Consider the following 115343-nt stretch of genomic DNA (forward strand, 5'->3'; position numbering starts at 1 on the left):
TATGATCTCGTATTCCTCACAGGAGATCCGCTCTCCCGTTTCGTGGGTGCAAAGTTAGAAAGAGTTTTTCATTCTACCAAACTTTACTAACAAAAGATACAGAATTGATTCTTTCAGCGTGGGAGTATCAAGCACCCTTATATCATCAGCATTGTGGTTGCATCGGTTGAAACGATTACAACTGGGGGGATCTTCTTTCGATGAATCCTGCGACACCTCATATCGACCTCATTACTACCGATGGTTATCTTTATCTGAATGCTGAGTTCAAAAGTTTGAATCTTATGGCATCCCTTTTCATAATAGCTTCCCCAAAAGTTACCATACTGTTCGTCTCTCCAGCTCCTTTCCTGCTGTCAAAGTGGCACATCAAGCTGTTATTAAAGCCCTAGCACACGGCATTCCAAGACTCGAACTCTTTCTTCACACGCTATGCCGATCTCTTAGAGGAAGAAGCTCGCTATCTCTTCCGGGGCTGACTTTCCATATACTCATCTCTTAGCATTTCCAAAAATCGGTATAATATCCGCCCATTACGTTCGTCAAAGAAGAATTCATCTTCTTATCATAGATCAATGTACACCTTTGGGCAGTACCGTATCTTTGCATCACAATAACAAGAAAGGGAAAAATTATGATGAAATTTGACGTTCTACTTGTAGGAGAAGATTTTAAAGCCCATATTAGTCTTTTGGAGCGTATCACAGAGTGCAGGTATACTGTTGCATCAACCGCCGAAGAAGCTGTGGAAAAGATGCAGAGCATCCTCTTTGACATCGTTGTCATAGATCCAGATATCAATAATTCTGATCGTGCACTCATCCGAAAAATGCTCGAGATCCAACAGCCCGAAGCTCTTCTCTTGGAGGTGGATACGATAGAGCCGGAAGCTCGCGGCTCCCTACTCAGCAACCATATCAAAAGCCTCAAATCTCAACTGAAAGCAACTTATGTCGTCAAAGACGACGTCTTTCCGTTTTAAGAACAGCCTCTTTCCATGACTCCAATGATGTTGTGGGAAAGGACTTCGGGGATAGACCATGTGTAAGCTCGTAGAGCAAAATATCACTTTCCTCTCTATAATCAGTTCAAACACAAAAAAAAGATTTTATTATGAATGAAGTATCTACAAAAAGACCGATTAAGATTGTTGCATTTTCCGGCAGCACTTCAAGCACTTCAATCAACCGACATCTCGTTGCATCTGTATTGAATCAGATGTTCGGACACGAAGTCCGGTTTCTCGATCTCAACGATTATGAGATGCCGATCTTCTCCGAAGACAGAGAAAAAGCCGGCTATCCTTATCAAATAAAAGCATTTCTCGAAGCCATGGATGAAGCTGATGCCATAGTATGCTCATTGGCTGAACACAACGGCTCATATAGCGCAGCTTTCAAGAATATATTCGACTGGTCTTCTCGCGTTCGTCGTGAGGTATTTGCACAGAAACCCATGCTCCTCATGAGTACCTCACCCGGTCGACTTGGCGGAGCAAATGTCCTTGCTGCTGCCAAAAGTACATTTCCTCTCTACGGAGCAGATGTCGTTGCTACTTTTTCGCTTCCGAGTTTCGGGCACAACTTCGACGTCGAGAGTCTCAGCATCACGGACCATACCCTAAAGGCTCAATGCTCCGAAGCTGTCAGTACACTTCTGGCACGTTTGGAAAAATAATAAAGTCCAATAAAAAAAGAGGGTGTGTCAAAACTTTCATTTTGACACACCCTCTTTTCATGTACACTAATACATCCGATGGAGCAGAGCGGAAGTTTTGTATCGGACACCGTAGTTTACTTACTTCTCATTGGATTTTCTCCAACAAAGCCTGAGAAGAACTTTCCGAAAAAGAATTCTAAATACGAGTAATAGGAATCGTTGTTATCATCCGAATTTAAGAAGAAGCCAGACATCTCTCCATATCGTTACAATAAGTTTATTGGGGGGGGACCTCACGACACAAACGTTCAAAACAACACAAGATAGAGTTCAAAACTGATAACTTTGGCTCTCATTCATTATATAGAGGAGTAAGCTATTCCATTAAACGACCAAAGACTAAAAAAACAGCCCACTTGGAGTATATCCTCCGAGTGAACTGTCAGAAATTGGCAAAAGTGTGTGTACAGGAAAATTATCGTTTAGTGTCAAGGTGTCCGAAGCGACCGTTGTTAAAGTCCTCGAAAGCCTGTAAAAGCTCAGCCTTGGAATTCATCACAAATGGCCCATAGGCTGCTATCGGTTCTCGAAGAGGTTCGCCGCTCATCAAGAGAACGACCGTATCGGGGCGAGTAGCCTTGATGGCGAAATCCTCTCCATTGTGAGCGAACTTGATAAAGGTATCTGTGTCTATATCTCGATCTCCTATGCGTATAGCTCCACGGATCACAAGAAGTGCCGTGTTATGAGAAGCCGGGAAGGAAAAGTCCGCCCGACCACCTTCTCTAAGTTTGGCATTCATAAGATATATAGGGGAGTGGGTAGTTGCAGGTCCTACTGTCCCTTGATATTCGCCGGCGATCACTTCGACCATCCCGGCATCATCGGGAAGGATATGCTTACCCATAGATGCGTTGGTTATGGACTGATACTTGGGAGGAGACATTTTGTCTTTGGCAGGAAGGTTTGTCCAAAGCTGCACCATCTGAAACGGTCCACCCTTTTTCGCCCATTCCGTACCGTGAAACTCTCGATGCAAGACTCCCTTGGCAGCTGTCATCCACTGTACATCTCCACGCCCTATGAGCCCCCCGTGCCCTGCACTATCAGCGTGTTCAACTTCACCTTCATAGGCAATGGTTACCGTCTCAAATCCTCTATGCGGATGGACATCCACTCCCCCGGGTAGATCTGTTGGAGCAACCTCACGAAGGGCATTATAGTCGAGGAGGATGAAAGGATCCATCTCCTGCATGGAGAGTCCTTTGACAGAAGGGATAAAGTTGTGGACAAAGAAGCCGTCGCCTACCCAGTGTGAAGATTGCGGCGTTGTCACAAGTGCAATATCTTTCGTTCTCATAATTTTAGTCCTTTCTTTGCTATTGTTACTATCAACTTTATTTTACATCGCAAAGTTAGTCCCTGTTGATCTCTCCGACATTGACCTATGTTAAGAAGCGATGGAGACCCTTATCTCCCTTTTGCGATTGCTCTTCGGACACGGCTCAGGCTCTCCGGAGTGATCCCCAAATATGATGCAATCATTGTCTGAGGCACCCTCATAGGGATTTCGGGGAAATCCTTGATGAACCGCAAGTAACGCTCCTCCGCTGAAGCACTCTGAAGAAGCGTGATACGTCGATGAAGCATCTGTATATGCTCGTATAGCAACTGTCTGTCAAGCTCTGCGAAAGCAGGATCCTCACGGACGAGCTTTTGGAGTTGATTTTCATTGATCAAGAGCAGTCGGGTCGGCTCTATGGCTTGGATAAAGTGATTAGACGGCTGGTTGAAAAACACACTGTCTACATTCATCAAAAACCATCCCTCGACAGCAAAAAACAGCAAGTGTTCCTTTCCTTTGGGGTCTATCGAATACTCTCGTATCGCTCCTCTTTCGATAAAAAATCGATGGACACAAGTCTCCCCGGCATTCAGGATAAAGTCTCCTCGATCGTACTCTTTCACCATACTGTGCTTGAAGAGCATACTCCTCTGCTCATCGGTTAGTGGGACATTAGAGCGAAGAAAGTCATCAAAGAAATATTCTCTCATACTACATTCTTTTTTAAAAGGCAGACCATTATATATTCAAAGATATACATATTTGAAGAAAACACCCTGAAAAGATGCTCCGAAACAAGATTTAATGCACTTATTATCAGCCCCCAAAAAAGGATATGCATTTTGTCAAAAAGTTCTCTGCTTTCTCCTAATGGTTCTTGTCCATGTATACTGATAATGTATCCCTACTTTCAGTCGGATTCGCTTCGGCAGAAAAAGTCATTTTTATATATTCCATACCGATACCTCTTCCCGGTTTTTTCTCTCTCTATTTTGATCGGAGAGGTCATTTCCGGAGCACGGCCAAATTGTTAAATCGAGGCTGTTTTATTAACACAAATTCCGATACAGGTTCACCCAAAACACTAAACGAGCATATCGTTCCGGCTTAACGTATTTAATTTTTCAATGAACACGTTTACCGATTTCATTTAATACGTTTATCGGATTCAATTAAAGTGTTTAGCCAAAACAAACAAGGCGCTAAATATCAACATTTTATCTATTTTTACTCCAAAAAGCATACGAAAAGCCAATTTTATTTATTAGATTTTATTCACACAAACGCCTATTAAAATTCACACCTATTAACGCGAAAACAACCCATGAAATGCTCTGAAAAAATTTTCTCTCAGAATTTCGCCTAATTTTTAATCCGTTCATATACAATAATTTGAGATCTTTATTACTTTTCTTACTCAAAGAAACAAGTTTCGGGAGGACTTTTAAGGTGCTATTTTAGAAAGATCGTTTTTATATAAAAATTCTGCTCTAAACGGTACTTTTTCTATTTTCTCTGCTTTCTTTTGAGGAAGAAAATGGATAATTTTGCAGCTCAAAAAAGAATGAACATGCAAACAAATCATCGAAATCTGCTTCGAGTCGTATCCTATCCACTATTTTACGCCATCACTTTTACGGCATGCCTTTTCTTGTTCCCGGACAGAAAAAGCCACTATATCTGCATGGGAGTTCTTTTAGCCGTGATGCTTATAGCTGCTCTCATCGAGCACTTTCTAAAGAAGAAGGTTGAAAAAGAGGAGAAGAAGAGGGTGAGCAAAGAGACACAGAAGCTGAAAAAGAGTCATTTACTGTACAGGATACCTTTCTTCTACTCTGTTCTGCTGAGCTTTTACATCATTTCAACGTGGAGCAGAGACACAGCACCCTCTTACGTTATCGTTTCTCTCGTAATAGCCATAGCTGTTCCTATCTTCGAGAGAATATGGAACAGAATAAAGAAAGCATAAGATCTTTCCGTCCGCTTGAAGTATAGCTCCGGCAGAAGTTTCCCGGACGAAGAAAGAAGAAAGGCATACTATTCCCAGCCTTAGAGCAGACCTTCAGCAGGAGTTTCCTAAGCAGTGGAGACAAAAAGAGGTCTTGCCCAATCTCCTAAAGCACTCTCTTAATAGGAGGTTTTCCGGAAAGAGAAAGCAGAAAAACACATCATTCCGACTCTTAAAGCACATTACCAACTATCGTTTTCCGGATGGGGAAATATGAAGAATCATCTTGCCCCATTGTCTAAAAACGTGCCTCAAAAAGTTTTCCGAAAAGAGTATAAAAAAATAACGCAGGCCGTGCTCTCGCACAGCCTACGTTCAACTATTGTCGTATGTTCCACAAAAGATTTAGATATGAGGTAAGAAAGATTGATTAGGTTCTACTTTCTAATGCAAATTTCGTCCATTTTACCTCTTGAAGCAATTTAGTATATATGTCGTACGTCATATTTTTAACCGCCATATCCTTAATCTTTTAAAGTCTCAATACCTGAAAGCGTCCAAATTTTACTTATCAGTGCCATTTATGGCCTCTAATACTGCAACTTCTATAGCTTCTCGCAGATCCGGGTCATTCTTGAGTGTCTCTTTCGTTGCATCTCTTCCCTGTCCGATGTTGGTTCCTTCGTACTTGAACCAGGAACCTGCTTTCGCAATGATGTTATGCTCTACACCGAGGTCGATGAGTTCGCCCACGCGGTCTATTCCTTCGCCAAAGATGACATCGAACTCCGCTTTGCGGAATGGAGGAGCCACTTTGTTCTTCGCAACCTTTACCTTTAGAGGATAACCATAAACCTCTTCCCCATCTTTATATGGTGTGCCTTTGCGTATTTCCAAACGTACGGAAGCATAGTACTTCAAAGCATTACCTCCGGTTGTGGTCTCGCTTGGTCCGTAAACCACGCCAATCTTATCTCGAAGCTGATTGATGAAAATACAGCAGGTACGGCTTTTAGAGATGGCTCCCGTAAGTTTTCTCAGTGCCTGAGACATAAGTCTGGCATGAAGCCCCATCTTGGCATCTCCCATTGCTCCGTCTATTTCGGCTTTAGGGGTAAGTGCCGCTACGGAGTCGATGACAACAATATCTACCGCAGAAGAGCGGATGAGCTGCTCCGCTATCTGGAGTGCCTGCTCGCCGTTGTCGGGTTGAGAGATCCAGAGGTTGTTGATGTCAACGCCCAGCTTTTCGGCATAAAATCTGTCGAAAGCGTGCTCGGCGTCAATGATGGCTGCCAGTCCGCCCTGCTTTTGAGCCTCTGCAATAGCATAGATGGCAAGGGTCGTCTTACCGGAAGATTCCGGTCCGTAGATTTCCACGATACGTCCACGAGGATAACCGCCAATACCGAGAGCCAAGTCGAGAGTAAGAGAACCGGAAGGTATAGCCTCGACATCGTCCACGACATCCTCTGCCATGTTCATAATAGCTCCCTTACCGAAGTCTTTCTGTATCTTTTCCATGGCAGCGAGCAGGGCTTTTCTCTTGTTGGCTTCAAGAGTTGCTTTCTCGTCCGATTTCTGTCCTGCTTCTACCGTTGGGTCATTTATATCGCTTTTTTTTGCCATGTTTTTAGAAGTTTTGAGTGTTAATTGTTCTTGAGTATCTCCAATATTTGGTCTGCATGATCCTTTGTGCGTACCTCTTTACCGGATATGATGTGTGTTACCTTGCCCTCTGCATCTATGATGAAAGAGGTGCGTTGGGTACCCATGTACTTTCTACCATACATGCTTTTCTCGACCCAGACGCCAAAGATGTCTTGTAAAACATGTTCGGTATCCGCTATAAGGGTGAAAGGAAGATCGTACTTTTCGATGAAGGATTTATGGCTCTTGGCAGAGTCTTTGCTGATCCCGATAACCCGGATACCTACTCTCTTCAGCTCTTCGATGCCGTCTCTCAAGCTGCATGCCTGTGCTGTACAGCCGGAAGTATTGTCTTTAGGGTAGAAATAGAGAAGAGAAGGCTGCCCCAATAGGTCGGCAGCCTTGATCTCTTTTCCGTCTTGATCCAATCCGAGAGACTCGGGTATTTTATCTCCGACAGCTATCATAGTTCCAAGTCAATATCAAATTGTTCGTGCCATGGCAAGCCTTGTTTGTTGAGCTCTTCCATGAACGGATCCGGATCAAACTCTTCCACGTTATATACACCCGGTTTACGCCAGATGCCTTTGAAGAACATCATCGCACCTATTGTCGCAGGTACTCCGGTGGTATAGCTTACTCCTTGTGCTCCGGTTTCCTTATACGCTGCTTCATGGCTACAGTTGTTGTACACGTAGTAAGTGCGTTCCTTACCATCCTTTATACCTCTTATGCGACAGCCGATAGAGGTCTGTCCGGTGTAGTTTTCACCCAACTCTTTCGGGTCAGGAAGCACTGCTTTAAGGAATTGAATCGGAACGATTTCACGACCTTCGTACATGATGGGTTCGATGCTCGCCATTCCGATGTTTTGGATAACGCGAAGGTGTGTGAGATATTCCTGCCCGAAAGTCATCCAGAAACGTGCTCGCTTAATGGTCGGGAAGTTTTTAGTAAGAGACTCCAGCTCTTCATGGTAAAGAAGATAAGACTCTCTCGGACCCACTTCAGGGTAAGTAATAGGCTGATGAATCTCTTGCGGTTCGGTCTCTACCCACTGACCATTCTCCCAATATTTGCCTTTCTGAGTGATTTCGCGAATGTTGATCTCCGGGTTGAAATTGGTTGCAAAGGGGCGTTTGTGATCTCCGGCATTGCAGTCAACAATATCGAGGTAATGAATTTCATCGAAATGGTGCTTGGCTGCATACGCTGTGAATACGCCGGTAACACCCGGATCGAAACCACAACCAAGTATTGCGGTAAGACCCGCTTGCTCAAATCTCTCTTTGTATGCCCATTGCCAATGGTACTCGAACTTCGCTTCGTCTATCGGCTCATAGTTTGCAGTGTCAAGATAGTTCACGCCACACTCAAGACATGCATCCATAATGGTGAGATCCTGATAAGGAAGAGCAACATTGATGACAAGCTCCGGCTGGAATTCCTTAAACAGCTTTACCAACTCCTCTACGCTATCCGCATCTACCTGAGCCGTTTTGATCTTTGCTTCTTTAATGTTTGCAGCGATGGCATCACACTTCGATTTTGTGCGACTTGCCAGCATAATGTCCGTAAAGACATCGCTGTTCATTGCTACTTTCTTGGCGACAACGGTACCGACACCGCCTGCACCTATAATGAGAACACGTCCTTTCATTTGTTCTATTTCTTTTAATGTTTTTGATGGATGATATAGATACCAAAGATACGCATTATTTTTTTGAAAACTGAATGCGCTCGGTGGCAACTCCTGCTACGTATCCTTTTCCCCCTTTGACATTGCCGGGCAATATGATAGGTGTAGTGAGTCCTTCGATAAAATCCTCCGACTCCAACGTATTTATAGCCCTAAGGTAAAAGTAAAATCCTTCAGTAATGGAGGATAAAAGCACATAATATTCTGCTCCGGGTCTGATCTGTGCCACTCTCACTCCGGACTTTAGAGTGTATGTTCCGTTCAGCCATTTATCGTAAAACACACCCATGTTATTGTTTGGAGAGCTAAAGTAAGAGTCTTCATCACTTGTGGTTGCGGTGCTCTTCCCGTCATTCATGACCGGTTCTTGCGAATGGTTCAGACTTAAAATCCTTCGATAAGGCTTGTCTTCAAAGACTCCCTCTTCGGCAAAACGCAGCTGATAGAAGTTTTTCTCGTCTTTAGGATCCGTCATTGTAGTGTACAGCGTACCGTATTGCTTGCCTACTACCGGCTCTTCCCAGCTTATCTTATCTATGCCGACGCTTTTCGGGATGGCGGTTTCCGCCACAGTCTGATGCTTTCCATCCTTTGTTGCTACCTCCAATCTGATACGATCTCCCGGCTTAAACTTTTCTGTACTTAGGAAACAAGGGCGATACACCTGCTTATGAAACAAACGATAAACCGTGTGTGGCACCGGATCTTTCACCCGTACATCGTTAATGAACAGCTTTACATCTGCTTCTTTTTCCGGGATTGGATTCAAAAGTCCCGTACGAGATACATATATATAGTGGTTGCTCAAAGAAGTATCGAATATGGCATTCACTATCAGCTCTTCCTTATAACCGGAAATGTCCATGGGGATCTCATCCACGCATCTGCTGAACAGTACTACAGAAAGAAGGATTAGAGCCGCAGCTTTAAGCTTATTTAGATGGTAATATATACTTTTCATGACGGGTTAGAATTTATAGGTATAAGATATGGATGGAAGGATAGGCAGGATGGAGATTCTCTTCAACATCGGAACCGTAGTACCTTCACTCTCTACTCTGCCCGCTCCTGTTTGGAGCAATAAAAAGGTTGGATTGCGCCTGTTGTAGACGTTATATACGGAGAGATTCCATTGACTCTTGCCTCTCTTATGCTTAACGTGGTAGTTGAGCGAAAGGTTCAACAAGTGAGTCGAAGGCATTTGATAGTTGTTTCTTGATGTTACAAGAGGTGTTTGGGTAATACGATTTCCTCCGTTGTCCAAGTGATTTATATAATAATCGCCGTAATGTCCGGTCGATTGATTCGCTATATATTCCGTCATTCCTATACCTACCGTAGCTCTTCCGCCGGATCTATACTCCCATGTAGCCGTTAAGTCCAGAGCTTTCGAGAAAGCATACGTCGCAACGATATTGAAATTGTGTCTGCGGTCAAACTGCACCGGAAACCAGGCTCCCTGGTTTATTCCATTGGGACTGAATCTTCTTTCACTCTTGGCATAAGTGTAGCTTGCCCAGCCTGTAAGATTTCCTTCTGTTTTTTGTGCCATTACTTCGACACCATAAGAGCGTCCCTCGCCTTGCTCTACCTTCTCTTGCCATCCCGAAGAGAAGCCCATAAACATTGCGCCATCCTTGTACTCTATTGCATTATCAATGGTCTTGTAATACCCTTCGGTAGACAATCTCCATCCGTTTATCGCATCAGAGTAGAGACCCAAAGCATATTGATCTGCACTCATCGGGCTTATCCGTTCCGTGGCAGGCACCCAAAGATCCGTAGGCATGCTGAGACCGAAAGAGCTTAGCAGGTGAATGTTCTGGCTCATCTTCGTATAAGAGAGCTTGACATCGAATATATCCGTCGGTGCTATCCTTACGGAAGCGCGAGGTTCTAAGGAGTGATAGAGCTTTCCGTTCACTCCAAACATAGAGTAACGCACGCCCACATTTCCGTCCAACCATGACAGCAGTCTCATCTCATCCTCTGCATAGAGAGATACATCGTGCGCTCGTATCGGCTTTGCACTCTGATTAAGAGCTTTCAAAACATCGGCATCTTCCGGGTCTTGTTGCTTTACGGGGTCAAACGACAACGCCTCCGGTTTGAAAGTATGATAGATATACTCCCCTCCAAACTTAATGGTGTGGTTATGCACGGGGTAATACTCCATATCCATACGGGCAGAAAGGTCCTCTATACCCGAAGTAAACTGCAGATGATATCCGTTGGTCAGCTCAGATTTCCCATCTGTTATCACATACTCATTCTCTTTATTTGACGTCCTGAGTTTGTATCTGGAGTAGGCTATTGTGGTATTGGAGAAGAGTCGGGAAGAGAATATATGATTCCATCTAAGCGAAGAGACGATATTTCCCCAAGACATTTCACTGTCTGACTTCGACTGATACCTGTTCATGCTATGCTCGAAGTGGGTGTAGAGATTATCGTCTCCACCATACAGACTTAGGAATAACCGGTCTCTGTCTCCGAATCTATGGTTCAGCTTCAACGTGAAGTCCTGGAAGTAGTATCCGCCTTTCTCGTCTTGAGTCATGAATGGACGTGCCAAAAGATCCGCATAAGTCCGGCGATAGGAAGCATGAATAGAGGTTTTATCTTTGACGATAGGTCCTTCAAAATGCAGCTTGGAAGAGATCAATCCGATGCTTGCCGTACCGTGATACTCTCTCATATTCCCGTCATTTGTCCTGATATCCACAACGCTCGAAAGCCTTCCCCCGAATCTCGATGGGAAACTACCCTTGTAGAGATCCACTCTCTTGATCGCTTCCGGAGTGAATACGGAGAAAAATCCAAGCAGGTGATTCACATTGTAGAGCGGGACTCCATCGAGCAAGAAAAGGTTTTCGTCCTGACCGCCACCACGTACAAAGATGCCGGCACTACCGTCTATCCCGGCTTGTACACCCGGTAGAAGCTGTATAGTTTTCAGGGGATCCGCCTCTCCGAGAAGCGCAGGAGCTCTGCGGATAATCTCAAGAGGCACTTCCATGCTTCCCATTCGTGAGCCGGTCAGTTCGGAGTCGTTTTTTCTTCCGACCACCACAACCTCATCCAGCTCTTGTGGTGCGAGATAGACGTTGATGACGGTATCTTTTCCCGTCAGTCGGATCGTCTGAGGCTGACAGCCGGCAGAATAAACCTCCACTTCCTGAGAACTGCAAGGGAGTTCCAGGCTGAAAAAACCATACGAATTGGTCAATGTTCCGGTCTTTAGCTGTGGTTCTTTTATTCTTGCCCTGATGATGATCTCTTGCGATCCTTTTTCATAAACATAACCGCTTATCCTCTGTTTGCAGTTTTTACTCTGTGCCGCGATGGGTTCAAAGCAACACAGAGATAGAAGAAACAGACTTAGAGAAAAGAGTATGCCTCTCTTACCGAAAGCCGTTCCGAGAAAGTGTCGATGCTTCATGCCAACATGGAGATTTAAGATCCGAAGATCTGTGAATAATATTTTACTTCAATGTTAATAGATTCAGACTTTTGCAAAAGGTTAACTTTTGACTCCGATCGCCAAAGATATGAAATAAATCTATTAAAGAAGAGTGTATTACGGCTTGCTTTTGCTCTCAAACTTCTCTCTTTAAGCATTGTTGTGTCCCGAATGATATTCTTGTGTGTATGAACTATAATTTTTATTTTCGCACCCGATATTATTCTTGTCTTTTTCTACAACACACATGATTGAAGAAGACAAGACTTTAACAATATATAAAGAACTGTTCCTCAAAAAGATAAAGAAAAATAATATGACATTTATGCACAAAACAAGACTACTTTTACTCCTGATACTGGGCACACTTGTTGTTACAGCCTGCCGGAAAGATCCCCTTCGCCCGAACGAGAAGAAGGATCCGGAAGTAGAGCAACCGGAAAAACCGAAAGAGAATGACCCTCCGGCGCAGACAGATCTCTTCCCAAAACCGGATGGTTCACGCATTCTTACGGGTTCTCCGGCGGAGAGAGTTTTTGCTCTGCTCTCAAATATGACATTCGATGAGCCTCTTCCTCTCGGAGAGACCCGGATTACAGAGGCTCAGCTGAACGAGATAAAGGCTTTTGCCGATAAGCTCGTGGCAGAAAAGCAACCTAAAAACCAAAGAGAAATGCACGATCTTCTGTTCGGTTGGATTCGGAAAAACGTCAAGTATGGCAACACTTTCGACCCCTCCATACCGGATTACAACAGCGCCTACACCACTTTCAAGCACAAAGTGGCTATCTGTCAGGGATACTCCAATCTCCTTAAAGTGTTCTGCCATACGCAGAAGATCTCCGCTCCCATAGTGAACGGGCTGGCACGCTTCAATACTCTCGGAGATCCGTTGGGGCATGCGTGGAACTATGTCTTGCTTGATGGCAAATGGTTTGTATCAGATGCAACCAATGGCATTTTCTACGATGCAAACGATCCCAAAAGGTTCGACTTTCTTTTACCGGAACGCCTGGACTTTCCTCTCTTCCGGGATGAGAAGTTCGTGTGTACCTATGAAAAAAGAGAGCTTACCGTGAGCAGTGTTCAAGATTCATTTACGGGAGAAAAACTCATTGCACCTTATGGCATGGGAGGGTTTCAGATAGGAAATTTCAATCCGACCCATCTGCCGAAATCTGTAAAAGAGATCTACCTTGGTCGCAACATCAAAATGCTCGGCACCTCAGACCAACTCAATCTCAAGGAGTCCGGCAAAAATGTAGAGAAGATAGTCGTAGATCCGGAAAGCCCTCATCTTGAAGAGCATAAAGGCACTATTTATATCAGAGGAGATAAGTCCAATCTGCCTCTTTTCATTCCGGCACGTCTGAAAGTGGTTAAGATGAAACCCATGAAGAATGTTGGTAAAAATGTTATCTTCGGACACGAAGGAATGGAAGAGCTATACTTTGAAGAGGGAACGGAAACTATCGAAGACTATGCGGTGGAAGCGTGTCCCAATCTCCGTAAGGTCTACCTTCCCAAGTCTGTCAAGAGTGTTGCAGACCGGGCTTTCTTCCGATGCCATTCCGAACTTAAAGTCGTACGTCTGTAGACCGGTTGGGTTTGGCAAAATTGTTTTAGAAAAAAGGCAGAAGACCGATGTGTTTTTAGAGGAGCACATCGGTCTTTTTATATAAAAACGGAGAGCTGGAAATCGAGAGCAAGAGAGAAGATTTTTGGCGTGGAGAGGGTAAATTTGCCAAGTCGTTTTAGAGTAAAACGCTAAGAATAAAATCGATACGATAAAATCTCATTCTCGGAGAAAAAATTTTATCAGTGCTTTTCATGGGCTGTTTTCGCGTTAATAGGCGTAAATTTTAACACCCTTCTCTGTAAACAATCACTAATAGAGAAATTAGCCTTTTCAGGTGCATTTTAGGACAAAAACACATAGGCTGCTGATTTTGAGGGTTTTAATGGTTTTAGCTAAACACGTTAATCGAATCCGGTAAACGTGTTTAATGAAATCACTAAACGTGTTCGTTGAAAAATTAAACACGTTAAGCCGAAAGAATATGCTCGTTTAACTGCCTTATAAGAGTATAGCCCAAAAAGAAAAGCAGGACGCCTCCTACCACACTCACGGCAAGATAGCCAAGTAAAGGAAGAAGACTCTCCCACTTTAGCAGCATAAAACCATCCATGGCAAAGGTCGAAAATGTGGTGAAACCGCCACACACTCCCACCGTAAGGAAGAGGCGAAGATTCTCATCGCCTATATTCCCTCGCTCCATCGTGCCGTAGAGCAGTCCCATCAGGAGACATCCTATAAGATTGACAGCCAGCGTTCCCCAAGGGAAAGCTCCGGCGATGCCATCCTGCACATATCGGGAAAGAAGAAAGCGCATCACTCCCCCGATGAAGCTGCCACAGCCGATATAAAGAATTGTCTTAAGCATTGTGCATTCCGTATCGCATAAACCTCTCATCACCCATAGGTGTGAATACTTATGCCTTGTGCCGATGGAAGAAAATTGACTCCATACCAGCAGATCTGCAAACACAAGAAAGAGAAAAGCAGTAGCCACAGCGCGGTAGCCACCTTACGAGGTCTGCTAAGCCGGTAATGGATATAGAGCAGATAGGCAAGCATCGTTATGGCAGCCCATGTCTCTTTCGGATCCCAACTCCAATAGTGTCCCCATGCAAGCTTTGCCCAAAAAGCTCCTAACAGAAGACCGATCATCAGAAAGGCAAGCCCGGTGTAAGCCAACCCGTCCGATACGGACATCAGTCGGAGTGCGTGATCCGCTTCTCCTTTTTTCTTCTCTATCCATAAGGCATAGAGAGCAACCAGAAGTCCCGCCCCCAGCATGCCGTAAGAGAACATATAGGAGATGACATGTGGTACAAAGAACGGACTTTCCAGTGCCGGCATCATACTCTTGTTGTGGATCTCCGGACGCACCAGATTGATCACAATAAAAACAGAAGCAAGAATGGTGGAAAATCCCAATATCCACTTGTAGTGCCATCGCAGGTAAACGATAACGCCGGCAAGCAGTGCAAAGAACGAATACCACAGACGCGTCTCTCCCATGGTACGCATAGGCGGACGTTCGAGGGAGTGCCACATAAGCCCGATATAGGTTCCGAACAGAATGAGAGCCAGTATGGAAAGAGCAAGCGCTCCGTTTCTTTTCTCCTTAAAAGCCATCCACGCACCGCAGGCAGCCAGCAACACGGTTGGGAGAGCGTAGTATATCATATCGTTCCAAGTAGTCATAGCTCGTTCTCTTTAGATGAAGGTACATAAGTGGGTTGGGGCAGAATGAAGAGACATACCGCTCCGAGCAGCATCAATAGCAGTCCGACATAGACGAAAGGCATCCACGGATCTTTTACAAGCTCGAATACGGAAACATTGCTCCACCTTCCCATCTCTTGATCATAGCTTAGCTGATAGATGTGCCAGCCTTCAAACTTTATGGGATGATTCACTGAAATCTCGCCTTTGACATATCCGCCTCCGGGGCTGTAAATAGAGACTTTGGAGCGGAACTGCTTTGGCTCCGGATCCGGCATAACGATACTCAAGCTGTCCGGCAGGGATAGCCCTCTGAACGGAATGAGATAACTGCCGGACGTAACCCATCCGTTCACCTCCTCACCCGTGCTGCTGTTCGTTGCGCGTACTTTAACGCCATGCACCGCTCCCGTACTGCCAAACTCCACAAAGTGAATACTGTCTTTCGAGACCACGGGTGAGCTGTAAGGGAGATACTCCAACGCTTCCACCTTCCACGCTCCCGTTCTTCCGGAAGATGGTGTCTCCTCCACCGACAGATGCCATGGATGACCTGAAGGAAGCGTCTCGCCGGTTCTGCTGTCTATGATCATCAGTTTGGGAGGATACTCTTCCAGCTCGAAGGCTTCCAGCTCGATCGCCAGAGGAAGCTCGTAAAGCTCGGAAGAGAAATCTTTTGTTCCTCTCCATTCGGGCATATTGGTAGAAGCATCCACCTGCATTCGGAATCTTTTCAGATCATGAGCACCTAACACTCCGGCAAAGAGCGCAATGTAGAGTCCTAAGTGATTCAGCAGGAAAGAGACGTATCTGCGCCATGTCATATTCCTTTTCCGCCCTCTAAGGATAAATGCAAAGGTAGCACCTCCAAGCAGTATCAGCAGAAGCAGATAGCTTACCAGAAAGTACCACGTAGAGAGTATATGGCTGAAGCCGAGAGTGTGTACCAGCATCTTCAAATCCTCTCCGGAGGCTGCCGAAAGCTCTATCTGCTTCGTCAGACCCATGATGATAGAGACTGCCATGAGGGTTGCAATGGCGGCAATAGACATTTTATATCCGGTCAGAAACGTGGCTATCCGAACCTTTTTACGTGCAAGAACGGCAAGAAGAACGGAGAGGAAAAAGACCCAGATGCCTCCTATCAGATTGAAAGGATAGGCAAAGCCTTGAGCAGGTATAGGTCCGAGTATGAAATGAAACAGCACACCGATGACAACAAGAGCCACAGAAATAGCAAATGCTTCACGATATCCCCAAGGTTGTTTCCACATAATATTATATATATAGGTATCCGTGTGTAACACTAACAGATAGAGACCGCATAGAAGATGCTACATCTGCCATACGATCTCTACTCTATACTTTTTGTAAACAGATCTTGCTCTTGCGAGAGAAAGGATCTGTCTTATTTTCAGATGCGTTTTTGCTGCTTCGCTTTCTCTATCCACTCAGGAACCACAACGTCCAAGAACTTCTTCTTATTGGCATGAAGCTCTTCAGGATTAAGCCCTATATAACGCTGTGCTTTCTCTTTGGTAGAGATGTCAGGCATAGGAACGTCTCCGGTAAAGCCGAGATTGGCAAGCACTTTGGAGATTGCGAGCCTTGCTTGAAGCGCTCTCTCCAATCCGTTGGACAATATACGGGTTACCTCTTGAGGCGCATGGAACGAAGCACCATGCGAAGCCACACCATAGTCCCAACGCCATTGCGCCTGACGGATATACTGCAACACCGGTTTCATGATCTCTTCGGTTGCTCCCTTATCCCAGGCAAACTTCGCCTCTATATGAGCTGCGGCAAGCTCTTTTTCGAGCTTATTCCGGATTTCGTTTGCCATACGCTGACGATCGTAGACATTTTGGCGAAGCACCTCTTCGCTTTCACGGTGGCAGGTCTGACACGTTCTGTCTATATAGTTGAGCGGACTCTGTATGTGGTGGTCGCTGAACTTCACACCACCCTGACTCATATACGGCATATGACAGTCGGCACAAGCCACACCTCTTTGAGCATGTATGCCGAGCTGCGCTATCTCATAGTCGGGGTGCTGAGCCTTCAAGATAGGAGCTTTACTTATGGCATGGATGTAGTCGTAGTACTCTATTTCGTCGAAATACTTCTCTACATCTTCCATTGTTGTGCCTTTATCCCAAGGGAAAGTGAGGTATTTGTTCTCCTTGTAGAAGTAGTATTCCACGTGGCACTGTGCGCATACCAAAGAGCGCATCTCCTGATGAGTGGCTTTGGTAATATCTTTTCCCATTCTCTCGAAAGCCTCTATGAGTGCCGGACGAGAGATACGAAGATCCATTGTTTCGGTATCATGACAGTCGGCACAGCCTATCGGATTGACGATTTCACTGCCCATCTCGCTCCACTTCTTCTGGTAAAACTCCCCGATGCCTATCGCTTGCATCATTCTCGGAACATCAGGACTTTTACATACCCAGCAGGTCGACGGCTGTATATCATCCATTCCGTCTACACCCGGACTACCTGTACGCAACGTGTGGAGCATATCATGGATGGCATAGTAGTGCCCTCGCGGACTCCCGTACTCCCTTGAAAATGCGTATCCTGCCCAAAATACCACCATCTCCGGACGTTGTGCCAGCACATCCACAAACTTATTTCCGTTGAACTCGGAAACAAACGATGTATCTGCTGTCTGCAACCATGTTTCGTACTCACGAGGATAGTTGGATTGGAAGAGTGCATTCCGAGCTTCCATCGGAGCGATCTCCACTTTCTTATTGGCAAAGATCGACCGGACCTCTGCACGACGTTCCGTAATGGATGCAGCCAATAAACCTAAACAGAAAACCGCAACCATGGCAGATATAAACAGAACCCAACCCTGCCAGCTTTTCAGTCTTTTTCTTTCTTTCATGGGTGTATCTTTTTTCTTATTCTATCCGTTTGTTATTATCTCTTGTTTTTCTCTTCGTCCATCTTGCTTCTCAACCACTCCGGAACGGGAGACTCCGGATAAGGTACAAGGGCTGAAGGGGTAGATGAAAGACTGTTCTTCCCTCCGTGAGGCACGTCTCTATGACAGTCCCAACAAGCTCTGCCATCGCCATGGTTCAGTTCTTTACGGGTCATCCGTCCGGTCTTGACAAACTCCTGGTTGAGCTGCATGTGACAGCGGATACAGTTGTCATATATCACTTCACGGCTTGCAGTGATGGCTTGCATAGCTTGCGGCTCTTGTCTCATAGTGAACACGTAAGAGTGTCTCAAGCCATCTTTCGCCTTGAAATAGTACTTGTTCAGAACGTTGTTATGGGGGACATGGCAGTCGTTACACGTAGCCACAAGCATGTGTGAAGAGTGTTGCCATGTAGCATAATAGGGGCCCATGACGTGGCAGTTGACGCACACCTTCGGGTCGTCTAAGAGGTAGCTGTAAGCTTTGGAAGCATAAACCAGGTATGCTCCCAACCCAAACGTTACGCCAAGAAGGAGTATCGCCACCACCTTGGAGCCATAAGCAGGAAGTAAACTCTGTATCAAAGAGCGTACTCGGTAAGATAGAGATTGCTTGCTGCGCATAAGCCGTTAAGTTTTTTGAACCACAAATAGTAGTGATTAAATGAAGTAAATTTTATGATTAAACCATACAATATCACTACCTAATACCACAAAATTATATATTAGATTTATTATTTCCAAATCCAAGATGATTTTAGATCATAAAATGAACACGTTAACAACTTAGGTTTAACACGATCTTTTTTCTCGCTGAACAGATTCACAACTCAAAATCGAGGTTAGAATGGCACTGTTCAAGCCTTGATTGTTGCATTTCAAGCCTTGATTTGCACGGATCGAGGCTTGATTTTTAATATTATAAAGGTTAAGAGACTCTTTTATTACCGATCAACTCTTTTTTTGAATACTTATAAACGAGTTTTTGATTCTCCATCCGGATTTTCATTCAAAGATGAGAGGATAAAGCTCATAACCAAACATTTCTCAACGAGTTAGTTTCCTATAATTTGAGAAAGAAGAGAAAATAATAGTTTGAATATTGACAAGTAGTAGTTATATTTGTAGTCCCTTGAATATTAACAAATCAAAAAAGAACCGCATCCTATGGTAAACTACAAGTTGGAACAGATTAAAGCCATAGAGCCTGCTTGTAAACAGAAACTGATCAAGGCAGGCATCGAAAATACTATGGCTCTCTCCAGGGCGAGTAAAACCAGAGTAATGAGAAAAAAGCTCTCGGAACAGACCAAAATAGATGAGAGACGCATCCTTAAATGGGCGAACATGGTGGATCTCCTACGCGTGAACGGCATAGGAGCAGACTATGTTTCTATTTTAGTCATAATAGGCATCGGTTCCATGAAAAACCTAAGCAGTGCAGATCCGGAATATATCGTGCAGAAGATGGCAGAGGTAAACGACAAAAAAAATATCGTCAAACGCACTCCTCTTGTTACCGTTGTGAACAAATGGATAGAGCAGGCAAAGGTGTTGCCCAGAGGATTGGAGCCTTAGTACGAAAGGAGAGTAAAAGGAAAAGAAATCGGCAGAAGATCCATTCCGGAGATCTTCCGCCGATTCTCTTTTTATATTTCTTTCCAATCAGGACAACTATTATTAAAAGTGTTCTTACCTGAAAAGAGAGATTAAATTCTGTTTGTCATTAGAAGGCAAAGATAGGACGAGCCTTAAGAAGAGCATCCTTTGCAGGCCCCTGCAAGGAAGAGTTGTAGAACAATACGCCTTGAGAAATATTGTTATTGCGTTCTGCGCTGGAACGATAAGTATTCTCTGTAAGTTTTTGAACTCCCACTGCTCCAATTTTATCAAGAGCTGCATTGATCTTCTTCATTACTTCTTTGTCTTTATTGGCCAAGAACCTGATATTTCCACTGAATGGACCGTGACACATCAGAGTAAGCTCTTTAGGAGATGGAAGATACCATCCTGTTGTAGTTGCAGGAACAGGATTTGCCGCAGCAAATTCTTTGAGCCTAACAATTGCTGTTACAGGCCATGCAGAATTTTCCGGAGCATTGTTGAATGCTTCCAAAGCTTTAGAGTTATTGTACCCAACAGTCTTATTAAGATTGGTCGAAACATCGTCTTCTGCTGTCACGGGAGTTTCATATTGCTTGGCATTTGCTTCGACCCAAGCTCCCACAGTATTGTTATAGGTCTTGTAATTCTCTTGCCATTGACATTGTAGTATTTCTGTTAGGGATACAACCAACCCGTTGGTACACTTAGGGAAGTCTCTCTTCATCGCTTTATCTTGCTTGGTAGCATCACCAATCCAGAATACAATGCCGATAATCTTCTTGGCATTATCTATCTGATCGGATGTAGAGCCGTCTTCATAGTAAAAGTCTCCCACTCTTGGAGGTCTTACCGGAAGCTCTACGATAACGATACACTTGGCTGTCTTGCCTCCGGCTGCTGCTGTAATCTCTGCAGTACCAGCTGCCACTGCGGTCACAAGACCTGCTTCTGTAACGGTAGCAACACTCTTATTGGAAGAAGTCCAAGTAACTGTCTTGTGCGTTGCATTCTCCGGTAGGACCGTTGCACTAAGTTTCAATCTTTCTCCTACAACCAACTCTAGAGAGGTCTTACTGATAGTAACGCTCTCCACTAAGATAGGATTGACCTTGACTCTGCACTGAGCACTCTTATCGCCGGTCTTTGCTGTAATAGTGGCTTCTCCTTCTCCTTTTGCAACCACTTTACCATTGTTATCCACGGTAGCCACCGCCTTGTCGGAAGAATCCCATGTTACGGTTTTGTCTTCTGCGTTATCCGGAGTCACGGTAGCCTTAAGCACCACCTCCTCACCAATAGTCATCTCGTGATTTTCCTTATCCAAGGTAATACCCGATACAGGCACTGCTGCCACAACGACCTTACATATCGCAAACTTTCCACCTGCTGTTGCTTTCACTTCTGCCTCACCCAATCCAATGGCTGTTACCTTACCGGTCTTGTCCACAGATACGATATCCGTTTTTGAAGATGTCCATGTAAGCTCCTTGTTTTCTGCATCCGCAGGAGTGATGGTTGCAGTAAGCTGTTCCGTGTCTCCCTTAAAGAGCTGGAGAGATGTCTTGTTCAACGCAACATTGGCAACCAAAATCGGATCTTTCTTACATGATGTAAGAGCAAAAATCGACAAAAAAACCAAAGTCAACAGACCATTGATGTGAATTCTTTTCATAGCTTTCTTTGTTGTCATGAATAAAAAAGGTTAAACATTAATATTTATAATCGCGTTTTCAAACTTAAGGATATGTGTGGTCACCGGCCCCAAAATTAAAGATTTATTCCGGATAGACAAATATTTATTTCACAATTAACCAACTAAAATCCTCTTCTCTACTCTTTCCTCTAAAGATTTTAGAAAAATCACAACCCTTTTATGCTTTTCCGGCGAAAGAGAAAAGACCGAAAATAATCCTGCTTTCATCTTTCCGCATATCTATAAAAAGGGAAACAATCCATATAAAAGCAGCTATAAATAGAAGTAGATATTTTTATACCAGAGCCAGAATGCCGGTATTTCTGATAACGGCTCAGAAAAGGAATTTTTATCCTTACTTACGGCTTGTTTTCCTCTAATATTTTTTCTAAATTTGGAAAGCCTTCAGAAAGAATAAATCCGAAGGCTGAGGGCAAAACCTTTATAACGAAAGAGACAAAATTATTACATACACCAAAAAGAGCGTCCGTGCATTTATATGAACGGCTCTCTCATTAAATCACGTACTTATACCCAATATAACATGGCATCTGCAACATTGTTCATCACTAAGAGAGATGGAAAGAAGGAACCCTTTTCACCACAAAAGATAGAGGAGGCAATAGTAAAAGCCTACCGTGCTTGCGGTCTCTGCGAAAACAGAGATCTTATCCGTAATATAGTGGATCAGGTCTGTATGAAAATCACTAAAGAGGATCCGGGAGTAGAAGAGATACAAGACCTTGTAGAGCATGAGCTGATGGTGCATAACCCTTTCGTGGCTAAGAAATATATCATCTACCGAGAGTGGAGAAACGTCGAGCGCGATAAACGAACCGGAATGAAGCAAATCATGGACGGCATTGTTAAGATTGAGAAGAACGATATCAATCTGAGCAATGCGAATATGTCCGCTCATACACCCGCAGGTCAGATGATGACTTTTGCTTCTGAGGTTACCAAAGATTATACCAACAAATATCTGTTGGGCGTGAAATATGCACGCGCTCACAGGAATGGAGACATTCATATTCACGACTTGGACTACTACCCGACCAAGACCACAACATGCTTGCAGTACGACTTGGAGGATCTCTATGAGAGAGGATTCCGAACCAAAAACGGCAGTATCCGAACTCCACAAAGCATCCAAAGCTATGCAACACTTGCAACAATCATCTTCCAAACCAATCAAAACGAACAACATGGAGGGCAATCCATCCCGGCTTTTGACTATTTCATGGCACCAGGAGTACGGAAGTCTTTCCAAAAGCATCTTGCAGAGACATTGAAGCTGATAGTCTCTTTGGAAAGCGGGAAGGAGATCGAACGCAAAGAGATACAGCAAAAGCTTGCAGAACAGCACATTTCCGTTCAGGAGAAGAAAGAGGAGCAAGAGAAAGCTATTGCCTCCATACTTTCCATGATTGAGGGTATAGACGAAAAAGGAGTAAGGAAAGCGTGGCAACATGCCATGGATAAGACCATACGTGAAACCCATCAAGCGATGGAGGCATTCATACATAACCTTAACACGATGCATTCTCGTGGAGGAAATCAAGTGGTCTTCAGCTCCATCAACTACGGTACCGACACCTCTCCGGAAGCGCGTTTGCTGATGAGAGAACTGCTCTCCGCAACAATGGAAGGGCTTGGACATGGAGAGGTACCGATATTCCCGATACAGATCTTTAAGGTTAAAGATGGTGTCTCTTACTCTGAAAAAGACTGCGCGAAGGCTTTGGCTGACTTTCCAAAAGCTCTCAGCGGAGAAATGGAGTTTGAAGCTCCGAACTTTGACCTGCTTATTGAGGCATGTCGTACTACTTCAAAGGCTCTCTTCCCTAACTTCGTATTCTTGGATGCTCCGTTTAATAAACATGAGAAGTGGAATGCCGATGATCCCAAACGCTATCTCTACGAGGTGGCAACAATGGGATGTAGAACAAGAGTATTTGAAAATCTCCATGGAGAGAAGAGTTCCGTCGGACGCGGGAACCTATCTTTTACTTCTCTCAATATGCCTCGTTTGGCAATAGAGGCGATAAGGGAAGCGGAAGAAAATAATCCGGGAGCGGATAAACACACCATCCGCAGAGAGGCAAAAGAGATATTCCTCGAAGGAGTACGAAAGACTTCCGAAATGATAGCCGAACAGCTGTACGACAGATATAAATATCAAAAAAGCTCATTGGCAAGACAGTATCCGTTCATGATGGGTAATGATGTCTGGAAAGGCGGTGGCAGTTTAGACCCTAATGATGAGGTAGGAGAGGTAATAAAGAGCGGAACTCTCGGTATCGGGTTCATTGGCGGACACAATGCCATGATCGCAATATATGGAGAGGGGCATGCGCACAATCAGGAGGCTTGGCAGACTCTATATGATGCTGTCATGGTGATGAATGAAGTGGTAGAAGAGTACAAAAAGAAGTATGGACTCAACTATTCTGTACTGGCTACTCCGGCAGAAGGACTCTCCGGTAGATTTACTCGTATGGATAAAAAGAAGTACGGGGTAATAGCCGGCGTGAACGACAGAGACTATTACGTGAACTCTTTCCACATAGATGTCAAAGAGCCTGTAACCATCTTTGAAAAGATAAAGAAAGAAGCACCTTTCCATGCCATCACGAGAGGAGGACACATTACTTATGTAGAGCTCGACGGCGAAGCAAAGAAAAACATTTCCGGCATTCTTAAGATCGTCAAGGCAATGCACGATGAGGGTATCGGCTATGGCTCTATCAATCACCCGGTGGATACATGCAACAAGTGTGGCTATAAAGGTGTAATATATGCGAAATGCCCTGTGTGCAGTGGTGAGAACATTGCAAGGCTAAGACGTATTACGGGATACCTTACCGGATCTTTGGATAGCTGGAACTCTGCCAAGCAGGCAGAAGAGCACGACAGAGTGAAACACTCCAAATAACTATAAGACTGAAGAGATGCCTTGTCCGATAGAAGAATACAACCTTCACCTTCTGAATAGATACAAAGAGACTATTTCAGATGGTGAAGGTATTCGTTTTTCTATCTATTTGGCTGGCTGCTCTCACCGCTGTAAAGGCTGCCACAATCCGGCGAGCTGGGATCCCAACAATGGGGTACTGCTTACAGACTCCATTCTTACCGATATTATTGCAGAGATCAAAGAGAATCCTCTCCTTGACGGTATCACTATAAGCGGAGGAGATCCGTTCTATAATCCGGTCGGATTGGAGGCTCTCCTGTCCCGTCTGAAAGAGGAGACGGGGATGAATATCTGGGTTTACACCGGATATACATTGGAACAGCTCTCCAATGATCCTCTGCTATCACTTCCATTAAAATACATAGATATACTAGTGGATGGACCTTTTATCCAAGAGGAGTTCGATCCCACGTTGCGTTTTAGGGGAAGCAGGAATCAACGCATCATTTACCTTAAGAAATAAAACCTGTACGAGAAGTACATTTTTCCTTAACACCAACATTGAGAAAAGCAAATAAAAATCGCCCCGATGTATCTAACGAATACATCGGGGCGATTCTGTATATCAAGAAATCTGTTTCCCTATCTTGTTCTATTATCTGAGAATGGACTTGAAGAACGGATTAGCCGCATATTTAGAGAACTCACGATCCATTGCGATTGTCTTCACGATGGAAGGATCAAGCTTGACAGCTTCCTTAAGAGCCTCTTCCACAACAGAAGCATTATCTGTACGAGCAGCAACAAGAGCTTTCAAGTAGAAAGTCTTTGCATCCGGATTGGAAATCTTAGCGATAAGTTCGGCTGCTTTATTGTAGTCGTTTGCAAGGATTTGAGCTACCACTGCATTGTTTGTAGCGTATCCCGAAAGTGTTTTGGCAGCTTCGGCATATTTACCTTGACGGATCTGCATCAATCCCATCACTTCTGCCATTTCTGGTACATTGGTTGCCGCGCTGAACAAGCTGTTTGCCTGATCCACGTTTCCGCTTCTCAAAGCAAGAAGACCGGTGTTAAGCTGAGCTTCTGCAAGATCTTTTCCATTCACTTTAGCCACTGCCAATGCTCTGTTGAAGTATTCCGCAGCATTTGCATACTCTTTAGAAGCATACAGGATAGTACCTATATTGTTCCATGCACGAGCATCATTAGGGAAAAGTTCCGTTGCTTTCTTGTAGATATTCATCTTTTCAGCAGTAGTCGGAACAAGAGTAGCAGAGTAAAGCAACTCTTCCACATTCAAAGCAGCCGGATTCTTTTGAGAAAGAGAAAGGATCTCCTCATCGCTCTTTCCGATAATCTCAACATTCGCTATCAAGCGAGAACGGCGAAGTTGAGGCAGGATATCGTCTGCAAGTTGGCGGAACACAGCAGAAATATTCTTGATTTCCTGTTCGCGCTGGATAGGATCTGTGTACATCGCAAGAACACGAAGGACAAGATCTTTATCCTGAATTTCGCTCTTCTCTACGAGTTCCTTAAAGCCTTCCCAGTCTTCAGCCGTATAGTGAGCAGCTACCGGAGCATTGATGCGTTGCTTCTTCAACTCTCTGTTAAGGTAGTTGGTCGTATTTTTCTCACGTTGACCCGCAAGTCTTTCGTTCAAATCGAAAGCTCCATCAGGAGAAGCGTAAGCACGTACCTCTACATTTACATTCTTGTTTGCTGCATCATTGGCATTCTTTACGATGCTCTTCCACTCCTTCATTTCCGCTTTTGCCAACTCCGTAGGGCGAAGACCGGCTTGTTGGATAAGGAAGAGAATGTTTGCATTATGCGCTTCCTTGATGATGCGTTGGAATCCATCGGGAGCGATGGCAGGAGTAACATACTCCGTAGAAGCCAATGCTTCTGTTGCTATAATGCCTTCGCCCACTTTTACATCCGGAAGACGCACCTCTTTCTTGCCTACCTTTGCACGGAATGTAAGGAAAAGATCACTCTTTTGCATCTCCGGCTTGTAGTCAAATTCCGTATGGAACACCACTCTTTCCGCAGAAGCGTAAGGCACTACGGTAGCATTGCCACGCACCTTTTCACCTTGATAGGCTACGGGTGCCGCCGCCATCTCTCCTCCTTGATACCTTAATACAGGAATGATGCTCACTTGTGCTTTCTTCGCAAACCATTTCTTTGGGAAAGAGATATTAACCTGAGCAGGTACCTTTCCGGCTGTCAGTTCCAGTGGTTGTGGATCCACATTGACGTACTGAGCTTGAAGAGGCTTTAGCTTCGCACACGATGAAGCCAAAAGAGATACTACGGCAAGAGTAGTAACAGATAGAATAATTCTTTTTGTCATATCAATTTACTGTGTTAGATAAATTTCGATCATGGTACTGCTGTATTCCGATAGGAACGAACACAACAAGACAAAGATAGCGTATTTTTATGATTTTCTTTACATTCACTTTGGCAAACAAAGAAAGAGCTGCTCTTGTCAGAGCAGCTCCCTCTCAAAAATCATAGCAAACTTCTATTATTCGTCTTTTTCCTTCTCTGCAGCATAATCTGCAAGAAGTTTTTCTTGTACATCTGTCGGAACAAGCTCATATCCTGAGAACTTCATCGTGAAGCTTGCACGTCCTCCGGTTATGGAGCTTAAAGATGTAGAGTAGCTGGAAAGCTCTTTAAGAGGAACTTTCGCCTGGATCTTTTCATATCCGGCAGCACTGTTCATACCCATGATAATGGCTCTTCGTGTCTGAAGATCACTCATAACATCCCCCATATAGTCCGCCGGAACAGAGACCGTAACGTCATAGATCGGCTCCAATACCTTCGGGTTGGCATTGCGGAACGCTTCACTGAATGCGTTACGTCCTGCAAGCATAAAGGATATTTCGTTACTATCCACCGGGTGCATCTTTCCATCATATACCACGACCCTTACATCGCGCGCATAAGAACCGGTAAGAGGACCTTGCTCCAAGCGAGACATAATACCCTTTAATATGGCAGGAAGGAATCGGGCATCTATGGCTCCTCCGACAATAGAGTTCACAAAGACGAGCTTTCCACCCCAGTCCAAAGAGATCTCTTGAGTATCTCTTGCTGTGATCTTAAACTCTTGACCGCCGAACTTATAGCTTTGAGGCAGAGGGGTTCCCTCTTCGTATGGTTCTACGATAAGATGCACTTCGCCAAACTGACCTGCTCCACCCGACTGTTTCTTGTGTCTGTAGTCTGCGCGAGCGGCTTTGGTGATGGTTTCTCTGTATGGAATCTTTGGTTCATAAAATTCTACCGGAATTTTGTCGTTGTTTTCAAGTCTCCACTTCAATGTTCTCAAGTGGAACTCTCCCTGTCCGTGCACGATAAGTTGCTTCAACTCTTTGGACTGTTCTACTATCCATGTCGGATCTTCAGAGTGCATACGAGTGAGCGCTTCCGAAAGTTTTTCCGCATCGCTGCTGTTCACAGCCTTGATTGCTCTGCGATACTTCGGCTCCGGATACTGAACTTCGGGATAGGTATAAGAGCAGCCCTTTTCGTTCAAGCTGTGTCCCACTTTCACGTCTTTCAGTTTAACGGTAGCACCAATATCTCCGGCTTTCATCTCTGCCACTTTCTCGCGGGTTGCTCCTGCTGCCACATAAAGCTGAGTGATGCGTTCTTTGCTCTCTTTATTTGCGTTGATGAGGTCATCGCCCTCTTTCACCGTACCGCTCATCACCTTGAAGTAGTCCACTTCTCCGATATGAGGCTCTATGGCACTCTTGAAAAACAGAAGGCTTACAGGGCCTGAAGAGTCTGCTTTTACCTCTTCACCTTCATTGGTAATAGCTGGTTCCATCTTGTCTGTACATGGAACGATATTTCCAAGAAACTCCAAAGTACGTCTCACGCACATATCTTTAAGAGCACTTACACAGAATATCGGGAAGATGCTGCGAGATACAAGCCCCAGTCTGATACCTTCTCTCATCTCCTCTTCCGATAGTGTGCCTTGATCGAAGAACTTCTCCATCAACGCATCATCGTTTTCTGCTGCTGCTTCCACCAATGCCTGGTGATAAGCCATAGCCTTTTCCTGCTCCTGTTCGGGTATGTCGAGCACATCGGGTACACCGCCTTCCGGTTTCCAGCGGTACATTTTCATCTTAAGGACGTCCACGATCTCGTTAAAGCCTGTACCCACGGTTACCGGATATTGTACCGGAACGGCTTTGGAGCCGTATCTTTCTTGCAGCTGGGCTACGCTGTTATCGAAGTCGGCTTTTTCATGATCAAGCTGATTGATGATGAAGATCACCGGTTTCTTAAACTGCTCTGTATAACGGAACTGATTGATCAGCCCCACTTCTATACCGTACTGAGCATTTACGACCATCAGAGCCGTATCTGTAACACTAAGAGAAGAAACCGCTGCACCTACGAAGTCATCGGATCCGGGGCAGTCGAGAAAGTTGAGCTTTCTACCTTGCCATTCTACTGAAAACAGCGTAGAGAACACAGAATATCCATAGTCTTTTTCTACCGGGAAGTAGTCCGAAACAGTATTTCCTGCTTCCACTGTTCCTCTACGCTTAATGACACCGCCTTCAAATAGCATTGCTTCCGCAAGCGTGGTTTTACCTGAGCCTGAACTGCCCAGTATAGAGATATTTTTAATCTCTTCGGTTTGGTACACTTTCATAACGTCCTTATGTAAGATGGTTTGAAATTATAATAGCTTATTTTATATGTCTCAGAGCCAAAATACCTTCTTCTGTCGGGCAAAGCTCTGCGACTTTCTCCGAAAATTAGTACTAATATTTCAGAAAAACAACATTTTGTCCGTTTTTGTACCGATGGAGAGATTATTGCTTCGTATCAAAGAGACAGACTCCTCTATTACAATAAGTTAGAGAGACATACCTGCTTTTCGGTAATTCTCTTGCTCCACACCGCCGGAAGCCTTCCGGAAAGAAAGCGATAGCCCGAAAGAGCCACGATAAGACGGCTTGAACTCTTTTGATGAAGCCGTTCAAAAGTTCTTCCGAACCTGTCTGTTTCTTCCTCTGAACGCATTAAAATTTACAAATCAAGGGCTGAGTTTTGAAAGTCATGCTTTGAGATGCAGAACTCAAGTTTTGATTTGCAAACATCAAGCCTTGATTTCAAGATTCATAAAGCTTCAATCCTCTTTTTTAACACGATAAAAAGAACTCTTGAACAGCTTAAAAGCAAATTGCATACACATCCTTAAATATGGGATAAGGCTGTAAGCATTTGTAACCGGCTTACTCACAGAGAAATTAGTAGAACTTGGATATTGCTTTTTTCGTCAAACTCCTCTACCTTTAGGGGAGATATTTTACAGACATGAATCATTCCAAAGCGTTTTTTGCCACTCTGGCACTTCTCCTTTTCCACATGGCCGGTTACGATCTTTCGGCACAATCTCCCGTAGACTATGTATCTCCCCTCATCGGGACACAGAGTAGTTTTGAACTCAGTTCGGGGAACACCTATCCGGTTATAGGCAGACCTTGGGGCATGAACAGCTGGACACCGATGACCGGGAAGCCCGGAGACGGCTGGCAGTACACCTATACGGCTCACAAGATAAGAGGCTTCAAGCAGACCCATCAACCCAGTCCCTGGATCAACGACTACGGGCAGTTTTTCATCATGCCCCTGATGGCTCCTCCTGCTCCACACGGAGAGGGGGCGGAAGATATGAAGAAGTGGTACTCGCTTTTCGATACCGAGCATTCCGCCTCATGGTTTTCGCACAAGGCAGAGAGCGTTACACCCTATTATTATAGCGTATATCTTGCCTCCCATGACACCTTTGTGGAGCTGACCCCAACGGAACGAGCCGTGATATTCAGAGTAGCTTATCCGAAAAAGAGCAGGGCAGAACAGCTCCGTTGGTTGCTGCTGGATGCTTTCGACTCCGGCTCTCACATAGAGCAGAAAGATGCTTACACGCTGCAAGGAATCTCACGAAAAAACAGCGGAGGCGTACCCGAAAATTTTGCCTGCCACTTTACCTTGAAGTTTTCCACACCGATAAAGGGCCTCCACAAGATAGATCCGGATGTTGCGGGACATGCCAGAGTGGCTGTGGAGATAGAGTCTCCGGAGGTGGAGATCCGGATAGCCTCCTCGTTCATCAGCGCACGACAGGCAGAGCAGAACCTTTTGGAGGTGGCAGACAAGAGCTTCGAGCAGGTGCGAGACAGTGGCAGAGCGGAGTGGAACAGGTTATTGGGCCGCATAGAGATAGAGGGCGGCAGCACCGACCAACGGCGCACATTTTACTCCGCACTCTACCGCTCTCTCCTCTTTCCGCGAAGATTTTACGAGATAGACCCGAAAGGAAAGATCGTCCATTACAGTCCGTTCAACGGACAGGTGCTTCCGGGCTATCTCTACACCGATACCGGCTTTTGGGATACATTCCGTTCTCTCTTTCCGCTACTTAATCTCCTCTATCCGGAAGAGAATATCAAGATGCAGGAGGGACTGCTCAACAGCTATCGCGAAAGCGGTTTCTTTCCGGAGTGGGCAAGTCCCGGACATAGAGACTGCATGGTGGGCAACAACTCTGCATCCGTCCTTGCCGATGCCTATCTCAAGGGAGTCATGGTGAAAGATACCGCCACACTCCGAGCCGGACTGCTACACGGCGCCAATGCAGTGCATCCATCCGTGTCGTCCACAGGGCGCAAAGGTTGGGAAGCATACAATGAGCTGGGATACGTGCCGTGCGATATTGGGATAAAGGAGAGTGCCGCACGCACGCTGGAATATGCGTACAATGACTGGTGTATATGGCAGCTGGGAAGAAAACTAAAGTGGGAAGCGTCTCTTCTGAACACGTTGGCACAGAGAGCCATGAACTATCGCAATCTGTTCGATCCCGAAACATCCCTCATGAGAGGCAGAAAAAGCGATGGCACTTTTCAGACACCGTTCTCTCCTTTGAAGTGGGGAGACGCTTTCACGGAAGGAAATGCGTGGCACTATACATGGTCTGTGTTTCATGATCCGAAAGGTCTCGCCTCTCTGATGGGCGGAGACAGGAAAATGAGTCTTATGCTCGACTCCGTGTTCTCTACGCCTCCCGTCTTCGATGAGAGCTATTATGGCTTTGTGATTCATGAGATTCGAGAGATGCAGATAGCCAATATGGGCAACTATGCGCACGGTAATCAGCCCATACAACACATGATATATCTCTACAACTATATAGGCGAACCGTGGAAGGCGCAAAGCCGTTTGCGTGAAGTGATGGATAAGCTTTACAAGCCCACACCGGACGGTTACTGCGGTGATGAAGACAATGGTCAGACTTCTGCCTGGTACGTTTTCTCCGCACTCGGATTCTATCCGGTTGCTCCTGCATCCGAGCAATACGTATTGGGCTCTCCGATTTTCCCGAAAGTGAAAATCGCTCTTCCCAATGGCAGGAGACTGCTTCTGAATGCAAAAGGCAACACGTCCGACACTCCTTATATATATGGTATGACGGTGGACGGGAAAGTATGGAACAAAAACTTCCTGACCTATTCGCAGCTGCTGAAAGGCGGTGAGATCTCTTTCGAGATGAGCAACAAACCCAACAGAGAAAGAGGAATAACGGAAGAGGACAAGCCTTACTCCTTCTCGAACGAATACGGAAGAGCCGTAAGCGGAAACAAGCTATGAGAAAAATGGCGTATCTTTGACTCCTGTTAATAAATGCAATAGAAGAATAACCGCTATGCTTACAATAGAAAACCTTTCCGAGATACTCGAACAGGAAGCTCGTGCCGTACGAAACATTCCTTTAGGTTCGTGCTATCAGGAGGCAATAGATCTTATACTTAAACATGTGCATACCAATGGAGGTAAGCTGGTTACGTCCGGTATGGGTAAGGCAGGACAGATTGCGGCAAACATGGCTACGACATTCAGCAGCACCGGTACTCCCGCCTTTTTTCTGCATCCGAGCGAAGCACAGCATGGGGATCTTGGAATAGTCTGCCCAAATGACCTGATGCTTCTTATCTCCAACTCCGGCAAGACAAGAGAGATACTCGAACTTGTGGAGCTGTCTCGCAGACTTGTTCCGGGTATTCCGTATATCTGTATTACAAGCGATACGGAGAGCGTATTGGCTCAAAATGCCAACATCGTCCTCCATACGGGATCACCCAAAGAGGTCTGTCCGCTCGGACTGACCCCTACGACCAGCACAACAGTAATGACCGTCATGGGCGATCTTCTCGTTGTGGGCGTGATGGAAGCCATCGGATTTTCATACTCGGAGTATTCCAAGCGTCATCATGGCGGCTATCTGGGATCGAAGAGCAGGGCTAAAAGCGAAGAGCTGTAACGACGCTTCAAGACCGTGAATATCCTCATCGTAAATACGCATCTCTCAGGTGGTGGAGCGGCAATAGCTGCACGCCGTCTGAGAGATGCTCTTTCTATGATGCCGGATGTGGATGTGGCATTTCTCTTTTTGGAGAAAAAAAGCGTTGCAGACCGGTTCAACTTTATGGCGGAACGCGCAGAGATCTATCTGCATAACGGTTTCCGCAGAGATAAGATCTTCCATATCTCCACGGCTTCATGGGGTAGAGACATTTCGTTGCACCCATTGGTGAAGTGGGCGGATGTAATTCATCTGCACTGGATAAACCATGGGATGCTCTCCCTGAAAGGATTGGAACGGCTCGCGAGTACGGGGAAGCCGCTCTTTTGGACCACTCACGATATGTGGCCATTCACGGCAGTGTCTCCCCATTTATCCGATCCGAACAGCTACGAATCGCCTTGGAGCGGCAAGGAGAACTCTCTTGTGAATCGTGTATGGCGCCGGAAGCAGAGGATATACCCCGTTCTCCGCCCCTCTTTTATCTGTTGCAGCGAATGGATTGCCGGGAAAGCAAGAGCTTCCGAACTCACAAAAGGTCTCGACATAACCACCATACCGAATGCGATAGACACGGACAGCTTCTCCCCTCCTGCCTCTTTCTCTTTGGAGCAGAAGCGTATAGTGGTGGGCGCAGTGCAGACAGACGATCCCCGAAAAGGGTTCGACGAACTGCTCTCCGCTCTTCATAGCCTGCCCTTGAAGGAGATGAACGTGGTGGTAGATGTTTTTGGAAAGCTCTCTCCTCACGCTTCCGCTCTTCTGGAAACCCTTCCGGTGGTTCTTCATGGATACATCGGCTCGGAAGAGGAGATGATCAAGCTTTACCGTTTTGCCTGTATGCTGGTGGTTCCGTCTCTGTTTGAGAATCTCCCCTGCACTATCATGGAGAGCCTGAGTTGCGGTACACCTGTTGTGGCATTCGAGACCGGAGGAATACCCGAAATGATACAGCCGGGAAAGAATGGCTTTTTGGCAGAGTATGCCAACCCTTCGGATCTGGCAAAGAAGATAGAACAGATGCTTCTGCTGCCACCTTCGGAGTATCTGGCAATGCGTTCCGCCGCAAGAGAGAAAGCCGTATCGTGCTACTCTTACACAAAGGTCGCCGAACAACACTTACGGCTCTATGCCTCCCGACTGCAAGGGCAGAGCTGAACGAGTGTCATATTGCAGAGTATGGCTAATTGACTAATTTTGTAAACATCTATATTAAAAACCTGTAAACAGAATGAACCAACCCACAGAACCCATCGTACTCAGCACTCCGCGCAAGTGCATTGTCGGTGTTCAGTTTCTATTCGTAGCTTTCGGAGCTACTGTTTTAGTTCCTCTTCTTGTAGGGCTTGATCCCTCCACGGCACTCTTTTCTGCCGGGATAGGAACACTCATCTTCCACCTCGTTACCAAGGGCGTCGTGCCAATTTTTCTCGGTAGCAGTTTTGCCTTTATCGCTCCCATTATCAAAGCCACCGAGCTTTATGGATTGAGCGGTACCATTTCCGGCATTGTCGGAGTAGGAGCGGTCTATCTCATTATGAGTGCTCTCGTCAAGTGGCAGGGGCTTAAAGTGATCCGCCGACTCTTTCCTCCCGTCGTGATAGGTCCGGTAATCATTCTCATCGGACTGAGTCTCTCCTCTGCCGGAGTGAATATGGCGAATCAGGACTGGCTGTTGGCAATAGTCTCTTTAGCCGTTGCGGTGTTTGTTACAATCTATACACGAGGTCTTCTGAAGCTGATTCCCATCTTCTGTGGTATCCTTGTCGGCTACCTCTTAGCCCTCTCTCTCGGAAGAGTGGATCTGTCTGCCGTTGCAACAGCCCCATGGTTCGGACTTCCTCAATTCATTCCTTACGAAGGTTTTGCGTGGGAACCCATTCTGTTTATGATTCCTGTTGCGATAGCTCCCGTTATCGAACACATCGGCGATGTATATGTGGTGAATACGGTAACCGGTAAAGATTTCGTCAAGAACCCCGGACTTCACCGCACTCTACTCGGAGACGGATTGGCTTGTATAGCTGCAAGCTTTATCGGAGGCCCGCCCGTAACAACCTATTCAGAGGTTACCGGTGCGATGTCATTGACTAAAGTAACAGACCCGGTCGTGATCCGCATAGCAGCTGTTACCGGTATCGTCTTCTCGATGATAGGTAAAGTGAGCGCGCTGCTCAAGAGCATTCCTCCGGCTGTACTGGGCGGTATCATGCTGTTACTCTTTGGAACCATTGCAAGTGCCGGCATCGTCAATCTGATGCAACATAAACTGGACATGACCAATACCCGTAACGTGGTGATCATCTCCATTACCCTCACCATCGGTATAGGCGGTGCGGTGTTCTCTTATGGCGATTTCTCTCTCCGGCATCGGGCTTTCTGCCGTGGTTGCCGTGCTGCTCAACCTCATTTTGCCTTTAAGCAAAGAGGAAAAAGAGAAAGAAAAGCGTCGCCGGGAAGAGTACGAACAAGCATAACAAGATGAAAGAGCAACCGATTGTAAAGCGATACTTCATGGAGTTGGGCTATGACGGCAGCTCCTTTTCGGGTTGGCAGATACAGCCCAACGGCATTACCGTGCAGGAGAGCATCGAAAAGGCGATGAGTACGATAGCACAAAAGCCCGTAAGCATCGTTGGTGCCGGACGCACGGATGCCGGAGTTCATGCCGCCCGAATGGTGGTACACTTCGACTTTGAGGGGGATACCCTCCCGTTCGATGCGCATAAGATCAACCGCTTGCTCCCAAGAACCATTACAATCTACCGGATATACGAAGTTGCCACAGACGCTCACGCCCGCTTCGATGCCGTCGAGCGCACCTATCACTACCGTATCCACTTCAACAGAGACCCGTTCCTGAGACACTTCTCCACGTTTGTCCACCACCCTTTGGATATAGAAGCGATGAACCGAGCGGCTCTGTTTCTGTTGGGAAAGCAGGATTTCACCTCTTTCAGCAAGCTCCACACGGATGTCAAGACCAATATCTGCACCGTCAAACGTGCAGAGTGGGTACGGGAAGAGGGCGAAGGCTATCGTTTCGAGATTACCGCAGACCGTTTTTTAAGGGATATGGTACGAGCCATCGTGGGTACACTCTTCTTGATAGGGCGTGGAAAGATGGCTCCGGAAGGGATACGAAATATTTTAGAACAGAAAGACCGCTCGGCAGCAGGGATGTCCGCCCCTGCCGAAGGGCTTTCGCTTGTGGATGTCAAATATAACTTTTAACCAACGGATATGGATACAGCATTCTCTACACCGCATCCCCGAACAGGGATATATGCCGGAAGCTTCGACCCCTATACCATCGGACATCACGACATAGCCTTACGGGCACTGGAGATAGTAGACCGGCTCATCATTGTCGTAGGTATCAACCGCAACAAGCAGCCTTTTCTTTCCGTGGAAGAGAGGGTCGAGACCCTGCGCCGCATCTATGCAAAAGTTCCGGCTATCTCTATCGTGGCTTACGAAGGACTTACCGGTGCTTTCGCCCAAGCGCATGGGGCTTCTCTGCTGATACGTGGAATACGCAACGTGGCGGATATGGAGTATGAGAGAAACATGGCAGAGTTCAACCGCAAGCACTTCAACCTCGAAACCATACTGCTTCTCTCCGCCCCCGAACTCTGTTCCGTCAGCTCCTCTCTCGTTCGAGAGCTGGCATCGTTCGGAGAACCTTATGAGCAATATCTGCCTCAGCCGGAAGAGTAAAAGGCTTGTTTCTCTGTCTGCTTTTATCTAAATTTGCTTCGACCCCTGTTTACATGGGGGATTTTAATAAAAACCATAAGACACAGAGAGGAGCAAACCATGAACCGAAAAGTTATTTTGATGGCACTGATTGCCGTTGTTGCGCTTCTGTTGAGCGGCTGTTCCATGATGAGAGCATACAGAGATCTTCAAGATCTACCGCCCGGAATCACCAAGCAAGAAGCTCAAAGGCGTCTGCGTCCCATAAGCATGATGTTCGATAATCAGGAGTTTTACCGGGACGACAACGGAGACATGATAGAGATACTCACTTATAAGGACAATCAGGGAGATACTCCCTTCTCCGTGCAGTATATACATCTCATCTTCAAGAACAACATCCTTGTGGAGAAGCAGGTATCCCGTCCCGGAATGTTTATACCAAGACGTCCGATGCCTCCCGCACATCCCCGCAGGAGATAATCCCAAAGCACAGAAGAGAAAACAAACACTATATATATGAAGAAGAAAAAAACTTTTTTTGCAGCGGCTCTGCTTGCCTGCACGTTGGGTCTGAGCGGTTGCGGAATATTTGGACCCTCTTACGCCAGCAAGATGGATGCCATCTCTTACGGAGCCAAGAAGAATGACGTACTGCGCCAGCTGCGCTCCATGAAGAGCAGTCTTCAAGGCACAGAGTTCTACAAAGATAAAGAGGGCAAAGTGATAGAGACATTGGTGTACAGACACACCCAGTATGAGGGTTCCAATCTACTCATCACCTACACCTATCTCATCTTCCAAGACGGCTTGTTGGTAGAGAAGAAGATCATGTCGGACACCGCTTCTCAAGGCTATAAGCCGGCAGTGCCGACACCGGAAGTTCAAACCACCAAGTAGTCTCACACTTCACACTCTGCAGGTATGACACTCTATTTGGCGGGCATACTCATCATTGCCATTCTGTTGGTTATTCTTTCCATTTCGGACATTTCCAGGCTCAAAAAGCAAAATCTCGGAAATAAAAAGGGAAATACCCGTTTTGTATGGCCTATTATCAAACTCTGTATAGGTATCATCGGAATCATTTCGGTCATATTAAGGGTGATTTGAGAGCCATATTCAACCCATAAAAACAGCGTGTACGGAGACCGTTTCGTACACGTTGTTTTTATATATTCCATACCGAAAAATGCTCCCTTTTTTCTTGCTCTCTATTTTGATCGAAGGGGTCGTTTTCAGAGGGGTACCGGATTTGTTAAATCAGCCCATTTTATTAACACTATTTTCGATACCTGTTAAGCAAAAACGCTAAACGAGCATATTCTTCCGGCTTAACGTGTTTAATTTTTCAACGAACACGTTTACCGATTTCACTAAACACGTTTACCGAATTCGATTAACGTGTTTAGCAAAAAATGGCTAAGGCGTTAATAATCAGACCGCTACGTATTTTTATCCTAAAAAGCACCTGAAAAGGCAAATTTCTTCATTAGGAAACGTTTACAGACATGGGTGTTAAAATTTACACCTATTAACGCGAAAAAGCCCCATCAAACGGACTGAGAAAAAATTTTTTCCAAATTCGCGCTGATTTATATTTCACTCTATTTCAAACCATTACAACACAAAACAAAAATTTTCACTCCAAAAAGAGAGAAAGCGGAGCAGTTTCGGAGCAGAGCGTGAGCACTCCGTTTTTATATAAAAGTGCACTTGAAACCGGCTCTTATCTCTGACATATTTTCTTTACATTTGCACCGAGACCAACCGTTATCCATACCCATGATAGTAGCTCGAAAGAAACGAAAAGAAAATATCTCCGAATACATCCTCTACATGTGGCAGGTAGAAGATATTCTGCGCGCACTGAAGCTCGACACCGAGGCGATCACCTCTTACGTCAAGAACCAATACCGGCTGGAAGAGCCGTTGCAGTCCGAGACGCTCCAATGGTATCTCTCTCTGCGCGATGAGCTTATAGCGTCCGGAGCTACTGCGGAAGGACACCTGCCTCAGCTCTCCAAGCTGATAGAGCACCTCGGCTCACTCCATAAGGCATTGCTGGAAGATCCCACGCAAGGTATCTATTCGGCTCTCTTCTACAAAACCCTTCCCCACTTGGTTCATCTGCGTACAAAGCAGAAGTCGTCCAAGCCCGTCGGAGAGATAGAAACCGCTTATATCGCCGTCTATGGCTATATGACCCTTCGGCTGAAAGGGGACGAAGTCTCCCCTTCTACGATGGAAGCCATCAGGCAGATCTCTCTGTTCCTTGCCATGTTGGCGGACAGGTTCCATGCCGTAGAAGAAGGAGAAATCTCTCTGTCCCACTTTCCTACAAACGCTTAAACAGGTCTGCGTCGTAAGATATTTCGCTCTCTTTGATATAGTCGAAGAGGGTCAGGCTGCGCACTTGGTAGAAGTAGTACCAGTAGAAGAAGAGTTCGGAGATATGTTTCTGCCGTGCTTCGTCTCTGGCTTTCTGTGCATCGTTCAGCTCCAGAGTGCTTATCTTACCTATCATGAAGGTCTCTATACCGGTCTTGTACCGCTTTTCGGCGATGCGGTCGGCACTGCGTGCAATGTGGAGTTGTTGTGCTTGGTTGTTGAGCTGTTCTACCAAAAGGAACAGATCTTGGTCGAACTGCTGAGTCTCTTGCTTGATTTGCGAGCGCATCACATCACGGGCACTCTCCGCCATCTTCACTCTTGCTTTTCGTTTGCCCCAGTCCAGCAGAGGTATCCTAACGCCTACCTGCACGATCTGATTCTCTTGAAGATTGCCATAAGCCTCTCTCCACTGTTCGTGTTGTCCGGTATATCCGAGCGAAGCAAAGAGATCCACTTTGTAGCGTTCGCCTTTGGCTCGTGCCACTTCGCTGTCCACTTCGAGCTGTTTACGGCGGATGCGATGCACGAAAGAGTTGTTTTTGTGAGCCTTAGCCAGTACATCGCCATAGTGGATGCGCTTGGCATCTACTGATGCAGGCACTACGGGGAGGATGTCTCCGTCTGTGGTGATGCCGAGAAAAGACTTCAAGCGGAACAGCTTGCCGTTTCTGAGCGAGCGTGCTTCCGTCTCTTTCCCGTTGGCTTGAAGCAGATTCAGCTCCAACTGCAACAGCTCATTCTCCGAGATCTGCCCCATCTCTCGTTTTGCTTTAGCCACTTCGTGTAGCTTTTTGGCGTTCTCTCTGTTTTGGATTGCAATGCGCAGATTTTCGTCCGCAAGCAGCAACTCGAAGAAGTGGCTGATAGTCCGCATCGTGGTTTTCTCCCGTTCTTCGAGATAAGCAGCCTTGGCTTCTTCATACTTTACCGGCTGTATCTTGGTCTGCCAACGGAGTGCATTGTAGCCGAGAATGGGCTGAACCAGCGTGATGGTTGCCGGAATGGTGAGGAAGTGATTGGCTTTCGTGAACGGACGGACATACTCCAGCGAGGAGACCACCGAGATGCGACCGCCGGTGAGAGGGATGTTCTGATCTATGGAGAGCGATCCGCTTGCCTGCAAAAGGCGGGAGCGGACGAACTTGTAGCTGCCGTCTCCCTCCTGATAGAGGTTATAGCCGCTCTTGTAGTTGGGCAGCTCTCCCGTAAAGTTCACTTCCGGCAGCAGCTCTGCACGGTATGTGCGGTACTGCCAGTAGGCTGTACGCAGACGGTCGAGCGCCACTACGGCATCCACACTTTGGGCTTGTGCCATCTCTATGGCTTGTTCGAGTGTGAGGGTTTGCGCTATCGAGTCCGACTGTGCTTGCACATCCTGCCCGGAAGCAGGCAGGATGGCGCATAGCACAATACAAACGCAAATGAAAAAGTTATGATAGAAGTATTGTTTCATTACTGCGTATTTTGAGGTTGTTATTACTCTTCTTTCAACACGACGGATGGCGGAATATTTACCGCTTTACGGGCAGGAATCCAGATGCCAAGTATTACCATCAGCATCATCAGCAGGTAAGCCGACCCGAATCCCCATAGGAAACGCTCTAAAGTCATGGTATCCCACCGGAAGGCAAATCCCAGCTTCGAGATGCCGTAAGAGAGTGGAAGAGCAAAAGGAATGGTGAAAAGCAAAAGCAGAAGCCCTTCTCCGATATAGCGGCGAAGCAGTGCCGCCGCACGATCTCCGAGTGCCATCCGAACGCCCATCTCATGTTTGCGCTGGTCTGTACGGTACCAGAAGACACCGATGACACCAAGCAGAACATTGATGGCAAAGAATATGACGATGGAAGCATAGTTTTTCATCTGCTTTATATACGGAGCATCGAAGCTGCTTTTCATTTCTGCAAAACTCCTTATATCGGAAACGATCAGGTTACAATTGTGCAGCGTGGGAGCAATTTCCTTGAGAAAACGCTCCTTGAAAGCGTGATCGGCAGAAGGTTTGATGCGCATAGAGATCTCCAGATACGGGAGATTCGGATGGTCTCCATAGGAGATAAACTCCTCTTCGGTAGGATAAAGCAGCTGAAAGAGAGAGGTGTTCCACCAATAAAAGGTATTCTGCTTGAGGTCTCCGGATACTCCTCCGACGATGCCAAAGATGTTTCCATCGCTCTCTTTCAACTCCAGACCTATCGGATTGACGTTATTCGGAACTAAAGCTTCGTTCAGACCTTTGGAGATGACCAGCTTATTATCTCGAAGAGCTCTCTTGAAGGCTTCCGTACTGCCTTGTTCGTCCATAATCCTGAAGATGTCCAAGAATTCCGGTTCCACGCCACGGACCATAACCCAATCTTGTACATGCAGAGAATCGGAAGATAAAGTGGTTATACGGTTACTACCCATATGAGGCGTAGAGTGCATCGAAATAGCAACGGCTTCCACTTCTGGCAACTTCTTCAAGCGGTTTTTCACCTCCAGCATACTGGCTGCATAGGTGCGATAACCATCGCTCTCCGGAGCGATATAAAGCGGAGAGGTGTTGGGTAAGATGCTATGAAAAATGCGATAAGTGTGGGCAGTATCGAATCCGGTCGGTTTTAGTGCTTCCGAAATCCTGTTGTAAAATATATTCATAATGCCCCAAAAGCAGAGTAGAACCAGAAGAAGTTCGAGGAAGATGGCAATATTCTGTCTGCGCTCATTCCACATTATTTTAAGTTGATGCTTTATCATGACTATTTCTTGAGTGATAAGGATTCTACAATAGGCTTCTTAGTGGCTCTCCATGCCGGTATGAAAGTGGAAATGAAGTTGATCACAAAGCAGCACAACAGTACCATCAGGAATGCTTGTACGGATATGATGTTCCAAACAGGTAGCGCCACTCCATCGGAATAAGTATAATAATTGCCTTGAAACAATGTATTGCTTGAGAGATAAACAAAGATTACGGCGAGGACAAATCCAAGGATACCGCCTAAAAGGGACTGTATAAAGCTCTCCGAAAGAACCTGATTGAGCAATCCTCCTTTCGTTGCTCCAAAAGATCTTCTAAGCCCTAACTCCGCATATCGTTTCTGCATACGGGAAGAGGTCATCGCCGCAAGATTGATCGCCGGAATAAGCAAAAAGATCAGGATGGATACGATGTTTGTCCGGTTTACCTCCTTCATATCGGGCGGGATATTGGATGCAGACCTGTTGAAGTGTACCCAAAAGTCGTCCGGTTGCTCCATTAAACTGACTCTGTGAGTGCGACTCTTGTCGGCATTGAACTGCTCTATCCGTTTCTCTACCTCTGCTCTTATCTCCGGAAAGTCCGCTTTGCTCTTTGCCATAACGGCAACCATCACATTTCCGGAAGGCTCTGTTGTCTCAGGGAAATCTTCTACGGAGTAGGGATACCAGGCATTGGCATACGCATCTTGCGCCAACTCGAATGCGTTTTCCACCACTCCCACAATAGTGTAAGGGCTAAAATTGATAAGGATTTCGCGTCCGACCACATCGGTAGTCTGGAACACCTTACGAGCCATATCTTCATCTATCACCGCCTTAGCAAGCCTGCTGTCGAAATCTTCTTGCGTAAAGGGCGATCCGCTGATGAACTTAAAGCGGAAAACATCCCAGAACTGCGCATCGGTTCCCCGTGTTACACCTTGAGCATTATTCTTGGAACCGGGAGCGGAGAACGGTGTCCCGTCCTGTCTGAACAGGTACGATGCCACAACCTCTGCACTTTCGATAGGTTTGAGAATCTCTTCAACGAAAAATCTTGCTATGCCTCCGTTGCTCTCTCCTCCGTTTTTACCCTCCGGATCTTTGTAGATAGACTTAATATAAGAGATATACAGTGTGCGATCTCTATTCACTTCGGGATAGACCGAACCGGTCTCCACGCTATGCACCATAAACTTTATCATGAGCATGCAAACAGCAAGAGCCGTTCCAAGAATCATGATGGTGCTGAGCACGGGAGCCTCTTTTATCAGGCGGAAAGCGTGCTTAATATATTGCTTGATCATTGTCTGTGGGTTTAATGGTTAGGCTTACTGTATCTGTCTACCGTCGAAGAAACGAACGATTCGATGGGTTTGTTCTGCCTGCTTTTCGGAGTGCGTTACCATGACAATAGTACGTCCGTCTTCTCTGTTAAGCTCTTGAAGAAGCGACATCACCTCTGCGCCCATCTTGGAGTCGAGATTACCGGTAGGCTCATCCGCAAGCAGAATGGTGGGGTTGCCTATCAATGCACGAGCTATTGCGACACGCTGACACTGTCCGCCCGATAGCTGACTTGGGAGATGCTTCATGCGGCTGCTGAGACCCACTCTCTCCAAAACCTCTTTAGCCAATCGTGTGCGTTCCGAACCGGATACGCCTCCACGATAAAGGAGAGGAAGCTCTACGTTGTCCAGCACATTGAGGGAGTTGATAAGGTGAAAACTTTGGAAGACAAAGCCAAGATGTTGGTTGCGAAAGCGGGCAAGCTCTTTGTCCGAAAGCCCGTCGGTTTTCTTTCCGACCAGTTCCACCGTTCCGGCAGTAGGCTTATCGAGCAGACCTATCACGTTCAAAAGCGTGGACTTACCGCATCCCGAAGGTCCCATAATGGATAAAAACTCTCCTTTTTCTATTTCCAAGTTCACATTGTCCAGTGCCAATGTTTCAATCTCTTCTGTTCTGTAAATTTTGTTGATGCCTGTAAGGCGGATCATTGTGTTTGTTTCCATACTGTTTTTAGTTTTATAGTTTATTATTCTGTTCTTGTTTTACATTTACTCTTTCTCCTTAAGAGCATCTATCGGAAGTATTCTCATCGCCCTTGTAGCGGGGATAGCTGCGGCAATAATGGAAATAATTAAAAATGCCACTAAGGTCAGAACGATAGCCATGCCAAATCTTCCGATGCTATTATCCATAAGATCGTTTATGGTGATAATAATATCGTTGTAAGCTAAAAAGGCACAGACCACGATGGCAGGCAGGACTGCGAAAAGCAGTATATACACTACCTCCGCCATCACTTCAAGGACAATGCTCACATTGGTAGCACCCATCGCCTTCTTTACACCTATCTCCTTTACTCGTCCTTGCATACGGAACCAAAAGATTCCACCTATTCCGAGAAATATGTTGAGGAGGAAAAAGATCATCACAGACAGCACCCCACGCATCACCAACGTGTTCCCGTTAGAGAGGTTATAAGTATCTCGTGTCTGTTTCAGTGCCTCCACGTTGTTGAGATAAGAGGGTCCCTGACTCAACTCACGCCTGTACTCGTTCATGAAGTCCTCGACAAAGTGATCGCTGTCCACTTTTGAACGTACTCGGATAAAGAAGTCGGCAGACGGCATATACATATACAGCGGCATGGGTGCTATCACAAAAGGCTCGAAACGTTCAAACTCTTCCAGCCTCATCGAAGGGATCACGCTTCCCACCGTAAACTTGTTCATCTCACGATATTCGTCTGTAGGGCTGTATTGCACACTGTAAAAGTCTTTGAATAGACGTCCTTTTACATCCACTTCTCCCCATACACCATGAGCCAGTTCGGGAGTTACTGCAGCATATCTCGGTGCTATTTCTCCCCAATGTTCGAGCATCTCTTTATCCACTTTTACTCCGAACGTATCGAAGTAGCCCTTTGTCGTATAGATCACTTTAGCTTCCGTAAGCATGGTATCCTGCTCCAAAGCATAGGCTTGAAACATATTTCCCGTATAAGGAGTAGTCCCCATTATGAGCGTTGCAGCCTCTACGCCATTGATGTCTTGCAGTCTGGAGAGTATTCTTTCCGCATTCTTACGGTTTATCTCATTGATCTGCTCCATATCCATTCCCTCATAAGAGAATGTCCTATTGGCTCTCATCTCCACTCTGTATACGTGATCTATATTGTATCCGCTACTTTTAAGCAGGGAGTTCATCGAGACATAAAATATGTCCATACAGTACCACATCAGAATGAATGTAATAAACAACCCTGCGACCGGAGCCACATTGGAGCGACGCTCATTCCACATTTTATGTATCAGTTGTCTCATAACTGTGTCAGATTTCTATTTGATGGTTTGTATGATTTCGGCTTTAGCATAACGATATGCCGGATATACCACGGAGAGTAAGCTCAACAGAAGGCAAACCCCAAAGAGGACCAGCAACACGCTCGGACTCAAAATGGCACTTACCGGAATCTGTAAAGCATCGACATCCATCGTACCTGCCATACCTGCCAAAAGCCAGTTTTTGGAAAGATAGACCAAAATAAAAGAGAGGATGATGCCTATAATGCCGGCAAACATGGTCATCAGGAGATTTTCCCAAATGAGCATCTTCACGATTTTCACCACTGTTGCGCCGTAGGTTTTACGCACACCGATCTCTCCCCTGCGCTTCTCCACCAGCGTGGAAACCATACTGCTCATTGTCAGAGCAGGGACAAGCACAAGAATACCCAGCAGTAGCGCTACTATCAGTCTGGCTGTACCATTTTCTCCGAAAGACAACATCTTTCCCTTGATATCTTTCAGTCCCACTTCCACAGCATACTCGGAAAGAGTCGCATTATGCTTTGCCAAACGATCTTCAACAATATCCGTTACCTGCTTGATAGATGCACCCTTTTCCAGAAGTAGCACTGCCAAACAACGACCACGTGTCCCTTCTGCACTTCTTTCGGGACTGAACTGCCGATGAACCGCAGGCAAATAAACCTCTGCATAAGCATTAGAGAAGAGTGCACCAACTTGCTCTACTACGCCGGACACCTTAATCTCTTTTCCCATATTGAGTCGGATATATTTCCCAACAGCATCTTCCGAACCGAACAGATGCTTTGCCAACTTATCGGAGATCACAGCATCGTTATCTTCGTCCTTATTGCGCTCTGCATCAAAAGGCTTTCCGCTCAAAAATATGAACTCATACATTCGGAAAAAGGTTGGATCTACCAGCTTTACCATAGCGCTAGTTTCGTTGCCCGCTACCCCCGAAACGTGCGATCTGGATATACATTGCTCTGCCTGTTTCGTTGTTTCCGAAAGCGCCCAACTGTTGTATGCCACCATCTCCACTCCGGGTAGATCTTCGTACAATACCTTTGCAAGATCAAGAGATATACCCGTATTGATATCCGATCTCGGTTCTTTCTTATATGTTCTACCTGCATCTGAGAAAAGCATACGACTTCTATTGTTCTCTATCCCTATATCTCCTGTGCTGAAGAAATAGATCATGTAAACCACCATGGAGAAGGCTATCGAAATAGAAAAACTCGCTATGAGTATGCCATAAAGCACTCTGTTCTGTTTGATGTTTCTTATCAGCTGTTTCATCTTCTTACTGTTTTAGAGAGAGTGAACTCCTGTTTTCGTACTGCTTCATATCGCTCACCACCACTTTGTCCCCCTGTTGAAGCCCGGAAACAACCTCTACATGACTAAAGTTGCTCTCTCCAAGCTTGACCTCCCGACGTACAAGAGTATTCTTGCCATCCAGCACGAAAAGATTGTATATACCTGCACCGGCGTAGTAAGTACCGTTAGCAATGCGCACCACATCCTCTTTCTCCGAAGTGAGCACATGCACATCCGCTCTAAGACCGGAGCGCAAAACGGAGTGGGCATCCTCGTCCAGCTGAACCATGAAAGAGATTACACCGTTCTTGGACATCGGGGTTACACTGCCCACGATACCGGTCAGCGATGTCTTGCCGACACGTACTATCACTTTGGATCCCGTGCGTACTCTGTCGCTGTAAGCGTCTGCAATCTCGCACTCGACCTTGAAATGAGAAAGATCCGATATGATTGCCACCTGTGTTCCGGCAGGTACCTGTGTTCCCACTTGGGTGTTGATGAACGTGAGCACAGCCTTACGGGGCGAACGGATCTGGGCATCATCCAAGACGCGCTTCATCTCTGCCACACTCTTTTGAAAGATTCGCAGCTCCAACATCTTCACTTTAAGCTCTGCTTCGGCTACGGTTCGGCTGTTGGCAAGTTGCTTTTGAAGCTGTTCCTGTTCAAGGGTAGAGACATTGTAGCTCAGCTCCATCTCTCTCACTCTATCCTGTGTACCGGCTCCGATGCTATCCAGATATTTTTCGTTTCGCATCTCTACCTGCTTGCGGCGAGTCTGCATCTCTCCCACCTTTACACGCATCTCCAAGTCGCTCAGACTGCTGTGAGAGCGAGCCTTGAGCTGTTCGATCTCATACTTCTTCATCTCAAGCTGATCCAACATCTTGTTGTACTCCGTCTCCGTACTGGCAAGATCGAGCTTCAAGATAGGAGTACCCACATCAAGCGAATCTCCTCCTCGCTTGTAGACTTCCAATATCCGGCTCGAAATGGGAGTAACGATCACCTCCTCTATGGACGGCACCACTCTGCCCGAACCATTTACGGAGACCTCTATGTTACCTTTGTCCGCAGTAGCCATAAGAATATCTTTCATATCCACGGAGGGTTTCATCCAAATGCCCAACAGCACAATGACCACAACCACAGGCACTGCAATGATGCCGTACTTCAACCACTTTTTTCTCTGCACCTTTTGGCGCTCTGTCTTTGATATTACACGATCCATATTCTGTTCGTTGTTTCTGTTTGTTTCACTTTGCCCAAATAGGAGCAATGGGTATGCCAAAACAGCTAACCAACTGATATACAAAACAAACAACAAATAGGGAGTGTCCATTATCGGACACTTTGCTCCGAAAACGGACACTCCGAACGGACAGTTGTCCGCTTGTGCTCCCGGTTTTGCCTCTCTTCTTTCGCTAAAAACAGGAAGCGGGAGAGCCAAAAATTTCTTGCGAAACAGCCCCTTCTCCGACACTCATTTTTATATATTCCATCCCGAAAAATGCTCACTTTTTAGCCTCTTTCTATTTGCTCCGGAGGGGTCGTTTTCAGAGCGCGACCAAACTGTTAAATCCGCCCTGTTTTATTAACACAAATTCCGATACCTATTCATCCAAAACGCCAAAGCAGTATATTTGGTCGGCTTAAAGTATTAAGCGAAATCAATAAACGTATTTACCGATTTCATTTAATACGTTTACCGGATTCGATTAAAGTATTTAGCCAAAACAGCTTATATGCTGACTACCAACACTTTCCGAAAATATGCTGCTTTTTAAGGCATTTCAGCGGCAATTTAACATTAAGAAAACTTCACTCCCAACCTCCTTATTTTTCAACTTTATTAACGCGAAAACAGCCCCTAAAACCGACCGAGAGGAGAAAAAATCGCAAACTCACGATTTTGCATATCCATTTGACGCCCAAATCATTGAGCCATATTTTCGAGCCGAACGACAAAAAAGAGAAAGAAAAACCGCTCCTCCCTCAGCCCTTTTTTGTCCCTCCATTTTTATATAAAACCTCCAGACAACAGCTCGATCATTTTGAGGGAAAAATGGGGCAACAAAGAGGGAAAAAATCATTCCTTTTTATGATGTCCGAATGACCGTGAAAAACAAAAAATTTCCGTAACGGGCAGTCCGAAGAAATAGCCGTACAGACTCTTTTTTCTTTCCTCCCGAAAAAGGAGAAAACGCTCTCTACTCCGGAGAGAGTGGATCGGAAGAGAGAGGCGTTGGCTAATAGCGCGATTTTGACTAACTTTGGTTGTTCTCAACAAGAGTGCTCCCTCTCTTTCCGAAACAAGAACAAGAGAGGGTTGGACTACAACACACAGATATGATCTATAAGCTCACATTATCATATATCACTACACTGCTCTTGGGGTTGCTCTGTTTCTTCGGAGCGGTCTCCCACTCTGCGGCTCAAAGCGGAGCAGTAATCACAGCGGAGGAGGCAGACAGCAGAATCTTTGCAAACCGTGCGGTTCTCCTGCTGGACGAGGAAGACCTTGGAGCTAAAATCAATCACCTGCACTGGGCAATAGAGCTGGACAGCACCAATCTTGCGGCATACGTGGAGCTTGGAAACATTGCACTCCGCACCAACAACATCAATCTTGCATCGGAATACCTGCTGAAAAGCTACGACTTGAGCAATAAAGATCCTTTCTTGGGACAGACACTCCTGAGGATTGCCATGGCTATGCAGAACGAGAAGCTGGTCTTGAAGGTGGGCGAAGAGCTGCTGCAAAATTCGCCGGAAGACTTGGAGGTGTTGGACTCAATGGCTCGGCTCTACGAACAGAAAAGGATGCCGGAAAAGAGTATCTTCTATCTCCGGAAGATGAACGGCATTCTGTCGGATGAGATAACCATTACCTTCCGCATCGCTCAAAACTTTGCCCTGAACAAGCAAGAGGATGAGGGGCTCAAAGAGATAAGCCGGTACATTTCGGAACACCCTATGGAGCTGAGGGGTTATCTCTCCATGATGGCGTATCTGAACATGATAGGCAGGGAGGATGAGGCTGTAAAGTACATCGGACAGATCCCGAAAGAGCTGAGAAAGAGCCCGGAAATAATCCTCACAAGAGCGAGACTTGCGCTGAAAGATGGCAACTATAAGGAGGCAAAGAAAGAGTTCGGAGCACTGCTCAGAACGGATGGCATAGATCCTCAAGCCATTGACGAGCTTATCTCTATGCTCGCCCCTTATGTATCGAAAGAGAATGTCTCTTTTCTGCAGGAGTTTGTTCCGTTTTTTGAAGAGATAAAGCAGGAATACGAGCAGACCTCCTCCATCGCGCTCTTCCTTGCCGACATGTACATCGCTCAGGATAAGACGGAAAAGGCAGAGGCGATATATTCCGAACTCATCGAGCGCGGAGCATCTGACATGAAGCCTTACAGCTACATGATTCAGAAAGCAATGACCGCCTCGAATGCGGCGGAAATGATACGCATAGCGGAAAAGGGTCGGACGGCACACCCGACAAGACCGGACTTCTACATCTACAACGTACTGGCTCTGGGCGAACAAGAGAAGCCGGATGAGGCTCTGGCGGTAGCCAACAAAGGGCTGGAAGTGGCAGACAAAGGCTCTTTCCTCTACGGTCATCTGCTCTTTGTCTCCGCCGATCTACTCAATGAGAAAGGCGAAACGGATGAAGCTCTGAGACGATACGAGCAGGCATTGGGCTATCTGCCCAAAGATGCATTGCTGCTGAACAACTATGCTTATGCGCTTGCCACATCCAACAGAAACATCGAACGGGCAGAGGCTCTCGCAAGTGAAGCTATACGGATAGACTCATCCAATGCCTCTTTCTTGGACACATACGCCTGGATACTCTACTTACGCGAAAATTATGGCTTGGCGAAGTACTATATCGAAAGTGCCATAAGGAACAGCAAGGAGGAAGTAAGCAGTGTGTTGCTGGATCATTATGGGGATATTTTATGGAAGCTCAACGACAAGGGGAATGCCGTAAAAGCTTGGCAGGATGCGTTGAAAGCCGGGGCGGAAGATGGTGAGAAGATCAAGAAAAAGATCGAACAGGCTGCATTGTAATACTCTTAAGAACAATATGAAGCAAAATAGCATAATACGCTGGAGCAGCGTACTGTTAGCAGTAACTCTTCTAAGCAGTTGCGGTATATTCCGGAAGTTGTCCGGAGACAAACCGCTTACCTCTCCGTTCATCACGGACAGGCAGATGGCAATAGACGCAATCAATAATCAGCCCAAGATTGAAAAGCTGGAGGGGAGGGGCGGAATAGCCATCAAGACCGACAAAAACAATGTATCCTCTCGCTGTGTACTGCACGTCTCCAAAGATGAATATGCTTCCCTGTCGGTGAGACCTCTTGGACTGATTGAGGTGGGAAGGCTCACCATCACACCGAAAAAGCTTCTGGTGGTGGACAGATTCAATAAACAGGCATTCCGAACAAGTGTGGGAGTGGCTACCAATATCTTTTCCCAGATTTTTGCAGGTTGGGATCTTGCGGCTTTGCAGTGTATGCTCCTCGCCCAACCGTTTACGCCAAGCAAGCAGGGTGCGGAAGCAATAAACGGCATGGAGTATGTCCCAAACTCTTCAGGCTTTACCCTGACAAAGAAAGAGGGCAAGATCGTTGTCCGTTTGGACTATTCTCCTCTACCGGCACCAAGATTACGTGAAGCACATATCTACTATGGCTCAAAAGTGGAACGGGTACTCTCCTGCTTCTATGAGCGTTACCAACCGGTGGGACAAAGCGACATCTTCTTCCCTAAAATCATCACACTGAAAACCTATCCGGATAGAGATGTCAAAGAGCAAAGCTTGGTAACACTCACTTTAGACAAGACTTTGGAAAAACTTCCGGCTGAAGCGCCAAGCACAGATATTCCTAAAGGGTACAAAAGTGTGAGTTGGGCAGAAGTGATTTCCATGATAAAAGAACTCCAAAAATAGACCAGAGTATGTTTCGAGGGCTTTTCAAACTCTTTTTAGCTCTATTCGTTGTGCTGTCTCCTATCGGAATGTCGGCACAAAATCAGAGGAAATCGGCTACGGTGCGAAAGTTGGAATCGCAGCGTAAGAAGATGCAGGAAGAGATCAATACACTGAACAAGGAGCTGAAGAAAGCATCGAAAGATACAAAGAGCAGTCAGAATCGTTTGGCTTTACTCAATCGGCAGATAGAGACAAGGAAACAAATGATAGAGACACTAACGCAAGAGATAGACGAGGCAGATAAAAACCTGATCCTCCTGACCGGTCAGATAGACACGCTTACCACCCAACACTCGCACAGGCAACAGGCTTACGTCAAAAGTCTTCAGGCTATGAGCCGTCGGAGAGGGGCTAAAGACCAGCTGCTCTACCTGCTGTCTGCAAAGGATATAAGGCAGTCGTTCAGACGATTGAGATACTTGGCAACCTATGCCAACTGGCAGAAAGAGGAGGCAGAAAAGCTGAAGTCCATACAGCTTTCGGTGCAAAAGAAAAAGGAAGAGCTGGACACCCAACGGGCAGAAAAGGCTTCGTTGCTCTCCACACGCGAACAAGAAAAAGAACGTCTGCTTGCCAACCAGGAGGAGAGCAAGAAAGAGGTAAGTCGTCTACAAAAAAGACAGAAAGATATTCAGGCTAATCTGAAAAAGAAGAAGCAGCAGGCTCAGACTTTAGACCGCCAGATTCAAAATCAGATAGCGAAAGAAGTTGCCGCTGCACAAGAAAAAGCGAGAAAAGCAGCAGAAGCAAAAAAGAGACAACAACAGTCTCCCAAGAAAGGGACTACCGCTACCGCTCCTGTGACAGAGGAACGCAGGGCAGAAGTATCGGGAGGATATGCGATGACAAAAGATGAACGTCTGCTCTCCAACTCCTTTGCCGGCAATAAAGGAAAACTACCGATGCCGGTTACAGGGCAGTATAAGATAGTGGGTCAGTTCGGTCAGCAAAATCACAGTGAACTTAAATCCATACAGATAAACAACAACGGCATAGACATAGAATCACCTCAAGGGGCAGAAGCTCGTGCGGTATTCAATGGTACAGTCTCGAAGGTTTTTGTGGTCGATGGCTATAACAACACCATCATAATACGGCATGGGAACTATCTCACTGTTTATAGTAACATCAAGAATGTCTATGTAAAAGCAGGAGATCATGTGACCACGGGACAGAAAATAGGTTCGGTATATTCTGATCCTGAGTTAGGAGGAGCCTGCCAACTCCATTTCCAGCTTTGGAAAGAGCGCAGCAAACAAAATCCTCTACACTGGTTGTCCAGATAGTTATTAGGAATGAAACAGATCAAAAATACAATAATAGCACACAGCATAGAAGAACTTTCGCAATGCTTGCAAGGATCAAAAAGCGTTGCGACAGTGGGTTTCTTTGATGGTGTCCACTTAGGACATCAGGATCTTCTCCAAAGAGTTCGCACGGAAGCCGGAAAAATGGGAGCAAAGAGTGTGGTGATAACTTTTGCGGAGCATCCTCTCACGGTGGTCGGAGGCGCTTCCAGGAAAAAGCCGTTACTGTTATGCGACAGGAGAGATAAGGAAATGCTCCTCTCCCAACAAGGGATGGACTTTATTCTGATGCTCCATTTCACGCCCGAACTTGCAGCTATAACGGGTAAAGATTTCGCACAAACACTCCATGACAAATGCAATACGACAGCTTTGGTAATGGGTTATGACAATCATTTTGGCTCTAAACGTTTCAGCACTCAAGAGGAGACACAGGCTTATATAGACAGCTGGGCAATTCCGGTTATCCGGCATGAAGCTCTCTACAAAGACGATATAAAGGTATCTTCATCGGTGATTCGCTCTGCCGTTCAGTCGGGAGACTTTGCAAAAGCATGGAGTCTCTTGGGAAGACCATACAGCGTCAAAGGGATTGTACAACATGGCAGCAAGATAGGACGAAGCATAGAATATCCCACCGCAAATATCGAAATAGATCCGGAGCATGAGCTTGTGCCGGCTCAAGGTATCTTTGTATCCGAAGTGATTGTAGAGGGTACGAGATATGGCGGAATGTCTTACTACGGACAGCGACCCACGTTGGGGCACGACGAGAAAGCCCGTATGGAGGTTTTTCTATTCGACTTCTCCGGAGATCTTTACGGCAAAGAGGTAGAGATTTTATTCTATCACTACCTGAGAGCAGACATCAAATTTTACTCTTTGGACGCATTGGCGGAGCAGCTACGTAAAGATGAGATCGACTCTCGTGCATTTCTAAAAAATCTTCATGCCGAATAAATCCCATCATGAAGACGCCTCAAATAGAGATCAAAGACATAATAAGGAGTAAGTATAAAGGCTGGATTCCCAAATCGCTTATCTCTTTTCTCCGGAGGCTCATACACCAACAGGAGATCAATGAGATGCTCCAACTCCAAGATCATATCGGGGGCGTAGAGTATGCCAACAGGCTCTTGAAAGCATTCGATATATCTCTCAACATTTCGGGAGAAGAGCAGATAACGACACTTAAAGGGAGACAGCTGCTCTTTGTATCCAATCATCCGCTTGGCGGACTGGATGGAATCGCTCTGACTGCCTGGTTGGGCAAGCTGCTTGAAGGTAGATTATTCGTTCCGGTAAACGACCTTCTGATGTCCATTCCTCAGTTTGGAGACATCTTCCTTCCCGTAAACAAACATGGTGTTCAGAACAGAAAACTTGGAGAAATGATGGTTCAAGCTCTCGAAGAGAAAAGGCATGGGCTCACTTTTCCTGCCGGTTTCTGTTCGAGACAAAATGGTAAAGGAGAGATTCGAGATACGGAATGGAAAAGCTCTTTCCTACGATTGGCGCAGCAGCATAACCTTACCATTGTTCCGCTATTCTTCGATGCCGCCAACTCTCCACGCTTTTACAGGTATGCCCGATGGCGTCAAGGGCTGGGCATTAAGCTGAATATCGAAATGGTGTTGCTTCCCGATGAGATGTTCAAAGGGCGACACAAGACATTCAATATCTATGTGGCTCCTCCGATATTCCCCGAACAGATCCCTTCCGAAAAGAGCAAACATCAAGCCTTTTCCGATCAGATCAAAGAGAGTATCTACCGCTTACCTTCTATCTCTAAATAAAGATGCAACCAATCATTCCCCCTATCGAAAAGTCCGTTCTCCGTTCGGAGCTGAGGCCGGAGATGTTGCTCAGAAAGACCAACAGGGCAGACAACGAGATCTATATCTTTCAAGCTCACGAAGCTCCCAATCTGATGCGAGAAGTGGGCAGGTTAAGAGAGGAGGCTTTCCGGTATTACGGCGGAGGGAGCGGTCTGGAAACGGATACAGACAGATTCGATTACGAAGGGGGATATAAGCAGATCATCGTCTGGGATCCGGAAGAAGAGAAGATACTCGGCGGGTACAGATTCATCTGTGGAGAGCATGTCCCGACAAACGATGGTGTTCCGGATCTTGCCAGTGCGCACATGTTCTCTTTCTCACAAGAGTTCATCACGGACTATCTGCCCTATACCATAGAGCTGGGACGCTCTTTCGTCTCCCTCTCATGCCAGAGCACTCTTCCCGACAGCTCTGTTTCCTCCTCAAAAGGAATATTTGCGTTGGACAACCTATGGGACGGTGTGGGTGCTCTTCCACTGCTTTACCCCGAATACCGATACTTCTTCGGCAAGGTTACCATGTACAAAGGGTACAACAGATATTGCCGTGACATCATCATCTTCCTCCTGTCCAGATACTACTCCGACCCCAAACAGCTTGTCCGCCCGATAGAAGAAGTTCCTTACACGACACCGGTAGAGGCGTTGTCCGAGATACTTCACTACGACACTTTTGAAGAAAACTACAAAGCCGTGAACCGTCTCGTTCGAGAATATGGCATAAACATCCCTCCGCTCATCAACTCTTACGTACAGATTGCAAAGCAGCTGGTGTTTTACGGCACGGCTATCAACAGACACTTTTCAGATGTCGAAGAGAGTGCCATACTGCTCCCCTTCGCCGGCATAAACGAAGAGAAACTAAGGCGACACGTAGAAAGTTTCATCCGCGACTGCGCTTTACGCTACAAAAAGAGACTTCACCGCTCGGAGTCGGACGGCAATCTCTCCTAAATCAAAAATATCTTCCCTTTTCATGGAAACCGCTCACCTACTCGTTGTGGACGATGACAGCGCCATTCGATCCTCTCTATCCCTGCTTCTCAAGCGAGCCGGCTACAATGTATCTGTGGCAGAGTCTCCACGTGCAGCTCTCTCTTGCATAGAAGAACAGCCTCCTCACCTTATCTTGATGGATATGAACTTCTCTCTCTCCACAACCGGAGACGAGGGGCTATTCCTTTTGAGTCAGGTCAAAAAGAGATGGGAAGAGATACCGGTCATACTGATGACCGCATGGGGATCCATAGAACTGGCAGTGAAAGGGATGCAAGCAGGAGCGTTCGACTTTGTAACGAAACCGTGGGACAACTATAAGCTCTTGGAGTCTGTACGTAACGCTTTGGAGCTGAACAGACCGGAAACGGGAGAGAAAGAGATTTCCTCCAGACAGCAGCTCGACAAAAAACACAGCTTCGACCATATCATCGGACACTCGCCTGCTATCATCGAACTGCTTCAGACCGTTGCACGCATAGCTCCTACCACTGCTTCTGTCCTCATAACGGGAGAAAGCGGCACGGGGAAAGAGCTGATAGCCGAAGCTATACACCTCAACAGCAAGCGACGCTCCGAATCTTTTGTCAAGGTAAACCTTGGAGGGATCTCGGCATCGCTGTTTGAGAGCGAAATGTTCGGACACAAGAAAGGCGCTTTTACGGATGCCGTGGCAAGCCGTACCGGCAGGTTTGCTCTTGCAGACAAGGGAACTATTTTTCTGGACGAGATCGGAGAGCTGGACTTGGCTTCTCAAGTGAAACTGCTGAGAGTGTTGCAAGACCAGACTTTTGAGGTTTTGGGCGAAAGCTCACCCACCAAAGTGGACATACGTGTAGTGAGTGCCACGAATGCCGATCTTGCTTCGATGGTTGCCGCCGGCACATTCAGAGAAGATCTCTACTACCGTATCAACCTCATCGTACTCCGTGTACCGCCTTTGAGAGAACGCAGAGAGGACATCCCTCTTCTGGCAAAACATTTTGCGCAGAAGCTATGCAAAGCCAATGGTCTGCCGGCTGTATCTTTTACTCCGGAAGCAGAAAGCTTTCTCTCCTCCCTGCACTACTCCGGCAATGTTCGGGAGTTGAAAAATCTCATCGAACGCTCCATCCTCATCTCCGGCAAGTCCGTTCTGGACAAAGGAGACATTCAGCACAGAGAGGAGCAGTATCTGCCGGACACTCCACCGCTTTCCGAGCAGACACTCGAAGAGATAGAAGCCGAAACCATAAGACAGAAAATTACGGAATACAACGGCAATCTCTCCCGTGTGGCAAAGGCTCTCGGCATAAGCAGAGGCGCACTATACAGAAGGCTCGACCGCTACGGTATCAAGTACTAACCGAATCTTACCTCCTCCTTTCCTTATGAGTTACAGACTCTCTTACTATCTGTTGGTTCTGTTGGTCATGGGCACCATTCTCTTTACAGCCCTCTATGCCGAGACCCGAACATCATGGTCGCTCATCGCTCTCGGTATCAACGGCTTGCTCTTGCTGGTTCTGCTCATCTTCTTTTTCAGACGCATCGTGATGCCTCTGCACATTCTGGACAGCGGGATGAACCTTCTGCGCTCGCAAGACTTCTCCTCAAGACTCGCCACGGTGGGGCAAAACGATGCCGATAACCTTGTTGCGATATTCAATGAAATGATAGAGCAGCTGCGCAAAGAGCGGTTGCAAGTAAGAGAAGCCAATTCACTGCTCGATCTGCTCATCAACGCCTCTCCCATGGGGGTGATCATACTGGATCTGGATCACAATATCAAGAGTGTAAATCCGGCTTCGCTCTCCCTGCTCGGCATAGATCCCGAAACGGAGATACTGGGCAAGAAGCTGCAAGAAGCCGAACGGCTCTTCACGCTGACCCTGTCCGACATTCCGCAGGGATCTTCCATTACGGCACAGCCATCCGGTTCTGCCATCCTGCGATGCTCTCATCTCACCTTTCAGAATCAGGGATTCAAGCAGCCTTTCTTCCTCATAGAGAGTCTCACGGACGAGGTGAGAAAAGCGGAAAAAGAGGCTTACTCCAAAGTGATACGCATGATAGCCCATGAGGTAAACAATACCACTGCCGGACTCACATCCACTCTCCAAAGCCTGCATGACATTTTGCAGGAAGAGCCGGACAAGGCAGACCTCGTGGAGGTACTCGACAGCTGCAATCACCGCTCAAGGCAGATGAGCCGTTTCATCACGCAGTTTGCCGATGTTGTCCGCATTCCGCAGCCACAGTTTGCCACTTCGGACATCAATCTTCTGCTGAAACGGTGTGCTCTATTCATGGAGCATCAGTTCAGCGAGAACCGCATTGCCCTCCATCTGGAGCTATCCCCCGAACCGCTCAACACCTCTTTCGACGACGGACTCATAGAGCAGGTCATCCTCAACATCCTCAAAAACAGCATGGAGAGCATAGGCACCGATGGCAATATCACGCTATCCTCCTCGCTCTCTCCTGCTCCGGAGATTGTCATTACCGACGACGGGCCGGGCATATCAAAGGAGCTTTCGGACAAGATATTCAACCCCTTCTTCTCCACCAAACCCAATGGGCAGGGCATCGGACTGCTCTTCATCATGGAGGTGTTGGACAGACACCACTTCACCTATTCGCTTCGGACGGAAGAGGATGGCAAGACACGCTTCCGAATCAGAATAAAAACGGTATAAATCGTCTCCGAAAACTGCTCCGAAACGACCCGAAAAAAGGGGCTTTTTGCCGGTATTTTTATATAAAAACGGAGTACTCACATTCTGCTCCAAAACTACTCCGCTCCCTCTCTTTGGGGAGTGGAGATTTTTGTTTATAGCCGTAAGAGATTGAAATAGAGCAGAATATAAATCAGCGCGAATTTGGAAAAAATTTTTCTTCAGTCCGTTTGATGGGGCTTTTTCGCGTTAATTAGTATAAATTTTAACACCCTTCTCTGTAAACGTTTCCTAATAGAGAAATTTGCCTTTTCAGGGGTATTTTAGGGCGAAAATACGTAGTCGGTTGATTGTTAGCACTTTAATGATTTTGGCTAAACACGTTAATCGAATCCGGTAAACGTGTTTAATGAAATCAGTAAACGTGTTCATTGAAAAATTAAACACGTTAAGCCGACAAAATATGCTCGTTGGGCAAAAGGGATGCGCTCTATCAGAGCGGTATCTCCATTTTGCTCGGATATATTCTCTTGGGATCCCCGAAGAGAGCCATCGTTTCAGCCATAACGCCTCTTGAAGGTTTGAGCTTGGTCTCTTTGAGCAACGCTCCATTCAGATAGACTTGCACCGGTAAGGCAAAGTTTATATCGTCTACATAGATGGAGAGTGTGCCCGTAACCTTTCCGGCAATCTCTTTGGTTTTCAGCTCTATCTTGTTTCCCTCTTTCACGAGATCGAATAGAATCCGGTCTGTATCCGACGAACGCTTGAGCGAACGAAAGTCCAAGTTGTAAACGGCATTGGCATAACCTCCCGTGCCGACCTTACCTCCGGGGAATATGTTGTAGTATTCGTAGGTAACGTGGCGAGGATTACTCCGGCGTCTCTGCTTGATAAACCAAGGAGCCATATCGAAATAGCGTGTACCCAGATGGTCTCTGTTGGGTTGGATGATCACCATCCCCTCATAGTCCGCAGGGTCTTCTCTCTGAAGCTCCTCGTGCCTGTCTTTCCACTTGTATGCGTAGAGGTTTCTGCTGAAACCGAAATCGTTGGCGCCCACTTCCATACGGAACGGGAGATTTCTAAGGTTTACAGCTTCCGTAGAGGGCTTCTCCGCTGCGGCAAGAACACCTGCGGCTGCGAAGTAGTCGGGCATGAACAGAGCCAGACGAAGCGTTCCGTATCCGCCCTCAGAGATACCCGTCAGATAGACTCTATCGGGATCGGCTATTCCGCTCAACACTGCCAGCTGATAAGCTCTTAGGAATGCAGCTCTCTGCGGTTGGTAGTACCAGCGACCTTTACGGTCGTCCGACATACGGGGTACAAAGTAAAAAGATGGCGCATCGTCGTACTGACGGCTCAGCGAGAGTGCCGCATTCCACTCGTTTTCATTGATGGTAGAGCCCCACTCCGAAGGTGTTTTGGGATACGATCCACCACCATGAAGATTGATGACCATAGGGTATCCTCCGCCGGGCATATCCCCTTTCGGAAAGCACTTGATCTTCATGCGCTCCTGCTGAGGGATATTCCAGATGATCTCTTTGCTTGGAAGCTCGACCGCCAGACCGGACTTTTCGAGTCGCTCTTTATTGGCTTCTTTCCAAAGCATCCATATCTGATCTCTTTCGGATTTCAGTTCGTCCGGTGTGATGTACTCTCTGTACATCGCCACAGGAGCCAATGCAATATCTTCCTTATCGAGCTGCTGCTTGAGGAAAGATACAATGCGATCGTTGGAGATAAACTCCTCTCGTTTCGCTCCTTCGTCCTCTGCCTCCGGCTTGTCTGCCCTACAACCGGGAGATAAGAGCAGTGCTCCGAACAGCAGAAGAGCGAAACCGGCTTTTGACACACTGTTACTTCTCATCTTCTTGGAAGAAAACGATAAGCTCATCCTTCTTGAAGCCATTGAACGACTTAAGATAAGCTTGAGCCGATCCTTTAGGCACATAAAAACGGAAATACTGCTTGTCATCTTTTACAAATGGAACACCTTCAAAGGGGAAGCCTTCGTACGCAGGAGGAGTAGAAGTGAGAAATCTTATGGAACGAAGACTGGAACATCCGGAGAACGCATCGTACCCGATGCTTCTAATCTTACCGAGGAAAGTTACACTCTTCAAGTTTCTACAAGAAAGAAACATTCCCTCCGGTATTAGTTCCACTCCCGCAGGAATAATGATATGCTCCAATGCCATATCTGCCCAGAAAGCATTATTTTCGATACTCTCCACAGATGATGGAAGCTTAATATTCTTTAGTTTTTGAGAAGCACAGAAGGCTCCATCCCCTATTCGTTTGAGAGAAGTACCGGGGAAGACGATAGTCTCAAGATTGCAATAGCCAAACCAGCCCCTGCCGACACTCTCAAGATTGCGTGGAGCAATGAACTTCTTTACGGTCTTATTGTCTTTCAAAACAGAGTCGTCATAGTCCAAATCAAATGTTGCATCTGCCATGTCTATCTCTTCCAATGTTTTCATTTTATTCTTTATGAAAGAGAAGTCGACCTGCCTTATTGCCATATTCTTTACGACAAGATACTTTATCGTACCGGCTTCTTGCTCTGAAATCTTCTCAGAAAGACGACCCTCTCCGGTAACAACCTTCTCATTTTCACGTGGTACTATTTTCAGCTTGCTATTGTCTCCTTTATCTTTGATGAAGTCGTATCTGAAACGAACACTTTCTACTGCACCATCTTTACCCTTTGCCTCTATGAGCTGTAGCTTAACGTAGCGATTTTCTTTCGCTATACGAATAATGAATACTCGGTCAGACACCTTCAAAGCAGCACTTTCGGCATCCTTGGTGTACCATCCACCTTGGGCAAGAAGAGGATTGGTAGAAATAACTACAGAGGGTGCTATCTCGCGACGGATGTCTTCTTCCCAAAGAACCGTCTCTTTCAAAAATGGCTCTGCACTCTCTATTCCGTCAAAGTCATTCGTATTGGTCTTATAAACAGAGCCCTTTCCTTTTCCGCTCTCTCCGCTATTTGTACGACCCTCCAAACCGAGAAATGCAATATCCCATTCACTGCTCGATGCAACATCGGCAGCCTTTACCTCTACTGTTTTATTATTCACAAACGAGAAGTAAACGAACTCGCCTACGGTTCCTTCTTGCAAAGAGCTATTAGGAGTCTTTATCTCTACATTGAATGGACCTGTTTCCGGTCCATCCGGACCTTTTCCTTTTTTGTCGCAAGACTGCAAGCTCACAAGAGCAAGCAGCATGAAAATAAATTTGAGATTGTTTTTCATAAAGATTATGTTTTAGTGTACTGTTTACGGAATGCAAACTTAAAGATTTCAGATACACGCCGGACTCCCGAATTTTAGGTATTTGGGGCGGAAGAGATCGTACCTAATTGTTGGGAAATTGCAGCATCAGCACAAAAAAAGACCGGTATCTCAAAACAGATACCGGTCTTTATCTTTATCTCTTCTCGCTTACACGAGAGCAAATCATACCAATGCTTGAACGTCTTTTGCGATCATGAGCTCTTCGTCCGTAGGCACTACCATGATGGTTGCCTTTGATCCCTTCTTGGAGATAACCATCTCCTTGCCTCTCATGTTGGTATTGAGTTCTTTGTCTATCTCTAATCCGAGGAAGCCAAGACCCTCGCATACGGTTTCACGGGTAGTCCATTGATTCTCTCCCACACCACCTGTAAAGATGAGAAGATCCACACCTCCCATTGCGGCAGCATAGGCTCCGATGTACTTCTTGATGCGATAGTCGTACATTTCCATAGCCAATATCGCTTTCTTATCACCTCTTTCGATACCGGCTTCTACCTCTCTCATGTCGGAAGAGATCTGCGTAACACCGAGAACACCGGACTTTTTATTGATAAGATTGCTAAGGCCTTCACCATCCAAGCCAAGCTTTTCGACCAAGAACGCAAGCGCACCCGGATCAACATCTCCACAGCGTGTTCCCATGATAAGACCCTCGGTAGGAGTAAGTCCCATAGAGGTATCCATCACTTTACCATCCTTTATGGCCGCGATAGAAGCTCCGTTACCAATGTGTGCGGTAATAATCTTTGTCTTGTTGATATCCAGCCCAAGCACCTCGCAAGCACGTTGGCTCACATATCTGTGGCTTGTCCCATGGAATCCGTAACGGCGAATACCGTACTTCTCATACAGTTCGTATGGCAGAGCATACATATATGCAAACGGCTCCATAGTCTGATGGAATGCTGTGTCGAACACACCTACCTGAGGAACTTTAGGCAGAAGAGCCTTTATTGCATCCACTCCTTTGATGTTGGGTGGATTGTGAAGAGGAGCAAGCTCTATGCACTCTTCAACTTGCTTGATCACTTCGTCCGTTATGAGGACACTCTTGGAGAATTTCTCTCCTCCGTGAACAAGACGGTGTCCCACAGCTTCTATCTCATCATAGGAGGAGATACAACCGTGCTCCTTATCTTTAAGCACAGACAAAATAAACTCCACCGCGGCAGTATGCTCAGGGAGATCTTTTTCCAGAATTACCTTTTTGCCGTCTTTCCCAACGAACTTAAGGAATGATCCCGGCAGGCCGAGTTTTTCTACTCCACCCTCTGCCAATACCTCCTTAGAGGTCATGTTGAACAACTTGTACTTTACAGACGAGCTGCCACAATTTAATACGAGGATTTTCATATCGCTATTATTGTAATGTATTTCTTCTATTGCGAAACTGCTTACTTGGCACTCTTTAGGCCGATAGACTGCAATGCCGTAATAGCCACCATGTAATAGATGTCATCCACAGAGCATCCACGGCTCAGGTCGTTCACCGGTGCAGCGATACCTTGAAGTACCGGACCCACGGCCTCTGCGCCTGCAAGACGTTGAACCAACTTGTATGCAATATTTCCCACTTCAAGAGAAGGGAATACAAGAACATTGGCATGTCCTGCTATCTTGCTGTTTGGAGCTTTCATTTCACCCACTTTAGGCACAAGAGCAGCATCTGCCTGCAACTCTCCGTCAATATTCAACTGAGGAGCTATCTCGTTTGCAATGCGTGTTGCATCTATCACCTTGTCCACAAGTTCGTTCTTAGCACTTCCTTTGGTAGAAAAACTCAAGATAGCCACCTTGGCTTCCATGTCCAAAAGATCCTTTGCGGTGTGAGCGGAAGATACCGCTATCTGAGCCAACTGCTGTGCATCCGGATTTGGAGTAACGGCACAATCGGCAAAAAGTAGTACACCATCTTTACCATACTCTTTAGCCGGAGTGATCATGATGAATGCGCCCGATACGGTATTTACACCCGGAACGGTCTTGATGATCTGCAATGCAGGACGAAGCACATCGCCTGTAAAGTTTTTCGCTCCGGCTACTTCTCCATCGGCATCTCCGGCTTTGATCATCAAACAAGATAGATATAGCGGATCTTTAGCCTTCTTTTGAGCCTCTTCGATAGTCATTCCCTTGCTCTTTCTAAGCTCGAATAAGAGGTTGGTGTACTTCTCCATCTCTGCATGAGTATCAGGATTAACGATTTCTGCTTGAGCAATATGGCTCAGAGACAGCTCCGCTGCTTTCGCAGCAATCTCCTTTTCATCTCCGATAAGAATAATATTTGCTACACCATCTTTTATTAGTCGGTCCGCTGCTTTTAGCGTTCTCTCTTCTGTTCCTTCAGGTAGCACTATACGTTGCTTATTACCGCTCGCACGCTGTACAAATGATTGTAAAAGTTCCATGATATGGTTTGTTTTCTTTAGTATTTACTGCAAATGTACAAAACCTTTCGGACTCTGCCTATATAATCTATGGCTTTGTGCCTTAATTCGTTCACTCATTCCGTGAAGAGAAAAGGCATAGCGAGAGCGTTGTGAAAAGCTCTGAAAAGCGTGCCGAATATTCCTCTTTTCGGAGGAAAAGGCTTTTATTCACCTCGTCATCCACCTGAAATGTTACCAAAATCCCTATTCTTTGCGATTGTAACTATCTCATCCTTTAGATACATTTGCTCATATCAAATGCCACCAACAGATTTTCCATGAAAATACTAATCTACGGACCGGGAGTTGTAGGTAGCACGTACGGCTGGCAACTCCATTTACAAGGGCACGACATCTCGGTCCTTGTTCGCAAAGAGAAGCATAAGCTCTACTCCAAACAGGGCATACACATCATCTGTGAAGACTTCAGACGAAGAGAGAAAAAGATTTCAGATGTCATCTTCAAGCCTCATGTGATAGACGAACTCTCTCCGGACAACGACTTTGATTACATCATCGTAGCCACCAACAAGCTACAAATCTCCAAAGTACTTCCCATACTGAAAGAGCGTTCGGGGAGAGCCAACATCGTCTTCTTTCTAAACCTGTGGGACTCTTTCGATGAGATTGCCTCCTATCTGCGTCCGGAGCAGTATTTCTTCAGCTTCCCGTTCATGGTCGGAGGAGGACGCAACAAAAATGAAATACGGACAACGATCTCCGGAATGACTTTCTCACACACACCGATAGGGGAAGCAGATGGCACGATAAGCGGTAGGGTCAGGCTCTTTGCAGAGATCCTCGAAAGAGCAAACCTGAAACCTCGCATCTACAAATGTATATCAGATTGGCTGATTTCCCATTATGCAGTAGCTGCCGGACTCTCTGCAGGTGTACTTTGTGCAGGAAGTGCAGAAAGGTTTGTACGGGATAGAGAGATCTTGAAAAAGACAATATTCTGCATTCGAGAAGGTTTTGAGATTTGTGTGAAAAGGGGCGTGGATCTTGGTGTGGAGCCTACTAACAGACTCCAAAAGCTACCTCTGCTTCTTCTCATCCCTCTTGCGCAGAAAGTTTATTCCGGCAAAGCTTTGCAGTCTATATTTGACGGACATATCAATCACTCTCCTGACGAAATTCAGCAAATGCTGGAAGATGTGATAGCAAGCGGAAAAAAGTATGGTGTCAAGATGCCTAATTTCATGGAGCTAAGAGCATTCATTCACAGCAAAGAACGGCAAAGAGGTTATCACGAACAGATATAATAACTCTCTTGACAGTGAACAATTCTTTTTTCCAACGGCATCAAAAAACCTTTACATCTCTACATATCAAAAGATTACCACATTAAAATTGACTGATATTTAGAAAAACGGAATGAGAAGAACGGACAAGTATAGAGATTTCACCTTTTCATGAGGTAAATCAAGGGAATGGAGAGAGCCATTTTAGACTGCTACGGACAGGATGTTTCCCCTCCGGACCATCCAAATGAATGTGGAGGATGTAAATGCCGGACGGCAGATGGTGTTTGTTTTCACCCTGCTTTATCTGTTCGACAAAAAGGAGCAATGCCTCTTTTCGGATATTCAAAACCGGTACGCCTCTAAGGCTGAAAACAGTGCCGGAAGCATTCTGCGAATAGGCTTGAACCAGACGCAAAATGTCTTCAAAAGGGATCACTTCCTCCTTGGGCCACGCTTGCTCCTTTCCGTCATCGGAATCGGCCGGCAGTCCCAATACGGAGTTCGGAAGACCCGGAGTGGCTTTCCCGGCAGAAAGAAGGGCAGCACGCCACGATGTCGGCTCCATTCCGGATGCATCCGGACTTGTTCTCTCCAAAGATGTTCCGGCTTGAGGCTTGGGCGAAACACCAAGGTACTGACGTCTGTAGAGCATCTCGTCTATGACTTGACCCGTTGCTTGAGAACGCAGATGCAGAGAGAAGATGGTATTGGGCAGTGTAGGCAGGTGCATCTTCTCGTACAATGTTTTCGGATCTGTCTGCGGATAGAAAGATGAGACAGACTTTTTATAGCGAGTAAGAACAATGAAACCGGAAGCCGGGAGGATATAGGAGGTATCGGAAAGCTCAAAGCTCTTGATGTTTTTAAGCTCCGTTCCGGTGCGTATCTCAAGTGCCAAATCTTTCAGATCCATCTCTTTGTCGGAACGGTTGTACAGCTCTATAAACTCATCCCCTCCCGATACAGGGTGTGCCAATACTTCGTTGATGACAATATCGGAAACGGCAATCTCTTCAAAAGGTTGCTGTGCCGGAGGCATACCGGGTGTTCCTCCGGATGGAGAGTTTGTAGGTCTCCACTGTGCCAATGTCTTGTGTGGGTTGAGAATATCCAACCGCTCAACGCTCTGCCCATCTTTCCCGGCAATATGGTCTCCATAAACCACTCTATCCACTTCTTCCTCCAAGAATAAAGAGAGGGAGAAACGTGTGTTGGCGAGTGTCGGGAACCGCTTGAGAGAGATTGCTTCGTGTACAGGAGCAGGTAATCCCTGTCTATAAAGTACGACAAAGCTGCGAGCAGGCACTTTTACATCCGGCAGTTCATAGGCTGTGTTATTATAGTATAACGTGTAAGAGGAGAGAGGAAGCTCGGAATGAGAGCTATTAAAAAGCTCTATATACTCCGCCTTGCCGGGTAAAGGTTTTGTGAGAAACTCTGAAAGGAGAAGAGATGAAACGGCCTCCGTATCTTCCAAAGAGAATGTGAAACTGACATTAAAAACCTTTGAACTTTTTATTGTTCGAAGATTTTCGATACTTAAAGTATAGGTATGGCTAAGAAGTAGTGCTGGAGAAAAATGAAGCAGCAGCTCTTCCGGCTTTGCCCCTTCACGTAGAGATACGGCAACAGACTCATCGGAAATCTTTGCCATGGCGGAAGAGTGATCGACAGATTCGGTAAAAGTGAGTCTTGCGACACTCTCCTCCGGATCGTAACCCATATCCACGATTTTAGGATCTGCATCCAATACTTCGTCTCCTCCCGCTTCGATATTATCCCAAACAAGCATGGAGCGTTTTATCTTCGTATAAAAGGCTTCGAGTGTCATGGTAGAGACGATCTCCCAATCGGACACATCGGGTATTTCGACATCTTTCTGCTCGGCGACATTACCGCCGGAAAGGGAAAGGTTGAGGCGAGAGTCGGAATAGCGCACCACAATCTTCAGCTCCTGCCAAGCCATCTGTGCCGGCGAGAGAGATACTCGAAGCAGGCTTCGGATAGAGACATCGTTTTGATCCACACCTGACACCCAACGGCTCCTCTCTTGTAACAACAAAACAGATCCGTTCTCTTCCGATGTAATGAGATAGGATAGCATCTTCCGTTTGCCCTTCAAAGCAAACAGCGTCCAGCGAAAACCGTTTCTGCCGGTAGGTGCTCCCGTAAAAGCAGTCTGCATCACCCATGTAGTTTCATTTCCTTTCCAGGAGAAGTCGTGAGATATTGATGCTTGGCTCAAAGGCGTTTCGGTACTTATCGAAAGCCGTCCGCCCTGCCATGAAAATGCTTCGAGATCTCCGCTCCATTGAGACTGCGGAGGAGTAGCTCCGTGAACTCTTTCACAAAAGAAAGGGAGCAACAGTATCAGAATAAATATGTGGTTTTTCATCTATTCTCTCATAGTTCGTCTAAACGGCAGGAAGACTCATTCCGGTCAATGTCCTGTAAAGATCCAGTGCATATATATCGGTCATACCGGAAATATAATCCAGAGCTGTCTGGATCTTGCCATAAAGTGTGGCGTGTTTGAGGTTGTACTGTTCAGGGACACGACCAAACCAAAGCTGAGAATAGGCTCTTTGAGGATATTTCTGAGCAATGATAAGCCGTTCGAGGAGGTCTGCAAAAATGGTAAAACCTGCCATCTCTATATCCTTAACCTCTCTGGCACAGTAGACTTTTGTTTTTGCTGTTTCGGCACAATACTTAAAAGCAGCCTGTACCTGGGTCGAAAGGTTATCGGTAAGTGCTCCCTTGAATGTTCCGCCAAGGATAGCTTCTTCATTTTCCGCAAATACACGAGTACACTCCTCTACCAAAGTGCCTATTACAACCGATCTGATGTAAGCAATCTGCTCGTTCTTGTCCGTTACCCGATCCATTATTTTTTGCATGTTATCGGTTTTCTCCGGACTGAGGAAGCGGGACATAATATCTTTGACCTCCTTTTCGTCAATCAGCTTCAGCTTAAAAGCATCCTCCATATCCATGATCTGGTAGCATATATCATCGGCAGCTTCCACCAGATAAACAAGAGGGTATCGGGCATGAAGCAGGATACCGTTATCTTCTTCCACTACCGGGATGCCGAGCCGGTCGGCTATATTGGCATAAGTCTGCTCTTCTGTCTGGAAATATCCGTACTTCTTCTTTCTCAACGCAAGGGAACAGTGCGAAGGGTAGGGGTACTTGACGATAGATGCAAGTGTACTATACGTGAGAGCAAAACCGCCACTGCGACGCCCTTTGAAGCTGTGAGTGAGCAGGCGGAAAGCGTTGGCATTGCCTTCAAAATGTCCAAAGTCCGACCATCTGCCGCCTTCACTGATCACTTCCTCCCTATACTTTGCGCCGTGCCCCTCGTTGAAATAGGCAGATATAGCCCTCTCTCCGGAATGCCCAAAGGGAGGATTTCCCATATCATGCGCCAAACAGGCAGCAGCGACAATGCTTCCGATCTCCTCGAATGTAGCTTCGCTTTGAGGATATTTCTCCCTCAGAATACGTCCTACATTGTTACCCAGCGAGCGTCCGACGCAAGCAACTTCAAGGCTGTGCGTAAGCCTGTTGTGAACAAACACTTTTCCCGGCAGAGGGAATACCTGTGTCTTGTTCTGCAAACGGCGAAAAGGAGCGGAAAAGATCAGTCTGTCATAGTCTCTCTGAAAGTCTGTCCGTCCTACAGACTTGACATGATAGTCCTCCATACCCAGACGCGTATCTTGCAGGAGCTGTTCCCATCTCATCATATTACGAATGTTGTTTTAGTTGTTCCAGTTTCGCGGTTAGGAGTTGCATGCCTTCACTGCTTCCGCAACGGAAATGAGTAAACTCCAATCCACTCATCGCAACCTCCTTCGGGTCTATCAGAAAGATAGGTGTATCCGGTTTGGCATAGTGTATAAGCCCTGCGGCAGGATAGACATTCAGACTCGTTCCGACAATGACAAATATATCCGCTTCCGAAACATGGCGAATACCCTCATCCAACATAGGCACAGACTCCCCGAAGAATACCACAAAAGGTCTGAGGGGAAGACCGCGGGCATCGACATCATCGGCAGTGAGCGCAAGCCGTCCTTCTGGTAACGGAAGAGGGTTATGAGGATCGGAGAGAGAAGCGCACTTCATTGCTTCGCCATGCAAATGTACTATCTGCGTGGATCCGGCACGTTCATGCAGGTCGTCTATATTCTGAGTAACCACAACGACATCGTACTCTTCTTCCAACGCAGCTATGGCAAGATGACCTCCGTTAGGCTTTACTTTCGCGATCTCCTCCCGTCTCATGTTATAAAACTCACGGACAAGATCGGGGTTTCGGCGCAGTGCTTCCGGAGTACATACATCTTCTATTCTATATTTTGCCCAGAGTCCGTCGGCATCTCGAAATGTTTCAAGACCGCTCTCTACGCTCATTCCGGCTCCGGTTAAGAACACAATCTTCTTCTTTTTCATACAGCAGCTCTGTTTTTATGGTTATTTAGACATCTTTTTCATCCTGATTTGGAAACCTCCTTGCAGGAATAGCATTTCATCTTTCTCCAGTTCAAAGATAACTCTTATTGCAGCCGGGACAAAGACAAATACCCCTTTGCCGGCACCTTTTAAAGGGAAAGAGGACTGTCCGAGTGCTTGTGCCATGAGCTTACCCTCTTGTACACCAATGAATATGGGCAGAGGGAAGTCGGACGAAGCATATATCCCCTCGTAGCGATAGTAGGTAGAAGGATCGTCAGGCTGCGGCTTTTGCCACGGCATATCGTATATGGCACTCACCAGACCAGCAACAACGACCGAAAGATCCTCTTGCACGCCGTTGAATGTATAGGCATACGAATAGCCGGAGTCCGGGAAATGGAAGAGCGCAGAGGCATAACCATCTATACCTCCCGTATGTCCGTAAGCCACTTTATCGTTAAAATAGAGCGGTAATATCCCCATGCCGTATTTCTCTTTCAGCTCCAACATCTTTACCAAAGAGGCTGAAGATAGAAGCTTGCCGCTCATCAAGGCAGAAATGAACTTGTTCAGCTCCGTTGGCGTGGAGATCACATCTCCGGCACCAAGCAGAATGGAGCTGTCGGTATAGCCGGCAAAGCTCCACTCCGAACTTCTACGGTAAGAGAGCGCTTCATTCTCTTTCGGCTCGATGTTTCCCTCTGCACGAGTAGCGGAAAGCCCCAGCGGATCGGTGATATACTCTCGCACCAGTGCGGAATAGCTCTTTCCGGAGACCTGCTCGGCTATCATCGCCAAAAGGGCATAGTTGCTGTTGGAATACTCCGCTTTTGAATCGGGAGTATCGAACGACAAGCCGGCAGTCTCAATACGGATCAGCAGCTGTTCTCTCGTGTGCACCTGCTGCTTCCAGTGGATATAGTCGGGCGTTTCAAGGAAATTTTTCAGACCGCTTCTGTGCCTCATCATCTGCTCTATGGAGATATTTTCGGAGCCTTGAACAGAAGGAAAGAAACGGCTCAACTTGTCTTGCAGAGAGAGTTTGCCCTCTTCCACAAGGCGTAGTATCACCACCGCACAGAAGGTTTTGCTTACAGAGCCGACACGATAACGTGTTTCCAAATCTGCCCTTACCCCATGCTCCACATCTCTGAACCCCATTGCCTTGGAGCAGATCTCCTTTCCGGAATGGAAGACAGAGATATTTCCCATCACCATTTCCTCCTGCTCCACCATCTCCAAAAACCTGTTCAGGCGGAGGATAGTAGTATCCTGCGCCTGAACAGTAAGGGAATAAAATGTGGCTGCGACAGCCACAACCATCATGATATATCTCATGCTTGCACCTTGCTATTCTTCTCTTTTCATCTCCAAAGTCTGTCCCATCTGTCTCAGAACGAGCTTCTTCTCTTTCGGAAAAAACTCTATCTCAAGCTCTAAAGCGGCATTCACGAACAGACGTTCGCTCTTACAGTCGAGAGCCACCGCGGGTTGCGATGTCACTTGAGCCGTAAGGTCGTTGCCGGTACGCTTTATCGTAATCTTTGCAGGGAAGTTCGGCGAACCATATACCCCTACATAAGTGTCGAGTACTTCAGGCTTTACCACCACTTTTGTAGCAGAACCGGCAGCGGATCGGGTCATTTCTATGCGCATACCACTCTGTTCCATGATGAGCTTATTCTCCTTCGTAACAAACTCTATCACGATCCCGGCCTGCTTGTTCTCGTATCGGGCAGGCGAGATATAGGTCAGCTCGAAAGAGGGTTGCCCCGTACCTTGAGCGGTGAGCTGCTCTCCTCGTACGGAGATATGGAGCTGTATCGGAATCTGAGGGGAAGAGTAGACCCCTTCATAGCTCTTCATCACTTCCATACTCTCTTGCGCAGACAAGCCTGCAACGGCAAGCAGAACGACCAATGCGGTCAAAAACAGCTTTTTCATAGTTTCTCTTTTTCTCTGTAAGGTTATACATACTCTTTTCCTTTCGACATCGCTGCCAGGTGAAGCTGCTTCAACTTCTGCTCTTCGCCTCGTTTGCAGATGAGCAGAACCTCATCTTTCTCCACGATGAACAGATCCTCCACACCTTGCATCACCACGAGACGACCCGGAGTATCGCTTACCACGAGATTGCGACGGCTCTCATTTTCCAGCACGGAAGCATGCAGCGTCATATTTTCCCGTGCATCCTTCTCCCCTATCTCGTAGACAGAACCCCATGTACCCAGGTCTGCCCATCCGAAGTCTGCCACCAAGACGTGTACGTTTTCCGCTTTCTCCAACACCGTATAGTCTATGGAGACATTGGGGCAATAGGGATAGGTCTCTGCCACATGGGCATTTTCATCGGGAGTGCCATAGGGCGCCAGACTCTCTTTGTCCGGTCCTTCCAGACGCTCCATCAGTTCGGGCGCATACTCTCTAAGGGATTGGAGGAGGACTGTTCCGGTTGCGAAGAGCATCCCGGAGTTCCAGAAAAACTCCCCGCTCTCGATAAAGATTCTCGCTATCTCTGCCTTGGGCTTCTCGGTAAATGTCTTTGCCTTGAAGACATGACCCAGTGGATCTTCCGGCATTCCCTTACCATCCACTTGGATATAGCCGTATCCGACATCCGGACGAGAGGGTGCAATGCCTATCGTAAGTAGTGCATTATCGTTTTCGTGAATGTATGCAGATGCCTGCCTCATCGTCTTTATGAACAGGTCGTGATCCAATACCAAGTGGTCCGATGGCGCAAAACAGATCTTTGCATCCCTGTCTCTACTCAACAGATGAAGCGTTGCCAGCGCACACGTGGCTGTGGTATTTCTGCGGCACGGCTCTACGATGATATTTTCGACAGGCAGTTCGGGGAGCTGCTCCTGCACGATCTGCACATAGTTGATATTGGTAGAAACCAAAATCCGTTCCGTTGAAAAAGATTTTGAAACGCGACGATAAGTCATCTGAAGAAGTGTCTCACCCAAACCAAAGAAGTCCAAAAACTGTTTGGGCATACTCTTGCGACTATAAGGCCAGAATCGGTTTCCCTCTCCTCCCGCAAGTATGACGCAATAAGTTTGTTTATTATGCATAGCCATCAATATTAGAACGCAGGGCGTAACTCCCCCTGCGAAGGTCTACGCAAATTTAACAATAACGAAAGAAAGAAACAATACCGCCGGACGATTGTTTAAGGGCAGATTTTTCCCACATTCGCTTCCCAAAACAGACACTAAACAATTATAAATTAAAAGGTTACAAAAATATGCACAATATCGGACTTCTTTTGCTTCTGCCAAGTCCGACTAAAACTTAAACCCGTTCACAAAATCGGTTTATCTCTCTAAAAAAATGTCTTAAATACGTACAATTTTGGAAATCAAGACCCAATTGCCAAAAACCGAACCTTGAACGGCACAATTCAAGTCTTGATTTGCAAATCCTAAAGCTTGATTTCCACAAATCAAACCCTGACTTTAACCTCTTAACCTGTTCGGATGAAACAATATAAGCGTTCAGTCTGCTTTTGAGACCTATTTATTTCATCTTTCTCTTGCACTCTCCGAGTGGATAATAAGCAGAGACACTCCGGAGCAATGGGAATAAAAAAGAGCGGATATCGAAATATATATGCCCCATACATATCCGATCCCCGCTCCGATCCATTCCGAGAATGGTCTAAATCTCTATGCCTCCCTTACTGCTTGAATCTTACACTGAGAGAGAGGTAGTAAGTCCGTCCCGGAGTAATGGTCGCATAAGGAGACATCGTTGTGGCTCCTTTGCCTTTATCGTTAAGATAATAACGATAACCGGGGCGATTGTCTACGTAATTGAAGATATTCTCTATACCTATCGTTGGCATCAGGATCAGCTTACCCAGTTCAAAAGTATGGGTTGTATTGATATTCCAAAGCGAATAACCCGGTGCATCCCCTATCCTTGGAGAATAAATAGAAGAGAAACGAGGTCCTCTCAACTCTCCCGTAAGGTTTACGTTCAGATGGTATCCACCCCAAGAGTGTGTCCATTGTGCGGAGACATTTCCGGCATGACGGATTGTTTTGTCCAGCCTGTCGTCTTCACCCTCTTTCGCAGACAGATTCTTGCCATCGACAAGAGAGTAGTCGCCCTGCAACATGAATCCGGCTCCGAGGTATGCTTTTGCTCCAACCTTGAGCCCCATAACCCTTGCACGGTCTATGTTACTGCGCTTTCGCACCACGTTTTGAGTAACTTCCGGTCCATACTTGGCTTGATATTGCGCCAACTCTTCCGGAGTTACTTCAAAAGCCACAAGCTCTATTTTATCTCTGAGATAGTTGGCATACGCTCCGAGAGATAGAGCAAGACGATTAGTTGCGTACTCCATCGAGGCAGAGAAAAACTGACTGCGTTCCGGGCGTAAAGACTCATCACCAATGGTCAGAGTACCATCTTTATTAACGTTGAAGGTGTAGATGGCATTCAGAGAAGGTGTCTTATATCCGGATGCATACGATCCTCTAAACTTCAAATCCCCTAATGTGTACATCACTGCCGCATTCGGAGTAACATAGCTTCCGAGAACATCGTGGCGTGTAACCCTTGCTCCGACAACCGCTTGAAAGGCTCTTGAAAAACGCATTTCGTCTTGAGCATAGAAAGAGAATGCTCCGGTGCTTACCGGTTCTCTCAGTTTGTCCGAAGTGGAGAAGTAGTTGTCCAACGCATCGAGGGTGTACTCCATGCCGGAGGATAGTTTGTGTTGGCGATTGAGATTGTATATCCCTTTTAAGGAAGCCTTGTGCCAACGAGTCTCTACACGCAGTTGACTGTCTCCCGGACGGATTGTTTTGCCCACAGGAAGGAAGTAGTTGTAAGAGCTGGTGTAGTGATCTCTGTAATAATCGGCAAAGAGAGAGAGTTTTGGAGATACTGCGTATCGTCCGCCAAAGGCATAAGAGTCGTTTTTATGCTCTAAATCGTAGTTGTATGACGTTTTAGTTCCGTTGATCATCTCCGGTCTGTTCTGGAGAAAATGAGAAATGGAGCCTTCGGCATACAGGGACATTCCTCTCATGAAATCATACGTAAAACGCTGAGAAAGCGTGTGAGTTGTGGATGCCATAACCGCCATTCGGGTCGTGGGAACAAGCTTGCCCTCTTTGTCTTCCTCCATTGGATTGAGAATCCAACCGTCTGTACGTTGTTTGTTATAAGAGGTATAGCTTCCGAACTTTCCCTCTTTTGCATCCAGATTGATCGAATAGGTCTGACGTCCGTGATCCTTTAGCGAAGAGCTAAGAGCCAACTCCACTCCGGACTGAATATCGTTCGTGATAATGTTTACTACTCCTGCTATGGCATCCGATCCGTGAATCATCGAACCGGCTCCATCCAATACTTCTATCCGTTTAACGTTGGAAAGATTGACTCTGCTAAGGTCCGGAGCAGAAGATCCACTGCCTAAGAGTCTCTGCCCATTCACTAAGAAAAGGATGTATTTATCGTCCAAACCATTCAATGTCATGACGGATCCCATGCTTCCCAGAGGTGTTTCCGTCACGGATGGAATAAGTTTGAGCAAAGCTTCTTTCAGATTGGAGATGTTTTGTCTCTTCAGATCTTTTTCTGTAAAAACAGTAACCGGAATGGGAACATCCTTGTTTCGTCTGTGTGTCCCGGTGCCTGTAACGGTTACTTGTTCTATATTCACCATGGAAGATGTTAGGGCTACGGCTTGATCTTTGGATAGCTTTGCCGCCGAGATTGTACGTGCCAGATAGCTGACATGACTAAACTTCAATACCGCATCCGAAGGGACTCGCTGTATCTCAAAATAGCCTTTGCTGTTGCTTGTTGCCCTGGCAAGTGTTCCGCTTACACGTATGACAACGCCTTCGACAGGCCTTTTCGTATCGGCATCTATTACGTATCCTTTTGCCGTAGTATCCTGTGCCAAAGCAGTGGCGGTACAGGAAAGAATAATGATTAGTGCTGTAATAATTTGTTTGAACATCATATTTGGTATTTCATGACAAAGCGGTAGCAGTAAGAGGTAACCCTCTTCACTGCGGCCGCTTTGCCTGTAAGTAATTTATATTACCGGTTGTGAGAAAAAGGCCTTATTGCTCTTCTTCTGCGTCTTTGATGGCATCTTTAAGATGACCGATCCAGATAGCGTTGATGGATGGATAGTCTCCAAGTCCTTTTGTAACGGTCTTCACGGTCCAGCCGAGCTTCTTTTCGATCTGAACTTTCCAGCTCTGTTCGTCTTCCGGAGCATCTTTATCGTACTCGCCTTGCATATCATTGTTGGCATGATCACCGGCAATAGACATAAGAGGATGCAGGTAAACGGTCTTTGTTTTACAGCTCGACTCTTTCAGTCCATCCATAACATAGTCCACAAGCATAGCCGGATAGTCCACCGTTCCAACGAAAACATTTTCATTGTTGTAGGTTTTCTTGGCATACTCTTTCATCTTCTTTTCGATCTTGATATAAGAAGCATTGGCATGGTCATAGTCGGATACCGGATTACCGTGTCCCATGAAAGCCACCGCATGACCGGCTTTCAGCTCTTCTGCAAAAGCGTCTACAAGGATCTTTCCAACACTTTCAATATCTTCGTCCGATACCAGAAGAGCTTTACCGCAAACGGCAGGTTTTCTTTCCGGTTTAAGGTCTTGTACGATGAAGTTATAGTGGCTCTTCACATATCCATCCCTGAGAAGCATGTACTCTTCTCCCGGTATGACGTGAAGACTCTGCACGTAAACATTTTCATAGTTCTTGTCTATGAAAGACTTCAAATAGAGATCCGGTGTGATAAACTGCTCTTTCTTTTCGGCATACCAACGGTTGATACAGGTCTTTGAAGTGAAAGAGAAGAAAATGTCTGTATTGGGAAACTCCTTCTTGAACTGGTTGATCTGAGCCTTGTAAGTTGTATGAGGATCGTCCCAAGTAGAGCCAAATGTTACAAGAAGAATGGCTGTGTTGTGCTTCTTCTCATACTTAACAGGAGATTGAGGCACATCGGGAGCATCTTGTTTACAGGAAAACAAGAGGGCTGTAGATAGTAAAAGCATCACTGCCCAAAGATTACGTAATGGTTTCATAACGATCTGTGTAAAAGTTAAATGTTAGTATTCCTATTTATTCTCGGTATAAAGTAATTGTGTTACTCTTCTTCCATCATACTGTTCAGGTTTCTCATCTTGCGTTGAGCCTTGCCCCATCTTATGGTCAGCCCGGCATAAAATGTTCGTCCGGGCGATGTAGTACCATAGTTATAGCCGTAGGGATGACGCTCGTAATGGTTCAATATGTTATCTATACCTACGGACCCCTCAAAGAGCAGCCCTGTTCGGTCGTTTTTCCATGTATGCGTCGTGTTGAGCCTCCAAAGCATATAGCCGGGAGCATTGCCGTACTCACGATAGAAGCGTTCCGATTGTATTCTGCCATACAGACCCACTCCGAGAGCATAGTCTCCCCATTTCTTATCCCATGTGGCACGGATATTGGAACGATGCGTTGCCGTTCCATCTATTGTTCTATGCTCCAATACGGGTTTGCCTGCTTTCTCACTCTCTTCGTTGTTGATGAGATGCGCCCGTGCACTAAGCAGGTTATATCCTGCTCCTATGGCAAGTGAGCGGATGGGACGTACAGTGAAAGAGAGATCAAGATCCGTAATCACGGCACTCTCCATATTGATATACTGCATCGCGCCATCGTAATCGGAGCCTTCATCGCTACCGTATTGAGGAGGAATCGGAACCCTTACAAGCGCGATCATATCCTTGACCCGATTATGACTAAGCGTTGCTCCTGCCGTGATTTTAGGTGTTCTGTACTCCAGCCCACCGGAGAAAAAGTGAGAGCGTTGAGGCTTCAACTCCTGATTTCCAAGATATACACGCAACTTGCCCATCATGGCTCTCTCATAGAAGTAATATAGCTCTTTCGGTGTGGGAGCCTTAAATCCATTGGAATATGTAGCTCTAAGATTGACGTTGCCAATCTTATACATGGTCGAAATCTTGGGTGTAACCGTCATCCCGAAAGCCTGATGCCCCACGAGCCGAACACCTGCGGTTACATTCAGATCCGGCATTACATTCCACTCGTCTTGCGCATAAGCAGAGAGCGTATAAGTCCAAACCCGGTCTGTGATAAGCCTTCGAGGAGCTATCAGATGCTCTCCGATATACTCCGCACCGGCGGAAAGTTTATGCCTGGAAGATAGATCGAATACCCCTTTAAGGTGTACAAGCCAACGGCGTTGATCGCTCTCGCGACTCTCCTGACCGGGATAGTAAAAGATGTGATGCGGTACATGCACCTCTTTGCCATCTATCATCTCTTTACGGAAATACTCATCTATCGTCCGCTCGTAGTAAGAATAGAAGTAGGCATGGCGGTTAAAAGAGGCATCCAAAGAGAGCATACTCTTGTCGTTCAACCTATACTGCGCTCCTGCCATTACCGCCATATCCCGATAGAATGGGTGGAACGTCCGCCAGCGTGGTGCGCCCGGTTTATGAAGCAGTTTCTTATAATAGTACATCCCGGAAGCATAGAGCAGAAGATCTTTCCCGGGTTGATACTCGAAATCCTGCTGGATGCGGTGATTGGAATACTCGCTTACCGTCTGCGTCGTAGAGCCTTCATAGAGTTTGTTACGGTAAAGCTCTTGAGAGCTGTTCTGCCATCCGTCGGTGTGTTGATAGGCATAGCGTGTGGCAGAAGTAAAGGATCCCACCTTGAAAGACAACATATTGCTCTGCCGTATATCGGCATAAGAGCCTGCTCTGGTGCTGTTTTCAAGCATCAGCGGAGCTGTTCGATAGTTCTTTTTGGTTATGATATTGATAACGCCTGCCATGGCATCAGAGCCATAGAGAGAAGAGCTTGCACCTTTGACCAACTCTATACGCTCTATGTCCGAAACGGAGATCATCGAAAGGTCGTTCTGCCCTCCGGTATCTCCGTGAATGCGTTTCCCGTCTATGAGGATCAGGATGTAAGCGTTGCCCAAACCGCCGAGAGAGATCCCCGAACCCATATCCGACGAAGAGAAGTCGAACGAAGCACTCAACCCCGAAAGCAAATCGCTCAAAGTCCTACCGGCGTATGCTTTCAGCATTCGAGAGGTCATTACCTCCGTCTGAACCGGTGCATTCCTGAGTCTGTGCTCTGTCCCTGTTCCGGTTACTACCACTTCCTCTATTTCGATATCCAGAGGTTCGAGAATGAAATCCTGTGTTACGGCAGACTCTCCGGTGATATTAACCAAACGTGTTTCCGGCTTAAACCCCACATAAGAGACCACAAAGGTGTAACGACCGACAGGGAGATCCATCTCGTACACCCCGTTGCCGTCGGTCATGATTCGCAAAGAAGACTCCTTAACCACGAGCAAAGCTCTCTTGAGCGGAGCTTTTGTTCCTTCGCCACTTAATACCCTTCCCGTCACTTTTATGGCGAGAGCCGGCATGGAGATCGTGATTGTAAAGATTATAAAAAGCAGAAGTTTGGGAAGTGTATGCCCCAGCCTCATTCTCTTCCTACTTCCATAGTTTTTGTTCATACCAAATCTAAAAGCAGCACCCCTGTTAGTGTCTCTCCGTAAGGTGCTTCCCGGAGCCGGATTTTCTTCTATCCTTCTCCAAGAGATTGTGATACAAAGTTAATAATAGTTTTTTGATTCTCTGTTGGATAGCTCTTCTTTAAGAAGATCTTACACATCTGCGATACGGTTCCATCCGGTTCGGGCTATATCCGACCGGCACAAGGACAACTCCGCGACAATCTTTCTCTAATCTTCCTCCTCTATCCGCTCGCCCTCTTCATAGATATACTCCTCGAAAGATCCGTCTTTATTGTAAATACGGGATATGCCGTGACGCACACCATTTCTGAACTCAACCTCTTCCGAGAGCGTACCATCCTCTTCGTACCAACGTGCTGTGCCGTTCCTTTCACCATTATTGTAATAGCAGCTGTACTCTATCTGTCCGTGAGGCTGAGTACCAGACGGATCTTGATAGTAATAGATCAACTCTCCCTCCAACAGCCCGTTGAGATAGTATCCATCCATTTCCAGCTGTCCGTCCAGATAGAATCGTCTCACTTTTCCATGCCGCTCTCCATCTTTGAAGCTGCCTTCAAAAACCGGCACAAAACCCTCATCGGTATTGCAGTATATCCGAATATTGCCATTCAACATTCCGTTTACCACAGCCCCTTTGTAGTGTCTCGGAAAGAACATACCACTCTCGACGACAGGCACCATATCCATCTCTCCGGAGAAAGGGTCATTGCTTCCTATCCGGCGTATCAGACCGACAGAATCTTTGTACAGCTTATACGCTTTGGACCTTTTGGGTACACCTTTTTCGGAATAGCTCCGAACATCATCCGGCTCGCCATTCTCTCTGTAATAGTGCCACTTCCCTACTTCTATATGATCCCAATAGGTCCCTTTATCCACCGGTATTTTGTCCCCCTCTGCCCACAGCTGCCCATTGGGATGATAGTAACGACACATTCCATCCACCGTACCTTCTCTGTACGTTTCCACAGCTTCCAAAGAGCCGTCCGGTCTATACTGCTTTATCTTTCCGATTCTTTCGCCATAAAGCCCTCTCTTCCTGCCCTCTTCTTTCAGGATACCGCTCTCATAATACTCCACATAAGGGGTACCCCGACTCTTTATAACCTCTCGAACAGTACCGACAAGCCAATAAATCAGAAGAATAATAAGCGGCGCGATGAAAGCGGGGACATAGCTGTCCAACCAGCGTTTGGAAAGCAGCAGACTCACGACAAACAGAACAAGAGAGAAGAGTATCGACAAGGATATTTGCAGAAAACCGCGCAACATACCCGCACTTGCGGTATCTGCACCCTGATCACGAGCCAACGAAGCTAAGAGATAAGCCAGTCCTCCTGCGAGTACGGGATAGAGAATGGCGGTAACGAGAGTGAATATCAACTTGGATTTCATGGGAAACAGTCTTGTAATGGTGGTGTGTATAAAGGCATCGGAAAGCACTTTTCCACTCTCTGCCCTAACATGGTGGCAAGATAAGAAAAAAAGGTAAAAGCAGGAGACTGTTTTTGGAAACAGAGTGGAGAAAAAATCCTCCCGTTTTATGCCGGCGGAAGAAAGTGATTTTTTATATATTCCATACCGAGAAATGCCCGCTTTTTTCTTGCTCTCTATTTTGATCGGAGGGGTCGTTTTCAGAGCACGACCGAACTGTTAAATCAGAGCCATTTTATTAACACGATTTTCGATACCTGTTAAGCAAAAACAGTAAACGAGCATATTGTTTCGGCTTAACGTGTTTAATTTTTCAACGAACACGTTTACCGATTTCATTAAACACGTTTACCGGATTCGATTAACGTGTTTAGCCAGAATAACTAAAGTTCTAACAATCAACCGACTACGTATTTTCGCCCTAAAATACCCCTGAAAAGGCAAATTTCTCTATTAGGAAACGTTTACAGAGAAGGGCGTTAAAATTTATACTAATTAACACGAAAAAGCCCCATCAAACGGACTGAGAAAAAATTTTTTCCAAATTCGCAATTTTTCTTACTCAGCTGATATATAGCGTTTTGGACGAATAAAGAAATTTTCCTAATCTTAAATCGGTTCGGAGAAGAGGATTTCGGAATCGTTTTCAGGCTATCCGTTTTTATATAAAAGTTCCCACGGAAAAGGCTTTTTATTTACCCCCAAAAGAGCAAAAGAAAAGAGATTGTCCGGAGTATATTTCGGACAATCTCTTCCACTATTTAATCCTTATTTTCTTGCTTACCTCAGCATATCTACCGCACGCTTAAGAGCATGGACAAAAACATCTATCTCCTCTTTTGTGTTGTAGAATGAGAAGCTGGCTCGCATCGTTCCCTCTATGCCGAGATGGTGCATCAGAGGCTGTGCGCAATGGTGTCCGGTGCGGATGGCAATGCCTTGTCTGTCGAGAAGAGTACCTACATCAAACGGGTGAAGATCCCCTATAAGAAACGAGAGTACCGCCTCTTTTTGAGGAGCTGTACCTATGAGACGAACATCGGAAATCTCGCTTGTGAGTTGTGCCGTTGCATAGTCCAACAGCTCTTTTTCGTATGCTGCTATCTCCGCAAAACCTATCTCCTCGACATACCTGACCGCTTCACTGAGAGCAACGCTGGAGATAAAGTCGGGCGTTCCGGCTTCATACTTGAAAGGGAGATCGTTATAAGTGGTGCCGTGATCCAGGGAAACGGTGCGGATCATCTCGCCTCCTCCCTGATACGGAGGCATACTCTCCAATAAATCCGACCTGCCCCAAAGGATGCCGATACCGGTAGGAGCGTAAATCTTATGTCCGCTAAAGGCATAGAAGTCTGCACCTAAATCCTGTACATTAACTGCAGTATGCGCCACGGCTTGTGCGCCATCCACAACGAGAATAGCACCTGTGGCATGAACCATTTCCGCTATTCGGGAGATGGGGTTAATAGTACCCAGCACATTGGAAGCATGGCAAAGAGAGACCACTTTGGTGCGTTCGCCGAGAAGAGAAGCAAGGTGTTCCAAATCGAGTAAACCCTCCGGCGTAACGTTCACAGCCTTGACAACCGCTCCCGTTTTCTCCGCTGCCATCTGCCATGGAACGATATTGGAGTGATGCTCCATACGGGAAACGAGGATCTCATCACCCGGTTTACAAAACTTCTCGCAGTAGCAAGAGGCGACAAGATTGATACCTTCGGTCGTTCCGCGAGTAAAGAGCACTTCATCTTTTGAAGGTGCTGAGAGAAACGAAGCTATATGGGTACGAGCCGCCTCGTGCGCTTCTGTGGCATCCTGACTCAAGCGATGCACCCCCCGATGAATGTTGGCGTTCCGGTGGGTATAAGAGTCCGTCAGAGCATCCAACACGCTCTTCGGTTTGTGTGTAGTGGCTGCATTGTCGAGATAGACAAGCGGCTTGTTGTAAATGGTTGTGTTAAGAGCAGGAAAGTCTGCTCTTATCTTTTCTATGTTCAGTTTCATGGTCTGTTGTTTCATCTGTTTAGTCGGGATCTTTCCAGTCTCCACAATCTTTAATGAGCTGTACAAGTCTTTCCACAGCCTCGTCTTGAGGGATACCTTTAGCCACACAGTTTTTCTCCTTATAGAGGTCTATCTTTCCGGGACCGGCTCCAACGTAGCCGTAATCGGCATCCGCCATCTCTCCGGGACCGTTCACTATACAGCCCATCACTCCTATCTTCAGTCCTTTAAGGTGTTCGGTGGCAGCTTTTACACGCGCAACGGTGGACTGCAATGCAAACAGCGTCCGTCCGCATCCCGGACAGGAGATGTACTCGGTCTTTGTAATGCGTCGACGACTGGCTTGGAGAAGGGAGAAAGAGAGGTGTGTATGGTCTTCTCCGGCTATATCCATCATCAAGCCGGCACCATTACGGGAGAGCAACCAACCGCCAAGATAGAAGCCTGCTTCCGTATAGAGTCTGCCCCTATCCTGCTTAGGCATCACAAGACGAGCAACGAGAGGGGTGTTCGGAGCCAGTTCTTTCAGACGCGACTCTGCTGCTTTGAGCGCTCTGACGGCTGTCGGAGGATAGAAAGAAACGAGAAGTATATCCTTTGAAGAGAGTCGGGAGAGGGCTTCATCCGGCATATTCAAGAGTTCGTCCCAGTTCATCGCCCGGTATCCATCCTTATGGTTCAGGATTTTATCCTGCCAATCGGACGGCACATCTGCCATGTCTCCTTCGGTTAAAATATAGTCGGGCTGCTCCGAAGCCGAAAGCGTCAAAAGAGAAGGGTGCCAACTGCTCACGACAACAGGGTGTACCTTGCCTTGCAACAACGCTATGCGAGGGGAACTCATTGCATCCTCTCCATAGATATATATGGGTGTGCTATCCTCTTTCATCGCTTTGGCGCAAGCGACAAGCGTTTCCGCCACGGGGATTTCCTCTTCCGGCTCTTCGCTCAAAGATACCCGGATCGTATCGCCAATACCATCGGCAAGAAGAGAGCCTATACCTACGGCACTCTTTACCCTGCCATCTTCTCCGTCTCCGGCCTCTGTAACGCCAAGATGTAACGGGTAGTGCATATCTTCCGCATCCATTCTTTTTACCAGGAGACGCACTGTGGTGGTCATTTCTGCCGTATTGGACGACTTGATGGAGATAACCACGTCATGAAACGACTTCTTTCGACAGACACGAAGATACTCCATACAGCTCTCTACCATCCCTGCCGGTGTGTTTCCGAAACGGGTCATGATACGATCCGAAAGTGATCCGTGATTGACTCCCAAGCGGATAGCCGTTCCGTTGGCAATGCAGATGTCGAGGAATTTACCGAATACCTCTTCTATCTTAGCCAACTCTTGCGCATACTCTTCCTCGCTGTACTCGACGGAGATAAACTTTCGGGCAGGATCGACAAAGTTTCCGGGATTGATCCGAACCTTCTGAACCCTGGTGGCAGCAGCATAAGCGGCAGCCGGATTAAAGTGTATATCCGCCACCAAAGGCAGATCGTAGCCACTCTCATGCAGTCCGTCACGGATGGCTTTCAGATTATTGGCTTCGCGTACACCTTGTGCCGTAAAACGGACAAGCTGTCCGCCGGCATCCGCTATACGTCCGGCTTGTGCGACAGATGCCTCCGTGTCCATGGTGTCTACGCTTGCCATGGATTGGACAACGATATCGGCATCGCCGCCTATAGTAATATCTCCCACTCTTACGGGAGATGAGACTCTTCTTTGATAGGTCAGTAATGTTTTACTCATAGTTTTGAATAAGATCGGGGTTAGAGTTTAACCTTAATCTTCACCCCTTTACCCTCAATGTGCATACGGGATACCGGAGTAACCACATAGGTAAACTTCTCTTTGCCATCCCTGTATGGCAGAATGTAGTAAGGGCTTCGGCAGACTGCCACAATATGTGCAGGATCGGAAGTATTGATTTTCTCCTTTCCGGCAAAGGCATAAACCACATAATAGTGAGGTGCAGAAGGAAGTCCCTCACAGCTTTCGTCCGGAAGCCAGGTAAGGGTATAGCCTTGCTCTGTCCAGAGTGCTTTGATGCCTCGTATCTGTTTCGGAGCATCACCGGCAATGTGTGTGTAAGGCGGAATAAGTGCATAGTGGCTGTAATACTCCCTCTTGAGCAGATCCTGAACCCCTCCGGTATTCCAGAGTACCTCGTTGGCGGGCCACATTACATTGCCTTGCGCCACCTCCGCAGCCATCGAGAGCTTCGGGTGTAGCTGTTGCGTGTTCATGGTACGCTTTATATCTTGTCCCACGTAATAGTGAGCATGCTTGATGTTCTTGCCCCACCAGTAAACCAGTTCAGTATAGTCAGCCGCCGAATGACCCATTTCCCAGTATATTTGCGGAACGATATAGTCCACCCAGCCTTCATGATCCCAGAGCAGAATATCCGCATAAAGGTCATCATAGTTTTGCAGTCCGTTGGTTTCGCTACCCATCTTTGCCGTGCGCTTGTTTCGGAATATCCCGAAAGGACTGATACCGAACCTCACCCACGGTTTCCGTGTCCGAATGGTGGTGCTGATCTCTTTAATGAGCTTGTTGACATTATCCCTCCGCCAGTCTGCGATGTTCTCGAAACCTCTTGGGTCTGCTTGAAAAAAAGCTTCATCCCTTAAAGGAAGACCGGGCTTAGGGTATGGATAGAAATAGTCATCCATATGAATGGCATCCACATCGTATTCGGAGACAATGTCATCCACCACCGAACAGATGTGCCGACGGCACTGCTCAAGAGCAGGATTGTACAAAAGCTGATTGTCATACCTCACAAACCACTCCGGATTACGGGAATAGGGATGTTCCGGAGCAAGAGGAATAGATGCATTGGCTGCGGCACGATAAGGATTGATCCACGCATGAAACTCCATCCCTCTCTTATGACACTCTGCGATAAGAAAGCGCATCGGATCCCATAGAGGCGAAGGCGCAACACCCTGAGTGCCGGTAAGGAAACGGCTCCAAGGCTCCAGACGGCTCCGATACCACGCATCGCTCTCCGGACGAACCTGAAAGAAGACGGCATTGAAACGAAGCTCTTGCAGCTTATCCAGCTTTCGCAAGAAGTCTTGCTGCATCTCCTCCACGCTCATGCGTGCATACTCCCCTTGGTGAACGGTCTGAATCCATGCCGCACGCATCTCTCGCTTGGGAGAGTGATAGGTTTTCTTGTAATGCAGCTGCTCTTTCCGCTCCAACGCTTTCTTATGACTGACACACCCGGAAAGGATTATGGAGAAGAGAAAAACAGAGCTGAGGATTGCTCTGACTCCCATTCTGTTATACTCTGTTCTATATCTCATTGTCTTACGTAATGTTATATACAAAAGTAGTTATAATATACCGTTTCACAGAACGATGCTCTCCATCTCCAGAAGTATGGTATCAGGATAGTGACGGGAAAGGTATTGCGAGAGCCATCTGAGTGTCTCTTCCGTGATCTCGCAATCTGTTGCGATGTGTCTGTTATAGACCAACAACGGCACGGCTATCCCTCTTTGTCTCAAAGCATCGAGGCTGAGAAGCGTATGGTTGATACTGCCCAACTTGGCAGTGGAAACCAGTATCACAGGGATCTTCTGCTCTTCGATGTAGTCTATTGTAAGGCGATCTTCTGTGAGAGGAACCATGAGTCCGCCTGCTCCTTCAAGGAGAAGACAGTCGCAAAGAGCAGTCAGCTTCGCCGTCGCATCCGATATAAGAGCGGTATCTATCGGAGGTTTTCTGTCCCTCGAAGCAGCCATGTGCGGAGAGCAAGGGTAGCTGAACAGAAGCGGACAGGTACTCCCATTCCGGTCTTCATCCAGCAAGGGACGCCCCTCTATACGGCGATGGGTAACAATATCCTCTGCCACCGGAGCGGTTACACCGGTCTGCACCATTTTCTGAGTAAGGCTCCTGACACCCTCCGATAGCAGCTGCTTGGAAAGCAAACCGGTTGCCACACTTTTCCCGGCGTCTGTGTCTATGCCGGAAACGAAGTAAACGCTCTCTGTCAGGAGATCCGAAAGCCGGTCTGTGCTGTTACACTTAAAATATTTCATCTGGTCGCATTATATTTTTTCGGCTCTACCCCATATCGCATCATAGGTAAGAGGCAGCCTGAAGTTGTTTGTCTCATTGGCAAAAGCCTTTCTGTACGCCTCCTCCATCTCTCGCATCTTTCCCGGAGTAAGGTTCTCCTCCTGCCGGATGCCGTTTACCCCTGTCTGCTTGAGGTGTTTCAAGAGCAGAAGAAAAGAGTCGAAGTAGAGGGTGGTCTGCTCCCGACGGATGGAGATATGCCTAAACCCTGCCCGCTCCATGGCTTCCTGCAAAACAGAAACGGTATCGTAAGAGAGTGTAGCCGGGGGAAAGATGGTTTTAAGCTCGTGCATCTGTTCCGGTCCGAAGGTCGAAAAGAGCAGCACACCGCCTCTCTTGAGCGCATCGTACGCTTTGGAGAAGAAGCCCAACGGCTTGTGCCACCACTGGATACACGATGACGATGCCACCATTGCAAGATCGTTGCGCCAGTTTAGAAGCTCCGCATCGCCGGGGATAAACTCGCTGTACACCTCCAGACTCTCTTCCACTTCCGGGCAGAGGTCGTTGAGCAGAAGCGGATGCAGAGGATAACGCTCCGCCAATACCCGGCTCAAAAATCCCGTACCGCATCCCACCTCGAAGATAGCCCCGTCCGGAAGAGAGGCAGGAAGCAGTTCGGCAATGTGCCGGACAATCTGCTGCTGCACGGAAGCCTCTTTATCGTAGGTGTGCAGAGCATTGGTAAACCGCCTCTGCACAAGTTGTTTGTCTATGTTGCTGCTGCTATTCATCGGTCTGTATCCGCCAAGGGATAAATAAGTTCGCTCCAACTCCGGAAAGAGAGGAAAGGATAGTGCCCCACTCCCTCGATAATCTTGGCATCCACACCTACATGGCTCCAATATCTGACCTGATTGGGGGTGGGAACGATAAGATCTTTCTCGGCAATCCAAGCCCGATGGAACGGAGAGGGAGCTTTATCGGGAGCGTATCGAGAAGCTATGCCGGCAAGACGAGAGGATTGATGCTCGAAAACAGAGGTAAGCTCCTCTCTGAGATCTTCCGTAGAGCGAGAAGCAAAGCTGTTGTAAAGAGCCGTGAGAGAACGCCCTCCGCACATTCGTCTATTGAATCGTTCTCTGTTCATTTCGTCCAAGTTGGTCAGCGTGGCACGGAATATCTCATCCGGGATGCCCCATTCGTCGTGCATCGGATAAGGCGTACCGCACACGGCTATCAGCCTTGCTCTGTCGGGCAGATGCTCTCGCAGGACGGAGATAGCCCATACCCCCATGCTCCAGCCTACTACGGCAATCTCTTCGTACCGCTCCAACGGAGGCAGCTCTTCGGGTGAGACCTCCCGATAGTCGTAAAATGCAAAATAATCCGTCCCGTCCGGCAGGGAAAGATGCCCGACTGATTCAGGCGTAGAGCCCCATCCCCCGAAGTAGAGAAGGGATTTGCCGGAGTGAGGAGTCGTGATTTGCTTTATCTTCATCTCTGTGATCTCTTGTTTCTATTCCTTTTATAAATTTCTTTGAACCCGTTCGGAAAAAGTGCCGAACGGCTCTGTTTTCTTCTCTAAACAGATTAAAAACTTGAAGTCGAACTTTGAAGAGTGGAAATCAAGCTTTGGTTGGCTCTTTTCAAAGCGTGATTTCCACCAACCAGTGCTTGGTTTACAACTCTGTTCGGCTTCATCGAAACTCTTTAAGGTGATTAAAATATTTTGTGATAGTGTCAAAAACATTTTCTCTAAAGCGATATATATCAGGCGGTCTGCATTACCCTTACAATAGTTTGCGCCAAAAGTTCCACTTCTTGCTCGGTAAGAGCTGCCGAGAGAGAGAGTCGGACACGCTCCCCACCGGGAGGAACAGTCGGTTTACGTATGGGTAAAGCAAAGAAACCAGAGGCTTTCAACTCCTCTGCCATCCGTACTGCACACTCCTCGCTTCCGGCATGAACCGGCACGATATAAGAGGAGAGAGGCAGACCGGTACGCTCTTTCAGCAGAGCAACAAGGCGGTGAAGATGCGCCCTCCGCGCTACCATACCGGGGAGATGATGTATCACATGAAGCGACCATGCCGTGCAGACGGGAGGAAGAGCCGTGGAGAAAATAAGCGGTCGGCAGGTAGAGACCAACAGCTCGCGCACCTCCGCACCGGAAAGTGCAAACGCTCCGACACTGCAGAGAGCCTTTCCCATGGTCCCGATGAGAATATCCACCTGATCCAACAACCCCAAATCCTCGACACAGCCAAGCCCTTTCTTGCCTGTCGCACCCACGGCATGAGCTTCGTCCACATAGATACGGAGCTGAGGATAGTGCTGTTTGAGAGCCACAATATCGGTCAAGGGCGCAAAGTCTCCATCCATACTGTAAAGGCTCTCAACCACGACCCATATGGTCTCATACTCGGATGCAAAGCGTTGCAGAAGGGCTTCGAGGTCGGGCAGACTGTTATGCTTGAAACGGCGGAACTCCCGTCCCGAGAGCCTTATACCGTCTATGATGCTGGCGTGTACCAGTCTGTCCGCAAGGATGAGCGTCTTATCGTCGGAGAGCGCAGGCAGAATGCCGAGATTGGCATGGTATCCGCTGTCGAACAGCAGAGCGGATTTTCCGCCATAGAGCCGGGACAACTCCGCCTCCAAAGCCTCATGTTCGGGAGAGTTGCCCGTGAGCAGACGAGAAGATGAAGAGGAGAAAGGCAGCTCCAATGCCCGATTTCCGAACTTATCTCTAAGGTCTGTATCGGTGGAGATACCGAGATAGTCGTTCCCGGCAAGATTGATATACCTCTTACCATCTGCCCATACGTATTTCCCCTCCACTTTAAGTTGAGGAATTTTACGGTAAGTGCCTGCTGCTTTCAAGGCATCTATTCTATCGCTGTACTGCATTTTGCTTTACTATTTTAGAGAGTCCGGAGGTCAGTTTGAACAGCTCCTCGTCCGTAACCGCCATGAATGGCGGCATGAGATAAACGAGCCTGCCGAACGGACGTACCCAGATCTTCTCTTCGATAAACTGCGGGATGAGCCGCTTCATATCTACCGGCTGTTTCATCTCTACCACTCCGATGGCACCGAGACAGCGTACCTCTTTCACGGTGGAAAGGTCGGCAAGAGAGGATAGCTCGCTTCGGAGTGTCTGCTCTATCTCTTTGACCCTCTTCCTCCATGGCTTGGAGAGAAGCAGCCGGGTAGATGCAAGAGCAACCGAACAGGCAAGAGGATTTGCCATAAAGGTGGGCCCGTGCATGAAACAACCCGCCTCTCCGGAACAGATAATATCCGCAATCTCTTTGGTGGTTGCCGTTGCGGAAAGCGTCATACACCCTCCCGTCAAGGCTTTGCCGATACAGATAATATCGGGCAACACATCGGCATGATAAGCGGCAAGCATCTCGCCCGTCCGCCCAAAGCCTGTGGCGATTTCGTCGAATATCAGCAGTACGCCGAAATGAGAGCAGAGTCTTCTTGCCTGTCTCAGGTATTCGGGATGGTAGAAGTACATCCCTCCTGCGCCCTGCACTATCGGCTCAAGGATAAGAGCGGCTATCTCTTCGCCTTTCTCTTCCAAGAGATTTTGCAGAGGGCGCATTGCTTCTTCGCTCCATACTCCCCCGAAAGGGATGGAAGGTTGTGGAAGGAAATATTGAGGTGTAAGTGCTCCGGCAAAGAGTCCGTGCATGCCGGTGATCGGATCGCATACGGACATTGCGTGCCAGGTATCGCCATGATAAGCGGAAGAGAGTGCGGCAAATCGTGTACGCTGTCGCTCCCCTTTGGCATGCTGATACTGTAATGCCATCTTCATGGCAACCTCTACGGCTACGGAGCCTGAGTCGGCATAGAAAATGGTATCTACCCCTTTGGGCAATACCGACTCGCACAGGAGTTTGCCCAGCTCCACAGCCGGCTCATGCGTCAATCCGCCAAACATGATATGGCTCAACGTCTCTGCCTGACCCTGAAGAGCCTGCACCAGTACCGGGTGAGAGTAGCCGTGTATAGCCGCCCACCAAGAGCTCATACCGTCTGTAAGCTCTGTTCCATCCGCAAGCGTAATGGTAGCTCCTTTGGCTGAAACCACCGGATAAACCTCCAAAGGGTCTATGGTTGAGGTGTAAGGATGCCAAAGATGATCCCTGTCCCAGCGGAGTCTTTCCTGCCATAAATGGTTCATCGTTCCCATGTTGTCTCTGCTTTAGTATCGTACTTCATCTCCCGGAAAAGCAGCATGTCTTCGTCCGTAACAGATGCAGTGGTTGTGAGTAAATCGCCTGTGATGGCGGAGTTAATACCGATATAGAGTGCTTTTTTCTGTGTCTCTCTATCCATCTGTGCACGTCCGCCGGAGAAGCGAAGGTAGGCTGTGGGATTGACCAAACGGAAAATCACCACCGCCAAAAGGAGTTCGTCGGCAGAGAGCAGTGCGGTATCTCCAAGCGGTGTTCCCGGTATCGGCTGGAGCATATTGATGGGTATGCTTTCCACTCCAAGCGTTTGAAGATAGAGCGCAAACTCTATGCGCTGTCGTCTGCTCTCGCCCATGCCGATGATTCCTCCGGAACAGACTTTCATCCCGACCTTTCGGGCTGCGGCAATGGTCTCCTCTTTCTGCTGCTGTGTATGCGTGGAACAGAGTGTGATAAAGTGGGACGGCGCACTCTCCATATTGCAATGATAAGTGGTAACACCGGCTTCATGAAGCACCTTTAGGGTATCTTCCGTAGCCAATCCGAGCGATGCGCAAAGGTGCATAGAGGGTTCGGCTTTTCGGATCTCCCTGTATATGGCGGCATACCGAAGCGTATCCACCATGTTCGGACGCCTGCCACTCGCTACGAGTGAATACCTTTTGATCCCCTTGTTTCTATTATGCAGCGCCTGCTCCAAACACTCTTGGGGAGAGAGTATAGGGTATGTCTTGCATCCGGTATTGTAGTGCGCACTCTGGGCGCACCACTTGCAATCTTCGGGACATTTACCGCTCTTTACATTGATGATGCTGCAAGTGTCGAATCCGTCCCCATGCAGCGTCCGGGTTATGGTATGACACGCTTCATAAAGCTCCTCTATGGGATACTTTTCTATCGCTTTTTCTACTTCTTCCATACTCCGAAGACGCCTGCCGCCAATAATATCTTGTGCCAACTCGGAAGCGGTCTCCGGTAAGTCTCTATACTCTCGCTTTGTCATTGTGAAACATAGGATAAGAAAATACCCACCTTTCGACAAAAGCCGAAAAGTGGGTATGGATATGATGAGACGGTAGCAGTGCTACAGTCCGATTCGTTTACGAAAGATGCTGTGCAGAGTATCTCCATGCTCTTTTCCTGTTCCTCTTCTTCGCAGAAAGGCTCTTTGATGGCGGGAAGGAACTCTTGAACAGCTGCCGAAACGGTGTTCCGAGACTTTTGCAACAGTCTTTCGGCAACAGACAAATGGAGAGTTCCTATGGTTACAACCCTGCCGACACTCATAAAAACAGCGTAAGCCTTACGGCTCCACCTACGGAACCGTAAGGCTTTACTGCCTCTGTTATGTGTCAGGATAAGCATCTATCCGGATGATCAATTATTTCTTTTGAGAAGTTACTCGGTTCAACCAACCTACCATAGAGAACATAATCACCATGGAGATCAGACATACTACAACGAATACCGACCATGTGAGCCATAGAGGAACGTTCTTGTAGAGGATTGCACCAATGAATAGGAGTTGGTTTCCAAGGCCTGTCGCAAGAAGCCACATACCTTGCATCAAACCTTGAAGCTTTGGAGGAGCCACTTGAGATACGAATGACAAGCCAAGCGGAGAGATAAACAACTCTGCAACAGTAAGAACAAAGTATGTACCGATAAGCAACCAAGGAGTAACCTTAACCAAGTTTTGTTGTTCGGTGCTCATTTCTTTCATCTCTGACAACAATGGAAGATCGAAAGATCCCATGGTCATAAGTATGAAACCGATAGCGGCAAGTCCCATACCGATGGCAATCTTCATCGGGGTGCTTACGTTGTAACCACTGTTTGCCAACAAGCCAAAGAACGCCAAGACCATAGGTGCAAGAGTAACCACAAAGAATGGATTCGCACTCTGGAACATTTCAGGCTCTAAGGCAAAGCCGAACAGATCGAGCTTCGTAAAGTCACGAGCAAAGAATGTAAGCGTCAAACCGTTTTGGTGGAATGAGAACCAGAAGAAGATAACAACGAGCATAACAGCACCAAGAGCCATTATACGCTGACGTACTTCTGCAGGATCCATTTCTTGAACAGGCTCTGCAGGTTTTCCGTCATGCTTAACCGCAGCAGTTCCCGGATCCGGAAATTTCTTCTTGTTAAGCATAAAGATGGCAAATGAAATAAGCATCGCCACGATGGCAACACCGAAAGAGTAGTGAAATCCGGTATTGAAAACGTGCAAGTATTCCGCTGCAAAAGAACCAAGATCGGCAGGTGCGCCGTTCAAAGATACCTCTCCCGCCAATGTTGTAAAGTTGGCAGCAGCAGTGTCCGAAAGCGTTTCTCCGTTGAGATACTTGTGGCAAAGCTCGGGAAGCTGACCGTTATAAGTGAATCCGTGAATCTTCAACCACCAGGAGCGAACGGCAGGAGCCACCCAAGGAGCAAAGATAGAACCGATGTTGATAAACATATAGAAGATGGTGTAACCCGCATCACGTGTTTTGCTATCCACGCCGGACTTGTCGTACATCTGCCCTACAAGAGCCTGCAAGTTACCTTTGAAGAAACCGTTACCAAGGGCTATCACGAAAAGAGCCACGCAGGTAAAGACGAGCATAATGGTCTTCGAGTCCTGTGTGATTGTGGTAGGAATAGAGAGCATACCGTATCCGACAGTCATCATGACAAGTCCCATGATGATCGTTCTCTTGTAGTTACGAGTACGGTCTGCTACAAGTCCTCCGATTATAGCCAATGCGTAGATTCCGAAATAGAAGAAAGAGTAGATAAGTCCTGCCTCATCTTCAGCCAAGCCAAACTTTGCACTCAAGAAGAGTACAAGGATAGCCATCATCGTGTAGAAACCAAAGCGCTCTCCCATGTTCGCCAGAGCTGCCGCTATAAGCCCATTAGGGTGCTTCGTCTTTTGCTTTACGTTCTGTCCCATTGAAATTAAGTGATTGGATTATAAGTTTATAAATATTGATTTTTTCATTTATGAAAGAGAAAGAAAGAGGGCATCACTGCTCGTAGATCCTTTCCAGTGCTCCCGTTGCAGGGAAGAAAGTGAGGCGGATAACGGCAGGAGCGTGCTTTTTGTTATTGAAAAGAGCCGGAGCCAAAGCCTCTTTCGTTCCGAGCTGAGCGATATATACCTTCTCTTGCAACAGTATCTTACCATCTCTCCTAAGGGTAATCTCCACACGTCCGGGACGATTATAGACAATCCCTTTGAGCGATTTTTCTGCCTTTTCTGCCTCTTTCGGAGTGAGTGCCGGGGCTTGATCTTCTATCTTCACACCCATATAGATCGGTTCGCCGGAAAGATCTTCCTTATCCAGTACACCCTCCATTTCGGAAAATCTGAAAGCCACACTGTTGGATATAGAGTCAGCGGAGAGGTTATCTATGGTGATCCGTTCGAGCGTCGAAGTAGTATAGCCTGTAAACAGCTCGGATAACGCTCTCTCTTGAGCATTGATATTGTCCAATGCCAACTTCAATGCCTGCCCATCGGGAAAAGACTGTTCCGCTTCGCCACTAACGATAGAAGTGCGCGCTTCTCTCAGTGTGTGTATCTCACGAGCGACAATCTCTGCTCGCTTTTGAGGGGATGTGGCTTGCAGATATTCCGGAGAGAACGATGGCTCGAAGCGACGAACATTTGCCTCTTCCGCCTTGCGAATCTCTTCTGCAAACGGTTGTATCTCATTGGGAGTGTACTCCGTGTTGACGGCACAAAGCAATCCGTCCTCCGTCAGCATCACAAAAGGAGCCACACTGCCCTCTTTGAACTGAACATGATACACCTTGTCTCTATCGGGGATGCCGTAGGTTTCAAGTCTGATACCCTTTAGTTCGTACAGAGTACGCGCTACCGAAACAGCCTCTAAGCCTAAATGTTGTCTGGAGAAACGTGCGTAGATTCCGGGAGTAGAGACTTTCTTCTCCACCAGCAAATGCAGGCGAACCTTAGTCTCAGGCAGTGAATAGACGACTCCCGGCGACTTTTTTCCGCCTGTGTCTGTATGTTTTTCCACTTTTGTCTGTGCTTCCACGCCCCAAAAAGATAGCGCAAGCATTAAGAAAAGAGTGTAAAAGATCTTATGCATATGCAAATGGCATTTTTAGACGGTTTATGTGCAAAGCTAACAAAAATTCTTGTTTTCCATAGTGTTTGCTATATAAAGTGAAAATCCGTGACAGCAAAAAGAATGAAGGGAAGCATAAAAAGGGGACATTTTTCGGGAGCTTTTATATAAAAACGGAGTTCCAAAATTTTGCGTCGGAAGCACTCAAAATTTCTCTTGCTCACACTCCCCCTTCAGACAAAAACCCATAACTCGCTACAAACAAGGTGCTTACAAACCATTGCGAATTCGCAAAAAATTTTTTCTCAGTCCGTTTGATGGGGCTTTTTCGCGTTAATAGGTGTAAATTTTAACACCTATCCCTGTAAACGTTTCCTAATAAAGAAATTTGCCTTTTCAGGGGCATTTTAGGGCAAAAATACGTAGACGATTGATTGTTAGCGTTTTAATCGTTTTAGCTAAACACTTTAATCGAATCCGGTAAACGTGTTTAATGAAATCACTAAACGTGTTCGTTGAAAAATTAAACACGTTTAGCCGAAAGAATATGCTCGTTTAGCGTTTTGGCTTAACAGACATCGAAATTTGTGTTAATAAAACGAGCTGATTTAACAAATCCGGCACCCCTCTGAAAACAGAGTACAAAAATAGAAATAATGATACCGATACATGGTGGAGACCAAATATTTAGCTACATTTGTACGATAATTCAGCGGATAAAAGATTAAATAAACAAATCAAGTATGATTCAACCTATTTCAAAAACCATCACGCTGGCTGATGGTAGAGAGATTGTCATTGAAACCGGCAAACTCGCCAAGCAAGCAGATGGTTCGGTAACGGTGCGCATGGGCAACACCGTATTGTTGGCCACCGTGACAGCTGCAAAAGACGCCAATCCGGGCGTTGATTTTATGCCCCTTTCAGTAGATTACAAAGAGAAGTTTTCTGCTTTCGGTCGTTTTCCCGGAGGATTTACCAAACGTGAAGGTAAGGCTTCAGACTACGAAATCTTAACTTCCAGACTCATCGACCGTGCCCTTCGGCCTCTATTCCCGGACGATTACCACGCAGAAGTCTTCGTTAATGTTATACTCTTCTCAGCCGATGGCGTAGATATGCCGGACGCTCTTGCAGGATTGGCTGCATCTGCTGCTCTTGCCGTTTCAGACATACCATTCAACGGTCCGATCTCCGAAGTGAGAGTGGCACGAATAGATGGTAAGTTTGTTATCAACCCGACCTTTGAACAGCTCGAAAGCGCAGACATCGACATGGTAGTGGCTGCAACGCTCGACAATATCATGATGGTCGAAGGCGAAATGAACGAAGTATCCGAAGCAGAAATGCTGGATGCCATAAAGGTTGCACACGAAGCGATCAAAGCGCAATGCCGGGCACAGATAGAGCTTATGCAGGCTTGCGGCACAACCGAAAAGCGTACATACTGCCACGAAGAGCACGATGAGGAGTTGCGCTCAAAGGTACGCGCAGATCTTTACAACAAAGTTTATGCCGTAGCTGTAAGCGGATCGTCCAAGCACGAACGCGCAGCAGCATTTGAAGCGATAGTGGAAGAGTTCAAAGCTCAATACACAGAAGAAGAGCTCGAAACAAAGGCTCCCCTCATCGCTCGTTACTATCACGATGTAGAGAAAGAGGCTATGCGCCGTGCAATACTCGACGAAGGCAAGCGTCTCGATGGTAGAGACACGCGCACCATTCGCCCTATATGGTCGGAGGTGGACTGCCTTCCCGGACCTCATGGCAGCTCTATCTTCACACGTGGAGAGACTCAATCGCTTACAACGGTAACGCTCGGAACAAAGAGTGATGAGAAGCTGGTGGACGATGTACTCTTCCACGGCAAGGAGAGATTCTTGCTACACTACAACTTCCCTCCGTTCTCCACAGGAGAGGCTCGCCCTCAACGCGGAGTGGGACGCAGAGAGATCGGACACGGAAACCTTGCTCACCGTGCGCTCAAACGCATGATACCGAAAGACTATCCTTACGTCGTGCGTGTGATGAGCGATATCCTTGAAAGTAACGGATCCAGCTCCATGGCTACCGTATGTGCCGGAACGCTTGCTCTTATGGATGCAGGGGTTAACATTACCCGCCCTGTCAGTGGTATTGCCATGGGACTTATCTCCGAGAACAAAGGTCAAAACTATGCGATACTCTCGGATATCCTTGGCGATGAAGACCACTTGGGAGACATGGACTTCAAGGTAACCGGTACGGAGAAAGGTATCACTGCAACACAGATGGACATCAAGGTGGACGGTCTATCCTATGAGATCCTCGAAAATGCGCTGGCACAGGCACGCGAGGGTCGTATGCACATTTTGGGTAAGATCATGGAGACGATCACCGAACCGAGAGAAGATCTCAAGCCACACGCTCCACGCATCGTCAATCTACGCATACCGAAAGAGCTTATCGGTGCTGTGATAGGCCCCGGAGGCAAGATCATCCAAGGCATACAAGAGAAATCCGGAGCCAATGTCAATATTGAAGAGGTGGACGGAATGGGTCTCATCGAAGTGAGCGGTACAAACAAAGAGAGCATCGACAAGGCTTTGGCGATGATCAACTCTATTGCTGCCGTTCCGGAAGTGGATAAAGTCTACACCGGAAAGATAAGCTCGCTGATGCCTTACGGTGCATTCGTAGAGTTCTTGCCGGGTAAAGACGGACTTCTTCACATCTCCGAAATAGACTGGAAACGCTTTGAAACAATCGAAGAAACCGGTTTGCAACAAGGAGCGGAAATAGAAGTGAAGTTGATCGAAATAGATCCAAAGACCGGAAAGTTCAAGCTTTCGAGAAAGGCATTGTTGGAGAAACCCGAAGGTTATAAAGCACCTGAAGGCAACAACAGACCTCCTCGTCAAGAGAGACCGGAACGACAAGAGCGATTCGTACACAGACCTCGCAGAAACAATAACGAGTAACATTCGGAACATCCGATACATAAGAGAAAAGGCACGCACCTGTCCGGTACGTGCCTTTTTCATATTCTTGCCGTCACTTTACCCCTGTCAGGCTTTCTCATTCAGCAGATAACGAGAGGAGAAGAGCAGGGAGAGCTGCAACCTCAACCATATCAGCGAAGGAAAGAGAGCCTTTATGGCATAAGGAAGGAGTATCTCATTTTTAAGCGTTTTCGGCATCAGATCGCTGGTGGTAAAGCTGAAAATCATCGCTCCCGTAAGCAGTACGGCATCCCATATACGGTACCGGCTGTTCCGGTCTCTGTCTATCCACCACAGCGCAATGCCGAGATAGGCTATGATATAAGTGTTGGACTCCGTTCCGGAGCTGAACAGCACAATAAACAGCAGCAGTGATGCCAAGACCGAACGCCTGAACAGCGCACTCTCATAAGCCTTGAAGCGAAGAAGCGGAAGGAGAAAAAGCAACATACCCGGCACTATCACCAGCAGGTCGCTATACTGTTCGGCTCCCGACAGCTTACGAATCATTCCCACCAGACCCATGTTCTGCATCAGAGCAAACATATTCTGCGTATTCTTTCCACCCAAAGCCACCAACCAGTTTCGGTACTGCTCCACGGCATAATCCCATCCGCCGAGCATCGGAAGCAGTCCGAGTAGAAGCGTCCAAAAGAAGAAGGAGAGCAGGAAGCTCTTTTTCTTCTTGGAGAAGAGCCAGAAGCACAGCCCCGCGATGCCATATATCTTGGTCAGAAAGCCCAAAGCGATGAAAAACGTAGCAGCCCAAGGCTTCTCCTTGACAGTGAAAACATAAGAGAGAATCAGCAGTGCGGCAATGAGGACATTGTACTGTTCCATCAGAAGACCCAGCAACAGTTCATTGGCTGTAACCCAAAAGATCACCGCCCTGCCGGATATGGAGAGACCGGGAATGCTCTTGATGGCATAGAAAAGCATGACTGTACTCACGACGAGCCATAGTACGACACCCGCAACAGGCGGTAACATGGAGAAAGGAGCTATCACCAACGTGAAGAGCGGACCGTACAAGAAGCGGTCGTGATACTCTGCCGGATAGTAGGAATACAGGTCTTGATGTTGCAGGAAGTGGTCCCAACTCCTCTCGAAAATCCGATAGTTGTTAAACTTCCCCCTTGCTATTTTCTTAAAGCAGGCAAACAGCAAGACGGCTCCCCACACCACCAAAGGAGTACGAGAGCTTCTGCCCAACGCCCCCAACACAGATACTATACTTTTTTTCTCCATCTACTCGGTTTTTCGGATAGTGCCGACAAACAGCCACACAAAGATAAGAAAAGCCATCGCAAAGCAACAGCTCTGCGATGGCTTCGGATAGCTATAAAAGTATCTTTACTTCTTCTTGCCTTGATTTGCTACGGCATCCATCAACTTCTTGATCTCTTCCGGATCGCCGATGAAGTAATCTTTTACCAGATTGTAGTTGTCGTCGAACTCGAATACGTAAGGCACAGCCGTTGGCAGGTTAAGGCTCACGATATCTTCGTCTGAAATATTCTTCAACACCTTGATGATACCACGAAGGCTATTGCCATGCGCTGCCACAAGAACATCGTCATGCTCTTTAAGAGTCGGGAAGATAGTACCCTCCCAGTATGGCAATATACGAGCCACGGTGTCTTTAAGCGACTCTGTAAGAGGAAGCAGCTTTCTATCTACTCCTGCATAGCGAGGATCGTTATGCGGTGCACGCTCATCTCTTTCGTCAAGAGGTGTGGGAGGAATATCGTAGCTGCGACGCCAGATATGTACTTGCTCATCGCCGTACTTCTCTGCAGTCTCCGCCTTATTAAGCCCTTGCAACATACCGTAGTGCTTTTCGTTCAGCACCCAATGCTTCTCTACCGGGATCCAGTCCAGATCCATCTGATCCAATACATTGTTAAGGGTCTTCACCGCTCTCTTCAAGTATGAAGTGTAAGCCTTACCGAAACGGAATCCGGCAGCTTTCATCTCCTTACCTGCTTTGATTGCTTCTTCTATGCCTTTCTCGGAAAGATCAACGTCTGTCCAGCCTGTAAATCTGTTCTCTTTGTTCCACTGGCTTTCCCCGTGGCGAATAAGGACAAGTCTTTTCATGTCTGATATCTTCTATGGATTATGTATGTGAATTAAATTCTATCCTACAAGGCTTTAGCTCTTCTGCCATTGCCTTTCACAAAGATAACGAATATTTATCACAAGCAAAGAGCCATACTCACACTCTCACCCCTCCCCCTTTTTCTCTTCTGTGCGGACATAAAAGAGGATAAATGCGTACAAAAGTTCTCTTTATCGTATTCATTTTCTCCGCTCAACGCATTCACATCTCCAAACCGAAGCACGATTGCCATTATTCAAGCCCTGATTTCCACTCTTCAAACTCCGATTGCTACACATCAAGCCTTGAAAAAGACCCCCAAAAAGGTTTAGAGCAACTTCTATACACTTACAAACAAAAATATTAACCGGTTTACGACTGTTTTATCATCCGATTACGACTTGAAGCATTGCCATCACAGCCATCAGGGCTAACAATAGGTGAAGAAGCGAATAGAGGAGAGAAAGAAAAATCTCAAGGCAACTCCACTGCCGGAGCCGCCTTGAGATCTCTTTTTATCCTGTTTCAGAATAGTGTTTCTACTATTTCCCGGAACCTACACTCATACCTTCATCTGCCGATTGATTCAGACGAGATTCGCCATTGACACTCTTTCGGGTAGAAGATTTAAGCTCTTTGTTGCCGAACGTATAGCTCACTCTGAGCGTGAGTTTAGGGCTATGCCAGTTTTTGGAAAAGGAGATCGGGGTATTCATCCCCACTATCTCTCCTCTGGCAATATTGGTATTGAAAAGGTCGTATCCCGTTAAGGAGAATTTCCAGCTGCCCATACGTTTGCTAAGAGTAAAGTCTACCCACCACTGTTTTTCTGTCTTGTAAACTCCCACAAAAAGAAGACTGTAATAGGTAATCCCGGCATCGAAATACCATTGGGCAGGCAGGTTCAGAGACTGCTTGTGTTGGACATAATAGGCATTGAACAGACGATTGTAATCCGCAGCGTTCACAACACCTCTATCCTGCTGAAGATGATGTGCCAAGTAGATTGAAGCAAACCACTGCAAACCATTCTCCCGGTAAATGAGAGGCATCGGTGTTCCGGCAACAAGGCGCAAGTAACGGCTATTTTCAAGATTTGTTTTAGCCAAAGTATAGCCCCCTTTATGAGGCTTCAGGTATTCGATGATCGGATTTTTCTCATCCGACAGGCTCAATTCCAGCATAGCCGCCCTCAAATAGGTATAGCTGAGGGAGAGATTGTATCTTGTGCTGTTTTTCAAATCAGGGTTTCCTTCGCAGACAGAAAGCCCGAAGAAGACGAGACATAAGGCATGAGGTCTCGGAAAGATGGGCGTTTGTAATAGGTCTGCAACATGGTCGAAAAACGATGCTTACGGGAGAAGTCGTAAGAGAAAGAGAGGTAAGGCTGCCAGTTTAAGAAAGCATCCGCCTTGCCCTTTTCCATTCCGATCCAGTGGTTATCCAGTTGGTCATAGTTGAGTTGCACCCCGGCATAAGTATCCACAGCCTCTTTGCGATAGCGTAGAGAGAGATAAGCGAAAGTGCTGCTCTCCTTATAGCTATTGCTCTTACCATCGGGAGAGTCTTGGGGCATGGTGTCAAACCTGCTGTCGTTTCGGATACCGCCAAACCGAGTACTAATGGTAGAGGTGAAGCGGAAAAGGAAGTCCGTTGCGATTCTGAAGTAATGATACCGGTCTTCCAATGCTCCGTTGATGGCGGAGTTGTGAAAATAGTCTCGATGGTTAAGGCTGAAAGTGTAGTCTGCATAGTTGTTCCAGCTCCACCTTTTCCCGGAAGAAGAGTGGAAAAGATTTACCGTTCCCACTTTTCTATCCATATCTATCCTGTTGGAAGTATTGTATTCCAATCTTTCGTCAGAGAGGGTAAGATAACTTCTCACCCCGATCAGATGCCGAGGAGACACCTGCCACTCCGACCCTATCTGAATACCATGCCTCCGATAAGGATTTACAGAGGTTGTATTGGCTCCTATGGATGTTGTAAGTGTCTCTTTTCGGCGATTGTCGAAATATTGGTAAGCAAGATAGTTTCTTGTATTTCCTTTGTTATAATTAAGGCATACACGACTGTTGACGGACAGCAATGCCTGATAGGATATATCCGCAGAAAGAAAAGCGTTAAAGCCTTCGTTCGGCTTTTTCTTGGTGATAATATTCAATACCGCATCTACACGTGTGCCGTACTCAGAACCGGGATTTCGGATGAGTTCCACGGATTCCACATCGGCTATACCGAGAGAAGCAAGATAGGTATGCACTTCATTATTTGACAATCGAAGTATCTGACCATTGACGGCAACGGTCAGATTGTAAAACCCGAAGATGGAGAGGCTGTTGTTTTCATTCACTTGTACACCCGGCAGGAGCTTTATACCATCCAAGAGAGTTCCGCCCACGGCAGCAGGATTGGCGGACAGATTATATACGGCATTGCTTCCTTTGTAAGACACAAACGGGCATCGGCTCACAACAACCACTTCGTCCAACTGTTGCGACCTCAACGTTATGACGATCGGAGGCAGCTCTACCTCTTTTTCTGAAACGGTTACCGCATTGTTTTGAGGATAGTAACACTCCTCTAAATAAGAGACCAGAAAGCGGTATCTGCCTTGTGGCAATTCCTGGCGAAAATATCCTTTAATATCACATACTGCCGGATAGAGCTGTGTTGTATCCCGAATGTTCTTGAAAACAATAATGGCATTGGTCAGCGATTCTCCTGCCTGATCTTTGAGATGACCCGAAACCTTGTAGCTGTTATTCTGAGCCACCAAAGAGAATATGGGGTAGAAAAGAAGTAAAAGAAGAAGTTTTTTCATACTGCAATATCAGACTAAAGGGGCGATTTCTCCGATCAGAAGTTCAACACCGGCACGTATAGAGCATTTATCGTTTGGAAATCAGCCCCCGTTATTAAGCTTTGTCTTTTTTTGCAAATATAGACATTTTATAAAAGCAGGAAATGTATTATTAGCATAGTTCTTGGCAGGAGGCAGATATTCAAGAGAGGGCATAAAAAAGAATCGGGATCGTAAAGATTACAATCCCGATTCTCTGTTTTATTTTCTCGTAAAATATCCGGCTATTATCCCTTCTTATATGCGACATAAGCCGTATAGCCACCATTCAGATTATAAATGGTAAAGTTTTTTGCAGAAAGCATCTTTGCAGCTCTGAGCGAACGACCTCCGGATCTGCAGTAAACAAGAACGGGCTTTTTCGGATCAAGAACCTTCAATGCTCTCTCCAGGAAGTAGTTCTGAGTAACATCTATCAGAATGGCTCCCGATATAAAGCCGGCATCATACTCGGCTTTAGTCCGAACATCGACAATCTGCATATTGGGATTTGCTTCCAATAGTTTGTCCAGCTGTGATACTTCCACATTTGTAATTGTTTGGACTGTCTCTTGCGGAGAGGAACTCTTGCAACCGACGAACAAGGCAGCAACAGCAAGAGCGGATACCACAAATAGTGCTGCTATAACTCTCTTATAATTCATGACTCCTCTACTTTATGGTTTAAGCGAAAGTGATAAGGAAGTAGTTTTTCTTGCCTTTCTGTGCAAGGATATACTTCCCGGCAAGAAGATCCGAAGAGGTCAATACCATCCCTTCACTCTCTACTTTCTCTTTGTTTATACTCACTCCTCCACTCTTTAGAAGCTTACGAAGCTCTCCACGAGAGGGGAACATTGCAACCTCATCGGCTAATAGATCCAATATGTTGATACCCTCCCCGTTGATCTTATCCATGGGCAGTGTAGCAGATGGGACACCTTCAAAGAGTGCAAGAAGTGTATCTTCGTCCAGCTTGGTAAGTGCTTCTCTGGTTGCATTTCCAAAAAGGATGGCAGACGCTTCCACGGCAGACTCGTAGGCTTCTCTCGAATGCACCATACAGGTAACCTCTTCCGCAAGTCTCTTTTGCAAAGGACGCAGATGAGGTGCAGCCGCTTGCTCTTCTTCCAATGCCATTATCTCCTCTTTGGTGAGCGATGTAAAGATCTTGATATACTTGGCGGCATCTGCATCCGAGACATTGAGCCAGAACTGATAGAACTTATACGGTGAGGTGTATTTCGGATCCAGCCAGATGTTTCCACTCTCTGTTTTCCCGAATTTACCACCATCAGCCTTGGTGATAAGCGGACAAGTGAGAGCGTATGCTTCGCCTCCCAATGTCCGGCGAATGAGTTCCGTACCGGTGGTAATATTACCCCACTGGTCGGATCCTCCCATCTGCAAACGACAACCTTCATGCTGGTAAAGATAGGTAAAGTCGTAGCCTTGTATCAGCTGGTAAGAAAACTCGGTAAATGAAAGCCCTTCACCACTCTCTCCGGAAATTCTCTTCTTTACAGAGTCCTTTGCCATCATGTAGTTTACAGTGATATGCTTGCCGACATCTCGGATAAAGTCCAAGAAGCTGAACTCTTTCATCCAGTCGTAGTTGTTTACCAACTTGGCAGCATTAGGGGCATCACTCTCAAAATCAAGGAACTTTGCCAGCTGTTTACGTATTGCTTCCTGATTATGACGCAAGGTATCTTCGTCTATCAACTTCCTTTCGGCACTCTTCATGGATGGGTCTCCAATCATTCCGGTAGCTCCTCCAACAAGAGCTATGGGGCGGTGTCCCGCTCTCTGAAAGTGGCGAAGCATCATGACACCCACAAGGTGTCCTATGTGTAGAGAGTCCGCCGTAGGGTCTATACCCACATAAGCAGAAGTCATCTCCTTCATCAGGAGTTCTTCCGTACCGGGCATCATGTCATGGATCATACCTCTCCAGCGGAGTTCTTCAACAAAATTTATCATCTTGGTATATATGGCTTAATGTATATGTATGCTTAAATTTCAATCTTCATGATCTCGAATGTTACAGTACCGCTCGGCACTTTTATCTCAACCACATCCCCGACCTTCTTTCCTACAAGACCTTGAGCAATGGGAGTGGATATGGAGATCTTACCGGCACGCAGGTCGCTCTCTGTGTCCGAAACCAGAGTATAAGTCATGACAGCATTGTTGGCTTTGTTCTTTATGGTTACCTTATTCAGCATATGCACTATGTCCGTACCAATCTTAGATGTATCCACAATGCGTGCATTCATCAACTTGGAGCGCAACTGAGCTATACGTGCTTCCAATAGCCCTTGAGCCTCTTTCGCAGCAGAGTATTCTGCATTTTCGGAAAGGTCTCCCTTGTCTCTCGCTTCTGCAATCTGGTTAATCACATCAAGCCTGTCCACCGATTCGAGCTTCTTTATCTCCTCTACAAGCTTGTTGTATCCTTCTTCCGTAAGGAGTGTATATCCTGCCATAATATAAAGTTTGTTTCAAAATATTGAGACCTCACGCCACAGGGATGAGGTATAAAAAATATTTAGACCAAGACTTTCGCCTCGATCTAAAAACATGAAAATATTCACAATAAGGTATTTACTCGGACAAAGTTAAGGTTAAATATGGATATTAGCAAGGAATGCTTTATAAATGTGAGCCTTGAGATCCCCTATCGAGATGCCCAAAGCCTCGGCAAATACACTATAAACATCCGTGATGTCCTGACTGCTCTCATCGCTTTCCAAGAGGAACGGCTTCTCTTTCAGCCATGATAGAATACCGGGATCACTTGGAACGACCCGGAGAGAGACTATAATGCTCGCCCGATAAAGCTGCTCCAAAAGCATCTGCTTGCCTCTGAACCCATGCACAATCCAAGCAGGAGGATCGGGCAAGAGCCCTCTCACGGATGCAAGAGACAACAGCCTGTCCCAACCACCTACCATGTGAAAGAGGCAGGGCAGGCAATACTCGGATGCTATACGCAGCTGCATTTCGACCCATGCGGTCTGCTCGTCAAGAGAGATGGATGAACGTCTGTCCCAACCGATCTCTCCAATCGCCACAATATTGTTTCCCTTAGGATTCTGCAAGTATTCACGCAGAATGGATTCTCCCTCTTCCAGGGTCAAATCTTGCCTAAGAGACATCGGATGTATGCCTATGGTAAGAAAATTAGAGCCGGAAGGCAGCTCTTCTTGTATGGGATCTACTACAAAAAGAGCCATACAATCCGGTCGGTCTGCATATTGTCGCAGATGCGATAGATGTGTATGGCTGTCTATGTATTGCATTATCTTTATCGCTTGAAAAGACTATGGTACGGGGTCGTATCCACTTCCGCCCCACGGATGACACCTTAAGATGCGTCGAACGGTAAGATATAAACCCTTAAACGGACCATGCTTCCGAAGAGCCTGAACGGCATAGGTGCTGCAAGTTGGCGAGAATCTACAACTCGGAGGAGTATATGGAGAAATGCACTTCCGATAGAAATAGATCGGCAAAAGCAGTATCTGCACCAATAGTTTTTTTATCATTCTGTTTCCTCCTTTCGTTCCAAAGAGCGACAAACCTCAGTGAGCTTTCGCAGAGCCTTCTTTACCCCCTGCTCTATTGCAGAATAAGAAGAAATACCATCTCCGATATAAAGAAAAGCAACAAGAAGACCGGAACTCTTTTCGGCTTGAGTCAGCAACTCTTTCTTGTGAAGACGATAAGCTTCTTTGGTTCTTCTTCTTACCAGATTTCTATCCACCGCATGCTTGAGCCGTTTTTTCGGAACACTTACCAACAGTTCCACGGGAGCAAGCATGTCTACCTCTTTTCCACAAGCGTAAACGACCTTGAAAGGATAAGCTACAAATCCGGTACGAGAAGAGAATACCCTTTCTTTATGAGAATTAAGATAGAGACGCTGCGACTTTGGGAATGTAGCTTTGGACACTTGTTTACTTATGCTTCTTAATATAGTGCTCAAGAGCAGCAGTCATTGAAGGGAACTCCGGAGATGGAGCTTCAATATTCACTTCAAGTCCATTCTCTCTAAGAGCCGAAGCGGTAGCCTCCCCGAAACAAGCAAGAAGCTGTTTGTTTTGCTTATACTCAGGATAGTTGCTCTTTAGAGAGGTTACACCATTGGGGCTAAAGAATATGAGAAGATCGTATCCATCTATCTCTTCCTTTGTAAAACCATTAGGAACAGAGCGGTATATCGCACTGGTAGAATAAGGGATCTTTTTACTGTCCAATACTGCAACAATATCTTCCTTTAGTCCTTCTATTCCGGGGATGAAGTAAGTCTCCTTATTGTGCTTAAGCAAGAGAGCATGAAACTGAGCCGCCTGCCCGCTTTCATGATAAAACACTTTGCGCTTGCGATACACAATGTACTTCTGCAAATAAGATGCAATAGCTGCACTATGACAAAAATACTTCATATCTTCCGGCATCGTCAAACGTAACTCTTGAGTAAGCTTGAAGAAATGGTCTATTGCTGTTCTGGAGGTAAAAATGATAGCTGTATGATCTAAGATATTAACTTTCTGATCACGAAACTCTCTTGTTCCAAGCGTTTGGATAGAGAAAAATGGCTTAAAGTCCACCTCAAAACCATACTGCTCAGACAATGTTATATATGGGGACTTTCCTGTTACCGGTGCCGGCTGAGACACCAATATTCTTTTTATTTTTGCGCTCATTAAAGTCGTATCCTGTTCTTCTAAGATTAGGATTATCACACACTCATACTACGAATAAATTGCCACACAGCAACAAAGGGTAGTATTTCCAAGGCGCAAAGGTACAAAATTAGATGTAATGAATAACGAAGATTAAACTCTATTAACTTCCAAGACTTATAAAAGGAGGTTAGTCGGTAAAGAAGAAATAGAGCTAAAAAGAGCCATATAGCACTGCTTTTGTTGCTACTCCAGTTCAAGAATAAGGCAAAAGGCAAATATAGAAATGCTCCCCATGTTGTAAACAGAACAAACTCCTGGAACTGCCATAGTCTCTTTGTCTCTGCTGTCATAAAGATAGCCCCTATAACAGACCTGATAATCCAATGAAAAACTATAAAAATAAGGACAGCCCCTGCGGCTATCAATAAGAACCGAGACGTAGAGAAGAAAGGATCGGAAAGATAAGACTCTACGGAGAGAAACAGGACTAAAGAAGCCAGCAGAAAACCTTGCAAGCCCAAAAAGAATTTCATCCCAAAGGAGAAGCCATATATATTTTCCCCCAGCGCATCTTGCGGCTTAAGTCTTAAAGCTCCTTTGATACTCCCAAGAGAGTAGTTGGGATGAACCGCATACATCACGGCAAAAAGAAGCAACAGAAAGACAAGAGAAAACACAAAAAATGTGCTGTCATATCCGGGAGGTTCAGGAGCCTCTCCTTGAAATTGAATCGGGAAAGAGGGGAAGTTCACGAAAACGTGCAACGTTTTAATATCAAGAACGCTTAGTCCAGATCTCTTCGTACTTTTCCGGAAGAAGGGCAAGAGCCGCATCTTCTTCCTGTCTCATAGTTTGTTGTTCTTCCTCTGTGGCATCTCTATACCCACAAAGATGCAAAACGCCATGAATCATTACACGAAGAAGTTCTCGGTAAGAAGGTTCACCAAAGATTGTGGCATTACTATCAATGGTTTCAAGACTGATGACAATATCAGCAAAAAGAAGATCGTCTACGCAGTTGTCAAATGTCAGAATATCTGTCTCATAGTCATGGTTGAGACTTTTCTTGTTAAGTCTTCTTATGAAGCGGTCATCACAAAAAACGTAAGTGATCTCCCCGATACGCTTACCTTTCAACTCCGCAACTTCTCTAATCCAATTTGTAATGACACGACGCCTGAATCCGGGAACTTTTATATTGTCGTTTTCTGTTGTAAATATAATATCTGCAGATCTACTCATGGCTCAATAGGAATTAAAGAATAACAACACCAACCATTACAAAGGTAAGAAATCTATCTTATATGCTTAGCTTCTAACACCATCCCTAAATATGTACCACGCGTGTAGCGCAGAGCCGATACAAAATAAAAGCATCCACAAATTTGAAGCCGTGTAAACAAAGTATGCAGCCACAGCCATTGCAACAGCACCTAAGAAACCTATGCGATGTAAGCGCCGTTTTGTCGGAGAGATATCTTTATCTCTCTTAGGAATGGAGAGAAAATAGTACAACAATAGTAATAGCACCCCAAAAGTGTAAATAAAAAAACCGCTTTGAGATCCAAGAAAAACAAGGAACGTTCCTCCCATTGTAATGAACGTCCCTAAAAGTACGGCGATATAGCCTTTTGGCATTCTTTTTTCCGCTGACATGAATATCTCTATATATTTATATTGTTATCTATGAGCCTGATAGATTCTTCACTTTCTCTCTATCTATGATGTAAAGATCCTCATTGGGGGCTTTCATTAAAAATGTCTCACGAGCAAATCTCTCCAACTCAGACTTATCGAACTGTAGCTCCTCCAACATCTCTTTCTCTGTTGCAATCTGCTTTTGCAACTCTGCTTTCTCTCTTTCCAACTCATTGATTTGGTCATAGTACTTCATCTGATTGTACAGATTATCATCGCTCGGCCAAAGCAAGAATAGTGCAATCAGTATGGCAAAGAGTCGTCCGGGAGTAATTTTTCCGGAAATCTTCTGAACAATTTTTGTTGCTCGTTGAATATCTATTTCTGGCATAATCTAAAATGTTCAATTTCAGGAATAACATAAGCCTCCACCTCTTCATAAGAAAGCTGATGCATGGCTTCTATGTAAATCTTATTTCTGTAGTACTTATCAAACAGATCGTCTTGCTTTATCACTTCATCCTGCAAGGAGAATATTCCTACAGTTGCTTCTACATCCTTTTCAGAAATTCTTTTCCACTGTTCGGATTCAACCTCTATGTATGAGAGCAACAAATCTTCTGTTACCTCAAAATCTTTCTCATCCGGGTCAAATCTCTCGTGATAAAATCTCAATCGAAGTCCCTTATAACGCCCCATCACTTCAGATGTTGTAAACGCCGGATTGATAAGAATCTTCTTCTTTGCCGGAAGTTGATGAGCAAAAAGACCTCCCATTGAACTTCCTATAATCACATCCGGTTCTTCTCGATGCACAATGTCCGAAAGAAAACGCAGAGCCTCATGAGCATTAAGAGGGATGTCCGGTGTCAGGATATGATCTTTAGGAAGAAGATCTCTCAAGAATCTCCCACGAGAACTCATATAGGAAGAAGTTAAACCGTGCAGATAAAGGATAGTAAGAGTTTTCATATACGCCCTATCTCACCAATACAAGCTTCCACAATTCCTCTATTTCCGAAAAGCGCGAGTCGATATTTCTAAAATATTCCAACTTATCTTCTATCTTCGTCGGAATAGCATCCTTATGACCATCCAGTAGCAACGTGGAGAGAGAGAGATAATCATTGGATAGCTCCTCCCGTAAAAATACGAGAAGCTCATCCTTTACTCTTTCTATCTCTATTTTGCTTTGAAGATTATACGTTGGAGCACAGATGTCTTTAGGAGAGTTTCCAATACCCGGCCTACAATCCATAAGAGTTCTTTTAAGGATTATACGTTCATCCTGCATTCCTGCAAACTTCTGCCAAGCCTTAACAAGCTGCTCCTCTGTAAAAGCACTTTCTCTCAGATTCGTTTCGGACCTACTCTCCCGTATCTTCTCGTCATCATCATTGGCATGAGAAATAGAGAAACTAAACTTATTCTTATAGGCTTCTTTATTAACCTTTTGCGGAGTAGTTGCAGGAGTATTATATGTAAGAGAAGAAGTCTCCCTCAATATGGAAGTTGAAGGTGCAGGATTCGGTTCAACATTATTCTTCGGCATATCTCGTCCGGAAGTTTCTCGCTGATCTGTCTGGGGAGGTGTGTTTGTGGAAGAATTCAGTTCAGAACTATTCTGTGCACACATATTGATAAGAGCAACCTCTGCAGAAAGTCTTTTACTGGATAGCTGTCTATACTTCTCCTCATAACCAGCAGAGATTTTCAGACAATTCCAAATCATAGCTTTGGAGCAAGTCTGTGCAGCTTTTATATAGCGTCCTCTTACACTATCTATCACTTCAAGCATAGAAGCCGTTCTGGGATCTTGAGCCAATAATACATTCCGGAAGAATGCTGAAAGTCCGGTCATAACCTGAAGAGGATCAAAACCTTTGACAAGAACCTCCTCCAATAAAAGCAGGCATTGATGATAGTCCCCTCTTAAGACATAGGCCAAGAATCTAAAATAAAGAGCCTCATCCAACTTCCTAAGATTTTCCAGAACAGATTGGTACGTGATATTTCCTTGTGTAAAGCCCGCTATTTGGTCAAATATGCTAAGAGCATCTCTCATCCCACCATCGGCATGTACGGCTATTGTCTGTAATGCTTCGGGCTCTGCAGATACTCCCTCTTGTGAGGCGACATAAGCAAGATGGTTAGCAATATCCGGAACAGAAATACGATTAAAGTCAAAAGTCTGGCAACGCGAAAGTATCGTAGGCAGGACTTTGTGTTTTTCTGTTGTAGCAAGAACAAATATTGCATGAGCCGGTGGCTCCTCCAAGGTCTTAAGAAAAGCATTAAATGCCGATGAAGAAAGCATATGCACCTCATCAATGATATAGACCTTATATCTTCCGGTCATGGGGCGGACTTGTACTTGATCTATAAGATTTCGCATCTCATCCACAGAGTTATTGGACGCAGCATCCAATTCTATAACGTTGTAAGAACTCTGTTCATTGAACATCTTACAGCTCTCACAAGCATTACAAGCCTCACCCTCTGAAGTCCTATTAGTACAGTTTATTGTTTTCGCAAATATCCGAGCACAAGAAGTCTTTCCCACTCCACGAGGACCACAGAATAGATAAGCATGTGCAAGCTTATCTTCCGTAATGGCATTCTTCAAAGTGGTTGATAAGGCATCCTGTCCTACCACACTTCTAAATGTAGCAGGTCTATATTTTCTTGCCGATACAATATACTGACTCATTGCTTCCGCATATATCATTAGAGGAACGTTAAAACGGATTTCCCCTTAAATTCCCTCTGTAAAAATTTTATGCCTTGCGAGCATACAGGCTCCTACGACTCCTGCCATATCTCCGAGTTGTGAATTCCGGAGCGTGGTATCCTGGTTGACCATATTAAGAGAGTACTTCCGAATAGCCGTCCTAAGCGGCTGTATAATGTAGTCTCCTGTCTTGCAAAGTAGCCCCCCAAGAACTACAACGTTGGGATTAAAGAGATTGATCAATCCGGAAATATGTTTGCCTAACTCCTGTCCAATCTCTTCAAGAATCTCTATACAGAGAATATCCTCTTTTATGGTAGCTTCCAAGATTTCTTCGAGCGATACATTTTCTATTGTCTCAGGAGAATAGTTCTTTTCTGCAAGTAGAATAGAGCTACTTCCATTCTGAATTCTGTTTATAAACTTCCGATGTATGGCACTCCCGGAAGCCTCCGTTTCAAGACAACCTTTCTTCCCACAACGACAAATGATTTCATTATCATAGGCGTGTATGTGACCAAACTCTCCGGCAAATCCACTTTTGCCATTATAGGGCTTGCCATTAACAATAACTCCGAGACCCAAACCCCAAGCGGCATTTACAAAAAGCATATTGGATTCCATCGGAGCATAATGAGTGATATACTCTCCGTAGGCGCAGGCTCTTGAGTCATTATCAATATAGGTTTCTATACCGAGATGTTCATTAAAATAGTTCGTCAAAGGTTCATTGAAGAAGTTAAAGTAGCTATAGCTATATCCGGTCTCCGGATTCACCCGACCAAACATATTGATCTCTACACTAAATATCTTGTCTCGATCCACTGTAGGACGAGCCAAGAAAGTCTTTATCTCCGCAACAATATTCTGTAAGCACTCCATCGTATTCTCAAAGCGAAACGGCATTTCCATAGATGTCTCTACAATCTCTCCGGCAAAGTTCATCAAAGCAATGTTGATGGTATTGACTCCGAAATCAATCCCCAAAAAATGCGCACAATCCGCATTCACGCCATATAGGAACGGGTGTCTTCCTCCTCCACCAGCTTCAAGTTTTCCACAATCCCCAATCCAGCCGGATTTGCAAAGCTCCATAACAATCTTGTTGGTAGTGGGCAGACTCAATCCTAAATTCTTTGCGATACTGGTCAAGGTAGAGTTTCCTACCCGTAACAGGTATGCCAATATTTCTCTTTTCTGCAAAAGATTCTTTCCACTTGACTGTAAGGAATGTTCTAACTTCTTATTCATTGCTGCATTGCGAGGATTTATCTATTGATGATGCTTCTGTGCAAATATAGATAAAACTATTTGTTTAAGAGCCCCTAAAAAGTGACGATTCTCAAATTTTCTACAAGTGGGAAACAATGGATACAAAAAAGCAATAAAACCCCGGAATCATACGTAAAATCATCACAAAACAGCAAAAAAAGCTCTTTCCCACGACATGAAAAGAGCTTTACATCACATTTGTTTCAAACAGGATGCCTCGCAACTTGAAGCTAAGGATTGTCTATTCTACAATATCCCATCCGGGACAAGAACTGACGAATACGAGAATAAACAACCGGAGTACAAGGGACAAGAGGCAAACGAAGGACATTCTCAATAAGATCCATGCAGTGTAAAGCACTCTTGATACCACTTGGGTTCCCTTCCACGAACAGGAGTTCATAAAGCTCGACCAACGACCGCTGCACATGAGCAGCTTCGGCAAACTTCCCTTGACGACAGAGAGAAACCAATCCTCCAAACTCTTTCGGAAGAGCATTCCCAATAACAGATATCACTCCGTCTCCTCCCATAGAGATGTAGCTGAGAGTTGAGCTGTCATCTCCACTAAAAAGAGCAAAATTTGACGGTCGCTGTTTAAGTATTCTCTCTATCTGGGTAATAGATCCCGAAGCCTCTTTTATTCCAATGACTTTGCCTGGGAATGCTTGTGCGAGTCGTAAGACAGTTTCCACCTGCATATTGACTCCTGTACGACCGGGGATGTTATACAGAATCACCGGTTTAGAAGATGCTTCTACCACCTCCGAAAAGTGTGCATATAGTCCCTCTTGAGAAGGTTTGTTATAGTAGGGTGCCACAGAAAGTATTGCAGAAACGCCATCCATAGGGAAGCAACGTATTTTCTTGCAAAGCTCTCTTGTGGCATTTCCCCCCATACCGACAACGATAGGAACTCGTCCCTCCACTATCTTTTGTACAAATGCAACTATCTTTATTTGCTCTTCTTCTGTAAGAGTGGGTGTCTCAGCCGTTGTTCCCAACGTCACCAAAAAGTCTACTCCTCCTGCAATCTGAAACTCTATCAATTTCTCAAGAGCTGAATAGTCCACCTCATAGTCAGAAGTAAATGGAGTAACAAGAGCCACCCCAAAGCCTCCTAAAGTATTCGTCTTGCAGGTCATAGTAATAATAGAAAAGCTATTTAATAATCAAGATCGCATGAGTTATGCTTTAACGACGATCACCTCTATTTCTACAAGTCCGTTCTTTGGCAATGTCTTCACTGCCACAGCCGAGCGTGCAGGGTACGGAGCTTGGAAGTACTTGCCATAGACTTCATTCATCTCAGCGAAATAAGCCATATCGGCAAGAAAAACGGTTGTCTTAACCACATCAGAAAATGTGCAACCCACTTCTGTCAGAAGAGCTTGAATATTCTTGAATATCTGTTCGCACTGAGCTGTTACATCGGTCTCTGAAACGAAAGCTCCCGTAGCCGGATCAAGACCAAGCTGACCTGAAAAATAAAATGTCTGTCCGGCTTGAATACCTTGGCTATAAGGACCAATGGCTGCAGGGGCATTGGTGGTGTTGATTACTTTTTTCATCTTAATTCTGTTATGTATTAGGTTAGATTATAAATATTGTCTTGTTTTTATCGCTGCTTCACTGCCTCATACATTATAATACCGCCCGCAACGGAAACATTGAGAGAACCGATCTCTCCTAATAGAGGAATGGAAACCAATTCATCTGCCAATTCCATCGTCAAAGGAGAAAGCCCTGTATCTTCTGCTCCCAAAACCAAAGCAAGAGGACCGGTGTAGTTACCCTTTGTATAGGTAAGATCACTCTTCTCGGTGGCTCCAATGATGCGCACACCACTATCTTTCAAATAGTGAAGAATATCTCCCATGGTTCGTTCTCGACAAACGGCTATACGACTAAGAGCTCCGGCAGAAGTCTTTATGGCATCTCCATTTACAGAGACGGCATTCTGCTCCGCTATCACAATAGCATCTACCGCAGCACACTCGCAAGTCCGGGCAATTGCACCAAAGTTCCGAACATCCGTTATTCCGTCCAAAACTACAATAAAAGGATCCAATCCCTCTTCATAAAGGACCGGAATCACTTCGTGCAAACGATAATATGTTGTAGAGGCCTTAAATGCTATAACCCCTTGGTGATTTTTACGAGTAAGACGATCGAGCTTCTCAACCGGCACTTTCCGTATAGGAATACTGCGCTCACCGACTGCTGTAAGAAGAGTTTGCATCAGATCACTTCTACTCTCTCTACGTACAAATATCTTATCCAACTCCTGCCCGGCTTCAAGAGCCTCTATCACGGCACGAAGTCCAAATATCA

General features: G+C 46.3%; 96 protein-coding genes and 1 pseudogene (1 of these 97 running past the window's edge). 28 read left to right on the forward strand and 69 right to left on the reverse strand.

The window, feature by feature from the left end; all coding sequences use genetic code 11:
• Positions 1 to 200: 200 nt before the first annotated feature.
• The 3 genes from HQ43_RS00005 (at position 201) to HQ43_RS00015 (ending at position 1677) form a co-directional block, all read left to right on the forward strand.
• Positions 201 to 392, forward strand: coding sequence for a hypothetical protein (locus HQ43_RS00005; protein WP_036788137.1), 192 nt, complete (start codon positions 201 to 203; stop codon positions 390 to 392).
• A 242-nt stretch (positions 393 to 634) separates the two neighbouring features.
• On the forward strand, positions 635 to 982 hold the full coding sequence (locus tag HQ43_RS00010; RefSeq protein WP_036788139.1) for a hypothetical protein: 348 nt from the start codon (positions 635 to 637) through the stop codon (positions 980 to 982).
• 131 nt (positions 983 to 1113) lie between these two features.
• Entirely contained in the window at positions 1114 to 1677 is a 564-nt protein-coding gene (locus tag HQ43_RS00015; RefSeq protein WP_200878526.1) for an NADPH-dependent FMN reductase, read from the forward strand.
• 457 nt (positions 1678 to 2134) lie between these two features.
• Here HQ43_RS00015 and HQ43_RS00020 read toward each other — a convergent pair whose 3' ends face one another.
• Positions 2135 to 3019 (reverse strand): pirin family protein, encoded by an 885-nt coding sequence (locus HQ43_RS00020; protein ID WP_036788141.1) that lies wholly within the window; start codon positions 3017 to 3019, stop codon positions 2135 to 2137.
• 110 nt (positions 3020 to 3129) lie between these two features.
• Positions 3130 to 3714, reverse strand: a complete 585-nt coding sequence (locus tag HQ43_RS00025; protein ID WP_036788143.1) for a Crp/Fnr family transcriptional regulator — start codon at positions 3712 to 3714, stop codon at positions 3130 to 3132.
• A gap of 860 nt (positions 3715 to 4574) precedes the next feature.
• On the opposite strand from HQ43_RS00025, the gene HQ43_RS00030 reads away from it, so the two are divergent.
• A complete protein-coding gene (locus HQ43_RS00030) occupies positions 4575 to 4973 on the forward strand; it encodes a hypothetical protein (RefSeq protein WP_152567426.1) in 399 nt (132 codons plus the stop codon).
• A gap of 543 nt (positions 4974 to 5516) precedes the next feature.
• Here the strand turns inward: HQ43_RS00030 and recA are convergent.
• From recA to HQ43_RS00055, 5 genes are read right to left on the reverse strand one after another with little or no spacing between them, the layout of a single operon-like run.
• Positions 5517 to 6581 carry a recombinase RecA gene (recA, locus tag HQ43_RS00035; RefSeq protein ID WP_036788147.1) on the reverse strand — a complete coding sequence of 355 codons (1065 nt, stop codon included), beginning with the start codon at positions 6579 to 6581 and terminating at the stop codon, positions 5517 to 5519.
• Positions 6582 to 6601: 20 nt separating this feature from the next.
• Positions 6602 to 7069: a thioredoxin-dependent thiol peroxidase gene (gene bcp / locus HQ43_RS00040; protein WP_036788149.1), complete on the reverse strand. Its 468-nt coding sequence runs from the start codon at positions 7067 to 7069 to the stop codon at positions 6602 to 6604.
• Positions 7066 to 8262 (reverse strand): saccharopine dehydrogenase family protein, encoded by a 1197-nt coding sequence (locus tag HQ43_RS00045; RefSeq protein WP_036788151.1) that lies wholly within the window; start codon positions 8260 to 8262, stop codon positions 7066 to 7068. Before HQ43_RS00045 ends, bcp begins: the two co-directional genes overlap by 4 nt.
• 55 nt (positions 8263 to 8317) lie before the next feature.
• Positions 8318 to 9262: a DUF4249 domain-containing protein gene (locus HQ43_RS00050; RefSeq protein WP_036788153.1), complete on the reverse strand. Its 945-nt coding sequence runs from the start codon at positions 9260 to 9262 to the stop codon at positions 8318 to 8320.
• Between the two features lie 6 nt (positions 9263 to 9268).
• On the reverse strand, positions 9269 to 11743 hold the full coding sequence (locus tag HQ43_RS00055) for a TonB-dependent receptor (RefSeq protein WP_052102960.1): 2475 nt from the start codon (positions 11741 to 11743) through the stop codon (positions 9269 to 9271).
• Positions 11744 to 12089: 346 nt separating this feature from the next.
• On the opposite strand from HQ43_RS00055, the gene HQ43_RS00060 reads away from it, so the two are divergent.
• Positions 12090 to 13361, forward strand: coding sequence for a transglutaminase domain-containing protein (locus HQ43_RS00060; protein WP_161785847.1), 1272 nt, complete (start codon positions 12090 to 12092; stop codon positions 13359 to 13361).
• Positions 13362 to 13809: 448 nt separating this feature from the next.
• Here the strand turns inward: HQ43_RS00060 and crcB are convergent, their stop codons facing one another.
• From crcB to nrfH, 5 genes are all read right to left on the reverse strand, one after another.
• Positions 13810 to 14208 (reverse strand): fluoride efflux transporter CrcB, encoded by a 399-nt coding sequence (crcB, locus tag HQ43_RS00065; protein ID WP_036788157.1) that lies wholly within the window; start codon positions 14206 to 14208, stop codon positions 13810 to 13812.
• 29 nt (positions 14209 to 14237) lie between these two features.
• Positions 14238 to 15035 (reverse strand): cytochrome c biogenesis protein, encoded by a 798-nt coding sequence (locus HQ43_RS00070; protein ID WP_036788159.1) that lies wholly within the window; start codon positions 15033 to 15035, stop codon positions 14238 to 14240.
• Positions 15032 to 16330 (reverse strand): cytochrome c biogenesis protein ResB, encoded by a 1299-nt coding sequence (locus HQ43_RS00075; RefSeq protein ID WP_036788161.1) that lies wholly within the window; start codon positions 16328 to 16330, stop codon positions 15032 to 15034. Before HQ43_RS00075 ends, HQ43_RS00070 begins: the two co-directional genes overlap by 4 nt.
• Before the next feature lie 140 nt (positions 16331 to 16470).
• Positions 16471 to 17952 (reverse strand): ammonia-forming cytochrome c nitrite reductase, encoded by a 1482-nt coding sequence (nrfA, locus tag HQ43_RS00080; RefSeq protein WP_036788163.1) that lies wholly within the window; start codon positions 17950 to 17952, stop codon positions 16471 to 16473.
• 35 nt (positions 17953 to 17987) lie between these two features.
• Positions 17988 to 18617, reverse strand: a complete 630-nt coding sequence (gene nrfH, locus HQ43_RS00085; protein ID WP_036788165.1) for a cytochrome c nitrite reductase small subunit — start codon at positions 18615 to 18617, stop codon at positions 17988 to 17990.
• 543 nt (positions 18618 to 19160) lie between these two features.
• On the opposite strand from nrfH, the gene HQ43_RS00090 reads away from it, so the two are divergent.
• Positions 19161 to 19571, forward strand: a complete 411-nt coding sequence (locus HQ43_RS00090; protein ID WP_036788167.1) for a DUF4332 domain-containing protein — start codon at positions 19161 to 19163, stop codon at positions 19569 to 19571.
• A gap of 148 nt (positions 19572 to 19719) precedes the next feature.
• Here the strand turns inward: HQ43_RS00090 and HQ43_RS09335 are convergent, their stop codons facing one another.
• Positions 19720 to 21270: an Ig-like domain-containing protein gene (locus HQ43_RS09335; RefSeq protein WP_161785848.1), complete on the reverse strand. Its 1551-nt coding sequence runs from the start codon at positions 21268 to 21270 to the stop codon at positions 19720 to 19722.
• A 565-nt stretch (positions 21271 to 21835) separates the two neighbouring features.
• Between HQ43_RS09335 and HQ43_RS00105 the strand changes: the two genes are divergently transcribed.
• Together HQ43_RS00105 and nrdG are read left to right on the forward strand one after the other, a co-directional pair.
• Entirely contained in the window at positions 21836 to 24226 is a 2391-nt protein-coding gene (locus tag HQ43_RS00105; protein WP_036788169.1) for an anaerobic ribonucleoside triphosphate reductase, read from the forward strand.
• Between the two features lie 16 nt (positions 24227 to 24242).
• Entirely contained in the window at positions 24243 to 24731 is a 489-nt protein-coding gene (gene nrdG / locus HQ43_RS00110) for an anaerobic ribonucleoside-triphosphate reductase activating protein (RefSeq protein WP_036788171.1), read from the forward strand.
• A 132-nt stretch (positions 24732 to 24863) separates the two neighbouring features.
• On the opposite strand, the gene HQ43_RS00115 is transcribed toward nrdG, so the two are convergent.
• Both HQ43_RS00115 and HQ43_RS00120 read right to left on the reverse strand, forming a co-directional pair.
• A complete protein-coding gene (locus tag HQ43_RS00115; protein ID WP_036788173.1) occupies positions 24864 to 26570 on the reverse strand; it encodes a tetratricopeptide repeat protein in 1707 nt (568 codons plus the stop codon).
• A gap of 177 nt (positions 26571 to 26747) precedes the next feature.
• Positions 26748 to 28907: an elongation factor G gene (locus tag HQ43_RS00120; protein WP_036788175.1), complete on the reverse strand. Its 2160-nt coding sequence runs from the start codon at positions 28905 to 28907 to the stop codon at positions 26748 to 26750.
• A gap of 668 nt (positions 28908 to 29575) precedes the next feature.
• Here HQ43_RS00120 and HQ43_RS00125 point away from each other — a divergent pair.
• The 10 genes and pseudogenes from HQ43_RS00125 (at position 29576) to HQ43_RS00170 (ending at position 38672) form a co-directional block, all read left to right on the forward strand.
• Positions 29576 to 31909 carry a GH92 family glycosyl hydrolase gene (locus tag HQ43_RS00125; RefSeq protein ID WP_036788177.1) on the forward strand — a complete coding sequence of 778 codons (2334 nt, stop codon included), beginning with the start codon at positions 29576 to 29578 and terminating at the stop codon, positions 31907 to 31909.
• Positions 31910 to 31964: 55 nt separating this feature from the next.
• Positions 31965 to 32579 (forward strand): SIS domain-containing protein, encoded by a 615-nt coding sequence (locus tag HQ43_RS00130; RefSeq protein WP_036788179.1) that lies wholly within the window; start codon positions 31965 to 31967, stop codon positions 32577 to 32579.
• 15 nt (positions 32580 to 32594) lie between these two features.
• Entirely contained in the window at positions 32595 to 33779 is a 1185-nt protein-coding gene (locus tag HQ43_RS00135; RefSeq protein WP_036788181.1) for a glycosyltransferase, read from the forward strand.
• A 73-nt stretch (positions 33780 to 33852) separates the two neighbouring features.
• A pseudogene (locus HQ43_RS00140) lies at positions 33853 to 35098 on the forward strand (uracil-xanthine permease family protein).
• A 4-nt stretch (positions 35099 to 35102) separates the two neighbouring features.
• Positions 35103 to 35855 carry a tRNA pseudouridine(38-40) synthase TruA gene (truA, locus tag HQ43_RS00145; RefSeq protein WP_036788183.1) on the forward strand — a complete coding sequence of 251 codons (753 nt, stop codon included), beginning with the start codon at positions 35103 to 35105 and terminating at the stop codon, positions 35853 to 35855.
• A 9-nt stretch (positions 35856 to 35864) separates the two neighbouring features.
• Positions 35865 to 36341, forward strand: a complete 477-nt coding sequence (gene coaD, locus HQ43_RS00150) for a pantetheine-phosphate adenylyltransferase (protein WP_036788185.1) — start codon at positions 35865 to 35867, stop codon at positions 36339 to 36341.
• 120 nt (positions 36342 to 36461) lie between these two features.
• A complete protein-coding gene (locus HQ43_RS00155; protein ID WP_161785849.1) occupies positions 36462 to 36803 on the forward strand; it encodes a hypothetical protein in 342 nt (113 codons plus the stop codon).
• Between the two features lie 36 nt (positions 36804 to 36839).
• Entirely contained in the window at positions 36840 to 37220 is a 381-nt protein-coding gene (locus HQ43_RS00160; protein WP_036788190.1) for a hypothetical protein, read from the forward strand.
• A 24-nt stretch (positions 37221 to 37244) separates the two neighbouring features.
• A complete protein-coding gene (locus HQ43_RS00165; RefSeq protein ID WP_036788192.1) occupies positions 37245 to 37433 on the forward strand; it encodes a hypothetical protein in 189 nt (62 codons plus the stop codon).
• Between the two features lie 672 nt (positions 37434 to 38105).
• Positions 38106 to 38672 (forward strand): DUF4924 family protein, encoded by a 567-nt coding sequence (locus HQ43_RS00170; protein WP_036788194.1) that lies wholly within the window; start codon positions 38106 to 38108, stop codon positions 38670 to 38672.
• Here the strand turns inward: HQ43_RS00170 and HQ43_RS00175 are convergent.
• Genes HQ43_RS00175 through HQ43_RS00205 form a run of 7 tightly spaced genes read right to left on the reverse strand, consistent with a single transcriptional unit; the run spans position 38659 to position 47315 of the window.
• A complete protein-coding gene (locus HQ43_RS00175) occupies positions 38659 to 40167 on the reverse strand; it encodes a TolC family protein (RefSeq protein ID WP_052079560.1) in 1509 nt (502 codons plus the stop codon). The two genes, HQ43_RS00170 and HQ43_RS00175, sit on opposite strands and share 14 nt — an antisense overlap.
• Before the next feature lie 23 nt (positions 40168 to 40190).
• Entirely contained in the window at positions 40191 to 41453 is a 1263-nt protein-coding gene (locus HQ43_RS00180; RefSeq protein WP_036788196.1) for an FtsX-like permease family protein, read from the reverse strand.
• Between the two features lie 2 nt (positions 41454 to 41455).
• On the reverse strand, positions 41456 to 42745 hold the full coding sequence (locus HQ43_RS00185) for an ABC transporter permease (protein WP_036788198.1): 1290 nt from the start codon (positions 42743 to 42745) through the stop codon (positions 41456 to 41458).
• 24 nt (positions 42746 to 42769) lie between these two features.
• Entirely contained in the window at positions 42770 to 43438 is a 669-nt protein-coding gene (locus HQ43_RS00190; protein ID WP_036788401.1) for an ABC transporter ATP-binding protein, read from the reverse strand.
• A gap of 60 nt (positions 43439 to 43498) precedes the next feature.
• A complete protein-coding gene (locus tag HQ43_RS00195) occupies positions 43499 to 44770 on the reverse strand; it encodes an ABC transporter permease (RefSeq protein ID WP_036869305.1) in 1272 nt (423 codons plus the stop codon).
• A gap of 15 nt (positions 44771 to 44785) precedes the next feature.
• Positions 44786 to 46060, reverse strand: coding sequence for an ABC transporter permease (locus HQ43_RS00200; protein ID WP_036788202.1), 1275 nt, complete (start codon positions 46058 to 46060; stop codon positions 44786 to 44788).
• Between the two features lie 4 nt (positions 46061 to 46064).
• Positions 46065 to 47315, reverse strand: a complete 1251-nt coding sequence (locus tag HQ43_RS00205) for an efflux RND transporter periplasmic adaptor subunit (RefSeq protein ID WP_036788403.1) — start codon at positions 47313 to 47315, stop codon at positions 46065 to 46067.
• A 1118-nt stretch (positions 47316 to 48433) separates the two neighbouring features.
• Here HQ43_RS00205 and HQ43_RS00215 point away from each other — a divergent pair.
• From HQ43_RS00215 to HQ43_RS00250, 8 genes are read left to right on the forward strand one after another with little or no spacing between them, the layout of a single operon-like run.
• Positions 48434 to 50167: a tetratricopeptide repeat protein gene (locus tag HQ43_RS00215; RefSeq protein WP_152567428.1), complete on the forward strand. Its 1734-nt coding sequence runs from the start codon at positions 48434 to 48436 to the stop codon at positions 50165 to 50167.
• 16 nt (positions 50168 to 50183) lie between these two features.
• The gene (locus tag HQ43_RS00220; RefSeq protein ID WP_036788208.1) at positions 50184 to 51056 is read left to right on the forward strand and encodes a DUF4292 domain-containing protein; all 873 of its coding nucleotides are present in this window, start codon (positions 50184 to 50186) and stop codon (positions 51054 to 51056) included.
• Between the two features lie 8 nt (positions 51057 to 51064).
• Entirely contained in the window at positions 51065 to 52384 is a 1320-nt protein-coding gene (locus HQ43_RS00225) for a murein hydrolase activator EnvC family protein (RefSeq protein ID WP_036788210.1), read from the forward strand.
• 9 nt (positions 52385 to 52393) lie between these two features.
• Positions 52394 to 53365 carry a riboflavin biosynthesis protein RibF gene (ribF, locus tag HQ43_RS00230; RefSeq protein WP_052102963.1) on the forward strand — a complete coding sequence of 324 codons (972 nt, stop codon included), beginning with the start codon at positions 52394 to 52396 and terminating at the stop codon, positions 53363 to 53365.
• An 8-nt stretch (positions 53366 to 53373) separates the two neighbouring features.
• Positions 53374 to 54201 carry a 1-acyl-sn-glycerol-3-phosphate acyltransferase gene (locus HQ43_RS00235; RefSeq protein ID WP_036788212.1) on the forward strand — a complete coding sequence of 276 codons (828 nt, stop codon included), beginning with the start codon at positions 53374 to 53376 and terminating at the stop codon, positions 54199 to 54201.
• 2 nt (positions 54202 to 54203) lie between these two features.
• Positions 54204 to 55199 carry a GNAT family N-acyltransferase gene (locus tag HQ43_RS00240; RefSeq protein ID WP_036788214.1) on the forward strand — a complete coding sequence of 332 codons (996 nt, stop codon included), beginning with the start codon at positions 54204 to 54206 and terminating at the stop codon, positions 55197 to 55199.
• Positions 55200 to 55221: 22 nt separating this feature from the next.
• A complete protein-coding gene (locus HQ43_RS00245; RefSeq protein WP_036788216.1) occupies positions 55222 to 56586 on the forward strand; it encodes a sigma-54-dependent transcriptional regulator in 1365 nt (454 codons plus the stop codon).
• A gap of 25 nt (positions 56587 to 56611) precedes the next feature.
• Complete coding sequence (locus tag HQ43_RS00250) at positions 56612 to 57919, forward strand: sensor histidine kinase (protein ID WP_036788218.1); 1308 nt, start codon at positions 56612 to 56614, stop codon at positions 57917 to 57919.
• Between the two features lie 472 nt (positions 57920 to 58391).
• Here the strand turns inward: HQ43_RS00250 and HQ43_RS00255 are convergent, their stop codons facing one another.
• The 4 genes from HQ43_RS00255 to pta form a co-directional block, all read right to left on the reverse strand.
• Positions 58392 to 59774 (reverse strand): alpha/beta hydrolase, encoded by a 1383-nt coding sequence (locus HQ43_RS00255; protein WP_036788407.1) that lies wholly within the window; start codon positions 59772 to 59774, stop codon positions 58392 to 58394.
• A complete protein-coding gene (locus tag HQ43_RS00260; RefSeq protein WP_036788220.1) occupies positions 59764 to 61173 on the reverse strand; it encodes a leucine-rich repeat protein in 1410 nt (469 codons plus the stop codon). Before HQ43_RS00260 ends, HQ43_RS00255 begins: the two co-directional genes overlap by 11 nt.
• Before the next feature lie 204 nt (positions 61174 to 61377).
• Positions 61378 to 62571, reverse strand: a complete 1194-nt coding sequence (locus HQ43_RS00265; protein WP_036788222.1) for an acetate/propionate family kinase — start codon at positions 62569 to 62571, stop codon at positions 61378 to 61380.
• A gap of 41 nt (positions 62572 to 62612) precedes the next feature.
• A complete protein-coding gene (gene pta / locus HQ43_RS00270; protein ID WP_036788224.1) occupies positions 62613 to 63626 on the reverse strand; it encodes a phosphate acetyltransferase in 1014 nt (337 codons plus the stop codon).
• 299 nt (positions 63627 to 63925) lie between these two features.
• Between pta and HQ43_RS00275 the strand changes: the two genes are divergently transcribed.
• A complete protein-coding gene (locus HQ43_RS00275) occupies positions 63926 to 64912 on the forward strand; it encodes a ketopantoate reductase family protein (RefSeq protein WP_036788225.1) in 987 nt (328 codons plus the stop codon).
• A gap of 160 nt (positions 64913 to 65072) precedes the next feature.
• On the opposite strand, the gene HQ43_RS00280 is transcribed toward HQ43_RS00275, so the two are convergent.
• From HQ43_RS00280 to HQ43_RS00390, 22 genes are all read right to left on the reverse strand, one after another.
• Positions 65073 to 67289 carry a lamin tail domain-containing protein gene (locus HQ43_RS00280; RefSeq protein ID WP_036788227.1) on the reverse strand — a complete coding sequence of 739 codons (2217 nt, stop codon included), beginning with the start codon at positions 67287 to 67289 and terminating at the stop codon, positions 65073 to 65075.
• A 19-nt stretch (positions 67290 to 67308) separates the two neighbouring features.
• A complete protein-coding gene (gene dgt / locus HQ43_RS00285) occupies positions 67309 to 68646 on the reverse strand; it encodes a dGTP triphosphohydrolase (protein WP_036788409.1) in 1338 nt (445 codons plus the stop codon).
• 4 nt (positions 68647 to 68650) lie between these two features.
• Positions 68651 to 69358 carry an SIR2 family NAD-dependent protein deacylase gene (locus HQ43_RS00290; protein WP_036788229.1) on the reverse strand — a complete coding sequence of 236 codons (708 nt, stop codon included), beginning with the start codon at positions 69356 to 69358 and terminating at the stop codon, positions 68651 to 68653.
• Between the two features lie 21 nt (positions 69359 to 69379).
• Positions 69380 to 70699: a serine hydrolase domain-containing protein gene (locus HQ43_RS00295; RefSeq protein ID WP_052102965.1), complete on the reverse strand. Its 1320-nt coding sequence runs from the start codon at positions 70697 to 70699 to the stop codon at positions 69380 to 69382.
• A gap of 12 nt (positions 70700 to 70711) precedes the next feature.
• Positions 70712 to 71305 (reverse strand): hypothetical protein, encoded by a 594-nt coding sequence (locus tag HQ43_RS00300; RefSeq protein WP_036788231.1) that lies wholly within the window; start codon positions 71303 to 71305, stop codon positions 70712 to 70714.
• 23 nt (positions 71306 to 71328) lie between these two features.
• Positions 71329 to 72441: a mannose-1-phosphate guanylyltransferase gene (locus tag HQ43_RS00305; protein WP_036788414.1), complete on the reverse strand. Its 1113-nt coding sequence runs from the start codon at positions 72439 to 72441 to the stop codon at positions 71329 to 71331.
• A gap of 605 nt (positions 72442 to 73046) precedes the next feature.
• Entirely contained in the window at positions 73047 to 75353 is a 2307-nt protein-coding gene (locus tag HQ43_RS00310; protein WP_081964490.1) for a TonB-dependent receptor, read from the reverse strand.
• A gap of 103 nt (positions 75354 to 75456) precedes the next feature.
• Positions 75457 to 76455, reverse strand: coding sequence for a sirohydrochlorin cobaltochelatase (locus tag HQ43_RS00315; protein WP_036788233.1), 999 nt, complete (start codon positions 76453 to 76455; stop codon positions 75457 to 75459).
• Between the two features lie 62 nt (positions 76456 to 76517).
• Complete coding sequence (locus HQ43_RS00320) at positions 76518 to 78932, reverse strand: TonB-dependent receptor (RefSeq protein WP_052102968.1); 2415 nt, start codon at positions 78930 to 78932, stop codon at positions 76518 to 76520.
• Between the two features lie 228 nt (positions 78933 to 79160).
• The gene (locus HQ43_RS00325; RefSeq protein WP_036788234.1) at positions 79161 to 80351 is read right to left on the reverse strand and encodes a toxin-antitoxin system YwqK family antitoxin; all 1191 of its coding nucleotides are present in this window, start codon (positions 80349 to 80351) and stop codon (positions 79161 to 79163) included.
• An 819-nt stretch (positions 80352 to 81170) separates the two neighbouring features.
• Positions 81171 to 82412 carry an aminotransferase class V-fold PLP-dependent enzyme gene (locus HQ43_RS00330; protein ID WP_235305930.1) on the reverse strand — a complete coding sequence of 414 codons (1242 nt, stop codon included), beginning with the start codon at positions 82410 to 82412 and terminating at the stop codon, positions 81171 to 81173.
• 4 nt (positions 82413 to 82416) lie between these two features.
• Positions 82417 to 84159, reverse strand: coding sequence for a (E)-4-hydroxy-3-methylbut-2-enyl-diphosphate synthase (gene ispG, locus HQ43_RS00335; RefSeq protein WP_036788236.1), 1743 nt, complete (start codon positions 84157 to 84159; stop codon positions 82417 to 82419).
• 20 nt (positions 84160 to 84179) lie between these two features.
• Positions 84180 to 85730, reverse strand: a complete 1551-nt coding sequence (locus HQ43_RS00340) for a glycoside hydrolase family 10 protein (protein ID WP_235305931.1) — start codon at positions 85728 to 85730, stop codon at positions 84180 to 84182.
• Positions 85731 to 85775: 45 nt separating this feature from the next.
• Positions 85776 to 86471: a dethiobiotin synthase gene (gene bioD / locus HQ43_RS00345; protein WP_052102969.1), complete on the reverse strand. Its 696-nt coding sequence runs from the start codon at positions 86469 to 86471 to the stop codon at positions 85776 to 85778.
• A 9-nt stretch (positions 86472 to 86480) separates the two neighbouring features.
• Positions 86481 to 87245 carry a methyltransferase domain-containing protein gene (locus HQ43_RS00350; RefSeq protein WP_036788238.1) on the reverse strand — a complete coding sequence of 255 codons (765 nt, stop codon included), beginning with the start codon at positions 87243 to 87245 and terminating at the stop codon, positions 86481 to 86483.
• Positions 87242 to 87952, reverse strand: coding sequence for a DUF452 family protein (locus HQ43_RS00355; RefSeq protein WP_036788240.1), 711 nt, complete (start codon positions 87950 to 87952; stop codon positions 87242 to 87244). The genes HQ43_RS00350 and HQ43_RS00355 overlap by 4 nt, the downstream gene beginning before the upstream one ends.
• Positions 87953 to 88224: 272 nt before the next feature.
• Positions 88225 to 89364, reverse strand: a complete 1140-nt coding sequence (locus tag HQ43_RS00365; RefSeq protein ID WP_036788243.1) for an aminotransferase class I/II-fold pyridoxal phosphate-dependent enzyme — start codon at positions 89362 to 89364, stop codon at positions 88225 to 88227.
• Positions 89348 to 90652, reverse strand: a complete 1305-nt coding sequence (gene bioA / locus HQ43_RS00370; RefSeq protein WP_036788245.1) for an adenosylmethionine--8-amino-7-oxononanoate transaminase — start codon at positions 90650 to 90652, stop codon at positions 89348 to 89350. The genes HQ43_RS00365 and bioA overlap by 17 nt, the downstream gene beginning before the upstream one ends.
• Entirely contained in the window at positions 90649 to 91668 is a 1020-nt protein-coding gene (gene bioB, locus HQ43_RS00375; RefSeq protein ID WP_081964491.1) for a biotin synthase BioB, read from the reverse strand. Before bioB ends, bioA begins: the two co-directional genes overlap by 4 nt.
• Positions 91665 to 92030 carry a hypothetical protein gene (locus tag HQ43_RS09960; RefSeq protein ID WP_152567433.1) on the reverse strand — a complete coding sequence of 122 codons (366 nt, stop codon included), beginning with the start codon at positions 92028 to 92030 and terminating at the stop codon, positions 91665 to 91667. Before HQ43_RS09960 ends, bioB begins: the two co-directional genes overlap by 4 nt.
• A gap of 16 nt (positions 92031 to 92046) precedes the next feature.
• Positions 92047 to 93606 (reverse strand): peptide MFS transporter, encoded by a 1560-nt coding sequence (locus HQ43_RS00385; protein WP_036788249.1) that lies wholly within the window; start codon positions 93604 to 93606, stop codon positions 92047 to 92049.
• Positions 93607 to 93679: 73 nt separating this feature from the next.
• Entirely contained in the window at positions 93680 to 94741 is a 1062-nt protein-coding gene (locus HQ43_RS00390) for a DUF4831 family protein (protein ID WP_161785850.1), read from the reverse strand.
• Positions 94742 to 95493: 752 nt separating this feature from the next.
• Between HQ43_RS00390 and pnp the strand changes: the two genes are divergently transcribed.
• Complete coding sequence (pnp, locus tag HQ43_RS00395) at positions 95494 to 97710, forward strand: polyribonucleotide nucleotidyltransferase (protein ID WP_036788255.1); 2217 nt, start codon at positions 95494 to 95496, stop codon at positions 97708 to 97710.
• A gap of 87 nt (positions 97711 to 97797) precedes the next feature.
• Here the strand turns inward: pnp and HQ43_RS00400 are convergent, their stop codons facing one another.
• The 21 genes from HQ43_RS00400 to rlmB form a co-directional block, all read right to left on the reverse strand.
• A complete protein-coding gene (locus HQ43_RS00400) occupies positions 97798 to 98979 on the reverse strand; it encodes a glycosyltransferase family 87 protein (RefSeq protein ID WP_081964492.1) in 1182 nt (393 codons plus the stop codon).
• A 105-nt stretch (positions 98980 to 99084) separates the two neighbouring features.
• Positions 99085 to 99831, reverse strand: a complete 747-nt coding sequence (gene gpmA / locus HQ43_RS00405) for a 2,3-diphosphoglycerate-dependent phosphoglycerate mutase (RefSeq protein WP_036788258.1) — start codon at positions 99829 to 99831, stop codon at positions 99085 to 99087.
• Positions 99832 to 100374: 543 nt separating this feature from the next.
• Complete coding sequence (locus HQ43_RS10110; protein ID WP_161785852.1) at positions 100375 to 101073, reverse strand: outer membrane beta-barrel protein; 699 nt, start codon at positions 101071 to 101073, stop codon at positions 100375 to 100377.
• The gene (locus HQ43_RS10115; protein WP_152567437.1) at positions 101070 to 102656 is read right to left on the reverse strand and encodes a TonB-dependent receptor; all 1587 of its coding nucleotides are present in this window, start codon (positions 102654 to 102656) and stop codon (positions 101070 to 101072) included. The genes HQ43_RS10110 and HQ43_RS10115 overlap by 4 nt, the downstream gene beginning before the upstream one ends.
• A gap of 266 nt (positions 102657 to 102922) precedes the next feature.
• Positions 102923 to 103339 carry a rhodanese-like domain-containing protein gene (locus HQ43_RS00420; RefSeq protein WP_036788265.1) on the reverse strand — a complete coding sequence of 139 codons (417 nt, stop codon included), beginning with the start codon at positions 103337 to 103339 and terminating at the stop codon, positions 102923 to 102925.
• Between the two features lie 19 nt (positions 103340 to 103358).
• Positions 103359 to 104654, reverse strand: a complete 1296-nt coding sequence (gene tyrS / locus HQ43_RS00425) for a tyrosine--tRNA ligase (RefSeq protein WP_036788433.1) — start codon at positions 104652 to 104654, stop codon at positions 103359 to 103361.
• Positions 104655 to 104689: 35 nt separating this feature from the next.
• The gene (greA, locus tag HQ43_RS00430) at positions 104690 to 105163 is read right to left on the reverse strand and encodes a transcription elongation factor GreA (protein ID WP_036788268.1); all 474 of its coding nucleotides are present in this window, start codon (positions 105161 to 105163) and stop codon (positions 104690 to 104692) included.
• 138 nt (positions 105164 to 105301) lie between these two features.
• On the reverse strand, positions 105302 to 105979 hold the full coding sequence (locus HQ43_RS00435; RefSeq protein WP_081964493.1) for a TatD family hydrolase: 678 nt from the start codon (positions 105977 to 105979) through the stop codon (positions 105302 to 105304).
• Between the two features lie 21 nt (positions 105980 to 106000).
• Entirely contained in the window at positions 106001 to 106222 is a 222-nt protein-coding gene (yidD, locus tag HQ43_RS09600) for a membrane protein insertion efficiency factor YidD (protein WP_081964498.1), read from the reverse strand.
• Positions 106222 to 106632, reverse strand: coding sequence for a ribonuclease P protein component (locus HQ43_RS00440; protein ID WP_052102970.1), 411 nt, complete (start codon positions 106630 to 106632; stop codon positions 106222 to 106224). Before HQ43_RS00440 ends, yidD begins: the two co-directional genes overlap by 1 nt.
• Before the next feature lie 4 nt (positions 106633 to 106636).
• The gene (locus HQ43_RS00445; RefSeq protein ID WP_036788273.1) at positions 106637 to 107386 is read right to left on the reverse strand and encodes a uroporphyrinogen-III synthase; all 750 of its coding nucleotides are present in this window, start codon (positions 107384 to 107386) and stop codon (positions 106637 to 106639) included.
• A 35-nt stretch (positions 107387 to 107421) separates the two neighbouring features.
• Positions 107422 to 108201 carry a DUF4271 domain-containing protein gene (locus HQ43_RS10160; protein ID WP_081964495.1) on the reverse strand — a complete coding sequence of 260 codons (780 nt, stop codon included), beginning with the start codon at positions 108199 to 108201 and terminating at the stop codon, positions 107422 to 107424.
• On the reverse strand, positions 108143 to 108610 hold the full coding sequence (gene ybeY, locus HQ43_RS00455; protein WP_052102971.1) for an rRNA maturation RNase YbeY: 468 nt from the start codon (positions 108608 to 108610) through the stop codon (positions 108143 to 108145). The genes HQ43_RS10160 and ybeY overlap by 59 nt, the downstream gene beginning before the upstream one ends.
• 66 nt (positions 108611 to 108676) lie before the next feature.
• Positions 108677 to 109024, reverse strand: a complete 348-nt coding sequence (locus HQ43_RS00460) for a hypothetical protein (RefSeq protein ID WP_036788279.1) — start codon at positions 109022 to 109024, stop codon at positions 108677 to 108679.
• Between the two features lie 28 nt (positions 109025 to 109052).
• Positions 109053 to 109397 carry an FtsB family cell division protein gene (locus tag HQ43_RS00465; protein WP_052090051.1) on the reverse strand — a complete coding sequence of 115 codons (345 nt, stop codon included), beginning with the start codon at positions 109395 to 109397 and terminating at the stop codon, positions 109053 to 109055.
• The gene (locus tag HQ43_RS00470) at positions 109385 to 109978 is read right to left on the reverse strand and encodes a YqiA/YcfP family alpha/beta fold hydrolase (RefSeq protein ID WP_081964496.1); all 594 of its coding nucleotides are present in this window, start codon (positions 109976 to 109978) and stop codon (positions 109385 to 109387) included. Before HQ43_RS00470 ends, HQ43_RS00465 begins: the two co-directional genes overlap by 13 nt.
• Before the next feature lie 7 nt (positions 109979 to 109985).
• Positions 109986 to 111716: a DNA polymerase III subunit gamma/tau gene (gene dnaX / locus HQ43_RS09340; protein WP_081964499.1), complete on the reverse strand. Its 1731-nt coding sequence runs from the start codon at positions 111714 to 111716 to the stop codon at positions 109986 to 109988.
• A 45-nt stretch (positions 111717 to 111761) separates the two neighbouring features.
• The gene (locus tag HQ43_RS00480; protein ID WP_036788287.1) at positions 111762 to 112988 is read right to left on the reverse strand and encodes an ROK family transcriptional regulator; all 1227 of its coding nucleotides are present in this window, start codon (positions 112986 to 112988) and stop codon (positions 111762 to 111764) included.
• 251 nt (positions 112989 to 113239) lie between these two features.
• Positions 113240 to 114154 (reverse strand): 4-hydroxy-tetrahydrodipicolinate synthase, encoded by a 915-nt coding sequence (gene dapA, locus HQ43_RS00485; RefSeq protein ID WP_036788290.1) that lies wholly within the window; start codon positions 114152 to 114154, stop codon positions 113240 to 113242.
• Positions 114155 to 114196: 42 nt separating this feature from the next.
• Positions 114197 to 114580 (reverse strand): RidA family protein, encoded by a 384-nt coding sequence (locus HQ43_RS00490; protein ID WP_036788296.1) that lies wholly within the window; start codon positions 114578 to 114580, stop codon positions 114197 to 114199.
• A 47-nt stretch (positions 114581 to 114627) separates the two neighbouring features.
• Positions 114628 to 115343, reverse strand: partial view of a 23S rRNA (guanosine(2251)-2'-O)-methyltransferase RlmB gene (gene rlmB, locus HQ43_RS00495; RefSeq protein ID WP_036788442.1) — the 3' portion only. It continues 22 nt past the right edge of the window; only the last 716 of its 738 coding nucleotides appear in the window; its start codon lies off the right edge, out of view; its stop codon occupies positions 114628 to 114630.

Origin of the sequence: Porphyromonas canoris (assembly GCF_000769115.1) — a bacterium.
Lineage (GTDB): Bacteria > Bacteroidota > Bacteroidia > Bacteroidales > Porphyromonadaceae > Porphyromonas_A > Porphyromonas_A canoris.

What these genes read in the sequence shown, in the direction of transcription:
- HQ43_RS00005 (WP_036788137.1), top strand. Translation starts at nt 201, where the DNA reads ATGAATCCTGCGACACCTCATATCGACCTCATTACTACCGATGGTTAT.
- HQ43_RS00010 (WP_036788139.1), top strand. Translation starts at nt 635, where the DNA reads ATGATGAAATTTGACGTTCTACTTGTAGGAGAAGATTTTAAAGCCCAT.
- HQ43_RS00015 (WP_200878526.1), top strand. Translation starts at nt 1,114, where the DNA reads ATGAATGAAGTATCTACAAAAAGACCGATTAAGATTGTTGCATTTTCC.
- HQ43_RS00020 (WP_036788141.1), bottom strand. Translation starts at nt 3,019, where the DNA reads ATGAGAACGAAAGATATTGCACTTGTGACAACGCCGCAATCTTCACAC.
- HQ43_RS00025 (WP_036788143.1), bottom strand. Translation starts at nt 3,714, where the DNA reads ATGAGAGAATATTTCTTTGATGACTTTCTTCGCTCTAATGTCCCACTA.
- HQ43_RS00030 (WP_152567426.1), top strand. Translation starts at nt 4,575, where the DNA reads ATGCAAACAAATCATCGAAATCTGCTTCGAGTCGTATCCTATCCACTA.
- recA (WP_036788147.1), bottom strand. Translation starts at nt 6,581, where the DNA reads ATGGCAAAAAAAAGCGATATAAATGACCCAACGGTAGAAGCAGGACAG.
- bcp (WP_036788149.1), bottom strand. Translation starts at nt 7,069, where the DNA reads ATGATAGCTGTCGGAGATAAAATACCCGAGTCTCTCGGATTGGATCAA.
- HQ43_RS00045 (WP_036788151.1), bottom strand. Translation starts at nt 8,262, where the DNA reads ATGAAAGGACGTGTTCTCATTATAGGTGCAGGCGGTGTCGGTACCGTT.
- HQ43_RS00050 (WP_036788153.1), bottom strand. Translation starts at nt 9,262, where the DNA reads ATGAAAAGTATATATTACCATCTAAATAAGCTTAAAGCTGCGGCTCTA.
- HQ43_RS00055 (WP_052102960.1), bottom strand. Translation starts at nt 11,743, where the DNA reads ATGAAGCATCGACACTTTCTCGGAACGGCTTTCGGTAAGAGAGGCATA.
- HQ43_RS00060 (WP_161785847.1), top strand. Translation starts at nt 12,090, where the DNA reads ATGCACAAAACAAGACTACTTTTACTCCTGATACTGGGCACACTTGTT.
- crcB (WP_036788157.1), bottom strand. Translation starts at nt 14,208, where the DNA reads ATGCTTAAGACAATTCTTTATATCGGCTGTGGCAGCTTCATCGGGGGA.
- HQ43_RS00070 (WP_036788159.1), bottom strand. Translation starts at nt 15,035, where the DNA reads ATGACTACTTGGAACGATATGATATACTACGCTCTCCCAACCGTGTTG.
- HQ43_RS00075 (WP_036788161.1), bottom strand. Translation starts at nt 16,330, where the DNA reads ATGTGGAAACAACCTTGGGGATATCGTGAAGCATTTGCTATTTCTGTG.
- nrfA (WP_036788163.1), bottom strand. Translation starts at nt 17,952, where the DNA reads ATGAAAGAAAGAAAAAGACTGAAAAGCTGGCAGGGTTGGGTTCTGTTT.
- nrfH (WP_036788165.1), bottom strand. Translation starts at nt 18,617, where the DNA reads ATGCGCAGCAAGCAATCTCTATCTTACCGAGTACGCTCTTTGATACAG.
- HQ43_RS00090 (WP_036788167.1), top strand. Translation starts at nt 19,161, where the DNA reads ATGGTAAACTACAAGTTGGAACAGATTAAAGCCATAGAGCCTGCTTGT.
- HQ43_RS09335 (WP_161785848.1), bottom strand. Translation starts at nt 21,270, where the DNA reads ATGAAAAGAATTCACATCAATGGTCTGTTGACTTTGGTTTTTTTGTCG.
- HQ43_RS00105 (WP_036788169.1), top strand. Translation starts at nt 21,836, where the DNA reads ATGGCATCTGCAACATTGTTCATCACTAAGAGAGATGGAAAGAAGGAA.
- nrdG (WP_036788171.1), top strand. Translation starts at nt 24,243, where the DNA reads ATGCCTTGTCCGATAGAAGAATACAACCTTCACCTTCTGAATAGATAC.
- HQ43_RS00115 (WP_036788173.1), bottom strand. Translation starts at nt 26,570, where the DNA reads ATGACAAAAAGAATTATTCTATCTGTTACTACTCTTGCCGTAGTATCT.
- HQ43_RS00120 (WP_036788175.1), bottom strand. Translation starts at nt 28,907, where the DNA reads ATGAAAGTGTACCAAACCGAAGAGATTAAAAATATCTCTATACTGGGC.
- HQ43_RS00125 (WP_036788177.1), top strand. Translation starts at nt 29,576, where the DNA reads ATGAATCATTCCAAAGCGTTTTTTGCCACTCTGGCACTTCTCCTTTTC.
- HQ43_RS00130 (WP_036788179.1), top strand. Translation starts at nt 31,965, where the DNA reads ATGCTTACAATAGAAAACCTTTCCGAGATACTCGAACAGGAAGCTCGT.
- truA (WP_036788183.1), top strand. Translation starts at nt 35,103, where the DNA reads ATGAAAGAGCAACCGATTGTAAAGCGATACTTCATGGAGTTGGGCTAT.
- coaD (WP_036788185.1), top strand. Translation starts at nt 35,865, where the DNA reads ATGGATACAGCATTCTCTACACCGCATCCCCGAACAGGGATATATGCC.
- HQ43_RS00155 (WP_161785849.1), top strand. Translation starts at nt 36,462, where the DNA reads ATGGCACTGATTGCCGTTGTTGCGCTTCTGTTGAGCGGCTGTTCCATG.
- HQ43_RS00160 (WP_036788190.1), top strand. Translation starts at nt 36,840, where the DNA reads ATGAAGAAGAAAAAAACTTTTTTTGCAGCGGCTCTGCTTGCCTGCACG.
- HQ43_RS00165 (WP_036788192.1), top strand. Translation starts at nt 37,245, where the DNA reads ATGACACTCTATTTGGCGGGCATACTCATCATTGCCATTCTGTTGGTT.
- HQ43_RS00170 (WP_036788194.1), top strand. Translation starts at nt 38,106, where the DNA reads ATGATAGTAGCTCGAAAGAAACGAAAAGAAAATATCTCCGAATACATC.
- HQ43_RS00175 (WP_052079560.1), bottom strand. Translation starts at nt 40,167, where the DNA reads ATGAAACAATACTTCTATCATAACTTTTTCATTTGCGTTTGTATTGTG.
- HQ43_RS00180 (WP_036788196.1), bottom strand. Translation starts at nt 41,453, where the DNA reads ATGATAAAGCATCAACTTAAAATAATGTGGAATGAGCGCAGACAGAAT.
- HQ43_RS00185 (WP_036788198.1), bottom strand. Translation starts at nt 42,745, where the DNA reads ATGATCAAGCAATATATTAAGCACGCTTTCCGCCTGATAAAAGAGGCT.
- HQ43_RS00190 (WP_036788401.1), bottom strand. Translation starts at nt 43,438, where the DNA reads ATGATCCGCCTTACAGGCATCAACAAAATTTACAGAACAGAAGAGATT.
- HQ43_RS00195 (WP_036869305.1), bottom strand. Translation starts at nt 44,770, where the DNA reads ATGAGACAACTGATACATAAAATGTGGAATGAGCGTCGCTCCAATGTG.
- HQ43_RS00200 (WP_036788202.1), bottom strand. Translation starts at nt 46,060, where the DNA reads ATGAAACAGCTGATAAGAAACATCAAACAGAACAGAGTGCTTTATGGC.
- HQ43_RS00205 (WP_036788403.1), bottom strand. Translation starts at nt 47,315, where the DNA reads ATGGATCGTGTAATATCAAAGACAGAGCGCCAAAAGGTGCAGAGAAAA.
- HQ43_RS00215 (WP_152567428.1), top strand. Translation starts at nt 48,434, where the DNA reads ATGATCTATAAGCTCACATTATCATATATCACTACACTGCTCTTGGGG.
- HQ43_RS00220 (WP_036788208.1), top strand. Translation starts at nt 50,184, where the DNA reads ATGAAGCAAAATAGCATAATACGCTGGAGCAGCGTACTGTTAGCAGTA.
- HQ43_RS00225 (WP_036788210.1), top strand. Translation starts at nt 51,065, where the DNA reads ATGTTTCGAGGGCTTTTCAAACTCTTTTTAGCTCTATTCGTTGTGCTG.
- ribF (WP_052102963.1), top strand. Translation starts at nt 52,394, where the DNA reads ATGAAACAGATCAAAAATACAATAATAGCACACAGCATAGAAGAACTT.
- HQ43_RS00235 (WP_036788212.1), top strand. Translation starts at nt 53,374, where the DNA reads ATGAAGACGCCTCAAATAGAGATCAAAGACATAATAAGGAGTAAGTAT.
- HQ43_RS00240 (WP_036788214.1), top strand. Translation starts at nt 54,204, where the DNA reads ATGCAACCAATCATTCCCCCTATCGAAAAGTCCGTTCTCCGTTCGGAG.
- HQ43_RS00245 (WP_036788216.1), top strand. Translation starts at nt 55,222, where the DNA reads ATGGAAACCGCTCACCTACTCGTTGTGGACGATGACAGCGCCATTCGA.
- HQ43_RS00250 (WP_036788218.1), top strand. Translation starts at nt 56,612, where the DNA reads ATGAGTTACAGACTCTCTTACTATCTGTTGGTTCTGTTGGTCATGGGC.
- HQ43_RS00255 (WP_036788407.1), bottom strand. Translation starts at nt 59,774, where the DNA reads ATGAGAAGTAACAGTGTGTCAAAAGCCGGTTTCGCTCTTCTGCTGTTC.
- HQ43_RS00260 (WP_036788220.1), bottom strand. Translation starts at nt 61,173, where the DNA reads ATGAAAAACAATCTCAAATTTATTTTCATGCTGCTTGCTCTTGTGAGC.
- HQ43_RS00265 (WP_036788222.1), bottom strand. Translation starts at nt 62,571, where the DNA reads ATGAAAATCCTCGTATTAAATTGTGGCAGCTCGTCTGTAAAGTACAAG.
- pta (WP_036788224.1), bottom strand. Translation starts at nt 63,626, where the DNA reads ATGGAACTTTTACAATCATTTGTACAGCGTGCGAGCGGTAATAAGCAA.
- HQ43_RS00275 (WP_036788225.1), top strand. Translation starts at nt 63,926, where the DNA reads ATGAAAATACTAATCTACGGACCGGGAGTTGTAGGTAGCACGTACGGC.
- HQ43_RS00280 (WP_036788227.1), bottom strand. Translation starts at nt 67,289, where the DNA reads ATGAAAAACCACATATTTATTCTGATACTGTTGCTCCCTTTCTTTTGT.
- dgt (WP_036788409.1), bottom strand. Translation starts at nt 68,646, where the DNA reads ATGAGATGGGAACAGCTCCTGCAAGATACGCGTCTGGGTATGGAGGAC.
- HQ43_RS00290 (WP_036788229.1), bottom strand. Translation starts at nt 69,358, where the DNA reads ATGAAAAAGAAGAAGATTGTGTTCTTAACCGGAGCCGGAATGAGCGTA.
- HQ43_RS00295 (WP_052102965.1), bottom strand. Translation starts at nt 70,699, where the DNA reads ATGAGATATATCATGATGGTTGTGGCTGTCGCAGCCACATTTTATTCC.
- HQ43_RS00300 (WP_036788231.1), bottom strand. Translation starts at nt 71,305, where the DNA reads ATGAAAAAGCTGTTTTTGACCGCATTGGTCGTTCTGCTTGCCGTTGCA.
- HQ43_RS00305 (WP_036788414.1), bottom strand. Translation starts at nt 72,441, where the DNA reads ATGCATAATAAACAAACTTATTGCGTCATACTTGCGGGAGGAGAGGGA.
- HQ43_RS00310 (WP_081964490.1), bottom strand. Translation starts at nt 75,353, where the DNA reads ATGATGTTCAAACAAATTATTACAGCACTAATCATTATTCTTTCCTGT.
- HQ43_RS00315 (WP_036788233.1), bottom strand. Translation starts at nt 76,455, where the DNA reads ATGAAACCATTACGTAATCTTTGGGCAGTGATGCTTTTACTATCTACA.
- HQ43_RS00320 (WP_052102968.1), bottom strand. Translation starts at nt 78,932, where the DNA reads ATGAACAAAAACTATGGAAGTAGGAAGAGAATGAGGCTGGGGCATACA.
- HQ43_RS00325 (WP_036788234.1), bottom strand. Translation starts at nt 80,351, where the DNA reads ATGAAATCCAAGTTGATATTCACTCTCGTTACCGCCATTCTCTATCCC.
- HQ43_RS00330 (WP_235305930.1), bottom strand. Translation starts at nt 82,412, where the DNA reads ATGAAACAACAGACCATGAAACTGAACATAGAAAAGATAAGAGCAGAC.
- ispG (WP_036788236.1), bottom strand. Translation starts at nt 84,159, where the DNA reads ATGAGTAAAACATTACTGACCTATCAAAGAAGAGTCTCATCTCCCGTA.
- HQ43_RS00340 (WP_235305931.1), bottom strand. Translation starts at nt 85,730, where the DNA reads ATGAGATATAGAACAGAGTATAACAGAATGGGAGTCAGAGCAATCCTC.
- bioD (WP_052102969.1), bottom strand. Translation starts at nt 86,471, where the DNA reads ATGAAATATTTTAAGTGTAACAGCACAGACCGGCTTTCGGATCTCCTG.
- HQ43_RS00350 (WP_036788238.1), bottom strand. Translation starts at nt 87,245, where the DNA reads ATGAATAGCAGCAGCAACATAGACAAACAACTTGTGCAGAGGCGGTTT.
- HQ43_RS00355 (WP_036788240.1), bottom strand. Translation starts at nt 87,952, where the DNA reads ATGAAGATAAAGCAAATCACGACTCCTCACTCCGGCAAATCCCTTCTC.
- HQ43_RS00365 (WP_036788243.1), bottom strand. Translation starts at nt 89,364, where the DNA reads ATGCAGTACAGCGATAGAATAGATGCCTTGAAAGCAGCAGGCACTTAC.
- bioA (WP_036788245.1), bottom strand. Translation starts at nt 90,652, where the DNA reads ATGAACCATTTATGGCAGGAAAGACTCCGCTGGGACAGGGATCATCTT.
- bioB (WP_081964491.1), bottom strand. Translation starts at nt 91,668, where the DNA reads ATGACAAAGCGAGAGTATAGAGACTTACCGGAGACCGCTTCCGAGTTG.
- HQ43_RS09960 (WP_152567433.1), bottom strand. Translation starts at nt 92,030, where the DNA reads ATGCTTATCCTGACACATAACAGAGGCAGTAAAGCCTTACGGTTCCGT.
- HQ43_RS00385 (WP_036788249.1), bottom strand. Translation starts at nt 93,606, where the DNA reads ATGGGACAGAACGTAAAGCAAAAGACGAAGCACCCTAATGGGCTTATA.
- HQ43_RS00390 (WP_161785850.1), bottom strand. Translation starts at nt 94,741, where the DNA reads ATGCTTGCGCTATCTTTTTGGGGCGTGGAAGCACAGACAAAAGTGGAA.
- pnp (WP_036788255.1), top strand. Translation starts at nt 95,494, where the DNA reads ATGATTCAACCTATTTCAAAAACCATCACGCTGGCTGATGGTAGAGAG.
- HQ43_RS00400 (WP_081964492.1), bottom strand. Translation starts at nt 98,979, where the DNA reads ATGGAGAAAAAAAGTATAGTATCTGTGTTGGGGGCGTTGGGCAGAAGC.
- gpmA (WP_036788258.1), bottom strand. Translation starts at nt 99,831, where the DNA reads ATGAAAAGACTTGTCCTTATTCGCCACGGGGAAAGCCAGTGGAACAAA.
- HQ43_RS10115 (WP_152567437.1), bottom strand. Translation starts at nt 102,656, where the DNA reads ATGAAAAAACTTCTTCTTTTACTTCTTTTCTACCCCATATTCTCTTTG.
- HQ43_RS00420 (WP_036788265.1), bottom strand. Translation starts at nt 103,339, where the DNA reads ATGAATTATAAGAGAGTTATAGCAGCACTATTTGTGGTATCCGCTCTT.
- greA (WP_036788268.1), bottom strand. Translation starts at nt 105,163, where the DNA reads ATGGCAGGATATACACTCCTTACGGAAGAAGGATACAACAAGCTTGTA.
- HQ43_RS00435 (WP_081964493.1), bottom strand. Translation starts at nt 105,979, where the DNA reads ATGCAATACATAGACAGCCATACACATCTATCGCATCTGCGACAATAT.
- HQ43_RS00445 (WP_036788273.1), bottom strand. Translation starts at nt 107,386, where the DNA reads ATGAGCGCAAAAATAAAAAGAATATTGGTGTCTCAGCCGGCACCGGTA.
- HQ43_RS10160 (WP_081964495.1), bottom strand. Translation starts at nt 108,201, where the DNA reads ATGCGGCTCTTGCCCTTCTTCCGGAAAAGTACGAAGAGATCTGGACTA.
- ybeY (WP_052102971.1), bottom strand. Translation starts at nt 108,610, where the DNA reads ATGAGTAGATCTGCAGATATTATATTTACAACAGAAAACGACAATATA.
- HQ43_RS00460 (WP_036788279.1), bottom strand. Translation starts at nt 109,024, where the DNA reads ATGTCAGCGGAAAAAAGAATGCCAAAAGGCTATATCGCCGTACTTTTA.
- HQ43_RS00465 (WP_052090051.1), bottom strand. Translation starts at nt 109,397, where the DNA reads ATGCCAGAAATAGATATTCAACGAGCAACAAAAATTGTTCAGAAGATT.
- HQ43_RS00470 (WP_081964496.1), bottom strand. Translation starts at nt 109,978, where the DNA reads ATGAAAACTCTTACTATCCTTTATCTGCACGGTTTAACTTCTTCCTAT.
- dnaX (WP_081964499.1), bottom strand. Translation starts at nt 111,716, where the DNA reads ATGAGTCAGTATATTGTATCGGCAAGAAAATATAGACCTGCTACATTT.
- HQ43_RS00480 (WP_036788287.1), bottom strand. Translation starts at nt 112,988, where the DNA reads ATGAATAAGAAGTTAGAACATTCCTTACAGTCAAGTGGAAAGAATCTT.
- dapA (WP_036788290.1), bottom strand. Translation starts at nt 114,154, where the DNA reads ATGACCTGCAAGACGAATACTTTAGGAGGCTTTGGGGTGGCTCTTGTT.
- HQ43_RS00490 (WP_036788296.1), bottom strand. Translation starts at nt 114,580, where the DNA reads ATGAAAAAAGTAATCAACACCACCAATGCCCCTGCAGCCATTGGTCCT.